This window comes from Rhizobium sp. NZLR1b, from assembly GCF_019685155.1.
Taxonomy (GTDB): domain Bacteria; phylum Pseudomonadota; class Alphaproteobacteria; order Rhizobiales; family Rhizobiaceae; genus Rhizobium.
Map to the genome: position 1 here is coordinate 340,666 of NZ_JABDWC010000004.1, position 80,786 is coordinate 421,451.

Annotated in this window: 79 protein-coding genes, 2 pseudogenes and 1 riboswitch (1 of these 82 running past the window's edge); of the genes and pseudogenes, 50 read left to right on the top strand and 31 right to left on the bottom strand. The window is 61.7% G+C overall.

Annotation, left to right across the window (positions count from 1 at the left end):
* On the top strand, positions 1 to 320 hold the final stretch of the coding sequence (locus HJB84_RS08305) for a bifunctional rhamnulose-1-phosphate aldolase/short-chain dehydrogenase (RefSeq protein ID WP_221115686.1). 1,777 nt of this gene lie to the left of the window's left edge; only the last 320 of its 2,097 coding nucleotides appear in the window; its start codon lies beyond the left edge, outside the window; its stop codon occupies positions 318 to 320.
* Positions 321 to 514: 194 nt separating this feature from the next.
* Positions 515 to 1,807, top strand: a complete 1,293-nt coding sequence (gene rhaI / locus HJB84_RS08310) for an L-rhamnose catabolism isomerase (RefSeq protein ID WP_221115687.1) — start codon at positions 515 to 517, stop codon at positions 1,805 to 1,807.
* A gap of 60 nt (positions 1,808 to 1,867) precedes the next feature.
* On the opposite strand, the gene HJB84_RS08315 is transcribed toward rhaI, so the two are convergent.
* Complete coding sequence (locus HJB84_RS08315) at positions 1,868 to 2,326, bottom strand: carboxymuconolactone decarboxylase family protein (protein ID WP_221115724.1); 459 nt, start codon at positions 2,324 to 2,326, stop codon at positions 1,868 to 1,870.
* 127 nt (positions 2,327 to 2,453) lie between these two features.
* Here HJB84_RS08315 and HJB84_RS08320 point away from each other — a divergent pair, with 127 nt between their 5' ends.
* Complete coding sequence (locus HJB84_RS08320; RefSeq protein WP_221115688.1) at positions 2,454 to 3,323, top strand: sigma-70 family RNA polymerase sigma factor; 870 nt, start codon at positions 2,454 to 2,456, stop codon at positions 3,321 to 3,323.
* Between the two features lie 205 nt (positions 3,324 to 3,528).
* Positions 3,529 to 4,737 carry an amidohydrolase/deacetylase family metallohydrolase gene (locus HJB84_RS08325; protein ID WP_221115725.1) on the top strand — a complete coding sequence of 403 codons (1,209 nt, stop codon included), beginning with the start codon at positions 3,529 to 3,531 and terminating at the stop codon, positions 4,735 to 4,737.
* A 22-nt stretch (positions 4,738 to 4,759) separates the two neighbouring features.
* Here HJB84_RS08325 and HJB84_RS08330 read toward each other — a convergent pair whose 3' ends face one another.
* On the bottom strand, positions 4,760 to 5,599 hold the full coding sequence (locus HJB84_RS08330; RefSeq protein ID WP_221115689.1) for an IclR family transcriptional regulator: 840 nt from the start codon (positions 5,597 to 5,599) through the stop codon (positions 4,760 to 4,762).
* A gap of 182 nt (positions 5,600 to 5,781) precedes the next feature.
* Here HJB84_RS08330 and HJB84_RS08335 point away from each other — a divergent pair, with 182 nt between their 5' ends.
* Positions 5,782 to 6,639, top strand: coding sequence for an SDR family oxidoreductase (locus HJB84_RS08335; RefSeq protein ID WP_221115690.1), 858 nt, complete (start codon positions 5,782 to 5,784; stop codon positions 6,637 to 6,639).
* A 520-nt stretch (positions 6,640 to 7,159) separates the two neighbouring features.
* Positions 7,160 to 8,023, top strand: coding sequence for a DUF1989 domain-containing protein (locus HJB84_RS08340; protein WP_207585617.1), 864 nt, complete (start codon positions 7,160 to 7,162; stop codon positions 8,021 to 8,023).
* 206 nt (positions 8,024 to 8,229) lie between these two features.
* Here HJB84_RS08340 and HJB84_RS08345 read toward each other — a convergent pair whose 3' ends face one another.
* The gene (locus HJB84_RS08345) at positions 8,230 to 11,838 is read right to left on the bottom strand and encodes a hydantoinase B/oxoprolinase family protein (protein WP_221115726.1); all 3,609 of its coding nucleotides are present in this window, start codon (positions 11,836 to 11,838) and stop codon (positions 8,230 to 8,232) included.
* Positions 11,839 to 11,925: 87 nt separating this feature from the next.
* On the opposite strand from HJB84_RS08345, the gene HJB84_RS08350 reads away from it, so the two are divergent.
* Entirely contained in the window at positions 11,926 to 12,453 is a 528-nt protein-coding gene (locus HJB84_RS08350) for a winged helix DNA-binding protein (protein WP_221115691.1), read from the top strand.
* Between the two features lie 55 nt (positions 12,454 to 12,508).
* Here HJB84_RS08350 and HJB84_RS08355 read toward each other — a convergent pair whose 3' ends face one another.
* Entirely contained in the window at positions 12,509 to 12,724 is a 216-nt protein-coding gene (locus HJB84_RS08355; protein WP_007627616.1) for a hypothetical protein, read from the bottom strand.
* A 127-nt stretch (positions 12,725 to 12,851) separates the two neighbouring features.
* Between HJB84_RS08355 and HJB84_RS08360 the strand changes: the two genes are divergently transcribed.
* Both HJB84_RS08360 and HJB84_RS08365 read left to right on the top strand, forming a co-directional pair.
* On the top strand, positions 12,852 to 13,475 hold the full coding sequence (locus tag HJB84_RS08360) for a TetR/AcrR family transcriptional regulator (RefSeq protein WP_207585619.1): 624 nt from the start codon (positions 12,852 to 12,854) through the stop codon (positions 13,473 to 13,475).
* Positions 13,476 to 13,545: 70 nt separating this feature from the next.
* Positions 13,546 to 13,743: a hypothetical protein gene (locus HJB84_RS08365; RefSeq protein WP_207585208.1), complete on the top strand. Its 198-nt coding sequence runs from the start codon at positions 13,546 to 13,548 to the stop codon at positions 13,741 to 13,743.
* A 121-nt stretch (positions 13,744 to 13,864) separates the two neighbouring features.
* On the opposite strand, the gene HJB84_RS08370 is transcribed toward HJB84_RS08365, so the two are convergent.
* Complete coding sequence (locus HJB84_RS08370; RefSeq protein WP_207585209.1) at positions 13,865 to 14,296, bottom strand: DUF1810 domain-containing protein; 432 nt, start codon at positions 14,294 to 14,296, stop codon at positions 13,865 to 13,867.
* 93 nt (positions 14,297 to 14,389) lie between these two features.
* Complete coding sequence (locus HJB84_RS08375) at positions 14,390 to 14,668, bottom strand: hypothetical protein (protein WP_207585629.1); 279 nt, start codon at positions 14,666 to 14,668, stop codon at positions 14,390 to 14,392.
* Between the two features lie 262 nt (positions 14,669 to 14,930).
* On the opposite strand from HJB84_RS08375, the gene HJB84_RS08380 reads away from it, so the two are divergent.
* Positions 14,931 to 16,301, top strand: a complete 1,371-nt coding sequence (locus tag HJB84_RS08380) for an amidase (protein ID WP_221115692.1) — start codon at positions 14,931 to 14,933, stop codon at positions 16,299 to 16,301.
* A gap of 66 nt (positions 16,302 to 16,367) precedes the next feature.
* Complete coding sequence (locus HJB84_RS08385; RefSeq protein WP_207585211.1) at positions 16,368 to 17,228, top strand: sugar phosphate isomerase/epimerase; 861 nt, start codon at positions 16,368 to 16,370, stop codon at positions 17,226 to 17,228.
* An 18-nt stretch (positions 17,229 to 17,246) separates the two neighbouring features.
* On the opposite strand, the gene betC is transcribed toward HJB84_RS08385, so the two are convergent.
* On the bottom strand, positions 17,247 to 18,761 hold the full coding sequence (gene betC, locus HJB84_RS08390) for a choline-sulfatase (RefSeq protein WP_207585212.1): 1,515 nt from the start codon (positions 18,759 to 18,761) through the stop codon (positions 17,247 to 17,249).
* 96 nt (positions 18,762 to 18,857) lie between these two features.
* Between betC and HJB84_RS08395 the strand changes: the two genes are divergently transcribed.
* The 9 genes from HJB84_RS08395 (at position 18,858) to HJB84_RS08435 (ending at position 26,524) form a co-directional block, all read left to right on the top strand.
* Positions 18,858 to 19,760, top strand: a complete 903-nt coding sequence (locus HJB84_RS08395; RefSeq protein WP_221115693.1) for a choline sulfate utilization transcriptional regulator — start codon at positions 18,858 to 18,860, stop codon at positions 19,758 to 19,760.
* Positions 19,761 to 19,870: 110 nt separating this feature from the next.
* Positions 19,871 to 20,074: a hypothetical protein gene (locus HJB84_RS08400; protein WP_207585214.1), complete on the top strand. Its 204-nt coding sequence runs from the start codon at positions 19,871 to 19,873 to the stop codon at positions 20,072 to 20,074.
* 99 nt (positions 20,075 to 20,173) lie between these two features.
* The gene (locus HJB84_RS08405; protein WP_207585215.1) at positions 20,174 to 20,968 is read left to right on the top strand and encodes an HpcH/HpaI aldolase/citrate lyase family protein; all 795 of its coding nucleotides are present in this window, start codon (positions 20,174 to 20,176) and stop codon (positions 20,966 to 20,968) included.
* 766 nt (positions 20,969 to 21,734) lie between these two features.
* Positions 21,735 to 22,241, top strand: a complete 507-nt coding sequence (locus tag HJB84_RS08410) for an Lrp/AsnC family transcriptional regulator (protein WP_207585216.1) — start codon at positions 21,735 to 21,737, stop codon at positions 22,239 to 22,241.
* A complete protein-coding gene (locus tag HJB84_RS08415; protein WP_221115694.1) occupies positions 22,238 to 23,401 on the top strand; it encodes a saccharopine dehydrogenase C-terminal domain-containing protein in 1,164 nt (387 codons plus the stop codon). The genes HJB84_RS08410 and HJB84_RS08415 overlap by 4 nt, the downstream gene beginning before the upstream one ends.
* A gap of 93 nt (positions 23,402 to 23,494) precedes the next feature.
* A complete protein-coding gene (locus HJB84_RS08420; protein ID WP_207585218.1) occupies positions 23,495 to 24,283 on the top strand; it encodes an ABC transporter substrate-binding protein in 789 nt (262 codons plus the stop codon).
* Positions 24,284 to 24,414: 131 nt separating this feature from the next.
* Positions 24,415 to 25,092 carry an amino acid ABC transporter permease gene (locus tag HJB84_RS08425; RefSeq protein WP_207585219.1) on the top strand — a complete coding sequence of 226 codons (678 nt, stop codon included), beginning with the start codon at positions 24,415 to 24,417 and terminating at the stop codon, positions 25,090 to 25,092.
* A complete protein-coding gene (locus tag HJB84_RS08430; protein ID WP_207585220.1) occupies positions 25,089 to 25,763 on the top strand; it encodes an amino acid ABC transporter permease in 675 nt (224 codons plus the stop codon). The genes HJB84_RS08425 and HJB84_RS08430 overlap by 4 nt, the downstream gene beginning before the upstream one ends.
* A gap of 32 nt (positions 25,764 to 25,795) precedes the next feature.
* Positions 25,796 to 26,524, top strand: coding sequence for an amino acid ABC transporter ATP-binding protein (locus HJB84_RS08435; protein ID WP_207585221.1), 729 nt, complete (start codon positions 25,796 to 25,798; stop codon positions 26,522 to 26,524).
* Positions 26,525 to 26,544: 20 nt separating this feature from the next.
* On the opposite strand, the pseudogene HJB84_RS34060 reads toward HJB84_RS08435, so the two are convergent.
* Positions 26,545 to 27,082, bottom strand: a pseudogene (locus tag HJB84_RS34060) (ISAzo13 family transposase); the annotation flags it as partial.
* A gap of 120 nt (positions 27,083 to 27,202) precedes the next feature.
* Entirely contained in the window at positions 27,203 to 27,883 is a 681-nt protein-coding gene (locus HJB84_RS08450; RefSeq protein WP_207585224.1) for a spermidine synthase, read from the bottom strand.
* 244 nt (positions 27,884 to 28,127) lie between these two features.
* Here HJB84_RS08450 and HJB84_RS08455 point away from each other — a divergent pair, with 244 nt between their 5' ends.
* Positions 28,128 to 28,565 carry a VOC family protein gene (locus HJB84_RS08455; RefSeq protein WP_207585225.1) on the top strand — a complete coding sequence of 146 codons (438 nt, stop codon included), beginning with the start codon at positions 28,128 to 28,130 and terminating at the stop codon, positions 28,563 to 28,565.
* Positions 28,566 to 28,584: 19 nt separating this feature from the next.
* Here HJB84_RS08455 and HJB84_RS08460 read toward each other — a convergent pair whose 3' ends face one another.
* From HJB84_RS08460 to HJB84_RS08510, 11 genes are all read right to left on the bottom strand, one after another.
* Positions 28,585 to 29,484, bottom strand: a complete 900-nt coding sequence (locus tag HJB84_RS08460) for an ABC transporter ATP-binding protein (RefSeq protein WP_221115696.1) — start codon at positions 29,482 to 29,484, stop codon at positions 28,585 to 28,587.
* Positions 29,481 to 30,284 (bottom strand): ABC transporter ATP-binding protein, encoded by an 804-nt coding sequence (locus tag HJB84_RS08465; RefSeq protein WP_221115697.1) that lies wholly within the window; start codon positions 30,282 to 30,284, stop codon positions 29,481 to 29,483. Before HJB84_RS08465 ends, HJB84_RS08460 begins: the two co-directional genes overlap by 4 nt.
* Positions 30,281 to 31,159: an ABC transporter permease gene (locus tag HJB84_RS08470; RefSeq protein WP_207585228.1), complete on the bottom strand. Its 879-nt coding sequence runs from the start codon at positions 31,157 to 31,159 to the stop codon at positions 30,281 to 30,283. Before HJB84_RS08470 ends, HJB84_RS08465 begins: the two co-directional genes overlap by 4 nt.
* A gap of 1 nt (position 31,160) precedes the next feature.
* The gene (locus tag HJB84_RS08475; RefSeq protein WP_207585229.1) at positions 31,161 to 32,138 is read right to left on the bottom strand and encodes an ABC transporter permease; all 978 of its coding nucleotides are present in this window, start codon (positions 32,136 to 32,138) and stop codon (positions 31,161 to 31,163) included.
* Positions 32,139 to 32,240: 102 nt separating this feature from the next.
* Complete coding sequence (locus HJB84_RS08480; protein ID WP_221115698.1) at positions 32,241 to 33,887, bottom strand: ABC transporter substrate-binding protein; 1,647 nt, start codon at positions 33,885 to 33,887, stop codon at positions 32,241 to 32,243.
* Between the two features lie 39 nt (positions 33,888 to 33,926).
* Positions 33,927 to 34,949, bottom strand: a complete 1,023-nt coding sequence (locus HJB84_RS08485; protein WP_207585231.1) for a glycoside hydrolase family 3 N-terminal domain-containing protein — start codon at positions 34,947 to 34,949, stop codon at positions 33,927 to 33,929.
* Positions 34,950 to 34,973: 24 nt separating this feature from the next.
* Positions 34,974 to 35,453: a GNAT family N-acetyltransferase gene (locus tag HJB84_RS08490; protein WP_207585232.1), complete on the bottom strand. Its 480-nt coding sequence runs from the start codon at positions 35,451 to 35,453 to the stop codon at positions 34,974 to 34,976.
* A gap of 221 nt (positions 35,454 to 35,674) precedes the next feature.
* On the bottom strand, positions 35,675 to 36,496 hold the full coding sequence (thiD, locus tag HJB84_RS08495) for a bifunctional hydroxymethylpyrimidine kinase/phosphomethylpyrimidine kinase (RefSeq protein WP_207585233.1): 822 nt from the start codon (positions 36,494 to 36,496) through the stop codon (positions 35,675 to 35,677).
* Positions 36,493 to 37,128 (bottom strand): thiamine phosphate synthase, encoded by a 636-nt coding sequence (gene thiE / locus HJB84_RS08500; protein ID WP_207585234.1) that lies wholly within the window; start codon positions 37,126 to 37,128, stop codon positions 36,493 to 36,495. The genes thiD and thiE overlap by 4 nt, the downstream gene beginning before the upstream one ends.
* A complete protein-coding gene (gene thiM, locus HJB84_RS08505; protein WP_221115699.1) occupies positions 37,125 to 37,928 on the bottom strand; it encodes a hydroxyethylthiazole kinase in 804 nt (267 codons plus the stop codon). The genes thiE and thiM overlap by 4 nt, the downstream gene beginning before the upstream one ends.
* A 49-nt stretch (positions 37,929 to 37,977) precedes the next feature.
* Positions 37,978 to 38,074, bottom strand: a riboswitch (TPP riboswitch).
* 147 nt (positions 38,075 to 38,221) lie between these two features.
* Positions 38,222 to 38,806, bottom strand: coding sequence for a DUF1349 domain-containing protein (locus HJB84_RS08510; RefSeq protein WP_207585236.1), 585 nt, complete (start codon positions 38,804 to 38,806; stop codon positions 38,222 to 38,224).
* Between the two features lie 214 nt (positions 38,807 to 39,020).
* On the opposite strand from HJB84_RS08510, the gene HJB84_RS08515 reads away from it, so the two are divergent.
* From HJB84_RS08515 to HJB84_RS08545, 7 genes are all read left to right on the top strand, one after another.
* The gene (locus HJB84_RS08515) at positions 39,021 to 40,547 is read left to right on the top strand and encodes an ABC transporter substrate-binding protein (protein ID WP_221115700.1); all 1,527 of its coding nucleotides are present in this window, start codon (positions 39,021 to 39,023) and stop codon (positions 40,545 to 40,547) included.
* 83 nt (positions 40,548 to 40,630) lie between these two features.
* Positions 40,631 to 41,572 carry an ABC transporter permease gene (locus HJB84_RS08520; RefSeq protein ID WP_221115701.1) on the top strand — a complete coding sequence of 314 codons (942 nt, stop codon included), beginning with the start codon at positions 40,631 to 40,633 and terminating at the stop codon, positions 41,570 to 41,572.
* Complete coding sequence (locus HJB84_RS08525) at positions 41,572 to 42,441, top strand: ABC transporter permease (protein WP_221115702.1); 870 nt, start codon at positions 41,572 to 41,574, stop codon at positions 42,439 to 42,441. Before HJB84_RS08520 ends, HJB84_RS08525 begins: the two co-directional genes overlap by 1 nt.
* A 35-nt stretch (positions 42,442 to 42,476) precedes the next feature.
* Positions 42,477 to 42,989: a RidA family protein gene (locus HJB84_RS08530; protein ID WP_207585240.1), complete on the top strand. Its 513-nt coding sequence runs from the start codon at positions 42,477 to 42,479 to the stop codon at positions 42,987 to 42,989.
* A gap of 70 nt (positions 42,990 to 43,059) precedes the next feature.
* Positions 43,060 to 44,256, top strand: coding sequence for an aminotransferase class V-fold PLP-dependent enzyme (locus tag HJB84_RS08535; protein WP_207585241.1), 1,197 nt, complete (start codon positions 43,060 to 43,062; stop codon positions 44,254 to 44,256).
* Positions 44,257 to 44,273: 17 nt separating this feature from the next.
* Complete coding sequence (locus tag HJB84_RS08540; RefSeq protein ID WP_207585242.1) at positions 44,274 to 46,109, top strand: ABC transporter ATP-binding protein; 1,836 nt, start codon at positions 44,274 to 44,276, stop codon at positions 46,107 to 46,109.
* A gap of 84 nt (positions 46,110 to 46,193) precedes the next feature.
* Positions 46,194 to 47,015: a bifunctional allantoicase/(S)-ureidoglycine aminohydrolase gene (locus HJB84_RS08545; protein WP_207585243.1), complete on the top strand. Its 822-nt coding sequence runs from the start codon at positions 46,194 to 46,196 to the stop codon at positions 47,013 to 47,015.
* 33 nt (positions 47,016 to 47,048) lie between these two features.
* Here HJB84_RS08545 and HJB84_RS08550 read toward each other — a convergent pair whose 3' ends face one another.
* Positions 47,049 to 47,978 carry a TauD/TfdA family dioxygenase gene (locus HJB84_RS08550; protein WP_221115703.1) on the bottom strand — a complete coding sequence of 310 codons (930 nt, stop codon included), beginning with the start codon at positions 47,976 to 47,978 and terminating at the stop codon, positions 47,049 to 47,051.
* Between the two features lie 317 nt (positions 47,979 to 48,295).
* On the opposite strand from HJB84_RS08550, the gene HJB84_RS08555 reads away from it, so the two are divergent.
* The 3 genes from HJB84_RS08555 to HJB84_RS08565 all read left to right on the top strand — a co-directional run bounded on the left by HJB84_RS08555 (position 48,296) and on the right by HJB84_RS08565 (position 50,884).
* Positions 48,296 to 48,703: a carboxymuconolactone decarboxylase family protein gene (locus HJB84_RS08555; protein ID WP_207585245.1), complete on the top strand. Its 408-nt coding sequence runs from the start codon at positions 48,296 to 48,298 to the stop codon at positions 48,701 to 48,703.
* A 583-nt stretch (positions 48,704 to 49,286) separates the two neighbouring features.
* Complete coding sequence (locus HJB84_RS08560; protein ID WP_207585246.1) at positions 49,287 to 50,123, top strand: alpha/beta fold hydrolase; 837 nt, start codon at positions 49,287 to 49,289, stop codon at positions 50,121 to 50,123.
* An 83-nt stretch (positions 50,124 to 50,206) separates the two neighbouring features.
* Entirely contained in the window at positions 50,207 to 50,884 is a 678-nt protein-coding gene (locus HJB84_RS08565) for a gamma-glutamylcyclotransferase (protein ID WP_207585630.1), read from the top strand.
* Between the two features lie 19 nt (positions 50,885 to 50,903).
* On the opposite strand, the gene HJB84_RS08570 is transcribed toward HJB84_RS08565, so the two are convergent.
* Positions 50,904 to 51,803, bottom strand: a complete 900-nt coding sequence (locus HJB84_RS08570) for a LysR family transcriptional regulator (RefSeq protein ID WP_207585247.1) — start codon at positions 51,801 to 51,803, stop codon at positions 50,904 to 50,906.
* A 117-nt stretch (positions 51,804 to 51,920) separates the two neighbouring features.
* On the opposite strand from HJB84_RS08570, the gene HJB84_RS08575 reads away from it, so the two are divergent.
* The 9 genes from HJB84_RS08575 to HJB84_RS33505 all read left to right on the top strand — a co-directional run bounded on the left by HJB84_RS08575 (position 51,921) and on the right by HJB84_RS33505 (position 60,268).
* Complete coding sequence (locus tag HJB84_RS08575; RefSeq protein ID WP_221115704.1) at positions 51,921 to 52,853, top strand: VOC family protein; 933 nt, start codon at positions 51,921 to 51,923, stop codon at positions 52,851 to 52,853.
* Between the two features lie 128 nt (positions 52,854 to 52,981).
* Entirely contained in the window at positions 52,982 to 53,110 is a 129-nt protein-coding gene (locus tag HJB84_RS33500) for a hypothetical protein (RefSeq protein WP_259669602.1), read from the top strand.
* 894 nt (positions 53,111 to 54,004) lie between these two features.
* Complete coding sequence (locus tag HJB84_RS08580; RefSeq protein ID WP_207585249.1) at positions 54,005 to 54,694, top strand: hydrolase; 690 nt, start codon at positions 54,005 to 54,007, stop codon at positions 54,692 to 54,694.
* A 65-nt stretch (positions 54,695 to 54,759) separates the two neighbouring features.
* On the top strand, positions 54,760 to 55,047 hold the full coding sequence (locus HJB84_RS08585) for a XapX domain-containing protein (RefSeq protein ID WP_207585250.1): 288 nt from the start codon (positions 54,760 to 54,762) through the stop codon (positions 55,045 to 55,047).
* The gene (locus tag HJB84_RS08590) at positions 55,047 to 57,029 is read left to right on the top strand and encodes an amidohydrolase (protein WP_207585251.1); all 1,983 of its coding nucleotides are present in this window, start codon (positions 55,047 to 55,049) and stop codon (positions 57,027 to 57,029) included. Before HJB84_RS08585 ends, HJB84_RS08590 begins: the two co-directional genes overlap by 1 nt.
* A 175-nt stretch (positions 57,030 to 57,204) precedes the next feature.
* Positions 57,205 to 57,648, top strand: a complete 444-nt coding sequence (locus HJB84_RS08595) for a DoxX family protein (RefSeq protein ID WP_207585252.1) — start codon at positions 57,205 to 57,207, stop codon at positions 57,646 to 57,648.
* Complete coding sequence (locus HJB84_RS08600; RefSeq protein ID WP_207585253.1) at positions 57,645 to 59,243, top strand: MFS transporter; 1,599 nt, start codon at positions 57,645 to 57,647, stop codon at positions 59,241 to 59,243. The genes HJB84_RS08595 and HJB84_RS08600 overlap by 4 nt, the downstream gene beginning before the upstream one ends.
* Before the next feature lie 167 nt (positions 59,244 to 59,410).
* Positions 59,411 to 60,088 (top strand): YoaK family protein, encoded by a 678-nt coding sequence (locus HJB84_RS08605; RefSeq protein WP_207585254.1) that lies wholly within the window; start codon positions 59,411 to 59,413, stop codon positions 60,086 to 60,088.
* Positions 60,089 to 60,139: 51 nt separating this feature from the next.
* Positions 60,140 to 60,268: a hypothetical protein gene (locus HJB84_RS33505; protein ID WP_259669622.1), complete on the top strand. Its 129-nt coding sequence runs from the start codon at positions 60,140 to 60,142 to the stop codon at positions 60,266 to 60,268.
* Here the strand turns inward: HJB84_RS33505 and HJB84_RS08610 are convergent.
* Positions 60,234 to 60,383: pseudogene (locus HJB84_RS08610) on the bottom strand (helix-turn-helix domain-containing protein); the annotation flags it as partial. The gene HJB84_RS33505 and the pseudogene HJB84_RS08610 overlap by 35 nt on opposite strands.
* A 563-nt stretch (positions 60,384 to 60,946) precedes the next feature.
* Between HJB84_RS08610 and HJB84_RS08615 the strand changes: the two are divergent.
* A complete protein-coding gene (locus tag HJB84_RS08615; RefSeq protein ID WP_221115705.1) occupies positions 60,947 to 63,271 on the top strand; it encodes an EAL domain-containing protein in 2,325 nt (774 codons plus the stop codon).
* 41 nt (positions 63,272 to 63,312) lie between these two features.
* Here the strand turns inward: HJB84_RS08615 and HJB84_RS08620 are convergent, their stop codons facing one another.
* The gene (locus HJB84_RS08620; protein ID WP_207585256.1) at positions 63,313 to 64,035 is read right to left on the bottom strand and encodes a response regulator transcription factor; all 723 of its coding nucleotides are present in this window, start codon (positions 64,033 to 64,035) and stop codon (positions 63,313 to 63,315) included.
* Positions 64,032 to 65,285 carry a sensor histidine kinase gene (locus HJB84_RS08625; protein WP_207585257.1) on the bottom strand — a complete coding sequence of 418 codons (1,254 nt, stop codon included), beginning with the start codon at positions 65,283 to 65,285 and terminating at the stop codon, positions 64,032 to 64,034. Before HJB84_RS08625 ends, HJB84_RS08620 begins: the two co-directional genes overlap by 4 nt.
* A 280-nt stretch (positions 65,286 to 65,565) precedes the next feature.
* Between HJB84_RS08625 and HJB84_RS08630 the strand changes: the two genes are divergently transcribed.
* The 5 genes from HJB84_RS08630 (at position 65,566) to HJB84_RS08650 (ending at position 70,925) form a co-directional block, all read left to right on the top strand.
* On the top strand, positions 65,566 to 66,582 hold the full coding sequence (locus HJB84_RS08630; RefSeq protein WP_207585258.1) for an ABC transporter substrate-binding protein: 1,017 nt from the start codon (positions 65,566 to 65,568) through the stop codon (positions 66,580 to 66,582).
* A gap of 71 nt (positions 66,583 to 66,653) precedes the next feature.
* A complete protein-coding gene (locus tag HJB84_RS08635) occupies positions 66,654 to 68,105 on the top strand; it encodes a sugar ABC transporter ATP-binding protein (protein ID WP_207585259.1) in 1,452 nt (483 codons plus the stop codon).
* Positions 68,102 to 69,049, top strand: a complete 948-nt coding sequence (locus HJB84_RS08640) for an ABC transporter permease (RefSeq protein WP_221115706.1) — start codon at positions 68,102 to 68,104, stop codon at positions 69,047 to 69,049. Before HJB84_RS08635 ends, HJB84_RS08640 begins: the two co-directional genes overlap by 4 nt.
* Positions 69,046 to 69,996: an ABC transporter permease gene (locus HJB84_RS08645; protein ID WP_207585261.1), complete on the top strand. Its 951-nt coding sequence runs from the start codon at positions 69,046 to 69,048 to the stop codon at positions 69,994 to 69,996. The genes HJB84_RS08640 and HJB84_RS08645 overlap by 4 nt, the downstream gene beginning before the upstream one ends.
* A 14-nt stretch (positions 69,997 to 70,010) precedes the next feature.
* On the top strand, positions 70,011 to 70,925 hold the full coding sequence (locus tag HJB84_RS08650; RefSeq protein ID WP_221115707.1) for an SMP-30/gluconolactonase/LRE family protein: 915 nt from the start codon (positions 70,011 to 70,013) through the stop codon (positions 70,923 to 70,925).
* A gap of 8 nt (positions 70,926 to 70,933) precedes the next feature.
* Here HJB84_RS08650 and HJB84_RS08655 read toward each other — a convergent pair whose 3' ends face one another.
* Positions 70,934 to 71,116, bottom strand: coding sequence for a hypothetical protein (locus tag HJB84_RS08655; protein WP_221115708.1), 183 nt, complete (start codon positions 71,114 to 71,116; stop codon positions 70,934 to 70,936).
* Positions 71,117 to 71,415: 299 nt separating this feature from the next.
* Here HJB84_RS08655 and HJB84_RS08660 point away from each other — a divergent pair, with 299 nt between their 5' ends.
* From HJB84_RS08660 to ligD, 3 genes are read left to right on the top strand one after another with little or no spacing between them, the layout of a single operon-like run.
* Positions 71,416 to 72,312, top strand: a complete 897-nt coding sequence (locus HJB84_RS08660; RefSeq protein WP_221115709.1) for a Ku protein — start codon at positions 71,416 to 71,418, stop codon at positions 72,310 to 72,312.
* Positions 72,313 to 72,326: 14 nt separating this feature from the next.
* A complete protein-coding gene (locus HJB84_RS08665) occupies positions 72,327 to 73,157 on the top strand; it encodes a Ku protein (protein WP_221115727.1) in 831 nt (276 codons plus the stop codon).
* Complete coding sequence (gene ligD / locus HJB84_RS08670; RefSeq protein ID WP_221115710.1) at positions 73,154 to 74,209, top strand: non-homologous end-joining DNA ligase; 1,056 nt, start codon at positions 73,154 to 73,156, stop codon at positions 74,207 to 74,209. Before HJB84_RS08665 ends, ligD begins: the two co-directional genes overlap by 4 nt.
* A gap of 57 nt (positions 74,210 to 74,266) precedes the next feature.
* Here ligD and HJB84_RS08675 read toward each other — a convergent pair whose 3' ends face one another.
* The 5 genes from HJB84_RS08675 to HJB84_RS08695 all read right to left on the bottom strand — a co-directional run bounded on the left by HJB84_RS08675 (position 74,267) and on the right by HJB84_RS08695 (position 79,144).
* Positions 74,267 to 75,457 (bottom strand): M20 aminoacylase family protein, encoded by a 1,191-nt coding sequence (locus tag HJB84_RS08675; RefSeq protein WP_207585266.1) that lies wholly within the window; start codon positions 75,455 to 75,457, stop codon positions 74,267 to 74,269.
* A 71-nt stretch (positions 75,458 to 75,528) separates the two neighbouring features.
* Positions 75,529 to 76,308: an amino acid ABC transporter ATP-binding protein gene (locus HJB84_RS08680; RefSeq protein WP_221115711.1), complete on the bottom strand. Its 780-nt coding sequence runs from the start codon at positions 76,306 to 76,308 to the stop codon at positions 75,529 to 75,531.
* Positions 76,305 to 77,234, bottom strand: a complete 930-nt coding sequence (locus HJB84_RS08685; protein ID WP_221115712.1) for an amino acid ABC transporter permease — start codon at positions 77,232 to 77,234, stop codon at positions 76,305 to 76,307. The genes HJB84_RS08680 and HJB84_RS08685 overlap by 4 nt, the downstream gene beginning before the upstream one ends.
* A complete protein-coding gene (locus HJB84_RS08690; RefSeq protein ID WP_207585269.1) occupies positions 77,231 to 78,121 on the bottom strand; it encodes an ABC transporter substrate-binding protein in 891 nt (296 codons plus the stop codon). Before HJB84_RS08690 ends, HJB84_RS08685 begins: the two co-directional genes overlap by 4 nt.
* Before the next feature lie 60 nt (positions 78,122 to 78,181).
* Positions 78,182 to 79,144, bottom strand: a complete 963-nt coding sequence (locus HJB84_RS08695) for a nitrate ABC transporter substrate-binding protein (RefSeq protein WP_207585270.1) — start codon at positions 79,142 to 79,144, stop codon at positions 78,182 to 78,184.
* 100 nt (positions 79,145 to 79,244) lie between these two features.
* Between HJB84_RS08695 and HJB84_RS08700 the strand changes: the two genes are divergently transcribed.
* Positions 79,245 to 80,570 carry a PLP-dependent aminotransferase family protein gene (locus HJB84_RS08700; RefSeq protein ID WP_221115713.1) on the top strand — a complete coding sequence of 442 codons (1,326 nt, stop codon included), beginning with the start codon at positions 79,245 to 79,247 and terminating at the stop codon, positions 80,568 to 80,570.
* The last annotated feature ends 216 nt before the right edge of the window (positions 80,571 to 80,786 follow it).

Consider the following 80,786-nt stretch of genomic DNA (forward strand, 5'->3'; position numbering starts at 1 on the left):
CTGCCGAAATCCATCTCGCCCGTTGCTTGGCGCTGGAAGGTGCCGATGCCGGCATCCGCGTCAACACCGTCAACCCGGATGCGGTGCTGCGTGGTTCGAAGATCTGGAGCGGCGAATGGCGCGAACAGCGCGCCGCCTCCTCCAAGATCGAGGTTGACGATCTCGAGGAACATTACCGCAAGCGTTCGATGCTAAAACTGAACGTGTTTCCGGAGGATATCGCCGAGGCGATCTACTTCCTGGCCTCGGACCTTTCGGCGAAATCGACCGGCAACATTATCAACGTCGATGCCGGCAACGTACAGAGTTTTACGCGGTAAGGCTTGGTCTCTTCTCCCCAGCGGGGAGAAGATGCCGGCAGGCAGATGAGGGGGACGCTGAGCGAAGCGTTGCGTGTTCTGAGCGGGAAGCGAAGAACTATGGGCGTCATGCCGTGTCGCCCCTTATCCGACCCTTCGGGCCACCTTCTCCCCGCTGGGGAGAAGGGGAACAATTACAAATGTGGGAGGTAGAAATGGCCGAGTTCAGGATCGCGCAGGATCTGGTCGCAACTGATAACGACAAGCGGGCAACCGCACTGAAAGCCGATTACGAGGCGCTGGGTGCGAACCTCGACCGCCGCGGCATCGATATCGAAGCGGTTACCCGCAGGGTGGCGGAATTCTTCGTCGCCGTTCCCTCTTGGGGTGTCGGCACCGGCGGCACGCGGTTTGCCCGCTTTCCCGGCACCGGCGAGCCGCGCGGCATCTTCGACAAGCTCGACGATTGCGCCGTCATCAACCAGCTGACGCAGGCGACTCCGAACGTCTCGCTGCATATTCCCTGGGACAAGGCGGATGTGAGCGAATTGAAGGCCAGGGGCAATGCGCTCGGCCTCGGCTTTGATGCGATGAATTCGAACACCTTTTCCGATGCGCCGGGCCAGGCCCATTCCTACAAATATGGTTCGCTCAGCCATACCGATGCGGCAACGCGGGCGCAGGCGGTCGAGCACAATCTCGAATGCATCGAGATCGGACAGGCGCTTGGCTCCAAGGCACTGACGGTCTGGATCGGCGACGGCTCGAACTTCCCCGGCCAGAGCAATTTCACCAAGGCTTTCGAACGTTACCTCGCCTCGATGGCTGACATTTACAAAGCGCTGCCCGACGATTGGAAGCTGTTCTCCGAGCACAAGATGTATGAGCCGGCCTTCTATTCGACGATCGTCCAGGATTGGGGCACCAATTACCTTATCGCCCAGACGCTCGGCCCGAAGGCCCATTGCCTCGTCGATCTCGGCCACCATGCACCGAACACCAATATCGAGATGATCGTCGCCCGGCTGATCCAGTTCGGCAAGCTCGGCGGCTTCCACTTTAACGATTCCAAATATGGCGATGACGATCTCGATGCCGGCGCGATCGATCCCTACCGGCTGTTCCTCGTCTTCAATGAGCTGGTCGATGCCGAGCAGCGTGGCGTCAACGACTTCAACCCGGCTCATATGATCGATCAGTCACACAATGTCACCGACCCGATCGAGAGCCTGATCAACAGCGCCAACGAAATCCGCCGCGCCTATGCGCAGGCGCTGATCGTCGACCGCAAGGCGCTGTCTGCCTACCAGGACGACAATGATGCGTTGATGGCGTCGGAAACCTTGAAGCGCGCCTATCGCGCCGATGTCGAGCCGATCCTCGCCGAAGCCCGGCGCCGGGCCGGCGGCGCGATCGAACCGATCGCCGCCTATCGCGCCAGCGGCTACCGCAAGAAGGTGGCTGCCGAGCGCCCGGCCTCCGCTGCCGGCGGCGGCGGCATCATCTGAGCGTCTAAACTGAATAGATTTGCCGGCAGCGTGGGGTGACGCGCTGCCGGCAATTGCTGTTTACGGCTTCCAGGCGCCGGCGATCTGGCGGGTGGCGATGTTCAGCCGGTTCCAGAAATTGATATTGGCGATGGCGATGACGAGTGCCGCAAGGCTCCTTCCGTCATAATGCCGGGTCGCCTCGTCCCAGATATCGTCAGGCACCGGGTCGGCGCGGTCGCTGACGCGGGTCACCGCCTCGGTCAGCGAAAGGGCTGCGCGTTCGGCGTCGCTGAAATAGGGCGAGTCGCGCCAGGCGCTGACGGCAAAGAGCCTTTCATCCGTCTCGCCAAGTTTCTTTGCGATGCGAGGATGACCGTCGACGCAGACGCTGCAGCCGTTGATCTGGCTGGCGCGCAGATTGACGAGTTCAAGCAGCCTCAGTGAAAGGCCGGTCTCGGTCGGCACTTTGCTGAGGGCAGCGAGCGCCTGCATGGCCTCGGGCAGGACGAGGGCGGGATTTCCCATTCTCTCCTGCATAACCGGTTTTTCCTGCATGGTATGTCTCCTTGATGCGGTTTACTTTTCGACGATCCGCCGACGCTGTCACATCGGCCGGGTTTCATTCGTCATGGCCTTGACGGAACGCAGCGGAGGAATGTGACAAATGGACGAGAAAAACTGGCTGGCGGACGAATTCGAGGCGAACAGGGCGCATCTGAAGGCCGCTGCCTATCGCATGCTCGGCTCGCGCAGCGAGGCGGAAGACGCCGTCCAGGAGGCCTGGCTGCGGCTCAGCCGTACGGATACGACCGATGTCGGTAATCTCGGCGGCTGGCTGACGACGGTGGTGGCGCGAATCTGCCTCGACATGCTGCGCACGCGCAAGACCCGCCGCGAGGAACCGCTGGAGATGCCGGTCTATGCCGCGATCGCCGATCCGGCAAACGATCCGGAGCGCGATGCAGCCTTTGCCGAATCGGTCGGCGTGGCGTTGCTCGTCGTGCTGCAGACGCTGGCGCCCGCCGAACGTGTCGCCTTCGTGCTGCACGACATGTTCGATCTGCCCTTCGACGAGATCGCGCCGATCATCGGCCGCTCGTCTGCCGCTGCCCGTCAGCTTGCAAGCCGCGCCCGCCGCCGGGTGCAAGGGGCAGACGAAGCGCCGGATGTTGATTTCGGCCGCAAGCGGACGATCGCGGAGGCTTTCTTGACGGCATCGCGCAATGGCGATCTTGAGGCCTTGCTTGCCGTGCTTGCCCCCGATGTCGTCTTCCGGCCGGATGCGACGGCGGCCCGATTCGGCACCATTGGCGAAATGCGCGGCGCAGCTGGGGTAGCCGAAGCCTTCAAGGGTCGGGCGCAGGCGGCAGAGATTGCCGTTGTCGACGGCGAGCTCGGATTTGTCGTGCAGATCGCCGGCCAGCTCCGCGTCGTCGTGGCGCTGACGATCGCCGACGGCAGGATCACCGCGATCGACGCCATTGCCGATCCGGATCACCTCCAACGGCTTGACTACTCGATCCTCCGGGATTGAAAATCAACGCTGATTTGCCGGATCCTCGCGAACAGGCGCGCTTTGGAACTACCGGATCTTCGCGACTGGCGCGCTTTGGAACGAGCGCGCCATCGACGTTTCCTCAGCGGCGGATCCCGCGTCATTGTCCTTGACAGCGGCGTCCTCAGCCTTATTCTATTATAAAGATTTATATAGCATAACTATGGAATTCAGCAATATGACCATGTCCGGCGACCAGCCTCAGAAGCCGCTTCTCCTCACCAATGTCAAACCGATGGCTTTCGGCGCGGGCACAGCCGAGGGGGTGATCGACATTCTCGTCAATGCCGATGGCAGGATCGCCAAAATCGGTCCGTCGCTCGCGGTCTCTGAGGATGTGACGCGCATCGACGGCAAGGGCGCCTTCGTCTCGCCGGGCTGGGTCGACCTTCACGTGCATATCTGGCACGGCGGCACCGACATTTCCATCCGCCCCTCCGAATGCGGCGTCGAGCGCGGCGTCACCACGCTGGTCGACGCCGGTTCGGCCGGTGAGGCGAACTTCCATGGTTTCCGCGAATATATCATCGAGCCCGCGCGTGAGCGCATCAAGGCCTTCCTGAACCTCGGCTCGATCGGCCTCGTCGCCTGCAACCGCGTCGCCGAACTCAGGGATATAAGAGATATCGATCTCGACCGCATCCTCGAAGTCTATGCTGAAAACAGCGAGCACATCGTCGGCATCAAGGTACGTGCGAGCCACGTGATCACCGGCTCCTGGGGTGTGACCCCCGTCAAGCTCGGCAAGAAGATCGCCAAGATCCTGAAAGTGCCGATGATGGTGCATGTCGGCGAGCCGCCGGCGCTCTATGACGAAGTGCTGGAGATTCTCGGCCCCGGCGACGTCGTCACCCATTGCTTCAACGGCAAGGCCGGCTCGAGCATTATGGAGGACGAGGATCTCTTCAATCTCGCCGAGCGCTGCGCCTCCGAGGGTATCCGCCTCGACATCGGCCATGGCGGCGCCTCCTTCTCCTTCAAGGTGGCGGAAGCGGCGATCGCGCGCGGGCTTCTGCCGTTCTCGATCTCGACCGACCTGCACGGCCATTCGATGAATTTCCCGGTCTGGGACCTGGCGACGACGATGTCGAAGCTGCTCAGCGTCGGCATGCCCTTCGACAAGGTGGTGGAGGCCGTCACCCACGCGCCGGCATCGGTCATCAAGCTGTCGATGGAAAACCGGCTTTCGGTTGGCGCGCAGGCCGAATTCACCATATTCGACCTCGTCGATTCCGACCTTGAGGCGACGGATTCCAACGGCGACGTCTCCGTCCTCAACAAGCTGTTCGAGCCGCGGTATGCGGTGATCGGCGCCGATGCTTTTACCGCCGGCCGCTATGTGCCGCGGGCACGCAAGCTCGTGCGCCACAGCCACGGTTACTCCTACCGGTAGGATCCGCTGACGAGCGAAGCGCTCAGCGGTTGCGCCAGCCCATCAGCTTTTCGATCCGCTCCGCCGAACTGCGCACGTGCGTGGTATAGTGATTTTCGTCGGAAAAGGCCTTCTGTTCCGGCAGCACGATGGAAATGGTAGCGACGCACTGGCCGTCGCGATCGCAGATCGGCGAGGCGATGCAAGCAACCGCATAATCCGATTCCCCCGCCTGGATCGACAGGCGCGCCTCGAAGGCCTTGCCGGCGGCTTCCGACAGGGTGCTCGGATCGATCTCGGCGCGGCCGGTCGGTGACGATCGGGCGCAGCGCTTGAATAGCTCGATGCGCTCCTCCTCCGGCAGGTGGCCGGCAAGCAGGCGGCCAGACGCCGTCCAGTTCAGCGGCACGCGGGTACCGACGCGGGACGCCACCTGGAAATGGCTCGGGCCGTCGGCCATGGCAAGCACCAGCATATAGTCGCCGTCGCGGCCGCAGACCTGCACGGTTTCGCCGGCCTGGCGACAGAGATCGTGCATCTCGTGGGTGGCGATGCTCATGAAATCCAGCGAGCGGGCATAGGCAAGGCCGTAATGATAGAGCCGGGCGCCGAGCCAGATCGAGCCGTCCGCCTGGCGCGTCAGCATGTTCTTCTCGACCAGATCGTCGACGATGACGTAAACGGTCGACAGCGGCGCTTTCACCGCCTTGGCGATCGCATAGACGCCGGCAGGCGAGCCGGTCTCATAAAGATGATCGATTACTTGGAGCGCACGATCGATGCCGCTGACGCGGGCGCGCCGCGCACCCTTGCTGGCGACGTCGTCGGCATGGGCCTCGTCTTCGGTGTAAACTGCGGGTGATGTCTTTCCGTCCAATTCCATGCACCTCGTTAAAACTGCTATTCTGTTACATTACTATGGCATAGCGGTCGCTGTGGCAAATCGCAAAATTTTGTAGGTTGATCGTGTGGGCGGATGTCACAGCGGGGGGTCGTCTGGACCTCCGCCATAAACTTGGAACAACAAGCCGCAGCCTGAGTTTGATCCCGAACCAGGAGATCATCATGACGAATTATCCAACACCGCCTTTCCCATCCCAGAAGCAGCCGATGCCGGGTTTCACCGCACAGATGGACCCCGTTCCCGACCACGGCGAAAAAAGCTATCGCGGGTCCGAGCGGCTGAAGGGCAAGCGGGCGATCATCACCGGCGGCGATAGCGGTATCGGCCGGGCGGTGGCGATCGCCTATGCCCGGGAAGGCGCCGACCTTTTGATCTCCTATCTCGATGAGGACGAGGACGCCGACGAGACGAAACGGCTGGTCGAGCAGGCCGGGCGCAAGGCTTTGCTCGTCAGTGGCGACATTCAGGATCCCGCCCACTGCCGGCAGATCGTCGAAACGGCGGTTAAGGAGCTTGGTGGGATCGACATTCTGGTCAACAATGCGGCGCATCAGGCGAGCTTCAAGAGTATCGACGAGATCAGCGATGAGGAGTGGGAACTGACCTTCAGGGTCAATATCCATGCGATGTTCTACCTGACCAAGGCGGCCGTTCCCCATATGAAGCCCGGCAGTTCCATCATCAACACCGCGTCGATCAATTCGGACAGCCCGAACCCGACCCTGCTTGCCTATGCGACGACCAAGGGCGCGATCCAGAATTTCACGGCCGGGCTCGCCCAGCTTCTGGCGGAGAAAGGCATTCGCGCCAATGCGGTGGCGCCGGGCCCAATCTGGACGCCGCTCATTCCGTCGACCCTGCCAGAGGAAAGCGTCAGCAGTTTCGGCAAGCAGGTGCCGATGAAACGGCCCGGCCAGCCGGCCGAACTGGCGACGACCTATATGATGCTGGCCGATCCCTTGTCGAGCTATGTCTCCGGCGCGACAATCGCGGTCACCGGCGGCAAACCAATTCTCTAGGACGGAACCCCGATCCGCCATCTGCATCGCTTACGCTGCGGAATCATTGGCCGGGAGCGCCAGCCCGTCCGAGTTCGGTTCCACCTTCGGTAGGATTTGCGGATAAACTCTCCGGCCCGCAGGGTGCCCTGTCGCTCAAAAACTTGTCGAGGCAGCTTACCACGTCAGAGCAATGGTTCGAAATGCTGGAGGGGCAGAAGCCCCTATGACGATACAACCGGGCTCGACCTGGTGCCGGCCGGCAAAGGCGTCAACAAGTGTATGGGTCCCGAAGACTGCGTGTTTTTCGTCTATTATCCGAATGGAATCGATTACATTCCGGCCGACACCCATTAGTCGGCCTGCTTCAATTCGCCCTCGCAATTGCCAACTCTGGCGCTTGGCGAGGGCTATTCAGTTTCAGCGTGGGGAAATCCGCTTCGGATCCGACTTTGTCACTTCATAGCTATGAACGACTGGTCTAGACGGTGCTGACTTGCCATCGTCCCCGCCAAACAATTCAGCCTATGAGATCGTCAACATGAAAACCACCTCGATGACCACCGCTCCCGCCGATGCCGATGTACGGAAAGCGATTAAACCCGTCATCTGCTATCCGACAGACACGCTGCCACGCCCCGACTTATCCGCCTATCGGACGCTTCGTGATGCATTGGAGCTCGTTGATCGAGTGACCGTCCCACCGCGCGATGCTGCAACGTGGGAGGTCCCCGCTGGTCATTTCTGCAGGATCATTTGTTCCGAGGGCGCGCAGGTTGGCGACCTGAACCTGTTCAACCTGAAGAACATTGGCGAGCGCTTTTACAGCGGCAAGACGCGCGCCCTGAATGGGACGCATGTGGGCGTTGGTGATCAGCTTTTTTCCAACTTCCCCTACCTCCGGCCGATCGCAACCATAACTCACGATACCCTCGATTGGTATGGTTTTGACGAATTCGGCGGGTCAGTCCACGACGTCATCGGTACACGTTGTGACCCTTACACCCACAACCTACTGAGCGACGGCGGGCAGTACCATTATTGCTGCCACTCCAACCTGACCCGCGCCTTAGCACAGAGAACTGGTCTTCCGATCAATGAAGCGGAACTGCATGTTCATGATGTTCTGAACGTCTTCATGTGCACCGGATTTTCGCGCGACACCGGACAGTACTTCATGAAGGCAAGCCCTGTGCGGCCGAATGATTACCTCGAATTCTTCGCCGAGATCGATCTTTTAGGCTGCATATCCGCATGCCCCGGAGGCGACTGCTCTACCGTCCATTCCTCTGACATGGCCGCCTGCTATCCCCTAATCGTTGAAGTCTTCAAACCAGCAGGCTATCCATTGAATTGGAAGACGCGCGCTTTGAATGGATATGACCGAAGCCACGGGCTTGATTGAGGGCCTCTCCTGTCGCGGCAGCGTGCCGAGCTCACTATTTCCTTGAAAGTGATCGTGGTACGGGCAGCGACGCTTTCGGTCCGTTGGTCGCGGCTCGGCGCCTTATTTGCCCCAGAAAGTGTCTTCTTGCTTGGGGTCGGAGGAGAACAGCCAAACGATCTTACAGTCCTGCACGCGGCAAAAGTTGGCTGTGGCGTCAAGTGCACCTATGTCTTGCCGTAGCCACCGCCGGTCGGTGTCGTGACGATCACGGCGTCGCCGGCGGCGAGCATTGCCTGGTCAGCGCCCTCCAGCCTTTCGACCTTGCCGTCCGCGCGACGGATCTCGGTTTTTCCCAATTGCCCGTCTTCCCCGCCGAAGAGGCCGAACGGCCGGATCATGCGATGCGAGGAGAGAATGCTGCAATCCATCATCTCCAGGAAGCGGATGCTGCGCTCAGTTCCGCCGCCGGAGCTATACTTTCCCTTGCCGCCGGAGCCGCGGCGGATGTGGAAATCTTCGAGCACGACGGGAAAACGGAATTCCAGCACCTCAGGATCGGTCAACCGTGAGTTGGTCATGTGCGTGTGCACACCATCGGCGCCGCTGAAGCCGGTGCCGTCGTTGAGCAGACCGGCGGGGCCGCCGGCGCAGATCGTCTCGTAATATTGATAAACGGCGTTGCCGAAGGTCAGGTTGTTCATCGAGCCCTGCGCTGCCGCCAGCGTTCCGAGCGCCCCGAACAGCGCATTGGTCACATGCTGGCTGGTCTCGACATTGCCGGCGACGACGGCGGCCGGATAGGCCGGACGCAGCATCGAGCCATCGGGCACGATGATCCGGATCGGCCGCAGGCAGCCGGCATTCATCGGGATCGGCTGCTCGACCATGACCCGGAAGACATAAAGCACGGCGGCGCGCGTCACTGGTTCCGGCGCATTGAAATTGGTCGGCTGCTGCGCGCTCGTGCCGGTGAAATCGACCGTCGCCTCACGCGCTTTTCTGTCGACGGTGATCTTCACCTTGATGACGGCGCCCTGGTCGGTGGGATAGGTGAATTCGCTGTCGCTCAGACGGGCGATCACCCGGCGGACGCTCTCTTCGGCATTGTCCTGCACATGGCCCATATAGGCCTCGACGACGTCGAGCCCGAAATGGGAGACCATCTTGCGCAATTCCTGCACGCCCTTTTCGTTGGCGGCGATCTGCGCCTTGACGTCGGCGACGTTCTGGGCCGGATTGCGGGCAGGGTAGGGATGGTCCTGCAGCATCGCTGCGAAGTCGCCCTCACGGAAACGGCCTTCGTCGACCAGCAGGAAATTGTCGATCAGCACGCCTTCCTCGTCGACCTTCGTCGCCCTCGGCGTCATCGAGCCCGGCGCCTTGCCGCCGATATCGGCATGATGACCGCGCGAGGCGACGTAGAAGAGGATGACTTCGCCCGGATCGTGGAAAACAGGCGTGACGACGGTGATGTCGGGCAGATGCGTGCCGCCATTGTAGGGAGCGTTGAGCGCGAAGACGTCGCCCGGGCGGATGCGGCCTTCATTGAGGCGGATGATCGTTTCGACCGACCGGTCCATCGAGCCGAGATGCACCGGCATATGCGGCGCATTGGCGACGAGCGCGCCGGTGCGGTCGAAGACGGCGCAGGAGAAATCGAGCCGCTCCTTGATGTTGACCGAATGAGCAGTGTTCTGCAGCGTCACCCCCATCTGCTCGGCGATCGCCATGAACAGATTGTTGAAGACTTCGAGCATGACCGGATCGGCGCTGGTGCCGATCGCCGCATTGCGCGACAGCGGGATCTCGCGGGTGAGCACGATATGGTCGTGGCCGGTAAGCCGTGCCTGCCAGCCGGCTTCGACAACGATCGTCTGATGCGGTTCGATGATGAGGGCGGGGCCCTTGAGGACGGCGCCCGGCTTCAGCCCGTCGCGCCTGAAAATGCCGGCTTCGCGCCATGTTCCGCCGGAATAGAAGCGGGTTGTGCGCAGGGCTTCCGGCTCGAAGGCTTCCGCCTGTATGTCCGCCTCCTCGATGTCGGCGCCGCCGCCAATGCCCTCGACCTCGATGGAATCGACGACAACAGGCCGGTCTTCGAAGATGAAGCCGAACTGCTTCTTATGGGCGGCGGCAAAGGCCTGCGCCATTTCCTCCTGCGGCCCGAAGGCGACGGGCAGGGCGGTGTCGGTGCCTTTGTATTGCAGGTGCAGCCGGGTGACGATCTCCATGTCGGCAGCCTCGACACCCTGCAGCGTCAACTCCTCGCGCACCTCCTCGGCCAACCCGGCCCGGACGTCGGCGATCGTCATCAACGCTGCGGCGAGTTCCGTCAGCACCGCGCGCTGGCGCGTGGCGCGGATATCGGCAAGACCCATGCCATAGGCCGAGAGAATGCCGGAGAAGGGGTGGATCAGCACGGTCTTCATGCCGAGGCTGTCGGCGACGAGGCAGGCATGCTGGCCGCCGGCACCGCCGAAGCAGGTGAGCGCATAGTCCGAAACGTCATAACCGCGCTGGACGGAGATCTTCTTGATGGCGTTGGCCATGTTCTCGACGGCGATGGCGAGAAAACCGTCGGCGACATCTTCCGCCGTCCGCCCGCCGCCGATCGTCTGCGCCATTTCGGCGAAGGCGGCGCGCACTGTCTCGGCATCGAGCGGCAGGTCCTGCAACGGGCCGAAGATTTCAGGGAAGAATTCCGGCAGCAGCTTGCCGGCCATGATGTTGGCATCGGTAACGGTGAGCGGGCCGCCGCGCCGATAGGATATCGGGCCGGGTGTCGCACCGGCCGATTCAGGGCCGACGCGGAAGCGCGAACCGTCATAGCTCAAGATCGAACCGCCGCCGGCAGCGACGGTATGGATCTTCATCATCGGCGCGCGCATCCGCACGCCGGCGACTTCGGTCTCGAAGGCGCGTTCCAGTTCACCGTCGTAATGCGAGACGTCGGTTGAGGTGCCGCCCATGTCGAAGCCGATCATCTTGATGAAACCGGCGATGCGCGAGACCTCGACCGCGCCCACCACCCCGCCGGCGGGGCCCGAGAGGATCGCGTCCTTTCCCTGGAAGAGATGCGCATCGGTCAGCCCGCCGGAGGACTGCATGAACATCAGCTTCGGACCTTCTCCCTCGACGGTGCCGAGTTCGGCGGCGACCTGATCGACATAGCGCCGAAGAACCGGTGACAGATAGGCGTCGACGACGGCAGTGTCGCCGCGGCCGACGAGCTTGATTAGCGGTGAAACCACGTGCGACGGCGAGATCTGCGTGAAGCCGATCGCGTGCGCGATGGCGGCGGCCTGCTGCTCATGCTGGGGGTAGCGGTAGGCATGCATGAAGACGATGGCAACGGCGCGCAGGCCGTTGGTATAGGCGGCTTCCAGTGCTTGCCGCAAGACATGTTCATCGAGGACGCGTTCCACCGTGCCGTCCGCCAGCACGCGCTCCTCGGCCTCGATAACGTCGGCATAGAGCAGTTCTGGTTTGACGATCTTCTTGGCGAAGATATCGGCGCGGGCCTGGTAGCCGATCTCCAGCGCATCGCGAAAGCCCTTCGTCGTCACCAGCAGGGTCGGATCGCCCTTGCGTTCCAAAAGCGCATTGGTGGCGACCGTCGTTCCCATTTTCACCGCACCGATAAGCTCGGAAGGGATTGGCTGGCCGGCTGTCACACCAAGCAGCTCACGGATCCCGTGCACCGCCGGGTCGCGATAGGCTTCCGGATTTTCCGAGAGCAGCTTGTGGGCGGTGAGCGAACCGTCGGGACGGCGCGCGACGATATCGGTGAAAGTGCCGCCGCGATCGACCCAGAAATCCCACTGTCTGCCCATCATCCGGCCTCCCATTGAACTGAAAATTTATTGACGATTTATCGATAAAATGTCAACGTTATCTTCTCGAAATCATGGAGGGGCGACATGGCAGATCAGCGCGGGCGACAGGAAATCGGGCCGATCGTCTCCTCCGCACATCTGGCAGATGGAGCGCTGCCGGCTCTTTCGGAGCTGGAATTCGGCCTGATCCTCGCCGGCAATGCCTTCGATCGCTGGATGGTCCGCTGCATGACGGCGGCGGGCGAGCCCGGCTGTGCTGCAATCGACGTGCTGGTGCTGCATTCGGTGGCCCACAGGCAGCGGCCGAAGCGGCTCGGCGATCTCTGCAGTGTGCTCGGCGTCGAGGATACACATCTGGTGATCTACGCGATCAAGAAGCTGGAAAGGCGCGGCCTCGTGACAAGCGCTCGGGCAGGCAAGGAGAAACTGATCGCCGCCACCGAAGAGGGCGTTGAAACCTGCCTGAAATACCGGGCGGTGCGAGAGGCGCTGCTGGTGGAGTCTATGAAGGGGGTCGGGCTCGATGCCGCGGCGACATCGGCCGTGGCGGCGACGCTCCGGGCGCTTTCCGGGCATTACGATCAAGCAGCAAGGGCCGCCGCCTCTTTATGACGGCAGCCCTTGACGGGGGCAGGGAAAGATCCCCCGAAATTTTCAAGCGGATTGTTCAGCCGAAGCAGGGCATCGCCGGAAGATTGGCGCGGCTTGCGAGCGCTCCGATCATGTTGCCCACTGAGGTCGAGCGCGGTTCGCGTTTACCGGCGGCCGTCTCCAGGAGTTGCTTGAAATCTTCAAGCTTCACGCCGTCGGCGCGCAACACCATGGCGATCAGGGGGTCGCGAAGGGCTTCGGATATCGTCAGGTCGTCTCTGGTCTTTCTCATGGTTGTCCTCCTTTCGTGGGCGGTCGCCCGTGTTCCACTTTCCGCTGCCGTGTTCTCGACATTGACTTTCGCGTTTCGTGGTGTTACCGGTAAGTAACAATGCATTTGTTACCGATCGGTCACATTGATGTCAAGGACTACGTCCGCAAAAAAATCAGAAACTTCGAATGAAACCTCCGCAGCCGTTCCAGAAGATCGCATCCCGCCGCGGGAGCGTATCGTCTCGACCGCGTCGGAGCTTTTCCGCGAGCGCGGCATCCGCGGCATCGGCGTCGATGCCATCGCCGACGCGGCTCTGACCAACAAGATGACGCTCTACCGGCATTTTGGCTCGAAGGACGAACTCGTCTGCGAGACGCTGCGCCGCGCCTCGGAAAAGGCGGGTGCGATCTGGCGCGAGCTGGAGACGGCCTGTCCCGGCAATCCGCGCGCTCAGCTGTATGCTTGGGTGGAAACGCGGGCGCAATGTCTGAACGGCGAGCCCGCCGGTTGCGATCTCGCCAATGCCGCCATCGAGCTGAAGGGCGAGGGCCATCCCGCCCACGAGATGATCGAACGGCACAAAGCCGAACAGCGCGATCGCCTGGCCGCCCTCTGTTCGGCGGCCGATGCGCGCGAGCCTGAGCTTCTTGCCGATACGTTGACGTTGCTGCTCGAGGGGGCGCGTGTCAGCCGCCAGGCCATGGGTGCTGCCGGCTGCTGCGGTCATTTCGCCAAGGCCTGCAACGCGGCGATCGCTTCTTTCGCCTGAACAATCCTTCGGGAACCTTACCGCTCTCACACCGTTCATCCATAACCGGAGGACAAGTGGAGACCGGGAGATGAACTACGTCTATCTCAAGCGCCTATATGCCAAACGCGCCGAGCTCGAGGCCAAGCTGGAGCTTCACGACGCCCGCTATTGTTTCGGCGAGGAAGAAGTCGATGACGGCACCGACAACGATCTGCGTCAGCGGCTGAGCGAAATCTCCGACGAGATAGCTGCGCTGGAAGCAGGCCGGGCCGCTAGAACAGGATGATTTCAGGCCCGGTCGGCCTAAAATCTGAATCCTGTTCTAAATTAGAGAGCTAGAGCATGATGCCGAAACTGTGGGCGGTCTCGGACGACATTGGGCCGACCGGGCCTAAAATCTACCTGTTCTAAGTCCGGAGGATTTCCATCGTCCGTTCGTCGAATTTCCCTTGATAGAAATGCTCGATCATTCGGTGAAAGGGCGAGCCATGGTCGCTGATCGCGGAAAACAAGGTCATCGAGGATCGCAGCTTCAGGTCGTCGGGTGAACCGAGGATCTCATGCGCCGATCGGCCGTCGACCGACAAAATCGCCTCGACGCAGCGCAGCAGCCGGCTTGAGAGAATGGGGTCGGCAAGATAGGCGGCGGCTTCCTCAGCCGAGCGGATCGCATATTTTTCGGCCATTGCCGACGTGCCGAGACCGGCGATCTGCGGGAAGATGAACCACATCCAATGGGACGTTTTGCGCCCGGCTTTCAGCTCGGAGAGCGCTTGTTCGTAAATGCCGTTCTGGGCATCGATGAAGCGGTCGAGATTGTAATCGATATCACCGGCCATGGTCCTTTTCCCTTTTTCTGCTGTCGATGCAGCCTGGGCCAAGGTCTCCATGCCCGGCGAAACGCGTTTTTGCCCGGCGAAATAGGCCTGCTGTCAGCAGACCCTCTCAGCATAGGGGCTGCTCTCACGGCAATGGCCGTAAGGCTGATGATGCGGCGTGTTGTCGTCCGCGGGGGCGGCAATGGCCGATGTCGTCATTGGGTCCGTATTGCCGGAAGAGTATGCGGCAAAACCCGCAAAGCTCAACAGAACCAATGCGCCGACGACGACCAGGCGCTCGAAGGCCGACAGCTTCTGAGCGCTGACATGGTCAACATAGTCGCGCTCGCCTGCGCCGGCGGTTTCGTCCTCTTTCACATGATGGGTCACCATATCCTGGCGACGGCTCAAAGCTTCACAATCTGTCATTTCTAAATACTCCTGCAACACATGCGGCGCCGGTCTCTCGAGAGTAAACTATGGACCTGCTCTGCATGCGTGCATCATGTGTGTCTTCGATCGCGGCAATTGAAGGGGCATTCTGCAAACTCAGTGTTCAGAAAATCGCACTAATAAAATGCAAAATAACGTGAAGCTCTGGTTCGCCGGAATGATCCGGGGTAATCCAGGGGGTCATCTTTCTGTGGATCGTCCCATGAGCAAATCTTTCGGCGCGATGTCGGTCGCGCAGCTTTCCGTCCTCATCCAAAGTGGTGCTGCCGATCCGGTCGATGTGGCCGAGGCTGTCTTCGAATCCATCGCTGATTACGCCGACAAAGCCGTTTTCACCACGCTGCTGGAAAGCCGGGCGATGGAGGAGGCGCGCGCCGCCTCCAGGCGCCTGCGGGAAGGGCGCTCGCTCGGATTGCTGGATGGCATTCCGATCGCCTGGAAGGACCTTTTCGACATCGAAGGCCTGCCGACAACCGCGGGTTCTGTCGTGCTGGCCGGGGAGGCGCCGGCCGAGCGCGATGCGGCCGTCGTCGCTTTCCTCAGGCAGGCGGGCATGGTCGCTATCGGCCGCACCAATATGAGCGAATTCGCCTTTTCGGGCCTCGGCATCAATCCGCATTACGGCACGCCGGTCAATCCACGCGGCACCGACCTCCGGCGCATTCCGGGCGGCTCGTCTTCCGGCGCCGGTGTTGCGGTCGCCGCCGGGCTGGTGCCGGTCGCCATGGGCACGGATACCGGCGGCTCAGTGCGTATTCCCGCCGCCCTGAACGGCATCGTCGGCTACAAGGCAACCCGGGGCCGTCACGCGATGGAGGGCGTCTATCCGCTGGCAAAGAGCCTGGATTCGTTGGGACCGCTCTGCCGCACCGTCAGGGACGCAGTCTGGATCGATGCGGCGATGCGCGGGCTGACGGCACCTGACGCCGCTGAGCGCCCGCTGCAAGGACTGGAATTGCTCGTGCCCGAGAATGTCGTTTTCGACGGGGCCGAACCGGGCGTGATTGCCGCGTTCGAGGCAGCTTTGGAACGTCTTCAAAAGGCCGGAGTCCATGTCGCCCGCGCCGTCATTCCCGCCTTCGACGAGATTTTCGATCTGATGACGAGATATGGTCCGCTGGTGACGGCGGAGGCTTTCGCGCTTCACCGTGAACGCTTGGCCGGGCCGGACGCGGACAGGATGGATCACCGTGTCGTCATGCGCACCCGCTTGGGAAGCAGGACGACACTGGCCGATTACCTGGCGATCCTCGAGGCGCGCAGCCGCCTGATCGCGGAAGTCGAGCGCCTTGTCGGCCACCGGCTGCTCGCTTTTCCGACCGTCGCCCATATCGCTCCGCCGATTGGTCCGTTGGAGCAGGACGACGAACTGTTCTTCGCGACGAACAACAAGACGTTGCGCAACACCGCGCTCGGCAATTTCCTCGACTGGTGCGGCGTTTCCATTCCTTGCGGTACCGGCGAGGCGGGCATGCCGGTCGGCCTGCTGCTCTCGGCCACCGCCCGTCGCGATGAGGTGCTGCTCGGCGTTGCCCTTGCCGCCGAACCGGTCGTGCGTGGCGATTTCGCCTGAAATGGCCATTGAACTACCGGGTTTTTGTTGCGATTGATGGCCTCAGGAGATGCTGGAGGAAAGTACGTGCAGGATATGCAAAACGGACGCTTCGCGGTTTCGACGTGGTCATTGCATCGGCTGCTCGGTGCCGTCCACGGCTATAGCCCCGATCCTGACAAAAGCGCGGCGCCCAGGGAACCCTATGGCCCTGGCGCGGCGGCCTTGATCGACATGCCTGCGGCGCTGGCGGCGCGCGGCATCAACCGGCTTGAGGTATGTTCCTTCCATCTGCCGAGCCTCGACGCCGGCTATCTCGGCGAATTGCGCGATGCGCTGGCGTCGTCGAACGTGCTGTTTCAGACGCTGCTCGTCGAGGATGGCGATCCGAGCCATGCCGAGACGGCCGAACGCGACGTCAAATGGATGGCGGAGTGGATCGACACTGCCGCTTCCCTCGGGGCGCAGCGGATGCGCGTCATCGCCGGCAAACAGACGCCGACGGACGAAAATCTTAGCCGCGCCGCCCGACACCTGAACTGGCTGGCAGACGAAGCGGAAGGCAGCGGCGTGCGTGTCGTCGTCGAGAACTGGTTCGACCTGCTGCCGTCGCCGGTCGAGATGAACTGGCTGCTGGACCGGCTGGACGGCAAGGTCGGCCTCAACGGCGACCTCGGCAATTGGGCAGCGCCCGCGAAATATGAAGGCCTGGCCGACATCATGCGCCGTGCCGAGATCTGCCACGCTAAGGCCGACTACAGTGTTGGCGGCCTCGATGCCGACGATTACCGCAAGTGCCTGGAAATGTGCGAAAGGGCCGGTTACGCCGGCCCCTTCACGCTAATCTACGACTCACCGTTTTTTCCCGACGAATGGGACGGCATCCTGCTGCAAAAGCAGTTCATCGAGGATTTCCTTCGCGAGGCGCCGGCCCGCAGGACGGCCTGATCCCGAAGCAGTTTTCGCTCATTCCTCACGCGGAAACCTCTGGCTTTCCTCCAGCACGTTCAGGTCCATGTGATTGCGCATATAGCGTTCCGAGGCCTTCTGCAGCGGTTGATAGTCCCAGGGATAATAGGCGCCGTTGCGCAGCGCTGCGTAGACCACCCAGCGGCGCGCTTGGCTTTCACGCACGGCGGCGTCGAATTCGGCAAGGTTCCAACGCCGCCTGGCCTGGTCGGCAAGCCCTGCCAAGGTTTCGGCATGGACCGGGTCGGCTGCCAGATTGTCCAATTCCCTCGGGTCGGCTTCGAGATCGAACAGCATCGGCGGGTCTTTATCGCAGAGCGAAAGCTTGTATCGACCGTCCCTGATGCAGACGAGCGGTGCTTCGGAACCTTCGGCGGCATATTCCATCGGTACCGGCCCACGGCTGCCGATGCCCTCGGCCAGTGCCGTCAGATCCTCGCCCTCGGTCCATGGTTTCAATGAGGCGATATCGATGCCGGCAAGAGCCGCCAGCGTCGGCGTCACGTCGAGAGTGGAGACAGGCTGATCGATGCGCTTGGGTGTCCAGCCGGGGACTGAGATCATCAGCGGAACGCGGGCCGATCCTTCGAAAAAGTTCATCTTGAACCAGAGGCCGCGGTCCCCGAGCATGTCGCCATGGTCGGAAACGAACAGGATGATCGTGTTCTCGGCCATACGGCTGCGTTCCAGCACACCGAGAATCTCGCCGATCTTCTCGTCGACATAGGAGATATTGGCGAAATAGCCCTGCCTTGCCCGCCTGATCTGTTCGCGGCTGATGTCGAAAGCATCATGGTCGCAGGCTTTCATCAGGCGCTGCGAGTGCGGGTCCTGTCGCTCGAAGGCAATCGGCGCCACCGCCGGGTCAAGGACCGGGCAATCCTCGTAGAGGTCCCAGAATTTGCGGCGCGCGACATAGGGATCGTGCGGATGGGTGAAGCTGACGGTCAGGCACCAGGGGCGTCCGTCGTGGGCGCGTGAGAGGTCGAACAGCTTGCGGCTGGCGTGGTAGGCGACCTCGTCGTCATATTCCATCTGGTTGGTAATCTCGGCAACGCCGGCGCCGGTCACTGAACCCAAATTGTGATACCACCAGTCTATGCGCTCGCCGGGCTTGCTGTAGTCGGGCGTCCAGCCGAAGTCGGCCGGATAGATGTCTGTCGTCAGGCGCTCCTCGAAGCCATGCAACTGGTCGGGGCCGACGAAATGCATCTTGCCGGAAAGCGCCGTCTGGTATCCGGCGGCGCGCAGATGATGCGCGTAGGTCGGAATGTCGGAGGCGAATTCCGCGGCATTGTCATAGACCCGCGTTCGGCTCGGCAATTGCCCGGACATGAAAGACGCCCGTGCCGGTGCGCAGAGCGGGCTTGCGGTATAGGCATTGGCGAAACGAACGGAACGTTCCGCCAACGATTTCAGGTGCGGCGCATGAAGAAAATCGGCAGGCCCATCGGGAAACAAGGTGCCGTTCAACTGATCGACCATCAGGATGAGAATATTCGGACGCGCCATGCGGCTTCCCTTTTTGTCATTTGAAGGTTTTATCAAAGCTTCTATCATTACGCTTGTAAAGGCGACATTTTTCGATGGATGCCAAAAGGATTCTTTATGTCAGATCGTCTGCCGGAACTTGGATGGATGCGCATCTTCGTCGAGGTCGCAAGGCTCGGCAGCTTTTCGGCGGCGGCCGGCGCCCTTGGCCTCACGCAGCCTGCCGTCAGCTATCAGATCCGCCGGCTGGAAGAGCAATTCGGCGTCAACCTGCTGCGCCGCCAGCATCGCGGTGTCGAGCTGACCGCGGCGGGGGAGCGGCTTTTTGTGGTCGCCGCCAAGGCGGTCGCTGACATCGATGCACTCGCCCGCAACTTCCGTGCCGAAGCCCAAAGACCGGTCGCCCGGCTGAGAACCGACTATGCCTTTTCGTCGCTCTGGCTGATCCCGCGCATGGACGGCTTCCGGCTTCTTCATCCGGAAACGGATATACAGATCGTCGCGACGCAGCGGTTTGCTGCGGGCTTTCGCGACGAGGCGGATGTTGCGGTCGTTTTCGGCACGCGGGCGGAATTCGGCGCCATCGGCACGCTTCTGCTGCGGGAAAAGGTCGTGCCGGTCTGCACGCAGGGCTTTCTCGATCGCAATGGCCCGTTCGACGATCCGGGGCAGCTTGCCAAGGCGGTTCTAATCCATCTCGACACGCCGATGCCATCGCCCTGGTTCGACTGGCGCAGTTATCTGACCGAATTCTCCGTCCTTCGCGACGCCCATGCCGGCCGCGGCGATATAAGCTTCAATACTTATTCGCTGGTCGTTCAGGCTGCGCTGAGCGGGCAGGGCGTGGCGATCGGCTGGATGGGTCTCGTCGATACGCTGCTCTCCGCCCGCATGCTGGTGCAAGCCGGGCCGCCGCTCGAGTCCCGCGACCGCGGTTACTGGCTGATCCCGCCGCAATCGGCCAATGTCGATAGCGAGAGGCTCAGCAGCTGGCTGGTGAAGGAAGCCGACGGGCCCTGACCTTCCAGACGCCGTATTGCATCCGGAATATGTGCGGGCGGGGAAAGAAGCCTTGTCATGAACGAAGCCGATCGACATTGTGGCATCGATTCACACGGAAGGGCCGAAGCATGTTGCGAACTGCCGGATATGTCGTTGGGCTACTGATGATCCTCCTGGGACTGATCTGGGTCGCACAGGGAAGCGGCTATTTTCCCTATCCGTCGTCCAGTTTCATGATCAACCAAAGCATCTGGATCGTCTGGGGAGCCATCCTGGCTGCGGCCGGGCTCGCCGTGACAATAACGATTTCACGGCTGCGCCGGCGAGGATGAGCCGGCAACCGTGCAGGGCTTCGCAGGAATTCGGCATCGAAGAATTCCTCGAAGTGAAAATAGGGCCGTTGGCGGCCTGTCGAAATCGAGGAGAATGGCATGAGCGCAGCTGATATCGACGGTTTCGCGGCACGGATCAGGAACCACCAGGGCGGCATGATCTCCGCCTGGGTGGGTATTCCGGACGCCACGCTCGCCAACCACCTGGCGCAGGAGGCTTTCGACGCCGTCGTACTGGATATGCAGCACGGTATGTGGGACATGCCGGCGGCAGCAAACGCTGTCGGCCAGGTGCGCCTCGCCGGCAAACCAGCCTTGGCGCGCATACCGGTCGGCGATTTCGCCTCCGCCTCGCGCCTGCTCGACGCCGGCGCCTCCGGCATCATCGCGCCAATGATCAATTCGGCCGAAGACGCGCAAGCCTTCGTCAGGACCACGAAATATCCGCCGCTCGGCGAGCGCAGCTGGGGACCGTCGCTGGCGCTGAACCACACCGGCCTGTCCGCCGACGATTATCTGAAAAACGCCAACGCGCTGACCGTCGCCATCGCCATGGTCGAAACCCGGGCGGCGCTCGAGGCGATCGACGGCATTCTCGGCGTTGCCGGCATCGACGGTATCTTCGTCGGTCCGTCCGACCTTTCGATCGCGCTGTCGAACGGCGACCAGGTGGCGCCGAACGCCGCGGAGATCGATAGCGCCATGCAGCATGCCGTCTCGCGCTGCCGCGCCCACGGCAAATTCGCCTGCGCCTATGCCGCCGACGGCGAGCGGGCCGGCGAATTGCTTAAATTCGGCTTCGATCTGGTCATTGCCGGCGCCGAGACCACGCAACTGCGCTCCGGCGCCCGCCGCGCCATCAATGCTGCCCGCAGGATCGCTTCGGGCAGCTGATCCGAGCGCCCCCCATTGCACAGTTCCTCTCCGGGCACGTATTTTTGCGCTTGGGCCAGCCCGTAGATTATGTGCTGCATGAGGGGTGCCTCGCCGCTACTGCAACCCGTTTCTCACGCCGCCATGAACTGAACATGATCGACCATATGGGTTATGGGATAGAGGGTATTTACCGCCTCCAATGCCAACGGCTCTTTCGCGATTACGAACTTCGCGAGCCCAACATGGAAGCCGATAATTCACGGACCGGTAAAGACTGCGATCAGCTGAAACTCCTCTCATGTCAGCTCAGTGTTGGTTTCGATGCACCTGTCCCGCAATGACGGACACAATCGAAAGGTCGCCACGAGCATCCATTTTCGGAGTTCATTGACAGTTCCCGCAAAAATGCTTTCCGGCCATCGCGCTGCATAGTGCCTTCAGCGCGGCTTGATTTCGAGCTCGTAGCCGCCGGGGCCCTCGCTTCGCTTTTCGGAGGGTTCACGAAGGGGAGCGTCATAGCAGGCGGTTTAACTAAATATCACGCGACTCCCGTGTCGAAGTTTCGGCTGGTTACTCCAACGCACAAGCCCTCAATGGGTATTTCGATTTTATTGCATGACTAAACAGTGCGAAAAGGAACGCATTGGCCAACCCTTCGCGATCGCCCCAATTGTCTTTTCATGCATCAACGATACACTTGCATTTAGATCGAAATCTCGTAAACTCTTTTTCATATTAGAAAGAAAGAGCCATAAATTCTTTCCATTTATGAAAGACAGAGCCTTTGCGCGAACATCTCGATCAGACCGACCGGCGACTGGTCAAGCTGCTGTCGCAGGATGCGCAGCTTGGCGTCAATCGCCTCGCCGAGAAGATGGCGATCTCGGTTCCGACCGTGCGCGTGCGGCTGCGCGGTCTCGTGGGCCGCAACCTGCTCAAGATCGTCGGATTGCTGAACCTGACCGAGCGCCCCGAATTGATTTCAGCCATCGTCGGCATCAATGCGCAGGGGCGCGGCCGCGCACGGGAACTGGCGCAGCGCATCTCCGAGCTGCCTTTCGTGAACTCGGCCTGCGTGGTCACCGGACGTTTCGACATTATCGTCGACGTGACCGTGGCCGGTGATGTTGACGATCTCTACCGTGTCACCAGCGAGCTGATCCCCGGCGCGGGCGAGCCGGGCGAAATCGTGCGCAGCGAGACCTTCGTCGTCATGGCCGCATGCAACAAGTGGGTCAGCCTGCCGGAAGGCTGCTGGTCCGACGAGAATATGCGAAAGGAAACCGCATGAAGATCGCGGTCCTCGGCGGCCTCGGCCTACAAGGCCGGGCGGCGATCGCCGATCTCGTCGCCAGCGACGGTGTCGAGCAAGTGGTCTGTGTCGATATCGCGCCGGATGGCGCGGCCCGGCTTGGCGGCCTGACCGACCTTACCCGCATAAGTTTCGTCGTGCCGGAAGGTCCGATCGGTCCGGTGCTGGCGGATGTGATCAGGGATGCCGACGCCGTCATCGACCTCTTGCCACAGCCGCTGATGCGCGAGGCGGTGCTGGCGGCGATCGCCACGTGCACGCCGCTGGTCACCACCAATTACGGCAAGGCCATTGCCGATCTCGCTCCCGCGGCTACGGCAGCGGGCGTTTCGATCATGACCGAATGCGGGCTCGACCCCGGCATCGACCTTGTGCTCTATGCGCGGGCCGCCCGGCAATTCGAAACCATCACCTCCATCGATTCCTATTGCGGCGGCGTCCCCGAGCCGAAAGCGATGACCAAGCCGCTATGCTACAAGGTGAGCTGGAACTTCGACATGGTTTTGATGAGCCAGAATCGCGACAGCGTGCTGATCGAGGACGGCGAGCGGGTCGAGGTGCCGGCCCGCCGGCAACACGACAATCGCTTCATCCATCAGATCGAGGTCGCAGGCCTCGGCAGGCTGGAGGCCTTCCCGAATGGCGATGCGCTCCATTATGCCGGCATGCTCGGCTCTGCCAAGGGGCTGCAGCGCAGTGGCCGCTATTCGCTGCGCTGGCCGGGCTGGTCGGCGTTCTGGGCTCCGCTGAAGGAACTCGGCTTCCTCTCTGAAGACAAAGTGCCTGGCCTTGGCGCCAGCCCGCGCGAATTTCTCGGCCGGATGCTCGGTCCCCAATTGCAGTATGGCGCCGACGAGAAGGATCTTTGCGTGATGCGCAATGTCTTTTCCGGCAGCAAAGGCGGCCGCCGCAAAACAGTGACATCGGACCTGAGCATAGAGCGCGACCTGACCTCTGGACTGTTCGGCATGAGCCGCGGCGTCGGCTATCCCGCCAGCATCGTGGCGCAGATGCTGGCGCGCGGCGAAATCGCCGAGCCCGGCCTGCTCAACCCGCTGATGCATGTGCCGGACGGCCACTTCTTCGACGAATTGGCCAGGCGCGGCATCCGGGTTTCCGAGACGGTTAGCTGGGATTGAGGATTTTCGAACGCGGTCGCCGCCGGCAACGGCACCGCCGTTCAAAAGGCACCCAAGGGTGGGAACGACAACGATAACAGGGAGGAATGCCAGATGAAGATTGCCAAGCTTTTTATCACAACACTTGCGCTCGCAAGTATCGCGGCCGCTGCAAACGCCGGGACGCTCGACGACATCACCAAGCGCGGTGAGTTGCGGGTTGCGGTGCAGACACAAGGCCCTCCCTTCTCCCTGGTCGGGAAGGCCGGTGAACGGACCGGCAGTTCGGTCGAACTTGCCGAATTGATGGCCAAGGAAATGGGCGTGAAGATCACCTTCCTTGATTTCGACTGGGACGGCCTGATTCCGGCGCTGCTATCCGGCAAAGCTGATCTTCTGGTCGCCGACATGACGCCGACGCTGGCGCGGGGGATGAAAGTCGCCTTCACCAAACCATATATGTTCACCGGCAGCACCGTTTTCACCAAGGCCGGTGGCAAGTTCGGCTCGACCAACGACTGCAAGGCCAAGGGCACCAAGATCGCTGTGCTCCTGGGTGCTACCGGCGAGAAAGAGGCCAAGGCCGCCTTCCCCGACGCCGAGATCAAGAGCTACAAGGGCGGCGGCCCGCTGCTGCTTGATGCTGTCAATAACGGCCAGGCCGATTGCGGCGTCAATGACGTCTCGGCAGTGAAGGGCCAGTCAACGGCCTATCCGGCCGGCAGCTTCACCATCATGCCCGACATGCTGTCAAAGGAGCCGCTGGCGTTTGCCACACGCTATGACGAGCAGGACCTCCTGATCTGGATGAACCAGTTTCTGGACCAGGTAAGCCTCGATGGCCGCCTGCAGAAAAACCTCGACTACTGGGTCAATTCCGACGACTGGAAGAAGGATCACTAGGTTCGACCCTCCTGATCGATCCGGATCATGATCTAGGCATCTTTATGGCCCGGACGGTTTCGCATGCGCCTCGGCGTTGCGGAACCGTCTGGACAATTCGTCCCCTTGCCGCCTGAGGTAGTCCGCCCGCAATGCTCGAGAACTTCAGCTTCCGCACCATCGTTGAATATCTGCCCCTGTTCGGGCAGGGCCTCATTACGACCGTGTGGCTGTCGCTCCTCTCCTTTGCCGGCGCGCTCGCCATTGGCATCGTGCTGGCCGCCATGAACCTGCAGCGCGCCCGGCTTTTTCGTCTTCCGACCAAGGCCTATATCGACATGGTGCGTGCCACGCCATTGCTGGCGCAGCTCTATTTCCTCTATTTCGGCCTGCCCCGGCTCGGCTTCATCCTGCCGGAACTCGTTGTCGGCATTCTCGCTTTGTCGCTGAATAGCGGCGCCTATGTCGCCGAGATCATCCGTGCCGGCATCCTGTCGATCCCCCGCGGCCAGGTGGAGGCGGGCGTCGCTTCTGGCATGACCTATATCCAACGCATGCGCTTCGTCGTTCTGCCACAAGCGTTCAAGGTAACGATCCCGCCGTTGCTGGGCCAAGCGATCGTGCTGGTCAAGGATTCGGCGTTGTTATCGTTGATCTCAGTCGCCGAACTGACGCGTGCCGGGCAACTGCTCGCCTCTGATCGGTTCATGCCGGCGGAAGGTTTCATCACCATCGCGGCGTTTTACCTCCTGCTCTATTACGCTCTTAAGGGGCTGGCGGCGCTGTCCGGACGTCGGCTCGGAATGGCACCAACAGGAGCGCGGACATGATTTGGCAGCAGCTGCAAAGCCTCGCCGGCAGCTATCCCCTCGCGTTGCGCGGCCTCAGCATGACCATCATGCTGTCGCTGATCAGCTTGGTGCTGGGTACGTTGATCGGCTTTTGCCTCGGCATCCTTCGAACCGGCAGCAACCGGCTGGTCAGCGGGGCGATCGGCACCTGGGTCGACCTGATCCGCGGCACGCCGTTCTTGGTCCAGATCTTCCTGATATTCTTCATTCTGCCGGAATTCGGCATCGAGCTCGACGCCTTCACCGCCGGCATCATTGCGCTGACAAACCTGGCCGCCTGCTTCATCTGCGAGATCGTCGCCGCCGGCATCCGCGCGGTACCAATCGGTCAGATCGAGGCGGCACTGGCGTCCGGTCTGTCACGCTGGCAGCGGATGCGTCAGGTGGTGCTGCCGCAGGCGATGCGCATCGTGCTGCCGCCGTTGGTCGGGCAGTATGTGCTGCTGATCAAAGATTCTTCCGTCGTCTCGGCCATCGGGCTCACCGACCTCACCCGGGTCGGCTGGCTGGTGGTGCAGCGAGTGCCGAACGGCCTGCTGGTCTTCTTCCTGGTCGGCTTCGGCTATTTCATCGTTTGCTATCCGCTGATCATGCTCGCCCGCCGTCTGGAGCACCGGATGGGAACCGGCCATGGCGAGGTGCAATTGTGACGTCGCCGCAAAATCCGAAAGGTTGAACCAGCATGATCGAGTTTCGCGGCGTCAACAAATGGTTCGGCCCACTGAATGTGCTCAAGGATATCACGCTGAGCGTCGAGCCGCGCGAAGTTGTCGTCGTCTGCGGCCCGTCCGGGTCGGGAAAGAGCACCTTGATCCGCTGCATCAACGGTCTGGAGACGATCCGTGACGGCGATTTGATCGTCGACGGCCAGCGCCTCGGCGATCCCGCTACCAACATGACACGGCTGCGCACCGAGATCGGCTTCGTTTTTCAGTCGTTCAACCTCTACCCGCACAAGACAGCATTGGAGAACGTCACGCTGGCGCCGATCCACGTGCGCAAGATCCCGCGTGCCGAGGCCGAGAAGGCCGGCCGCGAACTGCTTGCCAAGGTCGGCCTTGCCGACAAGCTCGATGCCTATCCCGCACAGCTTTCCGGCGGCCAGCAGCAGCGTGTGGCGATCGCGCGCTGCCTCGCCATGCGCCCCAAAATCATGCTGTTCGACGAGCCGACCTCGGCGCTCGATCCCGAGATGATCTCGGAAGTGCTCGACGTCATGGTCGCCGTCGCCGAGGAAGGCATGACCATGATGGTGGTGACCCACGAGATGGGTTTTGCCCGCAAGGTCGCCCAGCGCGTGGTGTTCATGGATGCCGGCACGATCGTCGAGAGCGGCACGCCGGATGAATTCTTCGCCAACCCGAAAACCGACCGCAGCCGCGCCTTCCTGAGCAAGATCCTGCGCCATTAGGACACTCCGCGCAATAACTGCTACGACCGTCGGGGCTTGATTGTGTAGTTCGATTCAGGATGGAACGGGTCGCCGGTGATGTCGAGAATCCCCATGTCTGCATCGCTGACCTTGATGCCCTTTTGGTCGATGCGGGTGTCGAGTGCGCATTCGACCTTGAGGCCGGATTTCGTCGTTGTCGCGCCGATCAGCTCCACCACTGCGACACGATCCGTCAGCGGTCGGCCGCGCCAGTTCTGCGTGGTATGCAGAACAGGCGGTGCTCTATTCTGTTCCACTTGGATGTGCCCGGCGGATAATGGTGGACGTGAGGGTGAGGCCGGTCTCGTCGGCGAGCCTTTGCAGCTCGAGCCTCCACAGCCGCACGCGCGCACCATTCGAGCCGCCGCAGTCTGCGGTAATAGTCAGGTCGCTTGCTGTTGGATAGCGCTCGCATCCCATTCGCTCGCGCCAACATCGGATTGCCTGCAGCGCGAACTCGGCCGTGTCGCTCGTTATGCCGAGGCTGACGAAGCCGGTGTTGGCCGTCACATCATAGACGCCATACGGCACGACCTTTTCGCCTGTAGTGAGCCCACCAAGGAGCTTCTCAACCTGATGCTGCAGGCTTTCCGCGGCCAGGGCGAAGAGGGCGAATTGCAGACGGACGCCGCCTGAGGAATACTTCAGGGCCTCCCGTCAGCTCGTCGCTTTGACCGCCAGCCAGATGACGTGACGGGCGCCGCCGCGTTTGCCGTTGGCGCGGGTGTTGACTGCATCGACGGAAAAACCGCTGTCCTTGAGGCGGCTGGTGAAATCCGGATCCGGACCGGACGACCAGACGGCAAGCGCGCCGCCGGGGCGAAGTGCGTCGCGGGCGGCGCGAAGGCCGGCGAAATCGTAGAGCCGATCGTTGGATTTTCGGGTCAACCCATCCGGGCCGTTGTCGACGTCGAGCAGGATCGCGTCATAGGCGGCCTTGCCGGCGCGGATCGCCTCGCCGACATCGCCCTGATGGATGCCGACGCGCGGATCGTCGAGACAGCCCTTGAAGACCTCGGTCATCGGGCCGCGGGCCCAGGCAACGACAGCAGGCACCAGTTCGGCGACGGTGACGCCGGCATCTTCGGGAAGAACTGCCAGGGCGGCGCGCAGGGTAAAACCCATGCCGAGCCCGCCGATCAAGATTCTCGGCTTCGGATGCGCCTTGATCCGCTCCCAGGAAAGTGTCGCCAGCGCTTCCTCCGAGCCGCTGAGGCGGCTGTTCATCAGCTCATTGGCGCCGAGCATGATCGAGAATTCGCCGCCGCGCCGCTTCAATCGCAGTTCGCCGTTTTCACCGGGAATGGTCGCGGAATCGAGCTGTATCCAGGGCAGCATGACGGCTTTGCCTCGTTTGAAAGGAACCGTCCCCTAGCATGCGGCGATGAGCCGGGCCAGTCAGCAGGCCTCGGAGACCGTTTGAAAACGGCGCGGTGGTTTGAGGCGGTCCATGATTCAAGCTTCTGATGTGGACAGCAGCGAATTGGGTTCGGACGGCTGTCGGTGTTGGGGCGCCTCAAACGTCCTTTGTCAGACGAGGCGGCACCTCGTAGATTGCAACGACACTTTGGAGATTGGAAACATGGCGCTCAAGCGGATGGACAATGTAGGCATCGTCGTCGAAGACCTCGCAGCAGCGGTTGATTTCTTTGGCGAACTCGGCCTCGAGCTCGAAGGACGGGCCACGATCGAAGGAGAATGGGCCGGACGTATCACTGGACTGGGCGATCAACGCGTCGAGATTGCCATGATGCGCACACCTGATGGCCACAGCCGGCTCGAGCTTTCCCGCTTCCTCATGCCTGATATCGTCGCAGATCACCGCAACGCTCCGGTCAACGCGCTCGGCTATCTCCGCGTCATGTTCACCGTGGATGACATCGACATGACGCTGGAAAGGCTCAGCGCGCGGGGCGCGCAGCTCGTAGGCGAGGTCGTCCAGTATAAGGACGCGTATCGGCTCTGCTACATCCGTGGGCCCGAAGGGCTTCTCCTCGGGCTTGCGCAAGAACTCAGCTGAGGCGCAATCAAACGGGCTGTCAGATCATCCGCATGAAATGCTCCGGCTCCACTTCGACGATCTCGTCCTGCGGCGCGGCCGAACGGCGGCGGATATCCTCGACCTCGTCGGGCCGGAGACGGGCCTTCGGATCCTCGAAGCGGATGTCGGGATCGGGCACGGCCGAGAGCAGCAGCCTTGTATAGGGATGCAGCGGATTGTCGATCACCCGGGCGGTACTGCCCCATTCGACGATCTGACCGGCATACATCACGGCGATGTCTTCTGCGACATAACGGGCGGTGGCTATGTCATGGGTGATGTAGAGCAGGCCGAGGTTCATCTCCTGTTTCATCTCGTTCAACAGATTCAATACACCGAGGCGCACCGAGACATCGAGCATCGAGGTCGGTTCGTCCGCGACGATCACCTCCGGCTTCACGGCGAGTGCGCGAGCGATGTTGACGCGCTGGCGCTGGCCGCCGGAGAGTTCATGCGGATATTTCGGGGCGAGAAGATCGGGATCGAGCCTGACACGGTGAAGCAGTTCGCGGACCGCGCCGTCGATCTCGCTTCCTTTGATCTCCGGGCGATGCAGCTTCAGCGGCCGCCTCAGATGATGGGCGATGGTGTGGGAGGGGTTCAGCGAGGCGAAGGGATCCTGGAAGATCATCTGTACCGAGCGGCGGTAGCGGGCGATCTCGGCGGAGTTCGCCGCTTCGACCGGCCGGCCCTTGTAGAGAATCCGGCCCGATGTCGGCAGATATTCGCGCATCGCCATGCGGGCGCAGGTGGTCTTGCCGCTGCCGGATTCGCCGACGAGCGCCAGCGCCCTGCCGGCATGCAGCGAAAACGAGATGACGCGCGCCGCATGCACGGTGCCGGTGCCGTGGCCGAAAGTCTTCGTCACCGCGTCGAGCGCGAGTATGGCATCGCTCATAACAGCACTCCTCCATGCAGCGAGGGGAAGGAGGCCCAGAGCTTTTTGGTGTAGTCGTGCTGCGGCGTCCGGTAGATCGCCGCGGCCGTGTTCTGCTCCACCAGCCTGCCTGACAGCATGATGCCAATGCGGTCGCAGAACTGCACCATCAGCCCGAGATCATGGGTGATGAACAGCACGGAGAAGCCGAAATTGCGGCGCAGCTCGTTGATGCGCTGCAGGATCTCGCGCTGGACGACCACGTCGAGCGCCGTCGTCGGCTCGTCCATGACGACGAGCTTCGGAGCGAGCGCCATGCAGATGGCGATGACGATGCGCTGGCGCATGCCGCCGGAAAACTGATGCGGATAGTCACGCATGCGGTCCGGCGCGATGTCGACGAGCCTCAGCATCTCGGCGGTGCGCTCGCGGGCCGCCGCACGGCTCATGCCCTTGTGGGTGCGCAGCATATCGTAGAATTGCGCCTCGATGCGCAGCACCGGGTTCAGCGAGTTCATGGCGCTCTGGAAGACCATGGCGACCTCGCGCCAACGGAATGCGGCAAGCGCCTGCCGGTCGAGCCCGAGCACGTCGCGGCCGTCGAGCAGGATGCGGCTCTCTTTGCGGATCAGGGCCGGCGGTTTGTGCAGGCGGCTGATGGCAAAGGCGATGGTGCTTTTGCCACAGCCGGATTCGCCCGCAAGGCCGAAGACCTCGCCCGGCGCCACGTCGAAGCTGACATCGTCGACGGCGCGGAAATCCTTCTCCTCGCCGATATAGTCGATGGTGAGGTTCCTCACCGAAAGCAACGGCTGCGTCACAGGCGGCCCTCCCCGGAACGGACGAGCAGGGACCAGCGCTTCAGGTGATTGCCGGTGCGCAGCCGCGGATTGGCGATCTCGTCGACGGCGAAGTTCAACAGCGACATGCCGATGCCGAGGAAGGCGAGCGCGAAGCAGGGGGTGAGAATATCCCACCATGCACCGACCGAAAGGGCCGAGGCCTTCTGGGCATTGTAGAGCATTGTACCCCACGAGATCGCGCGGGGATCGCCGAGGCCGAGAAACTCCAGCGTCGCCTCGGTGATGATCGCGAAGATGACGCTGCCGATGAAATTGATGCCGACGATCGAAATCACGTTGGGAAAGATCTCGAAGGTCATGATCCGCCATTGCGGCTCGCCCATCATCTCGGCCGATTTGATGAAATCCTTGTGCTTGACGGAGAGCGTTTCGGCGCGGGTGACGCGTGCGCCCCAGGCCCAGGAGGTGGCGCCAAGGATGAGGGCGATGACGAGCGGGCTTGCCTGGCCGATGAAGGCGGCCAGCACCAGCAGCAGCGGCAGGTTGGGAACGACCAGCACCATATTGGTGAAGAAGCTGATCACCTCGTCGGTTCTGCCGCCGCGATAACCGGAGATGATGCCGAGCGCGGTGCCGACAAGGGTGATCAGCAGGCCGGCGCCGAAGCCGACGGCAAGCGAGGTGCGGGCGCCGTAAATCAGCCGGGCAAAGACATCCTGGCCGATGCGGGTGGTGCCGAGGATATGGTCGAGCGACGGCGGCTGGTGCGGCCGCCCGGTGCGGGCGGCGGGATCATATTGCGTCAGCAGCGGTGCGGCGATCGCGATGATGATGATGACGGCGATGATGACGAGGCCGGTGAGCGCCTTGCGGTTTCGAAGTAGGGTCATCATCTCACGCTCCCTTCAGCCGCGGGTCAAGCAGCATATAGCTGACGTCGACGATGAAATTGGCAATCAGCATGGTCGCAGTCATGATGAGGAGCTGGCCCTGGATGACAGGGTAATCGCGGGCGAGGATCGCCTGGTAGAGAATGTTGCCGAGGCCGGGATAGTTATAGACGACCTCCGTCACCAGCGAGCCGCCGAGGATGGTGCCGATGGCGATGGCGAGACTGGAGACGGTCGGCAGCAGGGCGTTGCGGGCGGCGTACCAGAGCATCACATGTCGGTCGGAAAGTCCCTTGGCGCGGGCCATAACGATATAGTCCTCACCGAGCAGGTTGATCATGTTGTTGCGCATGGTGACGGTGAAGCCGCCGATCAGCACCGTGCAGAGCGTCACCATTGGCAGGATGCCGTGATAGGCGACGCTGCCGAGATATTGCAGGCTGAAGGCTGGATCGAGCGATGGATCGGCGGCGTAGCCGTTCGGAAACCAGCCGAGCGTGAAGCCGAAAATGAAGAGCACGATCAGCGAGGTGACGACGGCCGGCACCGAGGTCGCGAAAATCGCGCCGACGGAGACGATAACGTCGAACCTGCTGCCGCGGCGCCAGGCGGCGGCGATGCCGAGCAGGGTGCCAAGTGCAAAACTGATGATCGTCGCTGTGCCCATCAGGCCGACGGTCCAGATGAGAGCATGGCCGAGCACCGATGTGACCGGCAGCGGGAAATACTTGATCGAGCGGCCGAGATCGCCGGTGAAGATGCTGCCGAGATAGGTGAGATACTGTTGCCAGAGCGGGCCGTCGACGAAGCCGAAGGTGAGCTTCAGCGCCTGCAGGCTTTCCGGTGGCAATTCGGTGCCGGCGCTGGAGAACATGATCTGCACCGGATCGCCCGGCATCAGCCGCGGCAGGAAGAAATTGATCGTCGCTGCCGCGATGAAGGCTGCCATGTAAAAGACGAGGCGGCGAAGCAGGAAAGCCATGGGAACTCCGTCGTGACGGGAGCGGCGCGTCTAGATGAGCATCCGAAAACCGCTTACAGTTTTCGGCATCATGCTCTGACGCCGCTCCCGGGATGATGATGCTTACTTGACGGGTTCGAGGGCCAAGAGGTTGAGCAGGCGTGCCGGGTTGGTCCGCGAGATCGACGGATTGACGAAGGGGTTTTCCTTGGTCGACCAGCCTGTGAAACGCTTGGTGTTGTACTGATACCAGTTCGGATTGTTGAACACCGGAATGACGGGCATATTTTCGGCGACGATGCGCTGCGCCTTGTTCATCGCATCCTTCTGCTCGGCAAGATCGGCGGTCTGGGTGAACTCGGTGACGAGCTTCTCGACATCAGGATTGAACCAGCGCTGCGCGGTGAAGCGGGTCTTGCCCTTGTCCGAAGCGCTGAAGGCGCGCTTGTAGGGATAATAGGGCGAGGCCGATGCCGGCAAGCTGTTGATCGCCGCATCGAAGGTGCCGTTGATGAGGTTGCCGGTCCAGACGGCTTCTTCAGGCGTTTCGATCTTGGCGTCGATGCCGACTGCCTGCATGCCTTCGACGGCGAGGTTGACGGTGTCGATCCAGTCGGTCCAGGCGCTCGGGACGATGATCGAGAAGGAGATCTTGCTGCCATCGGGATTGTCGCGGAGGCCGTCGCCGTCCTTGTCCTTATAGCCCGCTTCGTCGAGCAGCGCCTTGGCGGCATCGGCGTCATAAGTCGCGAACTTGCCGAAGTCGGCCTTGACCGATGGATCCGCCCAGCTCTTGTAAAGCTCGCCCATCAGGCCGGGGTCTTCGTTCAGCGTCGGATAGCCGTAGCCGGCGACATCGATCATCGTCTTGCGGTCGAGTGCCATCGAGACGGCACGACGGAACTTCAGATCGTTGAAGGCCTTCTTGTTGTTCTCGTTCGCCGTGTCCAGGTTGAACAGGAAGGCGACCATGCTGCTCGGCGAATACCAGTAGTGGAAATGCGCCGGGTCCTTGGAGACGTAGACATTGTCGATATCGGGAATGAAGGAGACGCCCCAGTCGAGCGTGCCGTCGGCCGTCGCCGTCAGCATCTGGTTGTTGTCGGCAAGCTGCGGGAAGCGCATGCAATCGACCTTCAGATGCGCGTTGTCCCAGTAATTCGGATTGCGGCACTGGTCGTAAGTCTGGCCGGTGAAGCGCGGCACCTCAGTCAGCGGGCCGCTGCCGACCGGCGTCTCGTTGGCGAAAGTGACCGGATCGGCGACGTCCTTCCAGACATATTCGGGAACGATCGGCAGTTGCGAGATCTGCTCGGCGGCGAGCGAGCTCGGATTGGCGAGCGTGAAGCGCACCGTCTGGCCGTCGACGGCTTGCACGTCGGTGATGAAGGTCCAGATGCTGACGAAGTCGAGCGCCGGGAATTTCTTTAGATAATCATAGGTGAACTTGACGTCGGCTGCGGTCAGCGGCTTACCGTCCGACCATTTCAGGTTCGGACGCAGCTTGAAATCGATGCTCTTCAGATCGTCGGAGAGCTTGAAGCTTTCGGCCAGGCGATAAACCGGTTTGTTGCTGTCGAAGCGATTGAAGATAACCAGCGGCTCGTAGATGAAATCGAGCGTCGACTGGCGCGACGAGGTCTGGTTGAACGGATTGAAGTTGCGAACCCAGGTCGTCGCCGGTTCGATATTTACCGTCAGGATCGTCTGCGCCAGGGCAGAGCCCGAAAGCAGCGTCAGCGCAGCGGCGGCAAGAAGATATTTTTTCATGTCTTATTCCCCTTTTTTATACGATGAGAGATGCGCCGGTCAGGAGACCAGCGCGCTTGCAAACATGTCTTCGACTTCAGCATGGGCGGCGCGGACGTCGACCTTGAGATTGCCGAGGCGGCCCTTGCCGGCGGCGATCCGTTGCAGCGCGGCGTCCGTCAGCGGCCGGGCGGCCTTGGCGGCGGCCTCGCTTTCGGCAATGTCGCCATGGCTGTGGAGGGCGATGTCGAAGCCGGCGTCGAGCACCTGCCTGACGCGTTCCGGCAGGGTGCCGGCGAGCGACTCCATGAAGATGCAGTCGGAAATCAGCACGCCGTCATAGCCGATGTCGTTGCGGATGACGTCGTGCATGACAGGTGAGACGGAGGCCGGCAGCTCCGCGTCATAGGCCGAGTAGACGACATGGGCGACCATCGCCCAGGGCGTATCCTTCAGCGCGACGAAGGGCTTGAAATCGGTCGCAGTGAGCGTCGCGCGGGAGGCGTCGACCACCGGGCGCTCCTTGTGGGAGTCAAGCGTCGCACGGCCATGGCCGGGAATGTGCTTGATCACAGGCATGTTGCCGGTCTCGAGCAGGCCATTGACCACCTCGCGGCCGAGGGCGGCGATGACATCGGGATCCGGGCCGAAAGAGCGGGCGCCGATGACCGCGCTCGTCGTCTCGAAGACGAGATCGAGAACGGGCGAGCAGCCGCTGGAAAGACCGAGTTCCGTCATCATCGCGCCCATGGCCTGGGAGGAAAGGCGCAGTGCTTTTTTGCCGAGATCGAAATCGCGGCGGGCAAGTTCGGCAAACTGGCCGAAGCTGCGGAAAAGCGGCCAAGGCCCGGCATCGAGATGCTGGACGCGGCCGCCTTCCTGGTCGGTGAAGACAGGCGCATCGTCGCGGCCGACGGCTTGCCGAAAGCGTTCGATCAGGCGCCTGGTCTGTTCCGGCTCGCGCTGGTTGCGCCGGCCGACGAAGAGGCCGAGCGGATTGGTCTCGCGGAAGAGGGCGAATTCATCATCCGAAATCGCGGGATTCGGAAGGCCGACGAAAAGGGCGAGCGGGGTCGAGGACAATTCTGTAACTCCGGGATCAGATGGTCATTTCGGCATGCTTCTCAGCATGCCTTCGTAAATGCCCTTGTCGGGGGCGGGGATGACGATGGCGCCGGCGGTCCCGGCGTAGAAATCGACCGGGCCGGCATCGCCGATGAAGGCATAGGCGTGACCGAGCGTCTTCATCGCCTGAAGGCAGGCGGAAAAAAGGGCGAGCCCGATGCCCTTGCCGCGCGCTTGGCGGTCGACGCCGGTCGGGCCGAAGAAGCCGCGCGCCGTCGTGTCATAGCAGGCAAAGCCCTTGAGCTTGCCGCCGTCGACGGCGATCAGGCAGGCAACAGGCTGACGCGCGAAGGCGATTGCAACTTCGCTCGCCCAGTTTTCGCTGAAGTTTTCGCGAACCCAGTTGACGACGAGATGCAATTCCGGGGGAAGGGCCGGGCGGATGGAAACGCTGACATCGTCGGCTTTCCGCTTCAGATCGGCAAGCTGTGTGGAGTATAAGCTCACAAGCAGGTCTGGCACCCGTCACTCCTCCTGATATTCCTCTATTACGGAATATATCCCCTTTTAATGACATAGATTTGGCGATCTGGCTGGGCTTGTCAACAGGGATTTTTCAGATGGGTCGCAACGCTGCTCGCCGTTACGCTCCTGCTTTCAAAGCAAGGTAGTTGCCGAACGCAAAAACGGCTCGGGGCGCGAGCCCGAGCCGTTTCGATGGAAGCGTGCGTCGATGTGCGCGCTTATCCCTCGACTCTCCAGAGCGCATGAAAATGCTGCACCGGGCCGTGGCCGGAGCCGACGGTGAGGCTTCCTGATGCCGCGACCGCGCCGGCGAGGTAATCCTTGGCGATGGCGACGGCCTCAGACACCGAGGCGCCCTTGGCAAGCTCTGCCGCCAGCGCGCTCGACAGCGTGCAGCCGGTGCCGTGGGTGTTCTTGGTCGGCTCGCGTCTGGCTTCGAACCAGTGCAGGCCGTCGGCTGTGGCAAGCACGTCGGGGCTGTCGTCGCTGTCGAGATGACCGCCCTTGACCAGCACGGCCGCCGGGCCGAGCGCGCGCAGCTGCTCGGCCTGCGCCGCCATGTGAGACCGGTTTGTCGCCACCGGCTGGTGCAGCAGGGCGGCGGCCTCCGGCAGGTTCGGGGTCAGAAGTGTCGCCAGCGGCAGCAGCCGGCTGGTCAGCACGTCGACCGCTTCGGGTGCCAGCAGGGCGGCGCCGCCCTTGGCGATCATGACGGGGTCGATGACGATGGGGATGCTGCGCCGGTCGGCCAGTGCGGCAACAAGCGCGTTGGCGACGGCATCGGCGATGCCGGCATTGGCGATCATGCCGATCTTGACGGCATCGACGCGCACATCGGCAAAGACGGCGTTGATCTGGTCGGCGACGAATTGCGGCGGCACCAGATGCACCCCGGTGACACCTTGAGTGTTCTGCGCCGTCAGCGCGGTCAGTACCGCCATGCCGTAGACGCCGCGAGCGGAAAAGGCCTTGAGATCGGCCTGGATGCCGGCGCCGCCCGAGGGATCGGAGCCGGCGATGGAGAGGACGTTGCGGATCATGCGCGGGCCTTTCGGATTTCTCCGGCGATGCGGCGAGCGGCGGCTTCAGGGTCCGGCGTGCCGCAGATGGCGGAGACGACGGCAAGCCCCTTGGCGCCCGCGTCAAAGACTTCGGCCACATGCTCTGCCTTCAGGCCGCCGATCGCAACCGACGGCACCGGCGAAGCCGCCACCAGCCTTGCCAGGCCCTCAAAGCCGATCGGCTGCTTGTGGTCGGCCTTGGTCGGCGTCGCAAACACCGGGCCGACGCCGGTATAATCGACGAGGCTGGGATCGACGGCAGCGGCGAGCGCCTCGGTCTCGACCGACAGGCCGAGGATCATTCCGGGGCCGATCATCTTGCGCGCTCTCGCCGCATCCATGTCTTCCTGGCCGATATGCAGGCCGTCGGCGCCGATGGCGATAGCCGCCTCGACATCGTCGTTGACGATGAGCAGGGCGCCGGTGCCATCAAGCGCCTGTTTCAACGCGCGTCCGGTCTCGATCATCCCGGTCGTGCCGGCATGTTTGTCGCGCAGTTGCACCATTGTCGCGCCGCCGGCAACGGCAAGGCGGGCGGTCTCGACCATGCCGATCCCGGCGCAGAGATCGGGGTCGAGGACGAGATAGAGCGAAAGATCGAAGGTCTTCATGCGGCCCATATCCTGGCCCTGGCATCGAGCGTTTCGGCGTCAAGCGCGTTCAGCGCATCGAGGAAGCGCCAGGCGAAGGAGCCGGGACCGGCCGCACCGAGTGCTGCCTCTTCGCCGGCGATGGCGAAGGTTGCAAGGGCTGCGACCGTCGCCCCGAACATATCCTCGGGCACTGTGGCGGCAAAGGCGCCGACGAGGCAGGTGAGCGAGCAGCCGAGGGCGGTGACCTGCGGCATCAAGGCCGATCCGCCTGTGATCCGCACCGCCCGCTCCCCATCGGTGACGAAATCGACTGCACCGGTGACGGCGACGACCGCCTGCTGGCGCTCGGCGAGCCATCGCGCCGAACCTTCCGCCTGTTCAACCGGATCGCGGCTGTCGACGCCCTGGCCGCGGCTCTCGCCGCCGGCGAGCGCGATGATCTCGGAGGCATTGCCACGGATGATCGTGGGCTTGAGCGCCAGCAGACCGGCGACCGCATCGCGGCGGAAAGCCGTGGCATAATGGGCGACCGGATCGAGCACCCAGGGTTTGCCGGCTGAGGTCGCTGCCTTCGCCGCCGCCTGCATGCCGTCGATCCATTGCGGCGACAGCGTGCCGATGTTGACCGTCAGCGCATTGGCGATGCCGGCGAATTCGCCGGCTTCCTCTGCGGCATGCACCATGGCGGGCGAGGCGCCGGCGGCCAGCAGAACATTTGCGGCAATGTTCATGGCGACGTAATTGGTGATGCACTGAACGAGCGGCGGCTTTTCGCGCATCGCCTTCAGCATGGCTCCTGGTGTGGTCCTGGTCTGCATGTGGCCCCTTTCAGGCGGGGGCGGGCACGGGGTCATTCGTACGGCAGTGCCGCGACCCCGAGCGACTCCCTCCGCCGGCATTATCCGGTTCAGGTTCGAAGGGTGCTTCTCAGCCCGTCTGTCGACGGGCGCCCCTGTCTCTCATCGCGCTCTTTTTCGCAGAGAATGGGGCGGATGTCATCTCGAAAATGACAGTCCTATTTGTGTGGCATTTACAGCAGGGGCAACGAATAGAACGGCCAACATTCGTGGATCACCCCAGATCGTGTCCGCAGAGAATCTTATAATAGCGTCTAACTCAAATCATGAAGATCCGTCGCAATCGCCAACCCGATCGAGAACTCCGAAAAGCGCACCGTCAACCCGCTGCGCTCCGGCGTGCAGGCCATCGGCCCGACCTCGTAACCGTCGGCGGCCGGGAAGGGCGCTAGCCGCAGCAGCGGCCAGCGGCTCCCGTCGCAAGAGGTCTGGATGCGCAGGGCGCCGTTGGCGAGGGTGACGCGGATGTGGAAATCTTCGAGTCCCTTGAAGGGTTGTGACACCGACCAGTCGGACCTGCCGTCGGTGACGACGGTGCTGAGGAAAGCTTCGCCGTCGGTGAATTCCACGCCTGTTTTTACCCAGCGTTTCCCGTCGAGGCGCACCATCAGGCCAGCCTGGTCGTAGAGGGTGCGGAATTCGCCCTGGATGCGGATCTGGGCGGTGAAGCTCTCTGCCGTGGGAAAGGCGAGGAAATGGCCGCTGTCGCGGGTGAAGCCGTAATGGGTTTCCCGCCAGAAATCGGTTTTTTCATCGGTCGTCAGGGTGAGGGCGGTGTCGTCGGCGTGCCAGCTGGCCGGTTCGTTCAGCCATTTTCCGCCCTTGAAATTGATGTTCATTCTTTTCTCCCGTTCCGCTGAAGCCTGACCATCCGTGTGCTTGGCATAATGCGCAGCCTTCGTGCAGGGCGCAGCCGAAGATTGTGTTTTCTCGCGTTCCGGTATCCCGGCAGAGGCATAATCGGTCACCCACGCTTGACAGGATCAATCCAGCTCTTATTCTGTTACAAAAAGATTGATTACATAATTGTGGAACTTGACCGGGAGCCCTCACATGAAAACACTTGTCGCATTTCTCCTTGGCACCGCGCTTGTCGCCCTGCCCTCGACCCTGCTTGCCCAGGAAAAGGGCGGCGTCATCAATGTCGCGACGATCGGCGAGCCGCCGACGCTTGATCCGATGTCGTCGACGGCCGATCTCGTCGGCATTGTCACCCAGCATATTTTCGAAACGCTCTACACTTTCGACAAGAGCTGGAACGTCACGCCGCTGCTGGCCGAAAGCCTGCCTGAGATCAGCGCCGATGGCAAAACTTATACGATCAAGCTCAGGACCGGCATCAAGTTCCACGACAATAGCGACATGACCTCGGACGATGTGGTCGCCTCGCTGACCCGCTGGATGAAGATCGCCTCGCGCGGCAAGCAGGTGTCGGGCTTCATCGACAAGATCACTGCTGTCGATCCTTCGACCGTCACAATCACGCTGAAGCAGCCCTATGCGCCGCTGACTTCGCTGCTTGCCTTCAATAATTCGGCGGCGATCATCATTCCCTCGGAAAAACAGGACGAGCCGATGAAGGAGTTCATCGGCACCGGTCCCTATATGCTGAAGGAGCGCAAGGCCGACCAGTATATCCAGCTCGTCCGCTTCGATGGCTACAAGTCCCGTGACGGCGACAGCAATGGCTATGGCGGCGCCCGCCATCAATATCTCGATGAAATCCGCTTCGTGCCGGTGCCCGATCCGAACACCCGTGTCGAAGCCGCCGTCTCCGGCCAGTATGATTATGTCGATTCGATCGCCGTCGAATCCTACGACAAGGTGAAGGCGTCGACTGCCTCGCAGCCGGTCATGTTGAAGCCCTTCGGCTATCCGGTCTTCGTCTTCAACACGAAGGAAGGTGTTGCTGGGAATGTCGAGGTCCGCAAGGCGATCCGCCAGGCGCTCAGCATGGAAGACATGCTCGCCGCCGCTTTCGGCAGCAAGGATTTCTATGCGCTCGACGGCGCCATCTATCCGAAGTCCTTTTCCTGGTCGACCGATGCCGGCGTCGAAGGCGCCTATAATCTCGCGGATCCGGAAGGGGCGGCCGCTGCTGCCAAGAAGGCCGGTTATAATGGCGAGCCGATCCGCATCCTGACCAGCCGGCAGTACGAATTCCACTATAAGATGGCGCAGGTCGCCGCAGAATATCTGAAGCTTGCCGGCTTCACCGTCGATATGCAGGTGGTGGACTGGGCGACGCTGACCCAGCGCCGCACCGATCCGAAGCTCTGGGATATCTACATCACCCACAGCCCGTTCCTGCCGGAGCCGGCCCTGATCGGCTCGCTTTCGACCAGCTCGCCCGGCTGGTGGGATACGCCGGCCCGCAAGGCCGCCGTCGATGCCTTCACCGCCGAGGTCGACCCGAAGAAGCGCGTCGCGCTCTGGGCCGATGTCCAGAAGGCTATCTATACAGATGCGCCCTTTATGAAGATCGGCGATTTCAACGCCGTCTCGGCGAAATCGGTCAAGCTCGAAGGTGTCGATCCGGCCCCATGGCCGTATTTCTGGAACGCTTCGATCAAGAAGTAAACATCGCCGTCGGCGCCGGCCCTTCGTGGCCGGTGCCGGTCTTCTTTTCTGCCGCATCTGCAAGGGCTTGAAGGCCAGCATTCATGATCCGCTACATCCTCCAGCGCCTGTTCGGCATGATCGTCGTGATGTTTCTCGTCGTCACGATCGTCTTCGTCATCGTGCGCGTGACGCCGGGGGACCCGGCTGCCGTCATGCTCGGGCCGGATTCGACGCCGCAGGATGTTGCCGATCTGCGGAGCCGCCTCGGCCTCGACCAGTCGCTCGGCCTGCAATATTTCTATTATATCGGTCAGCTGCTGAGGGGCGATCTCGGCCAGTCGATCTTCCTCAACATGCCTGTCACCTCGGCTCTGCTCGACCGCGCCGAGCCGACCTTCTTCCTGACGCTGTTTTCGCTGGCCATTGCCGGCGTCATCGCGCTGCCGATCGGCATCTATGCGGCCTATCGGCGCGGCTCCTTCGTCGACCAGGCGGCAACGACGCTGGCGATGTTTGCCGCCAGCATCCCAAGCTTCTGGCTCGGCCTCATCCTGATGCAGTTCTTCGCCGTCCGGCTCAACCTTTTCCCGGTCTCGGGTTATGGCGGCCCCGGCTCGACCTTCCTTGAGCGGATGTATCATCTGACCCTGCCGGCCTTCGCGCTCGGCATCGTCTCCTCGGCGCTGATCCTGCGTTTCACCCGCGCGTCGATGCTCGATGTGCTCGGCGATGATTATATCCGCACGGCGCGCGCCAAGGGGCTGGTCGAGCGCAAGGTCATCCTCAAGCACGCGCTGAAGAATGCGCTGATCCCGATCCTGACGGTGCTCGGCCTGACGGCGGCGGTGCTGATTTCGGGCGCCGTCGTCACCGAGACCGTCTTCGGCCTGCCGGGTGTCGGCAATCTCGTCGTCTCGGCGGTGCTGCGCCGCGATTACCCCGTCATCCAGGGGGCGCTGCTCGTCATCGCCGCCCTCTACGTGCTGATCAATTTTGCAATCGACATGCTCTATCTGCTGGTCGATCCGAGGGTGCGCTACTGATGGCCGATATCGCGATCAAGCCCGCCGAGAGCGAAGGCAGCAAATTCGTCCGCCGCCTGCTGAAGCGCAAGACGGTGGCCTTCGGCCTGCTGATCCTGACGATCTTCGTGCTGCTGGCGGTCTTCGCCCCTGTCGTCGCGCCCTATTCGCCGTCCAAACTTTCCATCGTCAACCGGCTGAAACCGCCGAGCGGCACCTTTTTCTTCGGCACCGACGAGTTCGGCCGCGACGTCTTCTCGCGCACGATCTTTGCCGGCCGCCTGTCGCTGCTCGTCGGGGTGGCGGTCGTCAGCCTGTCAGCCGTGATCGGCGTGACACTCGGCCTGCTTGCCGGTTTTTTCCAGAAGCTCGATACGCCGATCGCCCGGCTGATCGACGCGATGATGGCCTTTCCCGATATTCTGCTGGCGATCGCGCTTGTCGCCGCCCTCGGTCCCTCCTTGACCACGGTTATCATCGCGCTGTCGATCGTTTATGCGCCCCGCCTTGCCCGCATCGTCCGTGCGTCGACGCTGGTCATTCGCGAGCTGCCCTATGTCGAGGCGGCAAAGGCGCTCGGCATTTCGACCTTCCACATCATGACCCGGCATGTGTTGCGCAATCTGCTCTCGCCGATCCTGGTGCAGGCCACCTTCCTCTTCGCCAGCGCCATGCTCGCCGAAGCCGGGCTCTCCTTCCTCGGCCTCGGCGTCAGCCCCGAAATCCCGACCTGGGGAACGATGATCGCCGCCGGCCGCCAATATATCGGCCAGGCCGACTGGATGACGCTGTTTCCGGGTGTCGCCATCATCCTCTCGGTGCTGTCGCTGCAGATGGTCGGCGACGGCCTCAGGGACATGCTCGATCCAAGACTTCGCAAGGACCTTTAATCCGCCGACCAGACGTCGGCCCAATCCAAATTTGCATGACAGGAGTTTGCGTGAATCAGTTTCCCACCGCCGCCGGCAAGGTCGAGAACTCGCCTTACCAACGGTTAGCCGCCCTCGGCATCAAGCTTCCGCCGCCGCCGCCGCCGATCGCCAATTTCGTGACGCATGTGGTGGAGGGCAATATGCTCTACCTCTCCGGCCAGGGGCCGCGCGAGGCCGATGGCTTCCTGCATGCCGGCAAGGTCGGCGCCGGCGTCAGTGTCGAGGAGGCCTATCGGCATGCACGGCTGACCGGCATCAATCTGCTCGCCGTCATGCATGATGCGCTCGGCGATCTCTCCCGCGTCAAGCGGGTGGTCAAGCTGCTCGGCATGGTCAATGCCGTGCCTGAGTTCGAGGATCATCCGAGCGTCATCAACGGCTGCTCGGATCTGCTGATCGCGGTCTTCGGCGCGGCCGGCGAACATGCCCGCTCAGCCGTCGGCTTCGGCTCGCTGCCGGGCAACATCACCGTCGAGATCGAGGCGATCGTTGCCTTGAATGGCTGACGAGAGCTTTCATATTTGGAGAAGGGTCCACCCATGGCCCGTTCCTCGACCCAGACTTCTGGAGACCTTCATGCCCAATGATATCAGACCTTCGCTCGGCCTTCGGCCCGTCATCAACGTATCCGGCACGATGACCAGCCTCGGCGCGTCGATCGTCGTGCCGGAGGCGATCGAGGCGATGGCATCGATCCTGCCGCATTTCGTCGAGATCAACGACCTGCAGCGCAAGGCAAGCGCCATCATCGCCCGGCTGACCGGCGGTGAGGCGGGCTTCGTCACCGCCTCCTGCTCGGCCGGTATTTCGCTGGCGGTCGCCGGCGCCATCACCGCCGACAATCTGCTGGCGATCGAGAAGCTGCCGGATGCCGTGCCCGAGAAGAACGAAGTGCTGGTGCAGATGGGCCATGTGGTGAGCTACGGCGCTCCGGTCGACCAGGCGATCCGGCTTGCCGGCGGCAAGGCCGTGCTGATCGGCCAGGCGACCTCGACGCATCGCTTCCACATGGAAAAGGCGATCACCGACAAAACAGCCGCCGCCGTCTATGTCGTCTCCCACCATGTCGTCGATTACGGCCTGTTGAACCTCAAGGAATTCGTCGAGGTCGCCCATGCCAAGGGCGTGCCTGTGATCGTCGATGCCGCCTCGGAATACGATCTCCGGATTTTCCTGGAGCAGGGGGCCGATATCGCCCTCTATTCCGGCCACAAGTTCCTCGGCGGCCCGACCTCCGGCATCGTTGCCGGCCGGAAGGAACTGGTGCGCCATGCCTTCCTGCAGAACATGGGCATCGGCCGCGGCATGAAGGTCGGCAAGGAAAGCATCTTCGGCGTCATGGCAGCGCTGGAAGCCTGGGAAAACCGTGACCATGCCGGCATCCGCGAACGCGAGACCGGTTATCTCAACCTGTGGAAGCGCACACTCGATGGCCGCCCCGGCCTGACCTCGCTGATCGAGCCTGACCCGACCAACAATCCGCTCGAGCGGCTGCGCCTGATCGTCGATCCCGAAGAGGCCCATATCACCGCCTGGGACTTGGCCGATGCGCTGGCGAGGGGCAACCCGCCGATCATCGTGCGCGACCATGAGGTGGAGCACCGTTATTTCTATCTCGACCCGTGCAACCTGCATCCGGGCCAGGACGTCATCGTCGCAAACCGCCTGGCCGAGGAACTCGACAAGGCGCGCGCTTCCAACGAAATCATCGCGACGCCGATCGAAAACCGCAGCCGGCACCGCTTCGATGCCGCGCTGCGCTGGCCGGATTAAGCCGCAAGGGGAGCGATATGGCTGAGGTTCAAGCGCAACCGATCGAGACGAGCGCACCCGTTCTTTCCGTCGACAGGCTAACCACCTCCTTTCTGGTGGATGGCGCCTGGAAGCCGGTGGTGCGCGATGTCTCGTTCACCGTCGCACCCGGCGAGACGGTGGCGATCGTCGGCGAATCCGGCTCGGGCAAGAGCGTCACCTCGCTCTCCATCATGCGGCTGCTGCAGGCGGATACGAGCCGCGTCGACGGCCGCGTGCTGCTCGGCGGCCGCGACCTGCTGGCCTTGCCGGAACATGCCATGCGGCAGGTGCGCGGCAACGAGGTGGCGATGATCTTCCAGGAGCCGATGACATCGCTCAATCCGCTCTTCACCATCGGCGACCAGATCTCCGAGGCGCTGCTTTGCCATTCCGATATGAGCCGAGCCGATGCCAAAGCCGAGACGATTAGGCTGCTGGAAAAAGTCCGCATCCCCTCTGCCGCCTCGCGTTTCGGCGAATATCCGCATCGTTTTTCCGGCGGCATGCGCCAGCGGGTCATGATCGCCATGGCCCTTGCCAGCCGGCCGAAACTGCTGATCGCCGACGAGCCGACGACGGCGCTCGACGTGACGATCCAGGGCCAGATCCTCGATCTCATCAAGATGCTGCAGGAGGAGGAGGGGACCTCGGTTCTGTTCATCACCCATGACATGGGCGTCGTCGCCGAGATCGCCGACCGGACGGTGGTGATGTATCGCGGCGAACAGGTGGAAAGCGGGCTCACCGCCGATATTTTCCACCGCGGCAGACATCCCTATACCAGGGCGCTGCTATCGGCCGTGCCGGTGCTCGGCTCAATGCAGGGCCGCCAGCGGCCTCTGCGTTTCCCCGTGGTCAATACGGCGACGGGGGAATCCGACATTCCGGCCGAAGCCGCCGATACGGTCGCGATGGCGCCGGTCCTTGAGGTGAAGAACCTCACCAAGCGTTTCGACATTCACTCCGGCCTGTTCGGCCGGCTGACCAGCCGCGTGCACGCGGTCGAGAACGTCTCCTTCGATCTCCATGCCGGGGAGACGCTGTCGCTCGTCGGCGAGTCCGGCTGCGGTAAATCGACGACGGGGCGCGCCATCTTGCGGCTCATCGAGCCGCAAGCCGGTTCCGTTCTCGTCGAGGGCAGGGAGGTGCTCGGCCTCGACAGGAGGGAGCTGCGCGAGATGCGAAAATCCGTGCAGATGATCTTCCAGGATCCCTTTGCCAGCCTCAATCCGCGCATGACGGTGGGTGCGGCGATCGCCGAACCCTATCTCGAACACAGGATGGGCAATGCAAAGCAGGCAAGGGACGTGGTCGCCGACCTGTTGGTGAAGGTCGGCCTGTCTGCGGATATGGCGGCGCGGTATCCGCATGAATTTTCCGGCGGCCAGCGCCAGCGCATCTGTATTGCCCGGGCGCTTGCCTTGCAGCCGAAGGTCATCGTTGCCGACGAAAGCGTCTCGGCGCTCGACGTTTCGATCAAGGCGCAGGTGATCAACCTGATGCTGGACCTGCAGCAGAGCCTCAACCTCGCATTCCTGTTCATTTCGCACGACATGGCGGTGGTCGAGCGCGTCAGCCACCGGGTGGCGGTGATGTATCTCGGCGAGATCGTCGAGATCGGCCCACGGGCCGCCGTCTTCGAAAATCCGCAGCATCCCTACACCAGGAAACTCATCGCCGCCGTGCCGGTGCCCGATCCGGACCGCCGCCACGAAAAGCGGATGGTGGCCAATGACGAGATCAAGAGCCCGATGCGCTCGGTCGACTACCAGCCTCCGGCCACCTTCTATCGTGAAGTCGGACCGGGCCATCTGGTGATGGCCGATCGGTAGGTTCGCTTGGCCCAATGGCAGTTGCCTAACGGGCTGGCGGCGCATAAAGCAGATGTAGTGACACCTGCCTGGAAAGCCGCATCAATGGACAAGACAGAGTATTATTCGAAGCTTGGCGGTCTGCCGCCGCAGACCCAATTGCTTTCCGGCAAGGCCGTTTTCACCACGGCTTACGCGGTCATCCCGCGCGGCGTCATGAGCGATATCGTCACGAGCGTCCTTCCGCATTGGACGGGAACGCGGGCATGGGTTCTGTCCCGGCCGCTTTCCGGCTTCTCCGAGACCTTCTCGCAATATGTTATGGAAGTTCAGCCGGGCGGCGGAAGCGACCGGCCGGAGCCGGACAAGCGGGCCGAGGCGGTCCTCTTCGTCGTCGAAGGCGGCATGACGGTGGAGCTTGAAGGCGTCAGCCACGCGCTGCGCGCCGGCTCCTTCGTCTATATCCCGGCCGGTTCGGCCTGGCGCCTGAAAAACGATGGCTCGACCGCGGCGATCTTCCATTGGATCCGCAAGGCCTTTCAGGAGGTCGAGGGGCTGGAGCTGCCGCCGGCCATCGTCACGCATGAGGATGACCATCCGATCCGGGCGATGCCCGACACCGATGGGCGCTGGGGCACGACCCGCTTCATCGATCCAGCCGATGTGCGCTACGACATGCACGTCAATATCGTGACCCTGGAGCCAGGTGCGGTGATCCCCTTCATGGAAACCCATGTCATGGAGCATGGCCTTTATGTGCTTGAGGGAAAGGCGGTCTATCGCCTCAACCAGGATTGGGTCGAGGTCGAGGCCGGCGACTTCATGTGGCTGCGCTCCTTCTGCCCGCAAGCCTGTTACGCCGGCGGCCCCGGCCGGTTCCGCTACCTGCTCTACAAGGACGTCAACCGGCACATGAAACTCTGGTAGAACCTGCGCCGGGCGACATCCATGCGGCCGTGATCACGCCGCCGTTGCTTGTCGCTTGGCAGCCTTCACATGGGTTGTGCTGCGGCGACCGTCGACGCTGACGGGGACGTCGCCGTCAACAGTGGCGCGGCGCACCACCCGGTGCTGGTCGCCATAATCGTTGACAGCATAATGCTGGGTGGCGCGATTATCCCAGATCGCGACATCTCCGGCTCTCCAGCGCCAGCGCACGGTATTTTCCGGCGAGGTGACGTAGGACTGGAAGACCTCGTAGAGTTTGGCGGAATCGGCCTTCGATACGCCGATCAGGCGCTGAACGAAATTCCCAAGCAGCAGCGATCTTTCGCCGGTTTCCGGATGAACACGCACGACCGGATGCTCGGTCTCGTAGATGGTCGAGGTGAAAATCTCCTCGAAATGCTTCTTCTCTGCATCCGTGGCGCGAGGGCGCACGGCGGCATAGTCATAGGCATTGCTGTGAATGGCCCATAAATTATCCGCCAGCAATTTGAGCGGCGCCGGCAGACTTTCGTATGCCGCATGGGTGTTGGACCAGATCGTGTCACCGCCGGCTGCCGGAATGACGACGCCGCGAAGGACAGAAAATTTGGGGTAGGCGTCGACGAAGGTAACGTCGGTGTGCCACTGGTCCGCTCTGCCGCCGCCGCGGCTGGAATCGAGGTTGAGGATGGAAGCGGTGCCGGCGACCGGTCCCTGGGTTGGATGCGGCACGAGGTCGCCCAGGCGGCGTGCGAAGGATTCCTGTTCGGAATCGTCAAGATGTCCCTGGTCGCGGAAGAAGATGACCTTGTGCTTCAGGAGAAGCTGATTGATGGCCGCCACCGTTGCATCCGAAAGTTCTCCGCCGAGGCGGATACCTTTGATTTCGGCTCCGACACGGCCGGTCAGCGGCACGACATCGGTGTCGGGAATGATCTGATTGACGAGAACCGGATTGCTCATGGAAATCTCCTGTTGATATGGGAAGAAGTCGGCAGGTCACATGCGCCCGAAGAAGCGTTCAAAGGGCGTTCGAAAATCTCATCGCTGAAATCGACAGGGTCATCGAACAAAATAATCTATAAAAGATATAGACAATAATTTCTAATTTTGCGTGTTTTCGTAAAAACAACCGACTTCGATCGTTCTTTCTTGCCGATGGTTTCCTCGCCGACGGGGAGACTGGCGGCGCCTGTCGTTTCTTCGTATCGTCCGCAGGCTGCGCCGGATGTCCCGGCAATTTCAGAGGCCGTAAATCGGCGCCCGGAGAGGAACTTTCGATGACAACAGTCAAACTCCTGTCGGACCAAGAGGCCGCAGCCATTCCGGCCGTGCAAGCCGTGTTCGACGACATCCGAGCGACACGCAAGACCGACTTCATCAACAACTTCTGGCGTGCCCTTGCAATCGATCCCGCAAACCTCAAACGCGTACGGGAAACGCTCAAATCGGTCATGACGGTCGAGGGCGCGATCGATCCGTTGACGCGCGAGATGATCTACATAGCGGTGTCAACCGCCAATGCTTGCCAGTACTGCGTTCAATCCCATACCGCTGCCGCCCGTGCGCGGGGAATGACCGATGCCCAACACGGCGAACTCCTGACGATCATCGGACTTGCCGGCCAGACAAACCATCTCGCTCTCGCCATGCAGGTTCCGCCCGATCCGGAATTTGAGGTGCGATAGAAACAAGGGACTTGGCGCTGGCATCACATGCGCAGCTGCCGCCATCTGCAATCTCCACCTCCAGATACGGGAGTGATATAATGCAACGTTAAATTGGCCGTTGGCTCTGGGAACCAGACACCCGCCTTCTGCTAAATACCCTCCAAGGATCCTTTCCTCGGCGCCTTGCGGGCCGCGAGGGATGCTGCAGGCATCTCAAAGAGATCGTTCTTCGTCCTGATGAAACGTCCGGATATGAACGCCGCCTTGCTCGATTTCGGGGGCGGCTTCAAGATCGGACCTTCACTTCTGCGAAGGCGCGTCTCATTATTGCAGACCCGGCAATAAAATAGAAACTATTCACGCAATTGTGGGTGTGAGGATCTGACGGCAATATCCATCCGTCAGACGAACACAGCGTCGCCTGAAGTTTTCAATGATGAAATCGCAAGACGCGAGATGGCTCAGAACCTTTCTTCCATGAACACGCAGGGGCGTACTACTCTCCGCAGGCGCCGCCGCAGCGGCCATGGCAATTTCACCCTCTCTCAGCTTCGCAGCCAATGCTGCTCCCGCCACCAACCCAATCGAAGGAACCAAGACAATGGCATATATAACCACCAACGACGGCGTTGAGATCTTTTACAAGGACTGGGGTCCGAAGGATGCGCAGCCGATCGTCTTCCATCACGGCTGGCCGCTGTCATCGGACGACTGGGACGCCCAGATGCTTTTCTTCCTTTCGAAGGGATACCGCGTCGTCGCCCATGACCGCCGCGGTCACGGTCGCTCCGCCCAGGTTGCCGACGGACACGATATGGACCATTACGCCGCCGATGCCTTCGCCGTCGCAGAAGCGCTCGACCTGAAGAATGCCGTGCATATCGGCCACTCGACGGGCGGCGGCGAGGTTGCCCGCTATGTCGCCAAGCACGGCCAGCCCGCCGGCCGCGTCGCCAAGGCGGTTCTCGTCTCGGCTGTGCCGCCGCTGATGCTGAAGACCGAGAACAACCCGGAAGGCCTGCCGATCGAAGTCTTCGATGGTTTCCGTTCGGCGCTCGCGACGAACCGCGCCCAGTTCTTCCGCGACGTTCCGGCCGGTCCGTTCTACGGCTTCAATCGTGATAGCGCGACAGTTCAGGAAGGTGTGATCCAGAACTGGTGGCGGCAGGGAATGATGGGCGGAGCCAAGGCCCACTACGACGGCATCAAGGCCTTCTCCGAAACGGACCAAACGGAAGACCTGAAGGCGATCACGGTTCCGACGCTCGTACTGCACGGCGAAGATGACCAGATCGTTCCGATCGCGGATTCGGCCCTGAAGTCGGCAAAGCTGTTGAAGAATGGTTCACTCAAGACCTATCCCGGCTTCTCGCACGGCATGCTGACCGTCAATGCCGATGTCCTGAACGCCGATCTTCTGGCCTTCGTGCAGTCCTAAACAAGACCCGGAGCCGCGATGTGAAAGCAATCGCGGCTCCGATCTTTTATTGAACACAGCACGAAATTCGGAACGGGACCATGATGCTGTTGACCCCAGAGCTTGTTGCCCTGACGTTGCGAGACGTCCTGGACGATGGCCCAGAACCGGGCTGGACACCACTCTCCGAGGCGGAACTTGACTGTCTCGTCGACAGGATTGAACGAGAGGCAGGTGGCGAACCGATTTGGGTCTTCGCTTACGGGTCCCTTATCTGGAACCCTGAGTTCGAGCCGGCAGCCCGAATGCCAGCATTCGCATATGGATGGCATCGATCGTTTTCGCTGAGGATCGAACGTTGGCGGGCAACCAGCGAACAACCAGGTCTGATGATGGTTCTCGAACGCGGCGGGCGTTGTGATGGTGTGGTACTCCGTTTATCCGAAGAGCGTCGCCGCCAGGATCTCGGTGCGCTCGTGGCGCGCGAAATCAAGTACCACGAAGTCGCCGCCATGGTCCGGTGGGTTCGCGTGCAGACGCCTGAAGGCATGAAGAACGCCCTGACCTTCTGGGCAAGTACCAGACGATCCGGCCTCACCAAGCCATTGCCGAGGCAGACCACCGCGGAGCTAATCGCAAACGCCTGCGGGCAGGGCGGATCGTGCGCGCAATATCTGCACAACACGATCGTTGATCTTGAGGCCGAGGGGATCCGAGACCGAAATCTCTGGCATCTGCAGGCGCTCGTGGCCGAGCAGATCAAGGCAAAGCAAGCAGCCTGATCGTCGTCCTAACTGAACGTCAATCCAGCATGACCATGTGCGCCGGGACTTGCTCTTCGAAGAACTTCGAGAAGGATGCGATCCGGGGCGGCAGGGCCTGATATGGCGGGTAGTAGAGCGTCAACCACAGGTCGGGCGGAGCCCATCCCTTGAAGACATGGACAAGACGACCGCTGCGGATGTGGTCGGCAATATTGAACCCCGGTAGCATGGCAACGCCCACACCGTCGGCGGCCATGTCCGCCAGAACCTCGCCACTGTTGGCGCTGAAGGCCCGACCTGCCGAAATCGTCATGCTGGATCCACCATCCGATAGCACCCAGTTCTCGCGCCGGCTCTCACCGCTATAGGCGAGACAGTCGTCAGGTGTCAGTTCGTTCGGGTGCTGCATTTCGGCGAACCGACTCCCGGGCGCCGCGATGAGTATCCGAGGAACGGCACGGATCTTGCGCCAGATCGTGAACTTGTCCGATGGTTGGGATGAGATGCGGATCGCCAGGTCGTAGTCGTCATCGACAATGTTCACCAATCCATCGGACAGCGAGATCTCGAAGCTCATCTTTGGATATCGTTCCTTGAATCCTGAAAGGATCGGCGGCAGCACTGCCTTTCCGAACCATGTCGGCGCGCTGATCCGGAGCCGCCCTTCGTCAGCCTTGTGAGTGTTCATCACCTCGCGCCGTGCGTCTTCGAGCGTCTTCACCGCAGGCTGGATCTGCGCGGCAAAGATCGCGCCATCGGTCGTGAGGGAAACCTGCCTCGTAGTGCGCACAAAGAGCTGAACGCCGAGTTCTGCCTCGAGCGCGGCGATGGCACGCGTGACGGCTGCGGGTGTCATGTCCAGTTCGCGGGCTACCTGGGCGAAATTCCGCTTCTCGGCGGCGAGGAGGAAGGTTCGGAGAGCTTTGTAATCGTTCATATCATTGTTTCAAAAATTGCAATTCAATCACAAGGAATATTGCAATTCTCGGCGGCGATCAACCGGCCTACATTCATATCAACACACGAACATCAACGCCCATTGAAAGGCATCGACATGATCAAGGATATCAAGGGACTGCATCACGTGACCTCGATGGCATCGGATGCGCGGCAGAACAACCGCTTCTTCACCGACACGTTGGGCCTGCGCCGCGTCAAGCAGACAGTCAACTTTGACGACCCAAGCGTCTATCATCTGTATTACGGCGACGAGAACGGCTCAGCCGGGACGGTCATGACCTACTTCCCGTTCCAGAACATGATGCTGGGGCGTCCAGGCGTGGGCGAGGTCGGTGAAACGCAGTTCTCCGTGCCGAAGGGTTCGCTGAAGTTCTGGCAGGATCGCTTCACCGCTCAAGGTGTCGACGGGCTGGAAACGGACACCGTCTTTGGTGCCAACCGTCTTCGTTTCATGGGACCGGATGGCGACAGCCTTGCGCTTATCGAGTCCGCCGACGATACCCGCGCCCCATGGCTGGGCGACGGTATCCCTAGCGATGCTGCCATCCGCGGTTTCGCCGGCGCTCGCTTCAGCCTGCACGATATCGCAGCGACTGAAGAACTGCTCGGCTTCATGGGCTACCAACGCGCCGAAAAGGAGGGCGATGTGACTCGCTTCATCATTCCAAACGGAAACGGAGCGGACACGATCGATCTTGCAGCACTGCCGAAGACGCCTTTTGCCCGTCAGGGTGCGGGTTCGGTCCACCATATCGCGTTTGCGGTCGACAACCGCGAGAAGCAGCTTGAGGTGCGCAAGGCGCTGATGGATACCGGATATCAGGTCACGCCCGTCATCGACCGCGACTATATCTGGGCGATCTACTTCCGCACGCCGGGTGGCGTTCTGTTCGAGGTTGCCACGAACGAGCCGGGCTTCAACCGAGACGAGGACACCGCGCATCTCGGCGAAGCACTCAAGCTCCCGAGCCGATACGAGGAATTCCGGGATGAGATCCAGGCCAACCTCGTGCCGCTGGCGGCCTGATGCCCAGCATTGATCGTCATGTGACGAAGAACTTGAAGCGTCGCGGATCCCTGAATCGCGGCGCTTCAGTGCGTCCTGCGCGAACGCCCGCAGCGATGAGCTATGTGGGCGTTGAGGGCGAGGGCGATATGCGCGACGAGAGAGCGGTCCGCGCCATCCTGACCGATCAGGGGCAGGAGGGCAGCGCCGATATCCCGCACCGTAGGATCATCCATGCCGCGACAGACAGCCAGATCATTCAGCCCTCACCTGTCTGATCCGCGAGTTCGGTCAGATGCTTCCGCGGGAGATGTATGACGAATGCTTCGAACTTTCCGCGGACGGCGATTGCCGCGCCCTGCGCAGACTTATGAGACAGACGGATCCTTTGGGATAAGATCTTCGGAGGAGAGGGCGGTCTGTTCTGCCATATGTCGGAATGCTCGACTCGATCAGATGGAGCACGATGAGAAACGCGTCGTCGGCCGGATATGACCACGGCAGGATCCCGCTCGGTGTAACCTCTGGCGACATAGGCCATTGTCATCTCGGCTTCCCGAAGAGGCCTCGTCACGAGAGTGCGTGCACTGCCCGCCTGGACCCATTCGCCCATATTGTTGGCGACCGCCGATGCTCCCTCACAATGAACTCTTATGAAGAGGGCGTGGAGGTCGAACAGACTTCCCGAGCCGCTGGTTTGCAAATTTCCGCTCAATCCACCGTTGTGGCGCGTCGGGTCATATTAGGATAGTTTCTCGCGCGAAGTTCGCCGCAGGTCTTGTCGAATAGTCAGATCCATGGAACGAAAGACAGGCAAATCTGGCCGCGCGCGCTGGAGCGGCCCAGGCGTTTCGGCGCCAGATTCCAGGCGTGGTTCCGACTCCCCTGATCGGGCGAGCGGCGGGCGCTTCCCCACTACGGAACGGCGCAAGCTGAGGCTTGATGTCCATTGTTGCGAAATGTGTAATTCATTCGCAAGTAATATTGCAATTCCGTGTCGAGAGCCGACGCAATAGATTTCTATTCAGCAGCCAAGACAACGAGTGAGCGGCTCTCAAAGGGAACCCGCAACACTCCAAGGATTGCAGAACGAGCGTCGTGCCGCGGCATCCGATGCTGCTGCCCATTCTGACACCGCACAGGCGGTCCAAACAACCGAAGAGGAATTGACTATGTCCAAGCTCGAAGTCCTGACCCCGGCAAACAGCCAGCTCATCTTCATCGACCAGCAGCCGCAGATGGCGTTCGGTGTGCAGTCGATTGATCGCCAGACACTGAAGAACAATGTCGTCGGCCTTGCCAAGGCCGCCAAGATCTTCAACGTCCCCACCACGATCACCACGGTCGAAACCGAATCCTTCTCGGGCAATACTTTTCCGGAACTGCTCGCCGTCTACCCGGAGAACGATATTCTCGAGCGGACCTCTATGAACTCCTGGGACGACCAGAACGTCCGTGACGCGCTGGCGAAGAATGCCGCCAACGCACGCAAGAAGATCGTCGTCTCGGGGCTCTGGACGGAAGTCTGCAACACGACCTTCGCACTCTCCGCCCTCCACGACGTTCCGGAATACGAGATCTACATGGTCGCCGACGCTTCGGGCGGCACTTCGTCCGACGCACACAAATACGCGATGGATCGCATGGTGCAGGCAGGCGTGATCCCGGTCACCTGGCAGCAGGTTCTGCTCGAGTGGCAGCGCGACTGGGCCCGCAAGGAGACCTACGACGCGGTCACCACGCTTGTGAAGGAACACTCCGGCGCCTATGGCATGGGCATCGACTATGCCTACACCCACGTCCACAAGGCCGCCGAACGCGTCGCCCACGGCAAGCGCATCGGCCCGAACCCCGCCAAGTAAGGCCTGCTCGGCCCGCTCCGATAACCCCGTCGGGGCGGTCTTTCCGTCATTCTGGAGGACATCCCATGAAAATCTATCTCCTGTCGCTCGGTGCAGGCCTGCTTGTCGGCATCGTCTACAGCCTGCTCAACGTCCGCTCACCCGCACCGCCGGTCATCGCTCTAGTCGGCCTTCTCGGAATTCTTGTCGGCGAACAGATCATACCGCTCGCAAAGACCTTGTGGAGCAAGGAGCCGGTAGCCGTCTCATGGCTTCATCAGATCAAGCCGCACATGTTCGGTCACCTACCCAAGGGCGGCGATCGTATCGACGTTGCTCATCGCGCAGACGGCCAAGTAGAGGAGCGGAGCTGATGACGACGCGGCGAACCTTCCTTGGAGGAGCATCAAGCCTGGCGTTTTCGAACCTCTTCTCACCGGCGAAAGCCGCCGATCTCAACCAGACCCGAGTAGACACCATGCATCCCGACCTGATCCTTCACAACGGCCGCATCACCACACTTGACCGGACCAATCCGAACGCGACGGCGATCGCCATCAAGGACGGGCTGTTCTTGGAGGTCGGATCCGACAGCGAGATCATGGTGTTGGCTGGCCCCGACACCAGGATCGTCGACCTCAAGGGCAAGCGCGTCCTGCCGGGCCTGATTGACAACCATACCCACGTTATTCGCGGTGGCCTGAACTACAACATGGAACTGCGCTGGGACGGCGTGCGCTCGCTCGCAGATGCCATGGACATGCTGAAGCGCCAGGTGGCGATCACGCCCGCGCCGCAATGGGTGCGCGTTGTCGGCGGGTTCACCGAACATCAGTTCGCCGAAAAGCGTCTGCCGACGATCGAGGAGATCAATGCGATCGCTCCCGATACCCCGGTCTTCCTGTTGCATCTATACGATCGGGCACTCCTGAATGGCGCGGCCCTGCGCGCCGTCGGCTACACCCGCGATACGCCGAACCCGCCGGGTGGTGAAATCACCCGTGATGCCAATGGCAATCCGACTGGCATGCTGCTGGCCAAGCCGAATGCAGGCATTCTCTACTCGACGCTCGCCAAGGGGCCGAAGCTTCCTCTGGACTATCAGGTAAACTCGACCCGCCACTTTATGCGCGAACTGAACCGCCTTGGCGTGACCGGAGTGATCGACGCGGGCGGCGGCTTCCAGAACTATCCGGACGATTACGAGGTCATCCAGAAGCTGTCGGACGAGAACCAGATGACGGTTCGTCTGGCCTACAATCTCTTCACGCAGAAACCGAAGGAAGAAAAGCAGGATTTTCTGAACTGGACGCAGTCGGTCAAATACAAGCAGGGCAACGACTATTTCCGTCACAACGGTGCCGGCGAAATGCTTGTCTTCTCCGCCGCCGATTTCGAGGATTTTCGACAGCCACGTCCTGAAATGGCTCCGGAGATGGAAGGCGAGCTGGAAGTGGTGGTCCGGGTTCTTGCCGAAAACCGTTGGCCGTGGCGCATGCACGCCACCTATGACGAGACCATCTCCCGCTCGCTCGACGTGTTCGAGAAGGTCAACAGGGACATCCCGCTCAAAGGCCTCAACTGGTTCTTCGATCACGCGGAGACCATATCGGAACGGTCGATCGACCGCATTGCGGCACTTGGCGGCGGCATCGCCACTCAGCATCGCATGGCCTATCAGGGCGAATATTTCGTCGAGCGCTACGGCCATGGCGTGGCGGAAGCCACGCCGCCGATCAAGCGCATGCTCGACAAGGGCGTGAATGTCTCGGCAGGTACGGATGCCACCCGTGTCGCCTCCTACAATCCGTGGGTCTCGCTCTCGTGGATGGTGACCGGCAAGACAGTTGGCGGAATGCAACTCTACCCGCGTGCCAACTGCCTTGATCGCGAGACGGCGCTTCGCATGTGGACCGAAATGGTCACCTGGTTCTCGAACGAAGAGGGCAAGAAGGGCCGTATCGAAAAGGGCCAGTTCGCTGATCTGGTCGTGCCGGACAAGGACTTCTTCTCCTGCGCCGAGGACGAAATCTCGTTCCTCGTTTCGGAGCTGACCATGGTCGGTGGCAAGATCGTCTACGGCGCGGGCGACTTCAAGACGCTCGACGAGAACGACATCCCGCCCGCGATGCCCGACTGGTCTCCTGTCCGCAAATTCGGCGGCTATGCCGCCTGGGGCGAGCCGGAAGGTGCCGGTGCCCGTTCGTTACGCCGCACGGCAATCTCCACATGCGGATGTGCCAGCGATTGCGGCGTGCATGGGCATGATCATGCCGGTGCTTGGACGTCCAAACTTCCGATCGCCGACCTCAAGGGATTCTTCGGCGCTCTCGGCTGCTCCTGCTGGGCAGTCTGATCTCGGCTTCACGCTTGGGCGGCCACGCCGCCGCCCGAGCAATCCATTTCATAATTTCAAAAATCGCAATTGAATCGAAACGATTGCTGCAATTGTTGGCAGGGCGGTAACCAGCCAATATCGCTCCATCAAACGCAGCCGCTCGTTCAGACCGGCGAACCTGCAGGGAGCAGATATGACCAACCAATCACATATGTCGAATCCAGTTCGGAGCAGTCTGGCCCGCGTCGTCGGCTCTCCTGTCACGCGAACGGTGTCGCTGCTGGCGCTCTGCGCCGCCTATATCCAGGGACCGCTCACCAAGATCTTCGATTTCAACGGCGCATTGGCCGAGATGGATCATTTCGACCTCCATCCAGCGGCCTTCTTCGCAGTCGCCGTCATCGTCTTCGAACTCACGGCTTCCGCCATGGTGGTCTCGGGCTTCCTGCGCTGGACAGGCGCCCTGGCGCTGGCTGGCTTCACGCTTCTCGCGACCTTCATCGCGCTCCGCTTCTGGGAAATGGCCCCGGGCATGGACCGTATGATGGCGGCCAACGCCTTCTTCGAGCACCTGGGCCTCGCAGGCGCATTCGTCTTCGTTGCAGCATTTGACCTCACCAAGGGAGCAGGCAAATGAGTGCCGCAAAATCATCCGGGGGAACCTTCGGGCCCCTCGCACAGCCAGTCTTCGCTGTTCTGTGGATCGCCACCGTCGTTGGCAACACCGGAAGTTTCATGCGCGACGTCGCCAGCTCCTGGCTGATGACGGATCTGTCCGCATCGCCCGCCGCAGTCGCCATGGTTCAGGCGGCCGGAACCCTGCCGATCTTCCTGCTTGCCATCCCGGCAGGCGTTCTCACCGACATCCTCGATCGCCGCAAGTTCCTGATCGCTGTCCAGCTCCTGCTGGCATCCGTCAGTATATCCCTGGTGGTTCTGTCCCAGACAGGCATGCTTTCGGTCAGCGCGCTGATCGGCCTGACCTTCCTCGGCGGCATTGGCGCCGCGTTGATGGGGCCGACCTGGCAGGCGATCGTTCCGGAACTGGTGAAGCGTGAGGACGTGAAGAGCGCGGTGGCGCTCAACTCGCTCGGCATCAATATCGCCCGCTCCATCGGGCCTGCTGCGGGCGGCCTGCTTCTCGCAGCCTTTGGAGCCGGGATCACCTATGGCGCGGATGTCGCAAGCTACATCGTGGTGATCGCAGCTCTGGTCTGGTGGCCACGGGCGAAGGATGCAAACGACGCGCTTCAGGAGAACTTCTTCGGTGCCTTCCGCGCCGGACTTCGCTACACCCGCTCCAGCAGACCGATGCATGTCGTCCTCCTGCGGGCCGCCATCTTCTTCGCCTTCGCCAGCGCCGTCTGGGCGCTCCTCCCGCTCGTCGCCCGGCAACTGCTCGGTGGGGATGCCAGCTTCTACGGCATCCTGCTTGGTGCGGTCGGAGCTGGTGCGATCGGTGGAGCCTTGGTCATGCCGAGGCTGCGCGAACGCCTGAGCTCGGACGGTCTGCTTCTTGGCGCAGCACTGATCACCGCAGTCGTCTTGGGTGTCCTGTCGCTTGCCCCGCCGAAGATCGTCGCCATCATCGTTCTTATGTTCCTCGGGGGCGCATGGATCACCGCCCTGACCACGCTCAACGGCGCAGCGCAGGCTGTTCTACCCAACTGGGTGCGCGGTCGTGGTCTTGCCGTCTACCTGACCGTATTCAATGGTGCGATGACTGCCGGAAGCCTCGGCTGGGGTGCTGTCGGCGAAGCTGTTGGCATCCAGTCTACCTTGCTCATTGGAGCGGCTGGTCTTCTCGTTGCCGGTTTCATCATGCATCGCGTGAAGCTTCCTGCAGGCGATGCCGACATGGTGCCGTCCAACCACTGGCCCGAACCGCTTGTCGCCGAGCCGATCGCCCATGACCGTGGTCCGGTTCTGATCCTGATCGAGTACAAGGTCGAGAAGCAGCACCGCAGTGCGTTCCTGCACGCAATCGATTATCTGTCCAAGGAGCGTCGCCGCGATGGAGCATATGGCTGGGGCGTTACCGAAGACTCGGCTGACCCGGAGAAGATCGTCGAGTGGTTCATGGTGGAATCCTGGGCCGAACACCTTCGCCAGCACCGGCGGGTTTCCAATGCAGACGCCGACCTTCAGGGCAAAGTTCTGACCTACCACGTCGGCCCGGAGAAGCCCGTCGTCCGTCACTTCTTGACCATCAATCGGCCTGATGCCGCATAACGAAAACGCAAAGGTCAGGGCGGCTTCGGCCGCCCTTTCCATTATGTCGCCTGGCGCAATGAATTCGAAACAATTGATGCAATTGCGAGAGCCGACGATCAGCGGCAAAACTCAGGTGCCGTGCGAGACACGAAATTACGGCAACAGCATCAGTCGAGGTCACGATCATGAAACTTCCTTCCCTTCCCACACTCCTGAGCTTTAATGGCGGCTATGTCGACACACTCGGCTTCCTGTCGCTTTCCGGGCTGTTCACCGCCCATGTCACTGGAAACTTCGTGACGCTAGGTGCCACGTTGGCGCACGGTCTGGACGGAGCATTGTCAAAACTCCTGGCACTACCGATGTTTTGTCTGGTCGTTTTTGTATCACGTCTGGTCTGCCTGAAACTTCAAAGTCGGGATCGCTCACCCATCCGGCCAATGCTTGTCGTCAAGCTGCTGCTGTTTGTGGGAGTTGCTGCCTACGCACTCTTTCATGGCCCGTTTCGGGCTGAAGAAGGGGCCGTCACACTGGCGGTCGGCATGGCCCTGGTTTCGGCGATGGCTATTCAGAATGGGCTTCACAAGGCGCATCTGTCGAAAGCGCCGCCTTCCACGCTGATGACCGGCACGACCACGCAGATCATGCTCGATCTCGCGGACATTCTGGCCGATCCGAAAGCCGACGAAGTCGTGACAGCGAAAGCACGGGTTAAAAAGATGGCAGCAGCCGTCGCGACCTTCGCCCTCGGCTGCGGTGTCGGCGCTGTCGGTTACATGTACGCTCCCGCAGCGGCGTTCAGCCTGCCTGCGGTAATTGCCACGGTCGCGCTCTTTGCAAGCAGCGCAGGTGCCGAGTCCTGAAACCCGACAGCCCCTTCGATATTGATCCGTCGAATCGAAAAGGACACCACTATGGACATCGGCAGTGAAGCAGGCGGCGTCGCCAGCCTGATCGCCCCCATTCTGAAATATCTCGGTCGCGGAATATTGCTGGGGCTCGAAATCCTAGCGTTACCGCATAACCCCGAACGCCGTCGCTGATCCGGCTGTTCGACGGCCGGCCGATCGCCTTGTGCCGCACCGACGCCGCGCCGCCAGTGCCGATACGGTTCAGCAGTCGGCAAACCTGGCGCTCGCTCAACTCAAGCACACATGCGCCGCGCTGCGAAGATTCTCGCTATGGCGACGATTGCATGGCCGCGATCGCTCCAGCGAAAGCAGACCGGCTGCACCGGCATGGTCATAAGCCTGCAGCATGAGGCCGAGCAGTAAGTTGACATTGACCAGCATATCAAGAGGCGAGACTGTCGCATCTCTAACTGGCCCAACTGTCGCATTACTAAATAGAATGTACCCTCCTACATCACAATGTGGCGTAATCTGTCTTATGGAACTTAGGGGATCGCGGTTGCCGCCGGATTGGCAGCCTTCGGAATATACAACCTTGTCGCGGCGCGGTACCGCGTCATTTCCGGTCCGTCCTTGGCAGACGCCAAAGCGTTCACTCCCGCTGGGGAGCTCCTGAATACCACTTTGTCAGAGGTCGGCTTGCTTCGGCCGAAGCTGCGGTTTGTGGCCACCTTTATTCGCGGCTTGCCAGGTGACGCTTTTTCTCGTCTTTTCGTTGTGGTTTATGCATGGATTAGTTGCATTTTAATGATGCCTATATGATTTCGTTAGGTCCGCTTTGGCACCCTCCCCCCACCTTCGGGAGATGCCATGTTCACTGTGCTTTCATGTATCGCCGACCAGCATGACTGGACGTTGCTTTTCGTTGCCCTGGCGATCTGCTGCTTCGGCAGCCTGACGGCAGTCTTCATGCTGACGCGTGCGCAGGAATGCGTGCGGCACCACCACCACTACTGGCTCATCGCCGCTGCCGTCGTTCTCGGCGCCAGCACCTGGGCAACCCATTTTATCGCGATGCTGGCCTATGCCGGTCCGGTGCCCATCGGCTACGACGGCCCTCTGATCGTTCTGTCGATTATCGCCGCCGTCGTTCTGTTTGCGGTAGCGGTTGAAATCGCTTTCATGAATGCTAGCCGGCTTGTCCAGGCGTCTGGTGGCGTCTTGGTCGGCATTGCCATTGCGGCGATGCACTTCGTGGGGCTGCTCGCGATCACGCCTTTCAGCATGGTCTCACTCGCCGTAGATAAATCGATCGTTGCGTGTATGTTGGCAATCGTGTTCGGCATGGTTGCGGTTGCCGTCCTACGGCGGAGCGCAGGCAGCCGTTCCTACATTTTCGCCAGCGCGGCGTGTATCGTCCTGGCGATCTGCAGCCTGCATACCGTGTCGATGAGCGGTGTCCAGATCACCCCTTCCGCCGAGCCCGTCCATGCCGATTTGTCATCGGTCGATCGGATCGCCATCGCCATCGCTGTATCGATCATCTCGACATTGATCCTGCTCGGAGCCGCCGCAGCCCTGTTTCTTGACCGTCATTTGACCGATCTGCGCGGGCTGGCGAACGCCTCGTTCGAGGGGCTCGTCATTGCCCAGGAGAATGTCGTCATCGATCTCAACGAGAAATTCGCGGCGATGGCCGGTAAGGCAGCTGCGCTTCTGAAAGGGCAACCGGTCGAGGCGGTGCTTGCGATCGAAAGACGCCTTGGCATCGACACCTGCCAAGGCGCCGTGTTCCGAGAGGGCCAGGACAGGATTCCGGTCGAGATCCTTGCTCGAACGATCGAATATCGTGGGCGCGAGTGCCAGGTCATAGCCGTACGCGATCTGACCGAGCGCCGTGAGGCGAGCCGCAGGATCGAGCATATGGCGCGCCATGACCCATTGACCGGCCTCGCGAACCGTCGCGAGTTTGACCGGCGTTTCGAGATGGCGATTGCCGGCGCTGCAGAAACACCAAGCGGGCTGGCGCTTCTTGCCCTCGATCTGGACCGTTTCAAACTCGTCAACGACACGTTCGGCCATGCTGAGGGGGACGCAGTTCTTCAGCGGGTTGCGCAGGTCTTGGTCCGCACCTTGCCACCGCATGTCACGATCGCTCGCATGGGCGGAGACGAATTCTGCATCATCCTCGCAAATACGTCCCGCCAACAGACGGAAGCGTTGTCGGCCGATCTGCTGAAGGCTTTCGCCGGCGAGTTCGCAGATCTCGCAACCTCTTCGGGATTCGGCGCCAGCATCGGCATTGCCTTGTACCCGGAGCACGGCGTTACCGATCGGCGCCTCAGAAACAATGCCGACATGGCGCTTTACCGGGCCAAGAGCGGCGGCCGCGGCAGAGCCTGCACATTCGAGCAGGCGATGGACATTGAATTGCATGCCAAGCGGCAGCTCGAGCATGATCTGCGGCACGCACTCGGCAAAGGTGATCTGTTCCTCGTCTACCAGAGGATCGTTGACACATCCTCGCAAGAGCCGTGCGGTTACGAGGCATTGTTGCGATGGCGTCATGCAAGCAGAGGCATCCTTGCACCGGCAGACTTCATCACTGTCGCCGAAGAAACCGGCTGCATCATCCCCATCGGGATCTGGGTCCTGGAAGAAGCTTGCAGCGAAGCAGCCTCGTGGAAAACCCCGCTGACGATCGCGGTCAACATCTCGCCGGTTCAGTTTCTGATGCCGAACCTGGTGGAGCAGTTCTCGCAAATTCTTGCGAAAACCGGACTGCAGCCTGACCGCCTGGAGCTTGAGATCACCGAGTCGGCGCTGTTTCACGATCGGGCTGCCGTCCTTTCCACGCTCGGTCAGCTGCGCTCGATGGGGATCCGGATCGTCCTGGACGACTTCGGGACCGGTTATTCCTCGCTCAGCAACCTCCGCGATTTTCCGTTCGACAAGCTGAAAATCGATAGACGCTTCCTTGCCGGCATCGGCGTCGATCCCACCATCAGGGCGCTGTTTGAGAATGTCATCGAGATGGCGTCGACGCTCAACCTGCCGGTAATTGCCGAAGGGGTCGAGACGCAGGAACAGCTTGCGATCCTTCATGCAAGCCATCCGGCGCAGATGCAGGGCTTCCTGTTCGGCAAGCCCGAGGCAGCACCGAGCAGCCGCGCGCCGTTGAAAGCCATCGCCTGATCCGCCTGGGCAGAATTATGGGGTTTCCAGCAAGCTCCGGACTACTTTCCGTCTAGCCACTCCTGCAGCTCTGCCTCGGCCCGCTCCAGAGCGCTGTAGTTCAGCAGCTTGCGCAGGAAAGCCACCGTAATGGCGCGGGCGCGGAGATTGAAGCGGCCGTCCTCGTGGTCGTCGCCGGCGCTCTGGTAGACGTCGAGCTTGTCGTAGAGCTGCTGCAGGCGGTTCTGCACGCTACGCAGCGACAGGCTGCGGCGTTTGGCAATGGCCCGGTCGGTGAGACCGAGCGCGATATCGACGAGGATCTCGTATTCGGAATCGGTAAAGCCGTTCGCCTGGCCGAGGCTCTTTTGCTGCAGGCCGCGCACCTCGCGGTCGATGACGCACTGGCTCTCGATGAAGATCGAGCGCAGCGCCAGCTTCAGCCGCTCGTCGGAGGCGGATTTCAGCACATAGCCGTAGGCTGCGCCATCCGGCACGATGCGCGAGACGCCGCGCACATAGGCCTCGTCCGAATAATTCGACCAGAACAGGATGCGGGTCTCCGGCCGCTCCTTCCAGATGGTGCGTGCCGCCTCGATGCCGTTGCGGCTGACCATCTGCAGGTCCATGACGATATGCGCCGACTTGTGGTCGCGGGCGAGCTTCTCGCCGACGGTGCCGTTCTCAGCCTCGATCACCGTATCGCATTCCGGCAGGGCGGCGTTGACAGCCTCATGCAGATAGGAACGGTGCAGCGGGTCGTCCTCGACGATCAGAACCTTCATCGTGTCTCTCCTCGGTCCGGGCCGCTCGCCGGGTCGTGCGGGGTTAGCGGTAGCACGACGCGCACCACAGTCCCGCGATTGTTGTGGCCGGGGCCGGTGGCGAAGCGCGCTGAGATCAGCCGCGCACGGGTCTTCATATTGTCGATGCCGCCGCCGATCCGTCCCCGCGCCTTGGCGAGCCCGGTCCCATCGTCGAAGATTTCGATCGACAGCCGCTCCCCGTCGGCCTCAAGCCGCACGGTCACGGCCAGCGGGGCGGCATGGCGCACCGCATTGTTGATCGCCTCCTGGGCGATCCGGAATAGCGCGACGCTGACGGTCGGTTCCAACCGCTCCAGTGCACCATGCGTTTCGTCGACGAGGCCCCATTCGATGGCCGATCCCGTGTCGCGGGTCGATCGGTCGAGATGATGCTCGATCGCCTGCGCGAGACCGAAGAGCTGGAGCACCGAGGGCTTTGCCTGTTCGATGATCTGCCGCAGATCCTGCATGCAATGCTGCAGGGAACGGGAGACCGGCTCCAGCGCCTCGGGCGCCACCTCGCCGTTGCGCGACAGCCGGTCGATCCGGCGGGCAAGCCGCGTCAGGTCGGCAAGCGTCTGGTCGTGCAGGTCCATGCCGATCCGCTGGCGTTCCTGCTCCAGTGCCTCGGTCAGCTTCAGCGCCCCCTGCCGCAATCCCTCCTCGCGGGCGCGAGCCTCCGCCTCGACGATGGCCGAGCGTTGCGCCTGCTCGGCAGCCTGCAGCGCGAAGAAATAGGGGGTCAGCAGGTCGGCGATGATGCGGGCGCGTTCGATATCCTCCATCGTGTAGACGCCCGCCGTTCGCGACGAACAGGAGAGCGCGGCGATGATCGTGCCCTGCACCTTCATCGGCACATGCAGGCGGCTCCTCAGCGACTCTTCGACGATCGGCCGCTTGAAGGCGCCCTCGAAGTGGAAACGCGGGTCCGTCATGGCGTCGTCCGCCAGCAGAAAGTCCACCTCGCCCCAGAGCAGCGAACGGATCGGGCTGTTGACCACGGGCGCGCCGGCAAGGTTGCCCCAGGCGGTTTCGATGCCCGTCTCGTAGGCCGTATGGTAGTTGCCTCCCTCAAGAAGCACACAGACATCGAGATGGTCGTGCGGGATGATATGAGCGACTTCGGCCGCAACCGAACGGATAGCCGAGCGGAAGTCGAGCTGGCCCGCGAGCAGCCGAGAAATACCGAGATAGTGGTCGAACATGGCTGCGGGTGCGAGATGCAGCATGGTAGTTCCTCCCCGAGACGGCAGCAGGCTCCTCAACCCGCGGCGATCCCCTTGCAGTAAGCGCCCACGGAAGCGCCGCCGTCTTGCGTAAACCCGCAGCTAATTGCGCAAAACCCGCAAACGACTTGCTGCCTTGCCCCTGTACAGGCCGGTCGATCTCCCGCATCCTGCCCTTACTGAGAGGAGGAAGCTCAGTGCAAGAACAATTTTCACTCGAGCCCGATTGGGTTGGCAGGAGTGAAGCGATCCGCCGACCAGCGCGATCATCAGGGAGGAAGACATGACAATCCGCAAGATGCTTCTGGCATCGGCCGCTATTGCTTGCGCCGCGATGCCCGTTTCCGCCTTTGCCGACACAGCGGCCAAGAAAATCGCCCTTTCCAACAACTATGCCGGCAATTCGTGGCGCCAAGCCATGCTGACGAGCTGGGGAAAGGTGACGGGTGAAGCCGTGAAGGCCGGCGCCGTTGCCGCAGCCGACCCTTTCACCACCGCCGAGAACCAGGCGACGGAACAGGCCGCGCAGATCCAGAACATGATCCTGCAGGGCTATGACGCCATCGTGCTGAACGCAGCCTCGCCGACGGCGCTGAACGGCGCGGTCAAGGAGGCCTGCGACGCCGGCATCACCGTCGTTTCCTTTGATGGCATCGTGACCGAGCCCTGCGCCTGGCGCATCGCCGTCAACTTCAAGGAAATGGGCCGCAGCGAAGTCGAGTACCTGTCGAAGAAACTGCCTGATGGCGGCAACCTGCTCGAAATCCGCGGCCTTGCCGGTGTCTTCGTCGACGACGAGATCTCGGCAGGCATCCACGACGGCGTCAAGCAGTTCCCGCAGTTCAAGATTGTCGGCTCCGTTCATGGAGACTGGGCGCAAGACGTGGCGCAGAAGGCTGTTGCCGGCATCCTGCCGAGCTTGCCCGACATCGCCGGCGTGGTAACGCAGGGCGGCGACGGTTATGGCGCCGCACAGGCGATTGCGGCGACAGACCGGAAGATGCCGATCATTATCATGGGCAACCGTGAAGACGAACTGAAGTGGTGGAAGGAGCAGAAAGAGGCGAAGAGCTACGAGACCATGTCCGTGTCCATCGCGCCGGGTGTCTCCACGCTCGCCTTCTGGGTCGCCCAGCAGATCCTCGACGGCAAGCAAGTCAAGAAGGACCTCGTCGTGCCCTTCCTGCGCATCGACCAGGACAATCTCGAAACCAACCTTGCCAATACCCAGGCCGGCGGCGTTGCCAACGTGGAATACACGCAGGCAGACGCGATCAAGGTCATCGAGTCGGCAAAGTAAATCTCCCGGCGACCGCCGCGCGCCCGCAAATGGCCGCGCGGCATTCTTTGCAAGCAGGCATGGCGGGCAGCATGGATGAGGTTTTGAAGGCGGTGATCGCCGTCGATGGCGCCAAGGTGAGCTTCGGCGCGGTCAGGGCGCTCGACGGCGTCACACTCCGCGTCATGCCGGGCGAATGCGTCGGGCTCGTCGGACATAACGGAGCCGGCAAATCGACGATCGTCAGCGTGATCAACGGCGGCCTCACACCGCACGAAGGAAGTGTGGCAAGCGACGGCGAGCGGCTGGAGCGCTATGGCATCAACGTGGCGCGAGCCCGCGGCGTGCGCTGCGTCTTCCAGGAGCTTTCGCTCTGTCCCAACCTCTCCATCGTCGAGAACACGCGCATCATGCATCGTCATCTCGGCGGTTTCGGCTGGCGCAGGCGCGCCGAAAAAATCATCGAGAAGAGCCTCGATGCCGTCTTTCCCGGCCATGGTATCGACAGCAGCCGGGCCGTGGGCGATCTTTCGATCGCCGAGCGGCAGATGGTCGAGATATCAATGGCCTTTTCCGACGCCGGTGTTGCGCCGCGGCTGGTGATCCTCGACGAACCGACCTCGTCACTCGATGCAAGCCTTGCCCGCCAGATGCTCGATCATGTCCGCCGCTTCATCGCCGCCGGCGGATCGGTCATCTTCATCTCGCATATTCTGCACGAGATCCTCGAAACCTCCGACCGCATCGTCGTCATGAAGGACGGCCGCGTCGTCGCCGAGCGTCCGGCGCAGGGCTTCGACCATCACGGCCTTGTGGAAGCGATGGGCACCGTCGCCAAGGAGGAAACCAAGCAGCGCCCGGGGCGCGAACAATCCACCGCTCCGCTCATTCTGTCCCATCAGACGAAAGGCCTGCCCTTCGCTGCCCGCAAGGGAGAAATCATCGGACTGGCGGGACTGGCCGGCCACGGGCAGACCGAACTGCTGCTTGCCCTGCATGCCGCCCAGTCCGGCAACTGGCTGCCTGAGCGCGATCCGCTCGTCACCTTCGTCGCCGGCGACCGCCGCCTTAACGGCGTCTTCGAACTCTGGAGCATCCTGCGCAACTTCTCCATCGCCTCGCTCGGTGACCTCACCCGGCGCGGCCTGATCCTTTCCGGCGAAGAGGAGATGAAGGGCGCCGACTGGAGGCGGCGGATCGAAATCCGCACGCCCGATATGGCCAATCGCATCCTGTCGCTTTCCGGCGGCAACCAGCAGAAGGTGCTCTTCGCCCGCGCACTTTCAACGCGCGCGCCGATCGTGCTGATGGACGATCCGATGCGCGGCGTCGACGTCGGGACCAAGCAGGAGGTCTACGCCATCATCCGCGACGAAGCGGCGCGTGGCCGCACCTTCATCTGGTACTCGACCGAAATGGACGAAGTGAGCCTCTGTGACCGCGTCTACGTCTTCCGCGAAGGCCGCATCACCGCCGAACTTGCGGGCGACGCGGTCAACGAGAAGAATATCATCGCCGCCTCCTTCGAAGGGCTCGCCGCATGACGTTCCGGCTGTCGTCCCACGCCATGCGTCTTGCCATCCCCGCTCTGTCGCTGACGCTGCTGCTCGCCGCCGTCTTCTGGCTGCAGCCGCGCGCCATGAGCTATGTCGGGCTCAACCTGCTGTTCAATCTGGCTGTGCCCATCGCGCTGGCGACGATCGCCCAGATGCTGGTGATGGCGGTCAACGATCTCGATCTCTCGATGGGCACCTTCGTCAGCTTCGTCGCCTGCGTAACCGCAACCTTTCTGCGGGATGCTCCACTGACCGGCATCCTGATCCTTGCCGGCGCGATCGCCATCTATGCGGGCCTCGGTGTCGTCATCCATTTGCGCAACCTGCCGTCCATTGTCGTCACCCTCGGTATGAGCTTCGTCTGGGGCGGCCTTGCCGTGCTGTTGCTGCCGGCACCCGGCGGTCAGGCGCCGGACTGGGTGCGCTGGCTGATGACCGTCAAACCGCCACTGGTGCCGATGGCGATCGTCGCCAGTATTATCATCGCCGCTGTCGCTCATCTTCTCGTTATGCGCTCCTCGCTTGGCGTGCTGATCCGCGGCATCGGCGGCAACCAGCGCTCGGTCGAGCGCGCCGGCTGGTCGATTGTCGCAGCGCGCGCCAGCGCCTACGGTCTTGCCGGCTTGTTTGCGGTGCTTGCCGGCATCGCCCTCGTCGGCCTGACGACCTCCGCCGATGCCAATATCGCGCTGCGCTACACGTTGCTGTCGATCGCCGGCGTCATCCTCGGCGGCGGCGAGTTCATCGGCGGCCGCGTCTCCCCTGTCGGCGCCGTCATCGGCGCGTTGACCCTGACGCTTGCCGGCTCGTTCCTATCCTTCCTGCGCATCTCGCCGGACTGGCAGATCGGGGCTCAGGGCGCGATCCTGATCATCGTGCTCGCGCTTCGCCTGATGCTGAACCGCTTGGAGAAGCGGGAGAAACGCCGATGACCGCACTCCTCAGCCTTTTCGGCAAACCCTGGATCTGGTCGTGGCTTGCCGCGTTCATCGTCTGGTTCCTGACGATCATGGTGACGCTCGGCGCCAGCACGCTCGGCCTGTCGCAGGCAGCACTCACCTTCGCTGCCTTCTCGGTCATCGTCGGCATCGGCCAGATGTTCGTCATCACTCTCGGTCCCGGCAATATCGATCTCTCGGTTCCCGCCACGATGACGCTTGCCGGCACGGTGGCGCTGAAGCTGATGAATGTCGAAAACGGCATGATCCTGCCCGGCCTTCTCGGTGCCGTCGTCATCGGCCTTGTCGTCGGCCTCGGCAATTATGCGCTGATCAAGGCGCTGCGCATTCCGCCGATCATCGCCACGCTGTCCATGAGCTTCATCGTCCAGTCCGCCGCGATCTGGACGAACCGGGGATTGCGCATCAAGCCTCCGAGCATGCTTGCGGAGTTCACCACCTCGAACACGCTCGGCGTGCCGAATGTGGCGATCGTCGCGCTCGTCATCTCGCTGCTTGCCTGGTTCCTGCTCGAGAAGACGATCTACGGGCGCTGGATCTCGGCGATCGGCCAGAGCATGCCGGCGGCGCGCATGGCCGGCATACCGGTGGACGGCACACGCTTCGTCACCTATCTGTTCTGCGCTGTGCTCGCCGCGGTCGCAGGCTATTTGCTTGCCTGTTTCTCCGGCGGCGCGGCGCTCAATATGGGCTCGGAATATCTGCTGATGTCGATCGCCGTCGTCGTGATCGGCGGCACGGCGGTTGCCGGCGGCGATTCCAACGTGCCGGGTATCTGGGGTGCATCGCTCTTCATGTTCCTGGTCGTCTCGATGCTCAACACTTACGGGGTCGGCGCGGGCATCCGCCTCATCATGACCGGCCTCATCATCATCAGCGTCATCATGCTCGCCGGCGGTCGCCGGGCCGGCATGCGATAAACGGAAAGACCGCCATGGCCGAGGCCAGCATCTACGAAATCCACGACCAGCGCTTCCGGCAGCTGATCGTGACGAGCGCCGCTCTCGACGAACTTTATTCCGGTTGCCGCTGGGCGGAGGGTCCCGTCTGGTTCAACGATGCGAACCAGCTGCTGTGGAGCGACATTCCCAATCAGCGCATGCTGCGATGGACGCCCGAGAGTGGTGTCTCCGTCTACCGGCAACCCTCCAACTTCGCCAACGGCCATACACGCGACCGGCAGGGGCGGCTGATCTCCTGCGAACATGGCGCCCGCCGCGTCACGCGCACCGAGGTCGATGGCTCGATCACCGTGCTCGCCGATCGTTTCGAGGGCGCCAAGCTGAATTCGCCGAACGACGTGGTGGTGAAATCCGACGGCACGATCTGGTTCACCGACCCCACCTACGGCATCATGTCGGACTATGAAGGCTATCGCGCCGTACCGGAGCAGCCGACCCGCAACGTCTACCGGCTCGATCCGGCGACCGGGGGGCTTGCGACTGTCGCCACCGATTTCATCCAGCCGAATGGCCTTGCCTTCTCCCCCGACGAGACGATTCTCTACGTGGCGGATTCAGCCGCAAGCCATGATGAGAGCCTGCCGCGCCATATAAGGGCTTTCGACGTGGTCGACGGCCTCAGGCTTCAAAACGGCCGCGTCTTCTGCCTGATCGACAGCGGCATTCCGGACGGCATCCGCACCGACGTGAACGGAAACCTCTGGTCGAGTGCTGGCGATGGCGTGCATTGTTTCGATCCGATGGGAAAACTGATCGGCAAGATCCGCGTGCCGCAAACCGTCGCCAACCTCACCTTCGGCGGGTCGAGGCGCAACCGGCTGTTTATTGCGGCGACGCGTTCGGTTTATTCGGTCTATGTCGCAGTCAGCGGTGCTCAGATGCCGTAGAGCGATCGTCAGTGCTTGACGTTCCGATCGCCTCGATCGCCCTCCCCCGATTTGGCCTTGGTCTTCGCCGTTTGGCGGCGGTCGGCTGACAGCGAGCGGCCGACGTCGTCGCTTTCCTTGAATTGCCCCTTCTCATTGCGGCGGACGTAGCGTTTGTCGGTGCCGGTATCGACGAGTTCGCGTTTGGTCATGTCGTTCATCCCTGTGGTTACCTTTTCGTTAAAGCGCGTCGCGATCTTCAGATTCGCTCCTCGCGCTTTAGCTCTTTGCTTTTGCGCATGTCGTTGCCGCGAAACCGCTGCACACTTTTGCGCGACATGCTTTAGAACGCACGCCACGGCAAAAAGACGCATGGAATCAAAAGCATCTCGCGACTCGCAAAACGAGAAACTTAGGCGCGTTAAGTGCTTGAATTTAGATTCGTTTTGACTCGGAACAAATGGCGGGGTCAGCCGTTGACTCGCGTTGGTTGCGTGAGGGAGTCGGGTCGATGGTTGCGCCGCGAGCGAATTGGAAGGGCTATATCAAGTTCGGAGAAGTCGCGTTTCCCGTTGCGCTCTACACGGCGGCATCCTCTTCCGAACGGATCGCCTTCAATACCTTGAATCGAAAGACCGGCAATCGTGTCCGGCGCGAGTTCGTCGATAGCGAAACCGGCGATGCCGTCGAGCGCGACGATCAGGTCAAAGGCTTCGAGATTGAGGATGGGCGATACGTCGTCCTCGAACCCGATGAAGTCGCGGCCGCAATTCCAAACAGCGACAAGACGCTGAAGGTCGAAGCGTTCATTCCCATTGACGAGGTCGACGACGTCTATTTCGACAAGCCTTATTATCTTGCTCCTGACAAGATGGGCAGCGATGCCTACAAGCTGCTGCGCGACGGCATGACGAAAGCCAAGGTCGCCGCAATTGCCCGCACGGTTCTGTTCAGGCGCCTGCGCACCGTTCTCATTCGGCCGCATGGCAGCGGCCTCATTGGCTCCACCTTGAACTACGACTATGAGGTCCGCTCGTCGGAAAAGGCTTTCGAGGAGATGCCGGATCTGAAGATCGAGGGCGAGATGCTGGAGCTTGCCAAACACATCATCAACACGAAAAAAGGCCAGTTCGATCCCAAGCAGTTCGAAGACCGGTATGAAAAGGCGGTGGCGGAGCTGGTGAAGGCCAAGATAGAGGGCCGGACTCTGCCGAAGAAAAAGGCGGTCGCCGCGTCCAAGCCGAGCGATCTTCTGCGGGCGCTGCGTGAAAGTGCGGGAATGTCCGCGCCTGCCAAGACCAAACGCACCGCGGCCAACGCCAATGCCGGCAAAAGCAGGCAAAAAGCCACTCGAGCGTCCGGATCCAAGGGCCGCAGCACCGGCGCCCACCAGCGCCGTGCCGGCTGATCGAGGAGGAAGTGATAGTGCCCCGCCCCCACTGGAAAGGCTATCTGAAGCTGTCGCTGGTGACCTGCCCCGTCCAGATGACGCCGGCCACGTCGGAAAACGAAAAGGTACGCTTCCACACTTTGAACCGGGAAACCCGGAACCGCGTCGTGAGCCACTATGTCGATTCCGTCACCGGCAAGGAGATCAAGGAGGAGGACGAGGTCAAGGGCTATCAGCGCGGTGAGAACGAGTATGTGATCCTCGAAGACGAGGAACTGGAAAACGTCGCGCTGGATAGTACCAAGACCATCGACATCGAGGTCTTCGCACCGCGCGACGGTGTCGAGTGGATCTGGCTCGATACGCCCTATTACCTCTCTCCGGACGACCCGGTCGGTGAGGAGGCGTTCACCGTTATCCGCGACGCCATGGCAGCCGAGAATATGGTCGGTATTTCCAGGCTGGTGATCTCGAGGCGGGAACGCGCCGTCATGCTCGAGCCACGCGGCAAGGGTATCGTGCTCTGGACGCTGCGTTACGGTGACGAGGTTCGCGACGCCAAGACCTATTTCGAGACGGTTGACGATGACGCAGCCGACAGCGAGATGATGCCGCTGGTTCAACAGCTGATCAAAAAGCAGACGCAGCACTGGAGCCCGAAAATGGTCTCCGATCCGGTTCAGGACAAGCTTCTCGATATCATCGATGCGAAGCGGAAGCAGATGAAAAAGCCGGGCAAGGCGAAGCCCAAGGCGAGCGAAAAGGAAGAGCCGGCGCCGAGCAACGTCATTAACATCATGGATGCGCTTCGCAAGTCGGTCGAAGCGGAAAACCGGTCCGGGAAGGGCAAACATCCATCATGACGCGTTCGCGCCGCCCCTCATTGCCATTTCTCAACGAGTCCAACACAACGCTGCAGTCTCGTCCGATCCGCAAGCGCGATCCCGACCAGCCAAGCCTGCCCTTCGATCCAATGCCGGCGAGGATCGAGCCCTGCCTTGCGCTGCTGAAACCCACCGTGCCGCTGGGTTCGGATTGGCTCTACGAGGCGAAGTGGGATGGCTACCGGCTGGCGATCCACATCGAGCCGAAGAGCGTTCGTGTCATTACGCGTGGTGGCCATGACTGGACCGACCGCTTTCCCACCATCGCCGCGGCGGCCAAAGAACTGGGTGTGGCCACCGCCATACTGGACGGGGAAGCGGTGGTTATGGACGAGCACGGCCGATCGGATTTCGGCGCATTGCAACGTTCGCTCGGCGGTCGAGGCGGCAAGCGGATCTCGTCCGAGTCGATGCTCTACGCCTTCGACCTTTTGTATCTTGACGGACATGACCTGACCGGCACCGAACTCGCCGTGCGTCGGCACCTTCTTGAAGACCTGATACCAGAAGGCGGCAATGGGCAGATCCGCTTTTCCGAAGAGATAGACCAGCCGGCCGAAGACCTCCTCGAGCATGCCTGCCATCATCGGCTGGAGGGCATCATCGCCAAGCATCGCGACCGGCCCTACCGCAGTGGCCGAACAGGCGACTGGCTGAAGATCAAATGCGTTGAGAGCGAGAGCTTCATGATCGTCGGTTACGAACAGTCGGCATCCGCGCGCGGCGGCATCGGCAGCCTGCTGCTCGCCGGCAAGAAGGGTTTTGACTGGATTTCCGTGGGGTCGGTCGGAACCGGTTTTAGCACTAGCGATGCCGAGCACCTGAAAAAGACGCTCGACCGATTGAAGACGACCCGGCCGGTCGTTCCCCTGAAGGGCAAGCGCTACGTCTTCGTGCAGCCGACACTGATCGCCGAGATCGAGTTTCGCGGTTGGACCGATGACGGCAGTCTCCGCCACGCCTCGTATAAAGGGCTGCGCGAGGTTCAGGACAACGCGGCCGTGTTCGATATGACCGGCTTCGGCAGTTGAGGATCACGATCGCCTGTGGTCCCCTTGGGAAGCTCCAAATCCGAAGCGGCAGCAGCCTCAGACGTCGTCCTGAAGGTAGCGCTCCGCGAGCCTTGCCCACATTGCCGCGCCAACCGTCAGGCTGGCATCGGCGAAGTCGTATTTGGTGCTATGCAGCATGGCGGAATTCATGCCATTGCCGAGACGCAGGAAGCTGCCCGGCTTGTGCTCGAGAAAGTGTGAAAAATCCTCGCTGCCGGGAATGAGCGGGCAAGTCGCGACCCTGTCTTCGCCGATCAGTTCAACGGCTACGATCCGGGCAAAATCCGTCTCAACAGGCGAATTGACGACGACAGGATTACCGCGATCGTAGTCGATCTCGATGGAAGCATCGTGACCTTCGGCCACTGAGCGGGCCAGCTTGGTGATGCGCTGCTGCAGAAGATCGCGGATGCGCGGCTCGAAAGAGCGCACGCTCAATGCGAGCTTGGCATATTCCGGAATGACGTTGACCGCATCGCCGGCATGGATCGTGCCGACGGTAACGACCGCCGTCTGGGTCGGATCGAGGTTGCGCGAGATGATCGTCTGCAGCGAGACGACGAGGTTGCATGCCACGACCACGGGATCGATGGTCAGGTGCGGGCGCGAGGCATGGCCGCCTTTGCCCTTGATGGTGATATTGACGGTATCCGAGGCCGCCATCATCGGGCCTGATCGCAGCAGCAGGGTGCCTTCGGGAGCGCCGGGGTGGTTGTGCAGACCAAAGATTGCGTCGAACGGAAACCGCTCGAACAGGCCGTCGGCGATCATCGCCTGGGCGCCGCTATTCTTGCCCGCCTCTTCCGCCGGTTGGAAGATCAGTGTCACCGTGCCGCTGAAGCGGCGGGTGCGGGCGAGATATTCGGCTGCGCCGAGCAAGACGGTCGTGTGGCCGTCATGGCCGCAGGCATGCATCTTACCGGGAGTGTTGCTGGCATAGGAAAGCCCCGTTGCCTCGACGATCGGCAGAGCATCCATATCGGCGCGGATGGCGATACTCTTGTCACCCTTGCCTGCGCTGAGCCGCGCGACAACGCCATGGCCCCCGACATTGCGGGTCACGTCATAACCCCAGCCTTCCAGCTTTTCGGCGACATAACGTGCCGTTTCCGCTTCTTCGAAAGAGAGTTCCGGACGAGCATGCAGATACTGGCGGGTCGCCTTCAGCTCCGCCTCCATAGCTTCGAAATCGGAAACGCGGGCATAGGCATTATCGAGCGTGGGCATGAACACATCCAGTCGTGATCGAAAAGAACCATTGCTCCGGCCTGCGGGTCGAAGCAGCTGAGTGGTGCCAGTCAGAGAAATCGGGCGAGAAAGGCCTGGGTGCGAGGATGTTGCGGATTTCCGATGACATCCTCAGGCTTGCCCATCTCAACGACATTGCCGTCGTCCATGAACACGACCCGATCGGCCGCCTCACGGGCAAAACCGATCTCGTGGGTCACGACGATCATCGTTAGGCCCTGTTTGGCGAGATCGCGCATGGTGGCAAGCACTTCGCCGACCAGCTCCGGGTCGAGCGCAGAGGTGGGCTCATCGAACAGCATCAGCTTCGGCTTGATCGCCAGGGCGCGGGCGATGGCGACGCGCTGCTGCTGACCGCCGGAGAGCTGGCGAGGATAGCTGGCCGCCTTTTCCGACAGACCGACCCGCTCCAAAAGCCGCAGGGCATTCTCCGTCGCAGCCTTGCGACTTTCTCCGTGCACGCCGACTGGGGCCTCGGTGATGTTCTGCAGCACCGTCATATGCGGATAGAGATTGAACTGCTGGAACACCATGCCGATCTTGCGCCGCTGGCAGGCGATCCCGTTGCTGGACAGCTTTTCCAGCCGGTCCTTGCGGACGCGATAGCCGATCTGTTCGCCATCGACCTCGATGAACCCCTGATTGATCGCTTCGAGATGATTGATGCAGCGCAGGAAGGTCGATTTTCCCGATCCGGACGGGCCGAGCACCACGACGACTTCACCCGGCATGACGTCGAGGTCGATCCCCTTCAGCACGTCGAGCTGGTCGAAGGACTTGTGGACGTTGCGGGCTCTGACGAGAGGCTTTGTGGTTTCGGCGGCGGTCAATGGCTTGCCTCCTCGACAAGGGTCTCGGATTTGGCGGCTGCGGTATTGCTGCGCCGTTCGCTGCGGCCGTAATAGGCCTCGATATAACTCTGGCCGAGATTGAGGATCGAGGTGATGAAGAGGTACCAGAGGACCGCGACAAGCAGCATCGGCACGATCTCGAACGTACGGTTGTAGATCGACTGGACGGAATAGAGCAGATCGGCCATGGCGATGACGCTGACGAGCGACGTCGCTTTGATCATGCTGATCAGCTGGTTGCCCGTCGGCGGGACGATCGAGCGCATCGCCTGCGGAATGATGATCCGCCACAGCGCCCTGCCCTTGGTCATGCCGAAGGCTTCCGCCGTCTCGAACTGGCCGCGATCGACGGAGAGAAGGCCGCCGCGAATGATCTCGGCCATGTAGGCCGCTTCGTTCAGAGCCAGGCCGCCGATCGCCGCCGTCATTGGCGTGATCACCGAGTTGGTCTCCCAGCTCGCCAGCGTTGGGCCGAACGGAATGGCGATCGAAAGTTCGGGAAAAAGGGTCGAGAAATTGTACCAGAGGATCAGCTGTACCAAGAGCGGCGTGCCGCGAAAGAACCAGATGAACAGCGATGCCAGCGACCTTGCGAGCCGGTCATTCGACAGCCGGGCGATCGCCAGGCCGAGGCCGAGAACGATGCCGATGGCCATCGCGACCACAGTTAGACCCAGGCTGACGTAAAGGCCTTTGATGACTGTCGGATCGAAGAAATAGGCCGCGACAACAGGCCAGCCGAAATTCTCGTTGTGGGCGACGATCCACAGGAAGTTCGCGGCAACGAGGAGCACGACCACCCACAGGACGAGCCGGCCGGTTCGAAAGGGCTTGTGGGCGTTGGCGACATCCCGAAAGTCCGCACCGCCCGAAGGCGGTGTGGCAGTCGTGCGGTCATTGCTCATTTCGGCAGGGCTCCACCAAGATTGAGGCCGGGCTGCTTGATCATGTTGTTCTCAAGACCCCACTTTTTCATGATGGCGGCATAGGCGCCGTTATCCATCAACGACTTGATCGCGTCGAGCAGAACGGGGCCGAGCGGCGAGCCTTTCGGCACGACGGCGCCCTGATAGAGATCGTCGAACCCATTCTTCTGGCCGACGCCGCTCAGTTCCAGCTGGCCGTTTGCCTGAGACACGAAATAGGTCAGCGGCGCCTGCGAGGAGAAGAAGGCATCGGCGCGTTTGGAGCGGACCGCCAGGATCGAGCTCGGCTGGTCGGTGTAGGACTGCACTTCAAGCGCGGGCTTGCCGTCCGTCTTGCACTTTTCGACCTGAGCCTGGATCACCTTTTCGGCGGAGCCGCCGGCCATGACAGCAATGCGATTGCCGCAGGCGCTGTCGAGTGAACCGATGGCCTTCGGATTGCCCTTCTGGACGGAAAAGACCACGTATTCCTGAACCCAGTCGACGAAATCATTGGCCTCTTCGCGGGTCTTGAAGTCACCGATCGGGCCAAAGGCGAACTGGTATCGGCCGGAGTTGATGCCGGCGAGCAACGCGGTCAATCCGCTAACGGTTTCGTGCTCGATCTTGACGCCGAGCATCTGGCCGATCGCATCGGTAAGATCGGCGCTGGCGCCGGTCAGTTCCGTGCCGGTGACGATCTCATAAGGGGGAAATGAACCATTATTGACGGAGATCATCTTGCCGTCTGTGCGGATCTTCTCCGGCAAGCGGGCGCGAAGCGCGTCGTTGACGGTCTGTTTCGGAACGGCGGCTTCCTGGGCGAACACCGACGTCGTCATCATCAGGCCCAACAGGGCGGCGGAAGCGATCAGTTTCGAATGCATGTCATTCCCCTTTTTGGTCTTGCGAAAATGGTGGCTCAACGATGAGGCCTGCGAGGAGTTTCACCGGGCTTTGGCGTGCCACGGAAACAGGTCGGCGGGTGTCAAAAGGCGCGGCATGATCTTCTGTTCGTAAAGTTCCTCGGCGAAGCCGGCGATCATTGCCTCGTTCTCGGCAAGCCCGCTGACGTTCCAGGTGGGCGGCAGGTCGGCTGCGCAGCGGCGCAATTCGTCGATCATCCACGGCGTGGTGTCGGCGTATTTCTCGCGCTTCTCCAGCCAGATACGCTGGGATTCGTCGATCAGCTCGCTGAGTTCATCCATGATCCAGGGATGCTCCATGACGATTTCCGCCTTGAAGCCGATCAGATGCATGCCCGGAATATAGCCGACCGCGTGGAAGTAAGCGACTTCAGCGGAGCGGAAATCATCCAGCACCTGACGCAGCGGCGAACCCTGATCGAAAAAGCCCTTCGGCATGAAAGGCGTGAAAACGGCGTCCAGCCGACCATCCAATAACAGATCGACCATAGGGCGTTCGCCGGGAGCAGCTTCGATACGGCCGGACCGTCCAAAGCCATCGAGCCGGTCGACGATCGGATGAGCCTCCGTCAGGCGCCCGGCATACCATGTGGCGTCCTCGACACCGACGCCTTCGCGGCGCAACGCAGCGCGGGTCCAGGTGTTTCCGGAATCGCGCCAACCGGTCACGCCGATATTCTTGCCGCCCAGATCGGACAGCTTGCGGATCGGACTGCCCTTGGCAGTGATGATGCAGCGATGGCGGAAGCCGCGCATGATGAAGTTCGGAATGCCGACGACCCGAGCATCGCCATCAAGCCGCATCTGCGAATAGCGGCTGAAGGACATTTCTGCGGCATCATGAGCCTCGTCATCGGCGAGACTGGAGACCAGCGTGCCCACACGATCCACTTTGATTTCGAGACGGGAAGACCTGACATCACCGAGCACCAGCGGTGTCATGTAATCCCAGTCTCTGAGGGCGATGCGAAGCGTTACAGGCATGCGAAGAACTCACGAAATTGCTCGACGAAGGGCAAATTAAATGTTCAAATTGACGAGTACAAATGTTATTACGTTATTGAACATTTAAAGTGAGAACAAAATGGGTGACGCGGTCGAAGCCTCCTGGTTTGCCGAAAAAATAACCGACCGCAGCATCCGCGGGATCGCTCTCGAAACGAGTGCACTGATCCGTGCCGGCGCCTTGCCCGTCGGCACGCGTCTGCCGGCGATCCGCGATATCGCCTATGAATTGCGCATCAGCCCGGCAACGATCTCGGAAGCCTGGAGTGAATTGCGGCGCCAGAAGATCATCAGCGGCCGGGGGCGCAACGGTACCTGGGTCAGCGGCGACCGCTTTGTCGCCAAGCCGGAGCGTCTTGCGAGTTCGGGAAATTATGCGGCGGGTGTACTCGACCTTACCTCTGCCGGGCCGGATGCAGCGCTTCTTCCCGGTCTGGCCAAAGCAATGGCCCATGGCGCGTCAGCCGCCGACCTCAACAGCTATGAGCGCAGCCGTATCGTGCCGGAGCTGAAGGATGCCATTTCGGAGCGATGGCCCTATGAGGCGGAGGCGTTTCTTGCCACCAATGGCGGCTACAATGCCGTCTATACGGTGTTGCATGCGCTGGTCTCTCCGGGTTCGTCGGTGGCGATCGAACATCCGACCGCGATGCGGCTGCTCGATATCCTGGAAGATCTCGGCGTCAGGATCATTCCCGTCGCCTGCGACAACGACGGTCCCTTGCCGGATTTGCTTCGCAATGCATTGCGACAGCGGCCGGCAGCCTTCCTGTTTCAGCCGCGGCTGCATTCCGTGACAGGGGTTACCGTCAGTGCATCCCGCCTCGACCAGCTCGGAGCCGTGCTGGAGGACAGCGATACGCTGATTATCGAGGACGACGGCGTCGGCGACGTGTCGGCAGCACCTCCGCATTCCCTGGGTGGTCGATTTGCGGAACGGACGATCCATATCCTGTCACACTCGAAAAGCCTCGGACCGGATCTGCGTCTCGCCGTCTTGTCGAGTTCTGCGCCTATCGTCGACCAGATCCAGTCCTACCGCTCCTTCAGCGCCGGCTGGACCAGCCGCATCCTGCAAGGGGCCGCCGCCTGGCTATTGCGCGATCCGGCAAGCCGGCGGCTCATCGCCGAGGCGCGCGACCGCTATCAGCAGAGGCGCGACGCTCTTGCCGATGCGCTCCGCGAACGGGGAATACCGATACCCGCAGGCCAGGGCCTGTGCCTCTGGGTGCCCGTTGTGTCCGAACCATTCGCAATGGTGACGCTCGCCGCACGCAATATCGCCGTCAATCCGGGCAGCAAGTTCTCCGTCCTGCCAAGCAGTCATATTCGTGTCGCGACCAGCACGCTCAGCGATCGCTGCGAGGAAGTCGCCGATGCCATCGCTCTGGCCCATGCACCATGAAGGGCCGGGACTAAACACCTAGCAGGCTGCTGAAATTCGCTCTGCGTTGGCGCAGTTGCTTGCTGTGGGTCTGATTTTTTTACAGACTGGCTGTCGTGCGGTGGGATTTTGGCCGATTGAGGCGGGTTTTCTGGCCATATCGGCTTATTGATCTCCCTCAAGACACACTTCGCCCGTCGATCCGATCAATTTGGGAAGGCGGATGATGTTGTACGC

What these genes read in the sequence shown, in the direction of transcription:
- HJB84_RS08525 (WP_221115702.1), top strand. Translation starts at nt 41,572, where the DNA reads ATGGCCGATATCGCGATCAAGCCCGCCGAGAGCGAAGGCAGCAAATTC.
- HJB84_RS08635 (WP_207585259.1), top strand. Translation starts at nt 66,654, where the DNA reads ATGGATGAGGTTTTGAAGGCGGTGATCGCCGTCGATGGCGCCAAGGTG.
- HJB84_RS08535 (WP_207585241.1), top strand. Translation starts at nt 43,060, where the DNA reads ATGCCCAATGATATCAGACCTTCGCTCGGCCTTCGGCCCGTCATCAAC.
- HJB84_RS08420 (WP_207585218.1), top strand. Translation starts at nt 23,495, where the DNA reads ATGAAGATTGCCAAGCTTTTTATCACAACACTTGCGCTCGCAAGTATC.
- HJB84_RS08625 (WP_207585257.1), bottom strand. Translation starts at nt 65,285, where the DNA reads ATGCTGCATCTCGCACCCGCAGCCATGTTCGACCACTATCTCGGTATT.
- HJB84_RS08415 (WP_221115694.1), top strand. Translation starts at nt 22,238, where the DNA reads ATGAAGATCGCGGTCCTCGGCGGCCTCGGCCTACAAGGCCGGGCGGCG.
- HJB84_RS08470 (WP_207585228.1), bottom strand. Translation starts at nt 31,159, where the DNA reads ATGATGACCCTACTTCGAAACCGCAAGGCGCTCACCGGCCTCGTCATC.
- HJB84_RS08615 (WP_221115705.1), top strand. Translation starts at nt 60,947, where the DNA reads ATGTTCACTGTGCTTTCATGTATCGCCGACCAGCATGACTGGACGTTG.
- HJB84_RS08660 (WP_221115709.1), top strand. Translation starts at nt 71,416, where the DNA reads ATGGTTGCGCCGCGAGCGAATTGGAAGGGCTATATCAAGTTCGGAGAA.
- HJB84_RS08510 (WP_207585236.1), bottom strand. Translation starts at nt 38,806, where the DNA reads ATGAACATCAATTTCAAGGGCGGAAAATGGCTGAACGAACCGGCCAGC.
- HJB84_RS08595 (WP_207585252.1), top strand. Translation starts at nt 57,205, where the DNA reads ATGACCAACCAATCACATATGTCGAATCCAGTTCGGAGCAGTCTGGCC.
- HJB84_RS08460 (WP_221115696.1), bottom strand. Translation starts at nt 29,484, where the DNA reads ATGAGCGATGCCATACTCGCGCTCGACGCGGTGACGAAGACTTTCGGC.
- HJB84_RS08565 (WP_207585630.1), top strand. Translation starts at nt 50,207, where the DNA reads ATGCTGTTGACCCCAGAGCTTGTTGCCCTGACGTTGCGAGACGTCCTG.
- thiD (WP_207585233.1), bottom strand. Translation starts at nt 36,496, where the DNA reads ATGATCCGCAACGTCCTCTCCATCGCCGGCTCCGATCCCTCGGGCGGC.
- HJB84_RS08585 (WP_207585250.1), top strand. Translation starts at nt 54,760, where the DNA reads ATGAAAATCTATCTCCTGTCGCTCGGTGCAGGCCTGCTTGTCGGCATC.
- HJB84_RS08605 (WP_207585254.1), top strand. Translation starts at nt 59,411, where the DNA reads ATGAAACTTCCTTCCCTTCCCACACTCCTGAGCTTTAATGGCGGCTAT.
- HJB84_RS08315 (WP_221115724.1), bottom strand. Translation starts at nt 2,326, where the DNA reads ATGCAGGAGAGAATGGGAAATCCCGCCCTCGTCCTGCCCGAGGCCATG.
- HJB84_RS08675 (WP_207585266.1), bottom strand. Translation starts at nt 75,457, where the DNA reads ATGCCCACGCTCGATAATGCCTATGCCCGCGTTTCCGATTTCGAAGCT.
- HJB84_RS08530 (WP_207585240.1), top strand. Translation starts at nt 42,477, where the DNA reads ATGACAGGAGTTTGCGTGAATCAGTTTCCCACCGCCGCCGGCAAGGTC.
- HJB84_RS08475 (WP_207585229.1), bottom strand. Translation starts at nt 32,138, where the DNA reads ATGGCTTTCCTGCTTCGCCGCCTCGTCTTTTACATGGCAGCCTTCATC.
- HJB84_RS08480 (WP_221115698.1), bottom strand. Translation starts at nt 33,887, where the DNA reads ATGAAAAAATATCTTCTTGCCGCCGCTGCGCTGACGCTGCTTTCGGGC.
- HJB84_RS08655 (WP_221115708.1), bottom strand. Translation starts at nt 71,116, where the DNA reads ATGACCAAACGCGAACTCGTCGATACCGGCACCGACAAACGCTACGTC.
- betC (WP_207585212.1), bottom strand. Translation starts at nt 18,761, where the DNA reads ATGGCGCGTCCGAATATTCTCATCCTGATGGTCGATCAGTTGAACGGC.
- HJB84_RS08380 (WP_221115692.1), top strand. Translation starts at nt 14,931, where the DNA reads ATGAGCAAATCTTTCGGCGCGATGTCGGTCGCGCAGCTTTCCGTCCTC.
- HJB84_RS08430 (WP_207585220.1), top strand. Translation starts at nt 25,089, where the DNA reads ATGATTTGGCAGCAGCTGCAAAGCCTCGCCGGCAGCTATCCCCTCGCG.
- HJB84_RS08700 (WP_221115713.1), top strand. Translation starts at nt 79,245, where the DNA reads ATGGGTGACGCGGTCGAAGCCTCCTGGTTTGCCGAAAAAATAACCGAC.
- HJB84_RS08375 (WP_207585629.1), bottom strand. Translation starts at nt 14,668, where the DNA reads ATGGTGACCCATCATGTGAAAGAGGACGAAACCGCCGGCGCAGGCGAG.
- HJB84_RS08350 (WP_221115691.1), top strand. Translation starts at nt 11,926, where the DNA reads ATGGCAGATCAGCGCGGGCGACAGGAAATCGGGCCGATCGTCTCCTCC.
- HJB84_RS08515 (WP_221115700.1), top strand. Translation starts at nt 39,021, where the DNA reads ATGAAAACACTTGTCGCATTTCTCCTTGGCACCGCGCTTGTCGCCCTG.
- HJB84_RS08555 (WP_207585245.1), top strand. Translation starts at nt 48,296, where the DNA reads ATGACAACAGTCAAACTCCTGTCGGACCAAGAGGCCGCAGCCATTCCG.
- thiM (WP_221115699.1), bottom strand. Translation starts at nt 37,928, where the DNA reads ATGCAGACCAGGACCACACCAGGAGCCATGCTGAAGGCGATGCGCGAA.
- HJB84_RS08345 (WP_221115726.1), bottom strand. Translation starts at nt 11,838, where the DNA reads ATGGGCAGACAGTGGGATTTCTGGGTCGATCGCGGCGGCACTTTCACC.
- HJB84_RS08630 (WP_207585258.1), top strand. Translation starts at nt 65,566, where the DNA reads ATGACAATCCGCAAGATGCTTCTGGCATCGGCCGCTATTGCTTGCGCC.
- HJB84_RS08340 (WP_207585617.1), top strand. Translation starts at nt 7,160, where the DNA reads ATGAAAACCACCTCGATGACCACCGCTCCCGCCGATGCCGATGTACGG.
- HJB84_RS08450 (WP_207585224.1), bottom strand. Translation starts at nt 27,883, where the DNA reads ATGCTGCCCTGGATACAGCTCGATTCCGCGACCATTCCCGGTGAAAAC.
- HJB84_RS08650 (WP_221115707.1), top strand. Translation starts at nt 70,011, where the DNA reads ATGGCCGAGGCCAGCATCTACGAAATCCACGACCAGCGCTTCCGGCAG.
- HJB84_RS08325 (WP_221115725.1), top strand. Translation starts at nt 3,529, where the DNA reads ATGTCCGGCGACCAGCCTCAGAAGCCGCTTCTCCTCACCAATGTCAAA.
- HJB84_RS08400 (WP_207585214.1), top strand. Translation starts at nt 19,871, where the DNA reads ATGTTGCGAACTGCCGGATATGTCGTTGGGCTACTGATGATCCTCCTG.
- HJB84_RS08370 (WP_207585209.1), bottom strand. Translation starts at nt 14,296, where the DNA reads ATGGCCGGTGATATCGATTACAATCTCGACCGCTTCATCGATGCCCAG.
- HJB84_RS08405 (WP_207585215.1), top strand. Translation starts at nt 20,174, where the DNA reads ATGAGCGCAGCTGATATCGACGGTTTCGCGGCACGGATCAGGAACCAC.
- HJB84_RS08435 (WP_207585221.1), top strand. Translation starts at nt 25,796, where the DNA reads ATGATCGAGTTTCGCGGCGTCAACAAATGGTTCGGCCCACTGAATGTG.
- thiE (WP_207585234.1), bottom strand. Translation starts at nt 37,128, where the DNA reads ATGAAGACCTTCGATCTTTCGCTCTATCTCGTCCTCGACCCCGATCTC.
- HJB84_RS08560 (WP_207585246.1), top strand. Translation starts at nt 49,287, where the DNA reads ATGGCATATATAACCACCAACGACGGCGTTGAGATCTTTTACAAGGAC.
- HJB84_RS08355 (WP_007627616.1), bottom strand. Translation starts at nt 12,724, where the DNA reads ATGAGAAAGACCAGAGACGACCTGACGATATCCGAAGCCCTTCGCGAC.
- HJB84_RS08365 (WP_207585208.1), top strand. Translation starts at nt 13,546, where the DNA reads ATGAACTACGTCTATCTCAAGCGCCTATATGCCAAACGCGCCGAGCTC.
- HJB84_RS08425 (WP_207585219.1), top strand. Translation starts at nt 24,415, where the DNA reads ATGCTCGAGAACTTCAGCTTCCGCACCATCGTTGAATATCTGCCCCTG.
- HJB84_RS08395 (WP_221115693.1), top strand. Translation starts at nt 18,858, where the DNA reads ATGTCAGATCGTCTGCCGGAACTTGGATGGATGCGCATCTTCGTCGAG.
- HJB84_RS08590 (WP_207585251.1), top strand. Translation starts at nt 55,047, where the DNA reads ATGACGACGCGGCGAACCTTCCTTGGAGGAGCATCAAGCCTGGCGTTT.
- rhaI (WP_221115687.1), top strand. Translation starts at nt 515, where the DNA reads ATGGCCGAGTTCAGGATCGCGCAGGATCTGGTCGCAACTGATAACGAC.
- HJB84_RS33505 (WP_259669622.1), top strand. Translation starts at nt 60,140, where the DNA reads ATGGACATCGGCAGTGAAGCAGGCGGCGTCGCCAGCCTGATCGCCCCC.
- HJB84_RS08320 (WP_221115688.1), top strand. Translation starts at nt 2,454, where the DNA reads ATGGACGAGAAAAACTGGCTGGCGGACGAATTCGAGGCGAACAGGGCG.
- HJB84_RS08570 (WP_207585247.1), bottom strand. Translation starts at nt 51,803, where the DNA reads ATGAACGATTACAAAGCTCTCCGAACCTTCCTCCTCGCCGCCGAGAAG.
- ligD (WP_221115710.1), top strand. Translation starts at nt 73,154, where the DNA reads ATGACGCGTTCGCGCCGCCCCTCATTGCCATTTCTCAACGAGTCCAAC.
- HJB84_RS08540 (WP_207585242.1), top strand. Translation starts at nt 44,274, where the DNA reads ATGGCTGAGGTTCAAGCGCAACCGATCGAGACGAGCGCACCCGTTCTT.
- HJB84_RS08545 (WP_207585243.1), top strand. Translation starts at nt 46,194, where the DNA reads ATGGACAAGACAGAGTATTATTCGAAGCTTGGCGGTCTGCCGCCGCAG.
- HJB84_RS08685 (WP_221115712.1), bottom strand. Translation starts at nt 77,234, where the DNA reads ATGAGCAATGACCGCACGACTGCCACACCGCCTTCGGGCGGTGCGGAC.
- HJB84_RS08335 (WP_221115690.1), top strand. Translation starts at nt 5,782, where the DNA reads ATGACGAATTATCCAACACCGCCTTTCCCATCCCAGAAGCAGCCGATG.
- HJB84_RS08360 (WP_207585619.1), top strand. Translation starts at nt 12,852, where the DNA reads ATGTCAAGGACTACGTCCGCAAAAAAATCAGAAACTTCGAATGAAACC.
- HJB84_RS33500 (WP_259669602.1), top strand. Translation starts at nt 52,982, where the DNA reads ATGCGCGACGAGAGAGCGGTCCGCGCCATCCTGACCGATCAGGGGCAG.
- HJB84_RS08580 (WP_207585249.1), top strand. Translation starts at nt 54,005, where the DNA reads ATGTCCAAGCTCGAAGTCCTGACCCCGGCAAACAGCCAGCTCATCTTC.
- HJB84_RS08620 (WP_207585256.1), bottom strand. Translation starts at nt 64,035, where the DNA reads ATGAAGGTTCTGATCGTCGAGGACGACCCGCTGCACCGTTCCTATCTG.
- HJB84_RS08645 (WP_207585261.1), top strand. Translation starts at nt 69,046, where the DNA reads ATGACCGCACTCCTCAGCCTTTTCGGCAAACCCTGGATCTGGTCGTGG.
- HJB84_RS08330 (WP_221115689.1), bottom strand. Translation starts at nt 5,599, where the DNA reads ATGGAATTGGACGGAAAGACATCACCCGCAGTTTACACCGAAGACGAG.
- HJB84_RS08695 (WP_207585270.1), bottom strand. Translation starts at nt 79,144, where the DNA reads ATGCCTGTAACGCTTCGCATCGCCCTCAGAGACTGGGATTACATGACA.
- HJB84_RS08640 (WP_221115706.1), top strand. Translation starts at nt 68,102, where the DNA reads ATGACGTTCCGGCTGTCGTCCCACGCCATGCGTCTTGCCATCCCCGCT.
- HJB84_RS08550 (WP_221115703.1), bottom strand. Translation starts at nt 47,978, where the DNA reads ATGAGCAATCCGGTTCTCGTCAATCAGATCATTCCCGACACCGATGTC.
- HJB84_RS08690 (WP_207585269.1), bottom strand. Translation starts at nt 78,121, where the DNA reads ATGCATTCGAAACTGATCGCTTCCGCCGCCCTGTTGGGCCTGATGATG.
- HJB84_RS08600 (WP_207585253.1), top strand. Translation starts at nt 57,645, where the DNA reads ATGAGTGCCGCAAAATCATCCGGGGGAACCTTCGGGCCCCTCGCACAG.
- HJB84_RS08520 (WP_221115701.1), top strand. Translation starts at nt 40,631, where the DNA reads ATGATCCGCTACATCCTCCAGCGCCTGTTCGGCATGATCGTCGTGATG.
- HJB84_RS08455 (WP_207585225.1), top strand. Translation starts at nt 28,128, where the DNA reads ATGGCGCTCAAGCGGATGGACAATGTAGGCATCGTCGTCGAAGACCTC.
- HJB84_RS08575 (WP_221115704.1), top strand. Translation starts at nt 51,921, where the DNA reads ATGATCAAGGATATCAAGGGACTGCATCACGTGACCTCGATGGCATCG.